Origin of the sequence: Rhizobium sp. AC44/96 (assembly GCF_001692185.1) — a bacterium.
GTDB lineage: Bacteria > Pseudomonadota > Alphaproteobacteria > Rhizobiales > Rhizobiaceae > Rhizobium.
Window position 1 is genome coordinate 112,165 of record NZ_LXKO01000041.1, and the last position, 113,171, is coordinate 225,335.

The following is a 113,171-nucleotide window of genomic DNA, read 5'->3' on the forward strand; positions in this document are numbered from 1 at the left end:
CATCCGTAAGCCGCGCCGTCAGCGCATGGCCCTCGAGATGATTGACCGCGTAGAGCGGTTTGCCCGATGCCTTCGCGATCGCCTTGCCGGTCATCAGGCCGACCAGCAGCCCGCCGATTAAGCCGGGACCTGAAGTCGCCGCAATCGCATCGATATCGGAGAGCGACACATTGGCGCGTTTCAATGCCTCGTCTATCAGGCTATCGAGCGCCTCGACGTGAGCGCGTGCCGCGATTTCGGGCACGACGCCGCCATAAGCGCTATGCTCTTCGAGCTGGCTCAACACCACGTCGGAGCGGACGGTTGGCGCCCCGTCAGCAGCTCGCTCGACTACGGCAGCGGCGGTTTCGTCGCAGCTTGTTTCGATGCCGAGGATGCGTAGAAAGGGAGCCATGAAGCCTGATCGTTGATTGCGATGGGTCTGAAACCTGTTTACGAGAAACTCCGGTAACAACGGATCAATGCGGATGCAAACAAAACCTTTCCGGATCGGCACCAGAGGCAGCCCACTGGCGCTCGCGCAGGCCAACGAGGCCCGCGACCGGCTGATGGCGGTCCATGGCCTGCCGGAAGAGATGTTCGAGATCGTCGTTCTGTCAACGAAGGGCGACCGTATCACCGATCGGTCGCTTGCCGAAATCGGCGGCAAGGGGCTGTTCACGGAAGAACTCGAGGAAAAGCTCGCCACCCGCGATCTCGACATTGCCGTGCATTCGACAAAGGACATGCCGACCACCCTGCCGGAAGGGCTCTGTCTTTCCGCCTACCTGCCTCGCGAGGACATTCGCGACGCTGTCGTGGGCCGCACCGCGCCAAAGCTGATCGACCTGCCGCATGGCGCAACCGTCGGCTCCTCCTCGCTGCGCCGGCAGGCATTGATCCGACGCATGCGGCCCGACATCAACGTCATCACCTTCCGCGGCCTCGTCGATACGCGCCTGAGAAAGCTGCACGAGGGTCAGGTCGACGCCACACTTCTGGCGCTGGCGGGCCTGAAACGCCTCGGCAAGGTCGATGTCATCACCGAAATCCTCGACCCCGACATTTTCCCGCCGGCCCCGGCACAGGGAGCGATCTGCATCGAAAGCCGGATCGGCGACACCCGCATCGACGCACTGCTTGCCCCGATCAACGACACCAAGACTTTCGATACCGTGTCCTGCGAGCGCGCCTTCCTGGCAGCCCTCGATGGCTCCTGTCGCACGCCGATCGGCGGCTACGCGGTGTGCGAAGGCGATCAGATTCGCTTCTCCGGCCTGATCATTACGCCGGATGGCAGAAGCCAGCATGCGGTCACCATCGACGGCCACCGCCGCGACGCCACAGCGCTGGGCACGCGCGCCGGGCAAGATGTCCGCAACCGGGCCGGCGCGACGTTCTTCGACGACTGGAGCTGACGCGGTCATGCGCGTGCTCGTGACCCGTCCCCTGCATTCGGGCGCGCGCACCGCCGAACGCCTTGTTGAAATGGGACACGAGCCGCTGTTGCTTCCTCTGTCGCAACCGTTCCACGATGCGGCGGAAGCGCTGATGGCGCTGTCACAAACCGATGGCGCTGTCGCGGTGACCAGTGCCGAGGCAATACGCGCCCTCAGGGAATCACGATACGATCTCTCGCCACACCTGTATCGCCCGCTCTTTGCCGTAGGCGAGGCAACCGCCGAAGAAGCAGCAGCGGCCGGCTTCCTGTCTGTCGTGGCGTCGTCGGGCAACGGCGCCGACCTCGCGGATATGATCGCAGAACAAAATCGTGGGCCCGTGCTCTATCTCGCCGGGTTGCCGCGGGCCGAAACATTCGAAACGCGCGCCCGTCAGATCGGCCTGCACGTCGTCGTCGCCAATTGCTACCACATGGAGCAGCTATCCATCGATGCTGGTGCAGTTCGGGCGCTTGTCGAGCAGCGACCTGATTCGATTCTCTTCTATTCCAGACAGACGGCGGAAGCATTTTTCGCTATCGAAGCAATCCGCATGCACCCGGAAACAATCGCCGGTATGCGGCTGCTTTGCCTGAGCGCCACCGTGGCCGCAGCTGTTCCGGAATCGCTGCAGGGCAACGTCACGGTCGCGGCAACGCCGAACGAATCCAGCCTCCTGTCGCTCATTTGAACGCGTTGCTCGCCCAAATTTTATCTAACCTCTTTCCTTAACTGGCATCACTGACTAGTTTCGAACCATTGCAGGAATATGAGGGTCTCATGGCACCAGGAAATCCGCCACGCCATTCGAAGAGCACCGACGAGCCGGTCACGATCGATCTGGATGCGCAGGAGATTGCCTCTGCCAACAACGCGGAAGATATCCCGCCGCCACCTCAAGCCGAACCGAATGAAACCGACGTGCCCGCTGATGCGCCGAAGGAACAAACCGAGGCGCCGCGCGATGCTGTAGCCGAGGAACAGCCGGCGCAGCCAGTGCACCGCCGCGAAGGCGGCAATACGTCGGGGCTGATCGCTGCTGGTATTGTCGGTGGTTTGATCGCCCTCGTCGGCGCCGGTGCGATCCAATATGCCGGATTTCTGCCCGGTCCATCCGCCACCAAGGCGCCATCCGCCGACATCGCCAACCTCACGAGCGAGATCGATGGCCTGAAGCAGTCGCTCGCCAGCCTGGCCGCTGCGCCGCAGCCTGCACCGGATGGGACGCTGGCGACGCGGCTGGCTGCACTGGAAGAGGCCGCAAAGGCGCCGCCATCGCAAGCCGGCGCAGACAACACCGCAGTCGCAGCGCTGAACCAGAAGCTTGCGGATTTGACCGGCCAGATCGACCAGCTGCGCGCCGCCGTCGCACAGGCTTCGGAACAAAAGACGTCGGACAGCGCCGGCATCGAACAGCGCCTTGCCGAGGCTGAGAAGAAACTCAACGAACCGCGCCAGGATGTTGCCGTCGCCCGGGCGATCGGCGCTGCCGCGCTCAAGGCGGCGATCGATCGTGGAGGACCGTTCGTTGCCGAGCTCGATACATTTGCCAGCGTCTCCCCGGACGATCCTGTGACGGCGGACCTCCGCAACTTTGCGCAGACCGGTGTTCCCTCGCGCGCCGAATTGATTGACCAGGTTCCCGATGTCGCGACCGCCATCGTCGATTCCGTCAACCAGACCGATCCGAGCCAGAGCTGGTCGGACCGGCTGATGTCGAGCGCCAAGTCCCTGGTCAAGGTGCGTCCGGTCGGCAATATCGAAGGGGAAAGCGTCGAGGCGATTGCAGCGCGCATGGAAGACAAGGTCAAGAACGGCGATCTGCCGGGCGCGGCCGCCGAGTGGAACGACCTGCCCGCTCAGGCCAAGCAGGCATCGGCCGCTTTCAAACAATCACTCGAGGCACGCATTCGCGTCGAGGATCTTGTCGGTAGCGCGTTGTCCAAGGCCGTTTCCGGCGCAGGCAAGGAGGGCTGAGGCATGATCAGGCTTGTCGTATTCGCCCTTCTCGTACTCGTGCTCGGCTATGGTTTCTCCTGGCTGGCGGATCGCCCGGGCGACCTCTCGCTGATCTGGGAAGGGCAGCTGTACCAAACCAAGCTGATCGTCGCCGCGACAGCCATCATCGGTTTGGTGGCGCTCGTCATGGTGCTGTGGTGGCTGGTCCGCGTCATCTGGACGTCGCCGCACTCGGTGACCCGCTATTTTCGCGCCCGTAAGCGGGATCGCGGCTATCAGGCGCTTTCGACGGGGCTGATCGCAGCCGGCGCCGGCAATTCACTGCTGGCACGCAAGATGGCGGCGCGATCGCGTGGCCTGATCCGCGCCGACCAGGAACCGCTGATCGCTCTTCTGGAAGCACAGGCTGCCTTGATCGAAGGCAGGCACGACGAGGCTCGCGCCAAGTTCGAGGCCATGACCAACGACCCGGAGACACGCGAGCTCGGGTTGCGGGGACTTTATCTCGAGGCCAAGCGCCTGGGCGCCAACGAGGCTGCGCGCCAATATGCGGAGAAGGCGGCGGACAACGCGCCGTACCTTCCGTGGGCCGCACAGGCCACCCTCGAATACCGCAGCCAGGCAGGCCGCTGGGACGACGCGATCCGCCTGCTCGAACAGCAGAAAGCGGCCCGTGTCATCGAGAAGGGCGAAGCCGACCGCATGCGCGCCGTATTGCTGACTGCCCGGGCAACGGAAAAGCTCGAAAACGATCCTGCCGGCGCCCGCGACGACGCCCTCCACGCCTTGAAGCTGTCAGCCGATTTCGAGCCGGCAGCCATTATCGCGGCAAAGGCGCTCTTTCGCGAAGACAAGCTCCGCAAGGCGGCCTCCATTCTCGAACAGGCATGGAAGGCAGAACCGCATCCCGAGATCGGCCGGACTTACGTGCGCGCCCGCAGCGGCGATTCCGCAGCGGACCGGCTGAAGCGCGCTGAACGACTCGAGGCCCTGCGGCCGAACAACGTCGAGTCGCTTCTCGTTGTTGCGCAGGCGGCTCTTGATGCCCAGGCCTTCGCAAAAGCCCGCACCAAGGCTGAAGCGGCCGCCCGTATCGAGCCACGCGAAGCAGCGTTTCTTTTGATGGCTGACATCGAAGAGGCTGAAACGGGAGACCAGGGCCGCATCCGCCACTGGCTTTCCCAGGCACTCAAGGCACCGCGCGATCCGGCCTGGGTCGCCGACGGCTTCGTCTCCGACAAGTGGCTGCCATTGTCGCCGATTTCAGGCCAACTGGACGCCTTCGTCTGGAAGGTGCCGTTCGGGCAGGTTGAGGGACCGATCGAGGATGGCGCGCCAGCGTCGATCGATTATGCGTTGAAGACGCTGCCGCCCGTGCGCGAAACGCGTCCCGAAAGTCCGGTCAACGATCATCGTATCATCGAGCTTGAGCGTGCCGCGACCATCGCCGAGGCCGCGCGCCCGCCTGCGAAGCCGGCAACTCCCACCAAAGAGACGGCCGCCCAGGCTGCGGAGCCACCCCCATTTTTCGGCGGACGACCGGATGATCCCGGCGTGCGCGCCCCTGCGACGGAGCCGGAGCCCAAGACCCGTCTTCGCTTGTTCTAGATAAAACAGGATCCGAATGTTCGAACGCTTCCAGGCATTCTTTCAGAATCTCACCAGCGACAGTCCAAAAAACAGCTTTGCTCCCGACGATCCGCGTATCGCAGTGGCCGCGCTCTGTATGCAGGTCATGGAGGCCGACGGCCAGGTCAAGGACAGCGAAAAGAAGCGGCTGCGCAAGCTTCTGAAGGACCAGTATGGTCTTGATCGCAAGCAGCTTGATGCGCTGATCGCGGCTGGTCAGGAAGCCGAAAGTTCGGCTGTCGACTACTACCGCTTCACGTCCGACCTGAAGCGCCATCTCAATACCGAGCAGCGGCTCGAATTGATCGGCATTCTCTGGGACATCGTCTACGCGGACGGTGAACGCAGCGAGATGGAAGACGACGCCATCTGGCGCATCGCCGAGCTTCTCGGCATTTCCGCCCGCGAGCGCATCCTGAAGAGACAGGAGGCGGCAAGGCGCGTCACCGACGTCGAAGTGGTGCAGGACGATGCCGACTGACCGCTTCTCGGAACACGCTGGCCGCCCCATCCTGATTGTTCTCCACCAGGAGCGATCAAGTCCTGGTCGGGTCGGACAGCTCCTCGTCGAGAAGGGCTATAGCCTGGATATCCGTCGCCCTGTCCTCGGCGACAAGCTGCCATCGACGCTCGCTGCTCACGCCGGCGCAGTCGTTTTCGGCGGCCCGATGAGCGCCAACGATCCAGACGATTTCGTGAAAGCGGAAATCGACTGGCTGAGCGTACCGCTCAAGGAGAAGCGGCCGCTTCTCGGGATCTGCCTCGGCGCGCAGATGCTGGTCCGCCATCTCGGAGGCAAGGTGCAGCCAAGTGACGATGGTTCGACCGAGATCGGCTGGTATCCGCTACGCGCCACCGAAAAGGGTCGCCTGCTGATGCACTGGCCGAAAATGGTCTACCATTTTCATCGCGAGGGCTTTGATCTGCCGCGCGGCGCCGATCTCCTCGCCGAGGGCGATACCTATCAGAACCAGGCTTTTCGTTATAACGGCCACGCCTGGGGCCTGCAATTTCACGCGGAACTGACGCGGGCGATGATGCATCGCTGGGTCGTTCACGGCGCGCATCGGTTTATCCTGCCGAACGCGCAGCAGGGGCGTGAGCATCTCGAAGGCCGCATGTTGTTCGATGCACCGCTGAAGGCCTGGCTGCACGAATTCCTCGACGTTGTCTTCGAAGGCAAGGCGGCGAAGAGCGGGCTGGTCGCGGAGGCTGGCCATTCGGGTTAGATGCGCCCAGCGCCGCACTGTGGTAGAATTCAGCGCTTCAACAGCTCAGAAGCAAGAACGCGTTCCGATCAACGATCCGGTCCACGCCCCTTGGCGCCGCGACTTGGCCATCTCTGGGGAACACCATGTCCAACTATGAACAGAAGCTTGCCTCGATGGGGTTGGTCCTGCCCCAGCCATTGAAACTGCCCTCGAACATGGTGCTACCGTTTCCGTGGGTGAATGTTCGCGGAGACCGCGCGTTCATTTCAGGGCATGGGCCCCAGAATAGCGACGGTTCCCCCGCGGGTCCCTTCGGCGCCGTTGGCGAGGCGGTCTCGGTAGAAGAAGCGAAGGCATCCGCGCGAAAGGTCGCGCTGTCGATGCTGGGCAGCTTGAAGCGGGAACTCGGGAGCCTGGATCGCATCACCGGCTGGTGCCGGGTTTTCGGCATGGTCAACTGCGCACCGCGCTTCGCCAATCCGCCTGCCGTCATCAACGGCTTTACCGAGTTGATCATCGAGGTCTTCGGCCACGAGGTCGGAAGTCACTCCCGCTCCGCCATCGGCGTCGCCGGCCTGCCGTTGAATTTTCCGGTCGAGATCGAAGCTGAGGTGCTGATTTCGCCGTGACGGCGGCCTGCCTCAGGCGACCTCGCTGCGCGTCGGCGCATCCAGGGTATCGATCTTACGCAACTGCGGGAAGCTTGTCGCCCAGATCGCCGCTACCGCCAGAGTGCCGATGCCGCCGATGATAACGGCAGGCACGGCGCCGAAGATCGACGCCATGGTACCGGCGCGGAACTCGCCGAGCTCGTTCGATGCGCCAACGAAGACCATGTTGACGGCGTTGACGCGGCCACGCAATTGGTCAGGCGTCCAGAGCGCAATCAGGCTTTCTCGGACATAGACCGAAATCATGTCGGCGGCGCCCATCAGCACCAGTGCGGCGATCGACAGTTCCGTATTGGTCGAAACCCCGAAAATGACGGTGCCGATGCCGAACAGCGCCACGCCGATGAACATGTAGACGCCGGCGCGGTGCTTGAGCGGGTGAGCCGCCAGGAAAATCGCCATGACGATCGCGCCCAGACCCGGCGCGGAACGCAGCAGACCGAGCCCCCAAGGCCCGAGAGTAAGGATATCGCGGGCAAAGATCGGCATAAGCGCCGTGGCGCCGCCCAGCAGAACCGCGAAGAGATCGAGCGAGATCGCGCCAAGCACGACTTTCTCCGCACGAATGAAGCGGAAGCCGCCAAGGATCATGTCCCAGCTCTTGGCCTCGCCTGTCGTCTTCTGCGTCGGCTTCGGGATCATGTAGAGCAACGCAGCGCCCAGCGCGGCGAAGACCACGGCGACGACATAGGCCGTGTGAGCATTGACGCCATAGAGCAGGCCACCGAGAACAGGACCGGTGATCGCCGCGAGTTGCCAGGACGATGAGTTCCAGGCGATCGCGTTCGACAGATCCTCCGGCGGCACGAGGTTCGGTGCCAGCGACTGCATGGCCGGCGACATGAATGCGCGCTCGATGCCGAAGATGAGCAGAACGACAAAGACCGGAACAGGCGAAAACGTCCCCGTCATGGTCATCACCAGCAGCGCCAGGGTGCAAAGCGCGCTCACCAGCGAGCAGATTGAGGCGATCGCCCGGCGGTTATGTCGATCCGCTACGGAGCCCGTAACCAGGATCAACACCAGCGACGGCAGGAATTGGACGAGCCCGATCAGGCCCAGATAGATCGCGCTGCGGGTCTGGTCATACATCTGCCAGCCGACGGCGACACTGACGATCTGCTGCGAAAAGGAAAGAAGAAACCGCGCAAAGAAGAACCGTGTGTACGACGAATGCCGAAACGCGGCAAACCGATCTCCGCTGGCTGAAATGGACATGAGAGCTTTCCAAGGAACAGGCGGTGCATTCGCTGCCAGCCCGCCCGTTAAACATGATTTGCCATGGGTTTACACACGGCACTTGCCCGTTTAGTCGCCAATGTCTACATGTCTGTCAACAACGAACTGGAGACTGCGATGATTGCGCTCTTTCAAACCATTGATTTGGCTTTGAATCTTTATACCTGGATACTTATCGGCAGTGCCATTTTTTCCTGGCTGTACGCGTTCAACGTGATCAATTCCAGCAACCAGTTCGTCAATTCGGTCGGCATGTTCCTCTATAATGTCACCGAACCGGTGCTGCGCCCGATCCGCCGGGTGCTGCCGAACCTCGGCGGCATCGACATCTCGCCGATCATCCTGCTGCTGATCATCTTCTTCATTCGCTCGTTCATGTGGAACACCATCGTCCCGATGATCATGTGATCCGGCCCTATCAGGCCTTTTCAGATCACCTTCTTCTCATCATCCGGCTGACGCCGAATGGCGGGCGCGATCAGATCAACGGCGTCGAACTCGATGCCGACGGCAAGGCGCACCTGAAAGCGCGCGTCTCGGTGCCGCCCGAGAAGGGCAAGGCCAACAAGGCGCTGACTGCGCTCATCGCCAAGCAGCTCGGTCTTGCGAAGTCCTCGATCAGCCTCGTTTCAGGCGAAACCTCGCGTAAAAAAATCCTCCGGATCGATGTCGACCCGGAGGATGTGATCAAAAAGCTAGACGCCCTTTCGGGGCCATGAGCAAGACCGATCAGGCCTTTTCCTTCTTGGCGCGCTCGATCGCCTCGAGGATCAGCTGGCCGGCTTCCTTGGCATCGCCCCAGCCGTAGATCTTCACCCACTTGCCGGGCTCCAGATCCTTGTAGTGCTCGAAGAAGTGCTCGATCTGCTTGAGCGTGATCTCGGGCATGTCGGTGTAGTCCTTGACCTTGTCGTAGCGCATGGTCAGCTTCGGCGACGGAACGGCAATGATCTTCTCGTCCTTGCCGGAGTTGTCTTCCATCTTAAGCACGCCGATCGGACGAACGTTGATGACGCAGCCAGGAACCAGCGGACGCGTGCTGGCGATCAGAACGTCGATCGGATCGCCGTCTTCCGACAGCGTGTGCGGCACGAAGCCGTAATTGCCAGGATAGGTCATCGGCGTGTAGAGGAAACGGTCGACGACCAGCGTGCCGGCTTCCTTGTCCATCTCGTACTTGATCGGGTGACCACCGACCGGCACTTCAACGATGACGTTGACGTCTTCAGGTGGGTTCTTGCCAATGGAAACGGCGTCGATGCGCATGCGATAACTCCCGCGACGTGAATGTTCGCAGCCAGATAATCGGTTTCATGCCGCGACGCAACACGACACTTCAGCGAAGTTTAATGATAGTTTTGCAAAGCCACACGCCAAAGGCGAGGCTAAGGCCTCAATTCCAGATGAAGCCGATCTTCTTCAGCTGCTTGCGATCGAAGGTTTCCATACCTTCGCAATAGTCGACGCCACCATGCCCCCGGTAGAACTCGGCACCGTTTTCATTTTCTTCCAGGCACCAGACGACCAGCCCCTTGCAGCCGAGCGACTTCAGCAGCCTCTGCGCCTCGCTGAAGAGCATGTGGCCAAGGCCAATCCCCTGATATTCCGGGCGAAGATAGAGCTCGTAGATCTCGCCTTCCTGAGGCAGGGCGCGGGCGCGGTTGAGGCCAAGCGTTGCATAGCCTGCAACGGTCCCCGCGACATCGAGCACGAGCAGCGTTGCCGGACCGCGGGTTGCCTTGCGCCACCAGCTTTCACCGCGACGTTCGATCATCTGGGTCAGCGCCTTGTGCGGAATGATTCCCGCATAGGTGTGTTGCCACGCAAGCCGATGCGCTTCCGAAATAGCTCGGGAATCCTGCGGTTCAGCCCGCCGAACATCGATCGACAACGTCTTCATAACGCTTACTCTGGCCCTGCCGCCGACAATTAACCATATGCGTCACTGCATTCCGGCCAATTGCCCACAGACTTAACATGTGGACGATTGCTGAAATTTAACGCTTTTTTAACTATTGCGACAAGAAGGATTCGACGAACCGCACAAATAAAAAACCCCGGCGCGATGGCCGGGGTTTTTTGTCTGGATGATTGGGCGTCCGGATCAGGCGGACTTCGCCTTGGCGAAGCGCTTGCGATCGTTGGCGTCGAGATACATCTTGCGCAGGCGGATCGACTTTGGCGTCACTTCCATCAGCTCGTCGTCCTGGATCCAGGAGAGAGCGCGGTCGAGCGTCATGCGGATCGGAGGCGTCAGCTTGACGGCTTCGTCCTTGCCGGCGGCGCGGATGTTGGTCAGCTGCTTGCCCTTGAGGACGTTGACCTCGAGGTCGTTGTCGCGGCTGTGGATGCCGATGATCATGCCCATGTAGACCTTTTCGCCGGGCTCGATCATCATCGGGCCGCGATCTTCCAGGTTGAACATGGCATAGGCCACGGCTTCGCCGGCAGCGTTGGCGAGCAGAACGCCGTTGGTGCGGCCGCCGATTTCGCCCTTGAACGGCTGGTAGTCCTTGAACAGGCGGTTCATGACGGCGGTGCCGCGCGTGTCGGTGAGCAGTTCCGACTGGTAGCCGATCAGGCCGCGGGTCGGCGCGTTGAACACCAGACGAACGCGGTTGCCACCCGAAGGACGCAGCTCGGTCATTTCAGCCTTGCGCTCGGACATCTTCTGAACGACGACGCCGGAATGCTCTTCATCGACGTCGATGACGACTTCTTCGATCGGCTCCATCAGCTGGTCGTTCTCGTCGCGGTGCATGACGACGCGCGGACGCGACACGGCGAGCTCGAAGCCTTCGCGGCGCATGGTTTCGATCAGAACGGCGAGCTGCAATTCGCCACGACCGGATACATAGAACGAATCCTTGCCTTCGGCTTCTTCGATCTTCAGCGCGACGTTGCCTTCGGCTTCCTTGAACAGGCGGTCGCGGATGACGCGCGAGGTGACCTTGTCACCCTCGGTGCCAGCCAGCGGGCTGTCGTTGACGATGAAGGACATGGTAACGGTCGGCGGGTCGATCGGCTGCGCGGTCAGCGCTTCATTGACAGCCGGATCGCAGAAGGTATCGGCAACCGTGCCCTTGGAAAGGCCAGCGATCGCGACGATGTCGCCTGCATGCGCTTCTTCGATCGAGGTGCGCTCGATGCCGCGGAAGGCCAGGATCTTCGAGATACGACCGCTTTCGATCATCTTGCCGTCCTGGCCGAGAACCTTGACAGCCTGGTTCGGCTTGATCGAGCCGGAATTGATGCGGCCGGTGATGATACGGCCCAGGAAGGGGTTGGCTTCCAGGATCGTGCCGATCATCGTGAACGGGCCTTCGGCAACCGTCGGCTCCGGAACGTGGCTGAGCACGAGATCGAGCAGCGGTGCAAGACCCTGGTCCTTCGGACCTTCAGGATTGACGTTCATCCAGCCATCGCGGCCGGAACCGTAGAGGATCGGGAAGTCGAGCTGCTCGTCGGTTGCGTCCAGGCTTGCGAAGAGGTCGAACACTTCGTTGATGACTTCCTCGTGGCGGCCGTCCGGACGGTCGATCTTGTTGATCGCGACGATCGGACGGAGGCCGACCTTCAGCGCCTTGGAGACGACGAACTTCGTCTGCGGCATCGGGCCTTCCGACGAGTCGACCAGAACGATCGCGCCATCCACCATCGACAGGATACGCTCGACTTCACCGCCGAAGTCGGCGTGGCCGGGGGTGTCGACGATGTTGATGCGAACACCCTTCCACTCGACCGAGGTCGCCTTGGCAAGGATCGTGATGCCGCGTTCCTTTTCCAGGTCGTTGGAGTCCATGACGCGTTCTGCAACGCGCTGGTTCTCGCGGAACGAGCCGGACTGTTTCAGGAGTTCGTCAACCAATGTCGTCTTGCCATGGTCAACGTGCGCGATAATCGCGATGTTGCGAAGTGCCATATGTTCAAATCTCTGAGGCTGGGGCGCCGCGCTGGGAGAAGGCGCCAATTTCATTTGGGCGGCTCATACAGTGTTTTTCGCCTTTGCGAAAGGGGGGAGCCCGGAATGAAAGGAATGCATGCATTAACTCGACACGTCGGGGTCAAGAACCGTGCGCCAGAGCTCGGTATCGTTCCGGTCCATCAGGCGGACGGTCAGTTGCTCGGTCTGTCCATCGATATCGATCAGCCCGAAAAACTGCATGCCGGCCGAGGGCGGCAGGTTCTGCTCGGCTCCGCCCGGTGCCGCCTTCATGAATTTCACCTCTGGCCCAAAGGTCATGTCGAGTTCCTGTGGTCCATAGGTGCCGGAATGCAGCGGCCCGGCAACGAACTCCCAAAACGGCAGGAACTCGCGAAATTTCGCCTTGCCGGGATCGTAGTAATGCGCAGCCGCATAGTGCACGTCGGCCGTCAGCCAGATCATGTTTGTGATGCCGGCATCGCGGATAAAGCGGAGAAGATCGGCGAACTCCAGTTCACGACCGAGGGGCGCGCCGTTGTCGCCGTTCGAAAACGACTCCGATCCCTTTCGCTTGCCGTAATCGTCCCAGATCACCAGGCCGATCGGCAGGTCGCAGGCGATCACCTTCCAGGTCGCCGTCGAGCGCACCAGTTCCCGCTTCAACCACGCCACCTGCTTCTCACCGAGCAGCCGAGAATCCGGCGTCGGTTCCGCATCAAGACCATGGCTGTTCGGCCCGCGATAGGAGCGCAGGTCAACGAAGAACACGTCAAGCAACGGCCCGTAGGCGACCTTGCGATAGATCCGCCCCGGTTCCTCCGCCACGTAGCGCGTCGGCGTCATCTCATGAAATGCACGGCTGGCACGGGCGGAGAGTGTCGTGACTGATTTTTCCCTGTAGCGAGCGTCGTCGCGGAGATCGGTCGAAGGCGACCAGTTATTCAGCACCTCGTGATCGTCCCACTGGTAGAAGACCGGACAGACCGCGTTCAGTCCCTTCACGTGGTCGTCAAGCAGATTATAGGTCCACTGCCCGCGAAATTGCTCGAGCGTCTGGGCAATCTCGCGCTTGGCCTCGGTGACGATGCTGTTCTTCCAGACACCCCCATCGCGAAGGCTGATCTCGTCGGGAATTGGATTGTCGGCATAGATGGTATCGCCGGAGTGGATCATGAAATCCGGCCGGTGATAGGCGATTGTCGAATAGGTCCTCATCCCCTCGTCATCGATGCCCCATCCCTGCCCGGCCGTGTCGCCGGACCAGACAAAACGGATGCTGCGCTTTTGCGTCGGCGCGGTCCGGAATTGCCCCAAGATCGGTTCGGATACGCTGTTGAGGTCCTGCAGGTCGGCCGCGCGGAATCGGTAGAAGATCTCCTGATCCGCAGGCAGGCCCTGCAGCAGCAGCTTGCCGGCAAGGTCGGTCTCATGGGTGACGTCGAGCGGCGCCAGCCTTACGGCATTGGCAAACTTGTCGGTGGTCGAATATTCGACCTGGAGCCGCGACGGACGGTCCACACGCGTCCAGATCACGCCGGAAGTGGCATCGACGTCGCCGGATTGAACACCTGATGTAAACACCGGTCGGCTGGATGATCCGCGCGCGTAGTAAGGCATCGCAAGCCCCGCCACCGCAAATCCGCCAACCGCTCCCATGGAAGAGAGAAAGCGTCGGCGGGTCGTTTCTGTCAGTTTCATGCCACGGCTTATCCGGCTTGCGAAAGCGGGAGCGATTCTCCCGCGCCGAGCCTATAGCAGCCCTCATGTCATTGGCTTGAAGGCGGCATGACGGTTTTTCGAAACTTCGGCGACAGTCCTGTCACATTGCAGGCAGCATCACTCCGCCACTAGCCCGCCGCGGCGAAGCAGGCTGAGCAGCAGCAGCGGCAGGAGCGTGGTGATGAGGATGGCGACGAAGGCCATGGCCATGCCGAGCCCCACCGAGCCCTGCTCGAACTGCCGCCAGATGAAGGTGGCGATGGTCTGCATGCCGACGGGCGCCACGACCACGGAAGCAACGAGCTCGCGCGACGCCAGCGCGAAGACGAGCAGCATGGCCGAGGCGAGGCTCGGAAACACCAGCGGCAGCAGGATCCGGCGAAACGCCGTGGCGCCGCTGGCGCCGCTCACCCGCGCGGCGGCCTCCAGGCTGTCGCCGATCTGCTGGAAGGCGGCCACCGTGTAGCGCACCGGCTGCGGCAACAGGATGCAGCAATAGGCGAGCAGCAGGATCAGCCCGGTATTGTAGGGGGTGGCGGGGAGCCAGGGCATGTTCCAGGCAAGGATGAGCCCGACGGCGACGACGATGCCGGGAAGCGCGTTCGGCAGGATGGTCATGATGTCGATGGCGATGCGCCCGCGCATCCGCGTCTTCACGACTGTATAGGCGGCGACGACGCCGATCAGCCCGGTGATGACGGCGGTGCCGATACCGAGCGAGAAGCTGTTGCCGAGCGCTTCCACGGCGCCGGCGCTGTTCGAGAATACCGCCGCGAAATTGTCGAGGCTGAGATTGTCGAAGGCCAGCCCGCCGGAGATCGTCCGCGACAGCGCCGTCATCAGGATCGCCAGCAGCGGCAGCCCGGTGGCGAGGAACGAAACGACCGCAAACGCGATCACGACGAGAACTTTGTAGGCGCCGAGCGGCCGCTTGTCCTTGGCGAGCGGCTTGCCGCTGACCGTCTGGTAGGAACGCCGCGACAGGATCCAGCGCTGCAGCAGGAAAGCCACCAGCGACAGGGTAACGAGCAGGATGGAAAGGATCGCGGCGCCCGGCAGATCGACCGGCCAGTCGGAGATGCGCAGGTCGATACCCGTGACCAGAACCTGGAAGCCGGCGCGGCGGCCAAGCGCTGCCGGCGTGCCGTATTCCTCGATCGCCGCGGCAAAAACCAGCATCAGGCTGGCGACGAGCCCGGGGGCCGAAAGCGGCAGCGTGATCCGCCAGAAGGCGCGCGCCGGGGTCGCCCCGAAGACACGGCCGACATCGGCATAACGCGCACCGACGGCTTCCACCGTGCGCGACACCGCGAAATAGACCACCGGAAAGGTGTTGAAGGCCATGACCATGGTCATGCCGAAGAGCGAGAACAGGAAGGGCGCGAGGTTGAAGCCCGCCAGCTGCTCGAGATAGCCGCGCGGCTGCAGCGTCATGATCCAGCCCAGCGTGGCGATGTAGGGCGGGATCATGAAGGGGACGAGCAAAAGCACGTCCCAGAGCGGCGCCAGCGGAACGCGGTAGAGCGCCCGGATGACGCCGAGCGGCACCGCCACCAGCGCCGAGGCGACGACGACGCAGCCGCCGAGCAGGACGGTATTGCCGGCCATGCCGATCAGCGCGCTGTCGCCGAGCGTGGCGAAGAGCGCCGAGAAAGGGCCCGAAAACGAGCCCTGCCCGAGATCGGGAAAGATGCCCTGCAGGACGATGGCGATGAAGGGAACGGCAACGATGACGCTCAAACCCGCGATGGCGAGCCAGGCGGCCGGTGTCGCGCCGCCGATGCCGTTCGTCTTCATCAACTGGTCCTTACTTGCTGCCGAAGATATCGGCGGTCTGCTTCAGCGTTTCCTTGCGCTTTCCGTAGACGGCGGCGGTGTCGTACTTCAGGAGCTTCAGGTCGCTCATCAGCGGACGGTTGGCCGGGATATCGCTGCGGGCAGGCATCAGCATCTGGGCGGCGACCAGCTTCTGGCCTTCGTCGGACAGCATGTAGTCGATGAACTTCTTGGCCTCGTCCTGGTTCTTCGACCAGTTGAGGATCATGGCCGGACGCGGCGCGATGACGGTGCCGGAAGCCGGGAAGATCACGTCGATGTTCTCGCCCTTTTCCTTGGCGGCGAGCGTGATGTAGTCGACCGCGCCGAAGACGGCGGCCTTGGCGCCCTGCAGAACCGGGTTCAGCGCTTCGGCGTTGGCGCCGGCGATGATCGCGCCGTTATCCTTCAGCTCCTTGAAGAGCTTGAAATCGTCCTGGCCGGCGAGCGCCGCCGTCAGTTCGAAGGACGAGCCCGACTGTGCCGGATCCGGAATGTTGACGAGGTCCTTGTACTCGGGCTTGGCGAGATCGGCCCATTCGGCCGGCTTCGGCGTTTCGCTCTTGGTGTTCCAGGCGATGCCGAGCGCCGAGATGCCCTGTGCGACGGCCGTATCGGTCTTCAGGAAATCGGGAACCTTGGCGGCATTAGGGCTGGTGTAGGAAACGAGCCAGCCGCGCTTGGCGAAATCGGTGGCCGTATCCCAGGAGGCCGAGATCAGCACGTCGACGACAGGGTTCGAGGCTTCGGCCTCGATGCGGGCCATGACCTTGCCGGTCGTTGCCTGGAAGACGTTGACCTTGACGCCGGTCTCCTTGGTGAAGCCGGCCGACAGCTTGTCGATCAGGCTCTGCGGGCCGGCGGTGTAGACGGTGATGTCGGCATGCGCGACGCCGGCCATCAGCGATGCGGCGAAGACGCCGAAAGTGATGCTCTTCAAAGACTTAAACATGTTCAAGATTTTCCCTCTTTGACAAATGAACGCTATTGCCGAACCAGCGGATCTGGTCGGGATCGATCGAAAGGCCGACGGCATCGCCGGCACGAAGCTTGGCGCGGCTCAAGACCTGAAGCTCGACATGCCCGGCGCCGACCAGCGAAACGGTGGCGAGATGCCCGTCGCCGCGGAACTGCGAGCGCAGCACGGTCGCGGCGAGCCGCCCGGGCAGGATCTCGCCGGCGCCGATGGCACCCGTCGGAATGAGAATACGCGGCTTGCCGTCCTGATCATTAGTTGCCGGCATCATCATCACGCCGCTGTCGGCGAAGAACCAATGCCCGTCGCGGTACTCGAGCGCCGCGATGCCGCCCAGCCGCAGGAAGTCGGCGACCTCAGGCGTTGCCGGCCGGTCGATGAGCTCGTCCGGCGAGGCCAGCTGCTCGATCAGCCCGCCGCGCATGACGGCGACGTCGTCGGCCAGCGTCAGCGCCTCGCTGTGATCGTGCGTCACGTAGATCGCGGTCAGCCCCAGCGTGCCGATCAGCTCCGCCAGCTCGCCCACCATGTTCTCGCGCAGCTCGCGGTCGAGATTGGACAGCGGCTCGTCGAACAGGATGAGCTGCGGCTCGGCGACGATGGCGCGGGCGATCGCCACGCGCTGCTGCTGGCCGCCGGACAGGTCGCTCGGGCGGCGATTCGCATAAGCGCCGAGGCCGACGCGCTCCAGCGCCCGCATCGTCCGCTCCTGCCGCGCCGCCTTGCCGACGCCGCGCATTTCGAGCGGAAAGGAAACATTGCCGTCGACAGTCAGGTGCGGCCACAGCGCGTAGTCCTGGAAGACCATGCCGAGATTGCGGCTCTCCGGTGGCGCGAAAACCCCGCTCGCGGCATCCGCCACCACGCGCCCGGCGATCGAGACCGAACCCGCGGTCGGCGCCAGAAGCCCCGCCACCAGCCGCAGAAGCGTGGTCTTGCCGCAGCCCGAGGGGCCGAGGAGCGCCAGGGTTTTGCCGCGTGTCAGGGAAATATCGATGCCGTTCAGGATAGGCGTCGCACCATAGCGCAACTCGACGCCGGACGTCGAAACGGCCGCAGGGGTCTCTGAAGGGCGATCATTCATGGGGAACCGGCATCAATGGAACGTCGATGCCGGTTGCTTATTAACGTTCAGTGACACTCATGTGACATGAGGGCGCCCTATTGCAACCAGTCAGGTACATTAGAAATCCCGCACCTATCGCGTGTATCGGCGCGATACCGTCAGGCATCGCTGCCCGACAATTCCTCGAAGGTGGCGAGACCGCGCTTGACCAGCATCGCATCCGGGCTCGGCATCTTGCCGCGGAACGCCGTGTAGGCGTCCTCGGGGTCGATCGAGCCACCGACGGAGTAAATGTGAACCCGAAGCTTCGTCGCCACCTCGCCATTGAAGGCATCGCCGGTCTCCTCGAAGGCCGAGAAGGCATCGGCATCGAGCACCTCGGACCACATGTAGGAATAATAGCCGGCCGAATAGCCGCCGGAAAAGATGTGCTGGAAATGCGGCGAGGCATGACGCATCACCATCGACTTCGGCATGCCGAGCTCCGCCAACACCGCCGCCTGCACCGCCATCGGGTCCTCGACGGCTTCGCGTGTATGAAAGACCATGTCGACCAGTGCCGAGGAGGTGAACTCCACCGTGTTGAAGCCCGCGTTGAAGCTGCGTGCAGCCAGCACCTTGTCGAGCAGCTCTTGCGGCATCGGCGCGCCGGTCTCGAAATGCACGGCATACTGCTTGAGGATTTCGGGAACCGTCAGCCAGTGCTCATAGAGCTGCGAGGGCAACTCGACGAAATCGCGCGAGACACCGGTACCGGACACGGAGGGATAGGTCACGTTGGATAGCATGCCGTGCAACGCATGGCCGAACTCATGGAACAGCGTGCGTGCGTCGTCCAGTGACAGCAGCGCCGGCTTGCCCTCGGCGGGTTTGGCGAAGTTGCAGACATTGTAGATGATCGGCAGCTCGCCGGTCCGGCCGTTCTTCAGCGGCAGCTTGTGCTGCGACTGGAACGAGCTCATCCACGCACCCGAACGCTTCGACGAGCGGGCGAAGTAATCGCCGAGGAACATCGCCACCAGCCTGTCTTCGCGGTCGCGGATCTCGAAGACGCGGACATCGGGATGATAGGCCGCAACGCCCTTCTTCTCGACCGCATGAACGCCGAACAGCCGGCCCGCCACGTCGAAGCAGGCGTCGATGATCTTTTCCAGCTGCAGATACGGCTTCAGCTCGGCCTCGGAGAAGTTGAACTTCTGCGCCCGGATTTTTTCGGCGTAGTACCGCCAATCCCAGGGCATGACCTCATGGTTCTTGCCTTCCTCGGCAATCAGCTTGGCGATATCGGCTTCCTCTTCACCGGCGCGCTTCACTGCCTTCACCCATACCTTCTTCAGAAGATCGTTCACCGCCTCCGGCGTCTTCGCCATGGTGCTGTCGAGCTTCAACTCTGCGAAGTTACCGTAGCCGAGCAGCTTTGCCACCTCATGACGCAGTGCCAGCGTTTCGCGGATGATGCCGCGATTGTCCGACGGCCCCTCGTTTTCGCCGCGCGCCACCCAAGCCTTGAATGCCTGTTCACGCAGGTCGCGACGCTCCGAGAAAGTCAGGAATGGCTCGATGATCGATCGCGACAGCGTGACCGCAAACTTGCCGTCCTCGCCGCGCTCGCGAGCGGCAGCGGCCATCGCATCCCTGAGGAAATCGGGAAGACCGTTAAGATCCGCCTCTTCCGAGAGGATCAGGGCCCAGGCCTTTTCATCGGCGAGCACGTTCTGCCCGAACTGCGTGCCGAGACCGGCCAGCTTCTCGTTGATACCGGCAAGCTTTTCCTGCTCGGCCTTCTCGAGCTTGGCACCCGATTTCACGAACCCTTTCCAGTGCCGCTCCAGCACCCGCGTCTGCTCCAGCGTCAACCCCAGGCTCTCTCGCTTTTCCCATAGGGCATCGATGCGCGCGAACAGCGCCGCATTCATGCCGATCTTGGAGTAGTGACGCGACATTTTCGGCGAAATATCCCGCTCGAGCGCCTGGATCGTGTCATTGGTATGGGCGCCTGCCCGGTTCCAGAACAGCGACGAGACGCGCGAGAGATCATCGCCGGCGATCTCCAGCGCAACGACGGTGTTCTCGAAGGTCGGCTCGGCGGGATTTCCCGCGATCTCATCGATCTCGCGCTCATGCGCGGCGAGCGCCGCGTCGAAGGCGGGCGCGAAATCGTCGTCTTTCACGGCCTCGAAGCGCGGCAGGCCGTGCAGGCCGCTCCAGTTGACGAGAACCGGGTTCAAATCTGGTGTGAAAGGCATGCGGGGATCCTTTGTGGCGGGCTGCTGAATCGCCAATATAGGGAGGCTTCGGCAGGATTGGTATCGCACCCGCCGACAGCAATGCTGTCGACGACGCAAAAACCTCATCACAAGAAATGATTGATAAGAATTAACTAATCGTTAACGATTGACGTACGTTCGCCACCCGCAGTAGTTTTGCCGGCATATTTTACAATTGGTTTGACATGATGGAAATCCAATCTCTTCGGTCTTCGCCGAATTTCCTTTTTCGAAGAAATTCCGATAATGCTAAATATTCCAAAGACTTCAACGAAACGCTAGATCCTGCCGCGAGCGCGATGGCAGCGTTCCACGTCGAGGATCCGGCGACGGGGGATCTCGACTTCTCGGCGGTGAGCGCAAGCGACCTGCGCAGCTATGCACGTCAAAGCTACGATAGCGGCACCATCGACCAGGACACCTATGCGGCACTTTCCGAACCGCTGCCGATGCGAACGATCGATCCCTCCGGCAACGTTCTCGATCTCTCCGATGTGACGGATAGCACCAGTTTCAATTTTCGCGACTACTATAAGGACCAGCTGCAGATCGCCATGTCGATCGGCGATCCCGAGACGGTCAAGACGCTGAAATCGGTCGTCAGCTTCCTCGACGCCTGATCTCAGGCACGGCGCCAGCCGAGCAGGCCGGGTGTCGCATGAAACAGAGCCTGCGCCGCAAAGCCCATGAAGAGCACGCCCGAGCAGCGGACGATCATCTGCTCGTGCGAGCGATAGAACCGCCGCACGGCCCCGGTCCCGACAATGGCGATCAGGATCATGTCGGCAACGATGAAACCGAGGAACGATACCGCCACCAGGACCGGCAAGGTTTCGAATTGCAACGCGCTCGCCGAGCCCGCGACCAATGCCGTGAATGTTGCCAGCGCCACCGGATAGCCCTTCGGATTGGTAACGCCGAAAATCAGCCCGCGTCGGAACGGCCGCTCAACCGTCACCAGCGCCTGTCCTTCGCCCTTCGGCTTTGCCCGGAAGGCGTTCCAGCCGATCCAGGCCAGATAGAAGCCGCAGAGTAGACCAAGCGCATCGAAGACAAAGGTGCCGATAGTCTTGGCTCCGACGATTGCCACCAATGCCAGCGAGGCCCAGAGCACGTCGCCTACCAGATGCCCGCAGACGAACTGCGCGCCGGCGCGCCGTCCCTGCCCGGCACCGATGCCGAGTAGCGCCAGGAACGCCGGTCCGGGAATGAGCACGTAGAGAAGGGCAGCCAGAAAGGCGCCCGCAAAAAGCGATTGTGTCATCAATGAAACTCCGGAGGTGACTGCTGCAGACTATGCGTTCCCGCAACACCGTCAAGCTGCAAGCGACACCCATCAGATTTTTGAATTGCCGTATCAACCGGCTTCAGCCAGAAGAGAAACCAGCCTTTCCTCTTTCGGCGCCCGTGGTGCCTCTGCTGACCGAGTACTTCACATGCCTCCATTCCGGATGAGCGCACGACGGACGAGCGTGCTCGGCGCCTTGCTTGCCACCATCGGTCCGATCTCGATGTCGATCTATACACCGGCCATGCCGGAACTGGTCAGCGCCTTCCAGACATCGGACTCGGCGATCAAGATGACGCTGTCGCTCTACTTCGCCGGCTTCTCCGTCGCCCAGCTTCTGGCAGGGCCGATGTCGGATGCATTCGGGCGGCGAGCCGCGACGCTTCTCTTCGTCGGCATCTACGTCGTCGGCAGCCTGCTCGCCGCCTTTGCGCCCGGCATCGAATGGCTGCTTGCCGGTCGCCTGATCCAGGGGATTGGAGCCTCTGTCGGCATTACCGTCGCCCGCGCCATCGTCCGCGACCAGTTCACCGGCACCGAGGCCTCTCGCATCATGAACCTGATCGGCATCATGATCGCCATCGGCCCGGCCATTGCGCCGACTGTCGGCGGGCTGGCTCTCGCCGCCTCCGGCTGGCAATCCGTATTTTTCCTGTTGATCGGCTTTGGCCTGCTGATCTCGCTCGCGGTGCTTGTCTTCATGCGCGAAACAAGCGTGCCTGATCGGCGTCGAATTCTGCCGGGAGCACTGCTGTCTGCCTATGGCGAACTTGCAAGAGAAAGCCGCTTCATCTCCGCGTCGCTCGTTCTCGGCGGTTCGATCGGCGCCCTCTATGCGCAGGCAACCTTGCTTCCCTTCATTCTCATCAAGGTGGTCGGCCTGTCGCCGACCGCGTTCGGTCTCGGCATGCTGATGCAGTCCGGTTCCTACTTCCTCGGTTCGGTCTGCCTGCGATCCGCGGCGCCTCGCCTCGGCGGCGACGGCTCGGTGCGTGTCGGCCTCGGCCTTCTAGGCATCGCCGGCGTGATGATCGCACTTTCCGTCCAGTTCGTGACGCCGTCCTATCTCTCGATCATGGGGCCGATCGCCTTTCTCGCCTTCGGCCTGGCCTTCCTGACCCCGCACATGACGACATCGGGCCTCTATCCTTTCCCGCATATCGCGGGCTCGGCTTCGGCGATGATGGGCTTCATCCAGATGGGCGGCGGCTTTGCCGGCGGCGTGGCAGCCTCCATCATAGGCATGCCGCTGATTGCCTTCGGGACCGTGATCCCAATGATGGCGGCGATTTCCATTGCCAGCTATGTTTGGTTCATCCGCGCCTCGCGTCGCGCAGCGACATCAGCACATTCCAACCTGAGCGAATGACAGGGCAGCAATGCCCCGTCCGACAGCCTAGAAACAAACAAGGCCCGCACTAGGCGGGCCTTGAAGAATGCGTAGATCGGTCAGAACCGATTACTTCGTCAGGTTACGCTTGCCGAGCGTGCGCAGGCGCAGCGCGTTGAGCTTGATGAAGCCGGCGGCGTCCTTCTGGTCATAGGCGCCCTGGTCGTCTTCGAAGGTGACCAGCTTGTCGGAGTAGAGCGACTTGTCGCTCTCGCGGCCGATGACCATGACGTTGCCCTTGTAGAGCTTCAGCGTCACTTCGCCCTCGACATGCTCCTGGCTCTTGTCGATCAGCGCCTGCAGCATTTCGCGTTCCGGCGAGAACCAGAAGCCGTAATAGATCAGCTCGGCGTAGCGCGGCATGATCTCGTCCTTGAGGTGGGCGGCACCGCGGTCGAGCGTGATGCTCTCGATCGCGCGGTGAGCAGACAGCAGGATCGTGCCGCCGGGGGTCTCGTAGACGCCGCGCGACTTCATGCCGACATAGCGGTTCTCGACGAGGTCGAGACGGCCGATACCGTTGTCGCGGCCGTAATTGTTGAGCGTTGCGAGCAGCGTCGCCGGGCTCATGCGCACGCCGTTGATCGAGACGGCATCACCCTTCTCGAAGCCGACCTTGATAATGGTGGCCTTGTCGGGTGCGGCTTCCGGCGAGATGGTGCGCATGTGCACGTATTCGGGCGCCTCGACAGCCGGATCTTCCAGAACCTTGCCCTCGGAAGAGGAGTGCAGCAGGTTGGCATCGACGGAGAACGGCGCTTCGCCCTTCTTGTCCTTGGCAACCGGAATCTGGTGGGCTTCGGCAAAGGCGAGCAGGTCGGTACGTGATTTGAACGACCAGTCGCGCCAGGGAGCGATGATCTTGATATCGGGGTTCAGCGCATAGGCCGACAGTTCGAAGCGGACCTGGTCGTTGCCCTTTCCGGTGGCGCCATGCGCGATCGCGTCGGCGCCGGTCTTCTTGGCGATGTCGATCAGGTGCTTGGAGATCAGCGGGCGGGCGATCGAGGTGCCGAGCAGGTAGACGCCTTCATAGACGGCATTGGCGCGGAACATCGGGAAGACGAAATCGCGCACGAACTCTTCGCGCACGTCCTCGATGTAGATCTCCTTGATGCCAAGCATCTCGGCCTTCTTGCGCGCCGGCTCGAGCTCTTCGCCCTGTCCGAGGTCGGCCGTGAAAGTGACGACTTCGGCGCCGAGCTCGGTCTGCAGCCACTTCAGGATGATCGAGGTGTCGAGACCGCCGGAATAGGCGAGGACGACTTTCTTTACGTCTTTGTGCGATGCCATGATGATGATGAGTCCGTTGTGCAAGGAGGTAGCGGCAAAACCGCAAAACCCGGTGTCGCGGGCACTTTTAGCGAGATTGACGCCGGACGCAAGGGGAACGGCACTTGCTTGACGGCTCCCGGCAGGGTTTGACAGCGCTGGGCGGCAACCCATATCTGCTGCGTCCGAATAAAGCGCGAGGAGGCTGTGCCGTGACGAATATCCAAGACATCATCAAGAAATCCAACGTTGCCGTGGTTACCGGCGGCGCCTCCGGCATTGGCCTTGCAGCTGCAAAGCACTTCGCGCAGGCAGGTATGAGCGTCGCCATTGCCGATCTTGGCGGCGACAAGCTCGCTGCCGCAGCCGATGCCCTGAAAGCAATATCCGGCGAAGAGCATGTGATGGCGATCGAAACGGACGTCGCCGACAAAGCCTCGCTCGAAGCTCTCGAACGAGCCGTCATCCAGCGCTTCGGCCGTGTCCATGTGCTGATGAACAATGCCGGCATCGGCCCGGAAACCTCGATCTTCAGCGCCCAGGCAGACTGGGACGCGATTCTCGGCGTGAACCTGATGGGCGTGATCAACGGCACGCGAACCTTCGGCCCGAACATGCTGGCCCATGGCGAACCCGGCCTGATCATCAACACCGGCTCCAAGCAAGGCATCACCACACCGCCCGGCAATCCGGCCTACAACGTCTCCAAAGCGGGCGTGAAAGTCTTCACCGAAGCGCTGCAGCATGAGCTGCGCAACACCGAGGGCTCTAAAATCTCAGCGCACCTGCTGATCCCCGGCTTCGTCTTCACCGGCCTGACCAAGGGCAATCGCACCGAGAAGCCTGCCGGCGCATGGACCCCGGAGCAGACTGTCGACTTCATGATCTCAAGCATCGAGAAGGACGATTTCTACATCCTCTGCCCGGACAACGACGTCGCCCGTCCGGTCGACGAGCGCCGGATGGCCTGGGCAATCGGCGACATCATCGAAAATCGCCCGCCGCTGTCGCGCTGGCACCCTGACTACGCAGACAGGTTCAAGGCGTTCCTCAACGCCAAGGATTGATTGGACATTTTCTGAAAGCCGGATATGAGGACATGCTTTCATATCCGGCTTCAAGAGTGTGCGATGGATTTCCTGCCAAGCTTCCCGACGCTTCTCGCCTTCGCCGCCGCAACCTTGCTGCTTGCCGCCACCCCCGGCCCCGACATGACACTGTCGATCAGCCGTTCGCTGGCACAGGGCAAGAAGGCGGCACTGTTCGTGGTGCTCGGCACCAGCCTGGGTATCGTCGCCCACACCATGCTGGTCGCCTTCGGTATCTCCGCGCTGATCACCGCCTCGCCGACCGCCTTCCTGATCCTGAAGACCGGCGGCGCCGGCTATCTGCTCTGGCTTGCGATCCAGGCCGTCCGCCTCGGCTCCAAACTGTCGATCAAGAAGGTTGAAGAGGTAAAGGCAACGCCGTTTGCCAATATTTCCTCCGGCTTCTGGGTCAATCTGCTGAACCCCAAGGTCATCATCTTCTTCATGACCTTCCTGCCGCAGTTCGTCAGCGCCGGCGATCCGGCGGTCACACACAAGCTGCTTTTCCTTGGACTCTGCTTCATCATTATCGGCATGCCGGTCAACGCCGCCGTCGTCTTCGCGGCCGATTGGCTATCGAGCTGGTTGCAGAAAAACAGGAAGGTGCTGCGCGGGATGGATTACACCTTCGCCGGCGTCTTCTCGGTCTTCGCGGCAAAGATTCTGCTCACGCAGGCACGATAATCTCGAGACAAGACGGCCAGGGTCGCTACGCGACCCTGGGGCACAACCTCATCACCCGATCAGCAGTGCGTCATCGTCCAATGTCTGGCCGCGCATCTTGCGGAACATCTCGATCAGGTCCTCGACTTGAAGATCCTTGCGGTTATCGCCGCTGACATCGAGCACGATCTCGCCGCCATGCAGCATGATCGTGCGGTGACCGTAATCCAGCGCCTGGCGCATGGAATGCGTGACCATAAGTGTCGTCAGCTTGCGCTCGGACACGATCTTCTGCGTCAGGCCCATCACGAATTCCGCCATCCCTGGGTCGAGGGCCGCAGTATGCTCGTCGAGCAGCAGCACTTCGGAGCCGGCAAGCGTCGCCATGACAAGCGAAACCGCCTGCCGCTGTCCGCCGGACAAAAGATCCATGCGATCCTTCATGCGGTTTTCAAGGCCGAGATTGAGCTCCGCGATCCGTTCACGGAAATGCTCGCGGCGTTTCGGGCCGAGCGCGGACCCCAGGCCTCGCCGCTCGCCACGCCGTGCCGCCAGTGCCAGATTCTCCTCGATCGACAAGGCACCGCAGCTGCCCGTCAGCGGATCCTGAAACACGCGGGCAACCAGCCCGGCACGCGCGGCCGTCGATTTGCGCGTCACGTCGGTGTGACCGATCAACACCTGGCCTTCGCTCGCCAGCACGTCGCCGGCCAGCACACCGAGCAAGGTGGATTTGCCGGCACCGTTGGAGCCGATCACCGTGACGAACGAGCCCTCCTCGATGGTCAGGCTGACGCCCCTGAGCGCCTGCTTCTCCAACGGTGTTCCCTTGCCGAAAACGACCTTCACATCCTTGACGCTGATCATGACGAAGCTCCTCCGCGACGCAGGCGTGGCAGAATAAGCGCGACGGTCACGAGAACAGCGGTTACGAAATTGAGATCCGACGCCTGCAAGCCGATCACGTCGCTCGAGAGCGCCAGCTGAATGGCGATGCGGTAAAGGATCGAGCCGATGACGCAGCCGATCAGCGCGATCAACAGCCCACGACGGCCCAGCAGCGTCTCGCCGATGATGACGGCAGCCAAACCGACCACGATCGTGCCGACACCCGAGGTCACATCGGCGAAACCATTGGTCTGTGCGAACAGTGCGCCACCGAGCGCCACCAGCGCGTTGGAGATTGCCATGCCGAGATAGATCTGGCGGTTGGTATCCACGCCCTGGGCGCGGGCCATACGGGCATTCGCCCCGGTCGCGCGCATCGCAAGGCCGGAATCGCTTTCCAGGAAGCGCCAGACGACAATGACGGCAATGACAACAAGGATGCCAACGAACAGCGGCCGCACGTAGAAATCACGCAGGCCATGGCCAAAGAACGGGCTGATCATCGTATCGGCGTTGATCAGCGCCACGTTCGGCTTGCCCATGACGCGCAGGTTCACGGAAAACAGCGCGATCATTGTCAGGATCGAGGCCAACAGATTGAGGATCTTGAAACGGACGTTGAGCATCGCCGTGACCATGCCGGCGGCGGCGCCAGCCGCCATGGCGATCAGCGCCGCCAGCCAGGCATTGACGCCAGCGATGATCAGCACTGCGGTGACGGCGGCGCCGAGGGGAAACGAGCCGTCGACGGTCAGATCCGGAAAATCGAGTACACGGAATGCGAGGTAAACGCCGAGCGCGACAAAGGCATAGACCAGCCCCAGCTCCACGGCTCCCCAGAATGCGATCTGACTCAAGGCTTCTGCCCTTTCTTGTGCTGTTTCCGTGGCCACGCCCCTCCCAACCCTCCCCACAAGGGGGAGGGCTTAACCCAGCCGATCCGCCCTTCCACGATTGGGTCAGGACGAGGCCACGGGTCTTCTCCCCCCTTGTGGGGGAGATGGCCGGCAGGCCAGAGAGGGACTTCATCTCTATGCGATCAGCCGCCCCCGTGCAAACGGGAGCGGCTGATCATTCAGGTCTCTGTGGCGATTGATTTAGTCGATCGTCTTCGTCGCGCGCTTCAGCACGCTTTCCGGGAACGTTACGCCCATCTTGGCGGCGGCACCCTTGTTGATGACGAGATCGCTGCCGGCCGCAACCTTGACCGGGATATCGCCAGGGTTCTCACCCTTGAGGATACGCACGACGATTTCGCCGGTCTGCTTGCCGACGTCGTAGTAGTTGAAGCCGAGAGCGGCGACCGAACCGCGCGAAACGGAATCGGTGTCGGCGGTGAAGAGCGGCAGCTTGGCTTCCTCGGCAACGGCAACCGCACCTTCGAGGGCCGAGATGATCGTGTTGTCGGTGGGCACGTAGATCGCGTCGGCGCGGCCGACGAGCGCGCGGGCGGCACCCTGCACTTCGGCGGACTTGGTGGCAGCAGATTCGACGACCTTCAGGCCGGCCTTTTCAGCCTCGACCTTGAGGACGGCGAGCAGCGATACCGAGTTCGCTTCACCCGAGTTGTAGAGGTAGCCGATCGTCTTGGCGTTCGGCAGGATTTCCTTGATCAGCGCCACATGCTCGGCGACCGGCGACATGTCGGAAAGACCGGTGACGTTGCCGCCCGGCTTGTCCATGTTCTTGACCAGCTGCGCACCAACAGGATCGGACACAGCGGTAAAGACGACGGGGATATCGTGCGTGGAGGAAACGACTGCCTGCGCCGAAGGCGTAGAGATCGGCACGATGACGTTCGGGCCCTCGCCGGCGAACTGGCGAGCGATCTGCGCGGCCGTGGCAGGATTGCCCTGAGCCGACTGGAATTCGAACTTCAGGTTCTCGCCTTCTTTGTAGCCGGCAGCCGTCAGCACATCGAGAACACCCTTGCGGGCGGCGTCGAGCGCCGGATGTTCGACGATCGCCGTCACTGCTACAGTCACGTCTTCAGCCTTGGCAGGCAGGGTAAGGGCAAAGGTTGCCGCAACGGCGGCGAGCAGAACAGAACGCATGGGTATCCTCCAACTATGATTTTGGGCTGCTTTTAGGAAAAGCAGCCCTCGAAATCAATCATTAGAAGAAACTGGACGGATCAAACTTGCTGATCAGTCGCCGGAACTCAATCGTCCGCGCCGTGGTTGGCGATCATCATCGCCTCGAAGGCCAGGCGCTCGGTCTTGCGCATACGCTCGGATTCCGACTTCAGCTGGCCGCAGGCGGCGAGGATGTCGCGGCCGCGTGGCGTACGGATCGGCGAGGCATAGCCGGCAGAATTGATGAAATCGGCGAACTTCTCGATCTGCGCCCAGTCGGAGCACTGGTAGTTGGTGCCCGGCCAGGGGTTGAACGGAATGAGGTTGATCTTCGCCGGCACACCCTTGAGCAGCTGGATCAGCCCCTTGGCGTCCTCCAGGCTGTCGTTGACGTCCTTCAGCATCACATATTCGAAGGTGATGCGCCGGGCGTTCGAGACACCCGGATACTTGCGGCAGGCATCGATCAGCTCCTTGAGCGGATACTTCTTGTTGATCGGCACAAGGATATCGCGCAGGTCGTCGCGCACCGCATGTAGCGAGATCGCCAGCATGACGCCGATCTCGTCGCCAGTGCGAAAGATCTCGGGAACGACGCCCGAGGTCGAGAGCGTGACGCGTCTTTTCGAAAGGGAAAGCCCGTCGCCGTCGGTGGCGATCAAGAGCGCCTGCTTGACGCTGTCGAAATTGTAGAGCGGCTCGCCCATGCCCATCATCACGATGTTCGAAACCTTGCGGCCCTCGGCCGGCATGATCGTGCCCTGCGGCGCTTCGCGATCGGGGAAATCGCCCAGCCGGTCGCGCGCGAGGAGCAGCTGCGACAGAATTTCTTCCGCCGTCAGGTTGCGCACCAGGCGCTGCGTGCCGGTGTGACAGAAGGAACAGGTGAGCGTGCAGCCGACCTGGCTGGAGATGCAGAGCGTACCGCGGCCTTCCTCGGGAATATAGACCGCCTCGATCTCGACCGGACGACCAGCGCCACGCGCCGGGAAGCGCAGCAGCCACTTGCGGGTACCGTCGTTGGAGACCTGCTCCTCGACGATCTCGGGTCTCGCGATGGTGAAGTGCGTCTTCAGCGTCTCGCGCATGTCCTTGGAGATATTGGCCATGTGGTCGAAGTCGGAGACCCCGCGCACATAGATCCAGTTCCAAAGCTGCGCCACGCGCATCTTGATCTGCTTTTCCGGCACGCCCTTTTCGCGCAGCGCAGCACCCATCTCCTCGCGGGTGAGGCCGATCAGCGATGGCTTCGGCAGGGCTTCGCCACGCATCGGCGTGCCGGCGGGCGTAAGAACGGTCATCGCATCCATAACGGACATAGGTTTAATCCCGAATTCAACATGCGATCCTCCCGATAGTCCAAATGACTGGCGGGCAGAGATGGCATGAAGGCAGAAATTGAATGCGGAGTTTGCCGGCCAAGCCGCGATCTATCCGCTGTTGTGCGCGCCTTTAGCATCATTTTCGCCGCGCGTCACTATAGATGGAAACGACAAAGGCCGGCGCAAGGCCGGCCTTTGAAAATCATCAGCACCTGGGCAGGCCTTACTTGCAGCTTTCGATCTGCTTCAGCGAAGCCGAAATACCGGCCAGCGAATAGCTGTAGGAGGTCGCCGTGCCCTTACGCGAGGTTGCGTTGACCGTCATCGAATGACCGCTCTTCATGGCCGCCACAAGCGCCGGCTCCTGTGCCGCGTTTTCAACCCAGCCAGCCTTGTCCTTGGTGAACATGACGAAGGTCTTGTTGTCGATCACGACATTGATCTTCGAAGCGTCCTTAACCGTGTAGCCCATCATGGCCTGTGGCTCATACGAGATGTTCTGGCCGGGGCGCTGCGAAACGATGAAGAAGTTGTCGCCATGGTCGATACCGGCCGGCTTCTTCTCGGTCGGTACGGAGAGGACGTAGCAAACGGTGCTGGCGCCCGACTTGTAGGAGTAAGCCCCCCAAGCCTGGAACTGCTGGATGCGGGTCGGCGCGGAAGAAGCGGCGGCAGCCGGTTGCTGCGCTGTCTGTGCTGCTGCAGCGGGCTTCTTTGCTTGAGCGGATGCGATGCCGGCGCCGGCGAGAACGAGGGAAAGGGCGAGTGTGATACTTCTTACAAACATGGATATCCTGCCGGTTCTTGCGATTCGAGCCCGAAGCGAGCGGGCGGCGCATAATCACGATCTGCTTTATTTTGACTTAATTCAGGTTACCAAAGCGTCAACGCAGACCGCAAGAAGTGCCTGCCTGTGTCATTTCCGCTCAAGTGTCAATGCCGGGTGCTGGAGCTTCACCCGTGGCGACTTGCTGCCACGAGCGTTGGAGACCGTCGCCACGAGTGAATTTAAGACATAAAGATTCAGGCAAGAGTTTGACGTTTCAAAAAACCGATGTAGGTCATTAAGCGTTGGAAATCCGTTGAGGAATTCGGTGAGCCAGGGGGCTTGAGACGGAATATGGATGCCGAGGAGAAACAGCGCTTCGCCGCCCTTGCACGGGCTGTCGCGGAACGCCGCGATCAGCAGGCATTCACCGTCCTGTTCGATTACTTCGCGCCCCGCCTCAAATCTTGGTTACTGCGCCAGAAGATGGCGAGCGGCGAGGCGGAGGAACTGGTGCAGGAGGTCATGATCGTCCTCTGGCACAAGGCAGATCTCTATGATTCGGCGCGATCATCACTCTCGACCTGGCTTTTCCGGATTGCGCGCAACCGCCGCATCGATCTTCAGCGCCGGGCGCGTGCTCGCGTCCTCGACGAAACGGATCCGGCGCTGCAGCCGCCTGCGGAGATTGGGGCAGATGAGATCGTGGCCAACGATAGCCGCGACGCTTATGTACGCGCCGCGGTCGGGCAACTGCCGGAAGAGCAGCGCGAGATGCTGCGGGCGGCCTTCTTTCTGGGGCAATCCCATTCCGAAATCGCCGAAGCGACGGGTTTGCCGCTCGGAACGGTGAAATCGCGCATCCGGCTGGCCTTCGGCAAGCTCAGGAAGGTTCTCGAGGCCGAAGGCAGCTGACGCGTGCGGCGACTAGATTGTTTTCATGCCCGGCGGGCCATCGGCCAGCGCACGGTCCGCAGCGTCATAGTGCCGTGGCTTGATATGCTTGCTGACCATCGCGATCGCGGCCGACATCACGGCAACATCGTCTGAAAAGCCGATGACGGCAAACACGTCGGGGATCATGTCGATCGGCATCACGAAATAGGCAAGCGCGGCGAGGAGAACACCACGCACCTTGGTCGGCGTCTGAGGATCGAGCGCACAATAAAACGCAGCAACGACATCGCGCGAAAACGGGATCTGCCGCACGGCCTTCTTGAACGTCACCCAGAACTTCTTGCGCACGGTCTGCTCGCGCCGGTTCTGCGTGTCTTCATCGCCCGGCAATAGGATTTCACCGAATTTGACGTCGTCCATCCCGATACGTCCTCTCTTTCAGGCGCAGATATGGTGGTCTTTACGCTCCGATTCAATTGCCGCGACGTGCGCGGGCTTCGTCCATGGCGGCTGCGAGCTTGAAATCGAGTTCGGTCAAACCGCCAGCGTCATGGGTGTTGAGCTTCACCTCGACGCGCGAATAGACATTGAACCACTCGGGATGGTGGTTGAGCTTTTCGGCGACGAGAGCGGCCTCGGTCATGAAGCCGAAGGCCTCGACGAAGCTCGAAAACTTGAAGGTTTTGGAGATCGCGGCAGCTCCCTCGCCGAGAGCCCAGCCCTCGAGTTTGGCCAATTCGCTATCGATGGCCTGGCGTTCCAGTTTTTCCCGTTTCATGCGATGGTCCCTCCTCTTTCCGCTTTGGGTCTCTTATGAAACGCATCAGCATCCTGTTTGTTTGCATGGGCAACATTTGCCGTTCGCCGCTCGCCGAAGGCATCTTCACGCATCTGGCGGCAGAGGCAGGTCTTTCCGAGCACTTCGCCGTCGATTCAGCTGGCACCGGCGGCTGGCATGAAGGCGAACCGCCGGATCACCGCTCCATCGCAATCGCAAGAAAGTATTGCGTCAACATATCGGCCCAGCGCGCGCGTCGGATCAGGAAAGCTGATTTCAGCGCGTTTGACATGATCCTTGCGATGGATAGGGACAACGTGGCCGCCCTTCTTCGCTCGCGCCTTCAGCCGACAATATCCGGCTGTTCGGTGATGCAGCAGGGACCGGCGAGGATATCCCCGATCCCTATTATGGCGACAATAGCGACTTCGAGCTGGTCTATGCCAGGCTCTTGACCGGCTGCAGGAAGCTGCTTGCCGCGTTTGGTGCCGACAACGCCTCATGAAGCGGGAAAATTTCTTCCGTCAGATATGGCCCACCGCCCACCGAGTCTCGTGACGAAAGAAGCACGAAGCGCGGAACGGTGAAGGTCGATGTCTGGAAGTTGCCGCGACCGGCAAGATAGTGCACGACGTCATCTACGCGAGACGCCTTGAGCCGCGCCAACGTGACATGTGGCATGAACTTGCGTGGATCCGGCGGCAGCCCGATGCGTTGGCAGATCCGCTCGATTTCCGCCTGGAGCGCATACATCTCCGGCGACGGCGTCACGCCAGCCCAGATCGAATGCGGCTTCTTTGATCCGAAAGAACCGATGCCTTCGAGCCGGATCTGGAATTCGGGCCGATCGATGCGATCGAGACGATCAACGATTTCGTCTGCCGTGCGTCCGTCAACATCGCCGATGAACCGCAAAGTGATGTGATAATTCTCAACATCGATCCATCTGGCACCAGGCAGACCGCCGCGCAGCAATGAGAGGCTCATCGCCGCATTACGCGGAATTTCGAGGGCGGTAAAAAGTCTCGGCATAACGAGCACTCCCCGAATCTTTTGCAGGTGCTCACACGGAATCACGCATTGCGCACCTGCGCAAGTCCCTAATTCTTCACAGTAGAAATCGTTCCAATGAATTGCGTGATAGCCGGCTCCATCTTCTCGACCATGACATCGACGCCCTTGCTGTTCGGGTGCATTCCATCCTCCAGCTTCAGCCCGGCGTCCAGCACGATCCCGTCGAGAAAGAAAGGATATAGAGCAACACCATGTTTTTGCGAGAGTTTCTGGTAGATCGGATTGAAGCGCGCCGCGTAGTCGCCGCCCATGTTCGGTGGCGCCATCATTCCAGCGAGAAGAACCGCGATCCCGCGTCCCTTTAGCCGGGCAATCATTTCATCGAGGTTCTTTTCGCTTTGCTCAGGCGGGATGCCGCGCAACGCATCGTTGGCACCGAGCTCCAGTATCACGCCATCCGTACCGTCCGGAACCGACCAATCGATTCGCGCCAGACCGCCCGTCGTGGTGTCTCCAGACACGCCGGCATTGGCGATTTCGACGTCGATCCCCTTCGCTTTCAGCGCGGCCTGCAGCTTCTCGGGAAAGCCATCGCCGGGAGGAAGTTGGTATCCAGCCATCAGGCTATCGCCGAATCCGACGAGCCTGATCGTTTTTGCATCAGCGGCCACACAAAACAGCAGAGACGCAACAATGACGGCGATGTGAAGGCCGGCAGCTTTAAAACTCATTCCGCTTTCCCTAGATTGGCAGGACGATCGGCATCTATATAGGGCAATAAACGTTGGCAAAAACCATCATCGAGCTGAAGCGTGCCGATTTGACGCTTGGCAGCGCAGCAGCCTCGGTCCATGTGCTGAAGGGCATCGACCTGACAATCCAGGCTGGCGAATCCGTCGGCATCGTAGGGCCTTCCGGTTCCGGCAAATCGACCTTGCTGATGGTCTTGGCCGGGCTGGAACGGCTCGACAGCGGCGAGATCAATATCAGCGACACGCCGCTACACGCGCTGAGCGAGGATCAGGTCGCCGATTTTCGCGGCCGAAACATCGGCATCGTCTTTCAGTCGTTTCACCTGATCGCCAACATGACCGCGCTTGAAAATGTCGCGGTCCCCCTCGAACTCGCCAATGTTCAAAATCCCTTCGAGATTGCCCGCCGCGAACTGAAAGCCGTCGGCCTCGGGGATCGTCTGAACCATTATCCTGGCCAGTTGTCGGGTGGCGAGCAGCAACGCGTTGCGATCGCCCGGGCACTCGCACCCTCGCCAGCTCTCCTGATCGCCGACGAGCCGACCGGCAATCTGGATGCCGATACCGGTCGCCAGATCGCAGACCTGCTGTTTTCAAAGCAGACCGAGCGAGGAATGACCTTGTTGCTGGTCACACACGATGCCTCCCTTGCGCGGCGCTGCATGCGCCAGATACGCGTGCGCTCCGGTCAGATCGAAGGCGACGACGCCGCCGTGCGCAACGAGGCGGCAATTGCATGAGGCTTGTCACTCCGCGTGCTTCCCTCGCCTTCCGGCTGGCGCTCCGCGAGCTACGCGGGGGCCTTAAAGGCTTTTACATCTTCCTTGCCTGCATCGCGCTGGGGACCGCGGCGATCGCCGCCGTCAACTCCGTCTCGCAGTCCATCACCGACACGATCTCGACGCGTGGCCAGGAGTTGTTGGCCGCCGACGTACGTTTCGAGCTCAATAACCGAGAAGCGACAGAGCAGGAAATAGGATTCCTGCAGGGCCTTGGAAAAGTTTCCATATCATCGGGGCTGCGATCCATGGCACGCAAGCCCGACGGCAGCGACCAGGCCCTCGTCGAGGTCAAGGCTGTAGACGGTGCCTACCCGCTCTATGGCACCTTCGAATCCGAGCCTAACTATTCGCTCCCTCGGCTTCTTGCCGACCAAAGCGGCACCTACGGCGCCGTCGCCGCGCCTTTGCTGCTGGAACGCCTCGGCCTCTCCGTCGGGGATGAAATCCTGCTTGGCAACGTCATTCTCAACATCACCGGAACAGTGAAGACCGAACCGGACTCCATTTCGGAAGGCTTCGGCTTCGCGCCACGACTGCTCGTCAGTCGGGAGGCGTTGAAAGCCTCGGGCCTTATCCAGACGGGAAGCCTTGTCGAGAATGTCTATAAGATACGCCTGGACAACCCGAGCGACACGCCGACGATTACCGACAAAGCCACCAAGGAATTCCCCTCTGCCGGCTGGTCGATCCGAACCAGCGACCGGGCCGCGCCGTCGCTGACCGATAATGTCGAGCGATTTTCGCAGTTCCTGACGCTGGTTGGCCTGACCGCACTGATCGTCGGCGGCGTAGGCGTCGCGAATGCGGTGCGCGCCTTCCTGGATTCCAAGCGGACCACGATCGCAACGTTCAAATGCCTTGGCGCCCCGGCGTCCACCGTTGTTCTGATCTATCTTTTTCAGATCGGCCTGATCGCGCTCGCAGGCATCGTCGCCGGCTTGGTGGTCGGGGCACTGGCCCCGATGTTGGCGGCGCAGTTCCTGGCGCGGTTTCTCCCGGTTTCGACCGAACCGACGCTCTATCCCGTGGCTCTCTCGCTGGCGGTCCTGTTTGGCATCCTGACCACGCTTGCCTTTGCAATCATGCCGCTCGGACACGCCCGCGAGGTTCCGGCAACGGCCCTTTTCCGCGAGCAGGGTTTCGAGGCCCGCAAACTCCCGTCGTGGCCTTACATCCTGCTGGCTGCTGCGTTCCTTGCGGCTCTTGCCGGTCTGGCGATCGTAACAGCGTATGATCGCTTCATCGCCGTTGTCTTTATCGGCGCCATCGCGTTCGCCTTCGTGGTGCTGCGCCTGGTGGCCGCCGGCATCGCATGGCTGGCGCGTCGGAGCCCCCGCGTGAATTCGCCTGCCCTTCGGCTGGCAATCGGCAACATTCATCGGCCCGGTGCATTGACGCCATCGGTCGTGCTTTCGCTCGGCCTGGGACTCGCCCTGCTCGTCACGCTTACACTGATCGATAGCAACATGCGCCGGCAATTGACCGGGCGCATGGCCGATGGCGCACCCAACTTCTTCTTCGTCGACATCCAGGGCTCCGAAGTCGAGAATTTCCGAAATCTGGTCAAAACCACGGCCCCGGAGGGGAAACTTGTCGAAGTCCCGATGCTGCGCGGTCGCATCCTTGCGTTCAATGGCGAAGACGTCGCCAAACGGAAAGTCCCGCCCGCGGGGCAATGGGTCCTGCGCGGCGATCGCGGCATCACCTATGCGGAAACCCTGCCGGAGAACGCCTCTCTGACGGAAGGCACCTGGTGGCCGAAAGACTATACCGGTGAGCCGCTGGTATCCTTCTCAAACGAGGAAGCCAAGGAACTGGGCCTGAAGATCGGCGACACGGTGACGGTCAACGTGCTTGGCCGCAACATCACCGCGCGGATAGCCAACCTGCGCAAGGTCGAGTGGGAATCCCTGTCGATCAATTTCGTTATGGTCTTCTCGCCGAATACCTTCCGGGGTGCTCCGCACGCCTGGCTCGCGACGCTGACCGACCCGTCGGCGACCGCGCCCGAGGAGGCGGCGATCCTTAAATCCGTCACCAATACCTATCCGACCATCACCAGCGTCCGCGTGAAGGACGCGATCGATATCATCAACACGCTGGTCGCTCAGCTTGCGACCGCCATCCGCGCCGCCGCATCGGTGGCCCTGATCGCCTCGGTGCTGGTTCTCGCCGGAGCGCTCGCCGCTGGAAACCGTGCGCGCACCCACGACGCCGTCGTGCTCAAAACCCTTGGCGCGACGCGAAGGATGCTGATCCGCGCCTTTTGCTACGAATATCTGATGCTTGGCGCCGCGACGGCGGTTTTCGCGCTCCTCGCCGGCGGTGTCGCCGCCTGGTACATTCTCTCCCGCATCATGCACATACCGTCGCACTTCCTGCCCGGCGTTGCCGGCGTCACACTGATTACCGCGCTGATCCTCACCGTCGGCATCGGTCTGGTTGGCACCTGGCGCATCCTCGGCCAGAAGGCAGCACCCGTTTTGCGCGAGCTGTGACTTGAAGATGAAGAGAAATTCGCTTCACCTTACTGCGATTTAACCCGATCGCGGGTTGCAAGGCCCTTGTTTGCGAAGGACGAAGGGCTCATATTGTGGGCAGGCATGCTGGAGCTCCGCAGCGGCGCCCGGGTCGACAACCCCGACACCGTGTTCACATCGGAGCTTGTAAGAGGAAACTATGGCTGACCTTCGTAACTACCAAAGCCGCGTGCAAACCGGCGAGATGATCGATCAGGGCCTGCGCAGCTACATGCTCAAGGTCTACAACCTGATGGCACTCGGTCTGGCGATCACTGGTTTGGCCGCCTACTTCGCATTCACGTTCGCCGTCTCCGATGGCCAGCTGACCGCCTTCGGCGCAGCAATCTACACGAGCCCGCTGAAGTGGATCGTGATTTTTGCTCCGCTCGCAATGGTGTTCTTCCTGAGCTTTAGGATCAATAGCATGAGCGTATCCGCCGCGCAGACGACCTTCGCGGTCTATGCAGCGCTGGTTGGATTGTCGCTCTCGTCGGTCTTCCTGATCTACACGGGCCAGAGCGTCGTTCAGACCTTCTTCGTCACGGCCGCCTCCTTCGGCGCGCTGTCGATCTATGGCTACTCGACCAAGCGCGATCTGTCGGCGATGGGTTCGTTCCTGATCATGGGTCTTTTCGGCCTGATCATCGCCTCGATCGTCAACATCTTCCTGGCATCGTCTGCCATGCAGTTTGCGATCTCGGTGATCGGTGTCCTGATCTTCGCAGGCCTGACCGCCTACGATACTCAGCGCATCAAGGAAATGTACTACGAAGCCGACGACGCAGCCGTGTCGGGCCGCAAGGCCATCATGGGCGCCCTGACGCTCTACCTCGACTTCATCAACCTCTTCATGTTCCTCCTGCAGTTCATGGGCAACCGCAAGTAAGAGGAATGAACAATCGGAAAAGGCGGCTTCGGCCGCCTTTTTTGTTGCGCGACGTTCCGGCGAATGATCTGAAGTCTCGTCTTCATCAATTGCCGGCCTGTTCGAATGCCTGTTTCCATCCGCGACGTATCACCTTCCGATCTCGGTGCTGTGACCGCCATCTACAGCGAGGCCGTGCTGAATGGCGTCGCAAGTTACGAAATAGCTCCACCGACAGAGGCGGAGATGGCAGCACGGTTCTCGGCGATCACCGGTCAGCATTATCCCTACATTGCAGCAGTCGATGAGGCGGACAGCTTGCTGGGCTACGCCTACGCATCGGCATTTCGCACGCGCCCTGCCTATCGATGGATGGTCGAGGATTCGATCTATCTGGCCCCTGAGGCGCGTGGGCGCGGAATCGGCAAGATGCTTCTGGAGGAGATCGTGAAGCGGTGCGCAGCGCTTGGTTTTCGCCAGATGACCGCGGTGATCGGTGGCGCCCACCCGGCCTCTATTACGCTCCACAAGGCGGTGGGCTTCCAGGAAGCAGGCCTGCTCAAGGGTACAGGCTACAAGCACGGACGTTGGCTGGATACGATGATCATGCAGCGCGTCCTTGGCGACGGCACGGCATCAGAACCTGACCTGGATGCTTACCCCGGCAGTCTCTTCAGGGAGTGAGCGCCCTCACGTCTCAACGAGCTTGAGGGTCTTGTTGAAGACCTTCAGAACCTGCGGCAGCTCGTGTCCGCGCTTCAGAATGACGCCGTGCGTGTTGACCACCGAGAACGCGCCCTGCTTTGCGGCCAGCTTCGGGTTCTTCTCGATACGGAAAAGCGGCATCTCGCCGGAACGCTTGAACACCGAAAAGACCGCGCGGTCCTTCAGGTGGTCGATCGCATAGTCCCGCCATTCGCCTTCACCGACCATCCGGCCGTAGATCCAAAGGATCGCATCGAGTTCGCGGCGATGAAAGGTGACCGGAAGCGGATCCTTGCTCTGCTTGTATTCCTTGAGATCCACGATTGGGGAACTGCTGTCGGCTGTCCGGCTCTCGCCGTGCCGCAAATCCGGCTGATCTGTCATCAGGTCTCCCAGGGCCTCCGCTTGTGACAGGAGAATGACAGTTTGCCTTAGCGTTTACAAATTGCAAGCGGCCGGCCGGTCACATTAAGCATACTCTGTGCAATCTCCCGAGCGCCGTAATTCAGTCAAAACAGCGCCTCATTTGCAAGGGAAATTCCCCCCAACGCGCTGCGGGTCATCAAGATTCGCTGCAAAATCAACACTGCGCATCGCCTCACCTGATTCGAAGGCAATGTGAAAGTTTGGCGCCAGCGCGCCAAAGGGCCCGGCTGACCGTATCGACCTTAACCCCAGCCCCGAATACGATCAGCCGGGCCGCCCCGTTTTCCACCTGCCAAAGCAGGTGAAACTCTTCAGATGTTCTTGCCAGCCATGATGACCGTCGCGCCAAGAATTGCCGACGGCGTTCCATCCACGGTAGAAGACTGTAGAAGAATCGCGCAACCTTCAAGATCAGGCTTCTGCATGACATTGGCGGGTAGCGTCAAGCTCGTTTCCTTGCCATCCCACATACCGACCGTTTCAACGTCGGTCACGCTGTTCAGATAGGCAATCTTCTGGCCGCTGTTTTCGCCCTTTTCGACATCGATCGTCTTCTCGCGATCGAAATAGACCATCACGACGTTGGCTTTCCCTGGCCCGGCACCGATTTTGATCTCCAGCTCGTCATCTTTGATGCGAGCGTTGACAGGCACCGTCAGGCCTTTGCCTTCGGTGACAAAGCTATCGAGCTTGCTAGTAATGCCGTTGAGATCGGCGCCCGCCACATGATCACGACCGTTGACCACGACCTGCGGCGTATAGACGTTGCTGCGCCCCATCGTGCGCGCGTAGCCATACTGACGTTCGGTGTTTTCCTTCGAACTCAGGGTATCGGCCCAGCCGAGGTAATTCCAGTAATCGACGTGATAGGCGAGGGCAATCACGTCGCCGCGCTCTACCAGCTTGCGGAAAGCGGCATCAGCCGGCGGACAGGATGAACATCCCTGAGCGGTAAAGAGCTCGACAACGCCTTTCGGCGCATCTTGCGCAAAAAGCGGACCCGCAAGGGCCACGCCTGCAATCAGCGAAATCAAAAACCGCGCGGACATTCACCTGCACCTTTTTCTTCAGCACCCGACAGTCCAGCTAAATGACTGCAGGTTCCGATTTATGAACGTAGAGATAGTCGCTCCCGATCCAAACGAAAAGTCACGAACGGGTGAGACGGGGCTCCTGCAAGCAACGCCGAAACACATCGTCGTGAGCCGCGCGGTCAATACCGCCAGCGCAAGCAAAAGCCGCCGGAAATCTCTCTCCGGCGGCCATTATCACTGATAGCAGTTAAAAATCAGGCGGCGAGGTCGCGAAGAACCGTCTGCAGGATGCCGCCGTTGTTGAGGTAGATGACCTCGTCGAGCGTATCGACGCGCGACAAGAGCGGCACTTCCTTCACGGAACCGTCGCCATAGGTGATCTTGGCGATCTTCTTCTCGCGTGGCTTGATGTTCTCGAGACCTTCGATGGTGACGATTTCGTCGCCCTTCAGGCCGAGGCTTGCCCAAGTCGTTCCCTCTTCGAAGACGAAGGGGATGACACCCATGCCGACCAGGTTCGAGCGGTGGATACGCTCGAAGGACTGCGCGATCACGGCCTTGACGCCGAGCAGGTTGGTGCCCTTCGCCGCCCAGTCACGGGACGAGCCGTTGCCGTATTCGACACCTGCGAAGATGACGAGCGGAACGCCTTCGGCCTTGTACTGCATGGCCGCGTCGTAGATCGATTCCTCTTCCTTCGACGGGTAATGGATGGTGTAGCCACCTTCCTTGCCGTTCGGGCCGAGCATGTGGTTGCGAATGCGGATGTTGGCAAAGGTGCCGCGCATCATCACTTCATGGTTGCCACGACGCGTGCCGTACTGGTTGAAGTCAGCAACGCCGACATTGTTCTCAAGCAGGTAAGCACCGGCCGGAGACGCAGCCTTGATCGAACCGGCCGGCGAAATGTGGTCGGTGGTGATCTTGTCGCCGAAGAGGCCGAGAACGCGCGCACCCTTGATGTCGGAAATGCCCGAGCCGGTCTTGCCCATGCCCACGAAGTAAGGCGGGTTCTGCACGTAGGTCGACTTGTCGTCCCAGGCGTAGGTCTGCCCGGCCGGCACGTTGACGGCCTGCCAGTTTTCGTCGCCCTTGAACACGTCTGCGTACTTCGTTTCGTAAAGTTCGCGGGTGACGTACTTCTGGATGAACTCCTGCACTTCGTGCGAGGTCGGCCAGATGTCCTTGAGGTAGACAGGGTTGCCGTTCTGGTCTTCACCGATCGGCTCCTTGGTCAGGTCCTTCTGGACCGTACCGGCAAGCGCATAGGCGACGACGAGCGGCGGGGAGGCTAGGTAGTTCGCCTGAACGTCGGGCGAGATACGACCTTCGAAGTTACGGTTACCGGACAGAACGCCCGAAACGATCAGGCCCTTGTCGTTGATCGTCTTCGAGATCGGCGCCGGCAGCGGACCGGAGTTGCCGATGCAGGTCGTGCAGCCGAAGCCGACGAGGTTGAAGCCGAGCTTGTCGAGATCGGCCTGCAGGCCGGACTTCGCCAGATATTCACCGACGACCTGAGATCCTGGTGCCAGCGAGGTCTTCACCCACGGCTTAGTCTTCAGGCCCTTGGCAACGGCGTTGCGAGCGAGAAGGCCTGCGGCGATCAGAACCGACGGGTTCGAGGTGTTGGTGCAGGAGGTGATGGCAGCGATCGCCACGTCGCCGTGGCCGAGATCGAAGTCGGTGCCGTCGACCGCATAGCGGTTCGACAACTGGCCGGGCTTCTTGTAATCGGCATCCATCGAGCCGGCGAAACCGGACGCGATGTTCTCGAGCGGGATGCGACCTTCCGGACGCTTCGGGCCGGCCATGGCGGGCACGACGTCGCCGAGATCGAGTTCCAGCGTGTCGGTGAAGACGAGGTCGGAGCCGTCGCCTTCGCGCCACATGCCCTGAGCCTTGGAGTAGGCTTCAACCAGCGCAATGCGTTCCTTGGTGCGGCCCGACATGTTGAGGTAGTTGATGGTTTCGCCGTCAACCGGGAAGAAGCCGCAGGTCGCGCCGTATTCCGGACCCATGTTGCCGATGGTCGCGCGGTCGGCGAGCGGCATGTTGTCCATGCCAGGGCCGAAGAATTCGACGAACTTGGAGACAACGCCCTTCTTGCGCAGCATCTGCACGACCATCAGCACGAGGTCGGTCGCCGTGACGCCTTCCTTGAGCTTGCCGGTGAGCTTGAAGCCGATAACTTCAGGCAGGAGCATCGAGACCGGCTGGCCGAGCATGGCCGCTTCCGCTTCGATCCCGCCGACGCCCCAGCCGAGAACGCCGAGACCATTGATCATCGTCGTGTGGCTGTCGGTGCCGACGCAGGTATCGGGATAAGCGATGGTCTCGCCATCCTCTTCCTTCGTCCAGACGGTCTGGCCGAGATATTCGAGGTTGACCTGGTGACAGATGCCGGTGCCCGGAGGAACGACGCGGAAATTCTTGAACGCCTGCTGGCCCCACTTCAGGAAGCGGTAGCGCTCGCCGTTGCGCTGGTACTCCAGCTCGACGTTCTTGGCGAATGCCTGCGGCGTGCCGAATTCGTCAACGATGACGGAGTGGTCGATCACGAGGTCGACGGGAACCAGCGGATTGATCTTCTCGGGGTCGCCACCGAGCGACACCATCGCGTCGCGCATCGCGGCCAGGTCGACGACGGCGGGAACGCCGGTGAAGTCCTGCATCAGAACGCGCGCCGGGCGATAGGCGATTTCGTTTTCGACAGTGCCCTTGTTGTTCAGCCATTCGGCAACGCCGAGGATGTGTTCCTTGGTGACGGACTGGCCGTCTTCGAAGCGCAGCAGGTTCTCGAGCAGAACCTTCATCGAATAGGGAAGCTTCGAAACGCCCGGCAGGCCATTCGCTTCAGCCTTGGGAAGGCTGAAATACACGTAGTCCTTACCGTCCACGGTGAGCGTGGAACGACAATTGAAGCTGTCAAGAGATTTAGACACGAGATACCCCGTTTCTGATAGCGAACACAATTGTGCGGACGCCTATGCACGTAATGCACATCAGGATGCGGGTACGGCCATTTCCGCTGTCCGCACATGAAGTTTGACCTCATGTTCGGCGCTAGGATGAAATTCACGCCGACCGCTGGCGTGGTTGCGGGTCTTATAGATAATTTCTAAGAAAGGTGCCAGAGAGTGCGTGACCCATTTCGGATTTTTTTGCATTGCGATGACTGAAAAATTAAACCCCTCAAAAGTCACGGATCTTGCCGCCGCCAATCTCGCTGCGCGCCGGGGCGAAGACCTGATTTTCGAGGGTGTGTCCTTTCACCTGAGATCAGGCGAAGCGCTGGTTTTGACAGGAAAAAATGGATCAGGAAAGTCAACTTTACTACGTGTCGTAGCCGGTCTCTTACGACCGGAGACCGGCACAGTGACGGTGACTGATTCGGAAGGGCAAGCGGAAAGCCACGTCGGCGAGGTCAGCCACTATCTTGGCCACCGCAACGCCATGAAAAGCGAACTGACAGTCGCGGAAAACCTCGGCTTCTGGCGCGAGTTTCTTGGCGGCAACGACGCCGCGACGCTGTCAATCGAGGAGGCTGCCGAGGCGGTTGGCCTTGCCGGCATCACCCACCTACCCTTCGGCTACCTCTCCGCCGGACAGCAACGTCGTTTCGGCTTCGCCAAGCTTCTCGTCGCCTACCGACCGATCTGGATCCTCGATGAACCGACCGCCGCACTGGACACCAGCGCCGATCGGCTGTTTTCGGACCTTATAGACGCCCATCGGCAAGGTGGCGGCATCGTCCTTGCGGCGACGCATCAACCATTGGGGCTGACGGATGCGCGGGAATTGCGGATGACCGGGTTTTCCGGAGTAGATGCAGGAGTTTGGGAATAATGACCGTGTTTGTGGGAAACACCCCTCCCCAACCCCTCCCCACGAGGGGGAGGGGCTCCACCGCCGCCTCCACCTCGCACAATGGAAACCTCTCAACAGATGCCAACGCCGCCTGCAGCCCTGTGACATCGCTCCAGCCAGGCCCCTCCTCCTCGTGGGGAGGGGTTGGGGAGGGGTCTTTCTCGACAAGCATAGAGCCTGCAACATGACCGCTCTTCTCCTGCGTGACATCAAGCTCTCCATTCGCGCCGGCGGCGGCGCGCTCATCGGCGTGTTGTTCTTCCTCACGGTCGTCGCGGTCATCCCCTTCGGCGTCGGGCCGGACCTTGCCCTGCTGTCGCGCATCGGGCCGGCGATCGTCTGGATCGGTGCACTTCTCGCAGCACTCCTCGGCCTTGACCGGTTGTTTCAGGCGGAGCGCGACGACGGCGCGCTGGATCTGATGCTGATGCATGAGACGCCCCTGGTGCTGACGGTATTGATCAAGTGCCTAGCCCACTGGATCGCCACCAGCCTGCCGCTGGTCATCGCCTCGCCGCTGCTCGGCCTGTTCATGAACATGAGCGAGACCGCGATCGGCGCCACCATGTTGACGCTGCTGGTCGGGACGCCGGCCATCACCTTCATTGGCGCTGTCGGCGCCGCAGTCGCGGTCGCCTTGCCTCGTGGCGGGCTTCTGGTCTCGATCCTGGTGCTGCCGCTGACGATCCCGGTGCTGATCTTCGGCGTCAGCGCTACTTACGCGGCTGTCGAAGGACCCTCGCCCTTCCTGCCGCCCTTCCTGATCCTGATCGCGCTGACGCTGTTCTTTGCTGTCATCGGCCCTGCGGCGGCCGCCCTTGCGCTGCGCAACACATCGGATTGATTGCTCGCTCGATTGCGGCAAACGGCAGATCGCGCTAAGGAGACGGCATGACCGAAAGCAGCCTGGCCATCACCAAATTCAGCGATCTTGCCAACCCGACGCGGTTCCTGGCGCTCGCTGCCCGCCTCATTCCGTGGATGGCTGGCATTACGGCCCTCTGTTTTATCGTGGGGCTGTATCTCAGCTTCACGACCGAGGGCGACTACCAGCAGGGCGAAACGGTCCGCATCATGTATATCCACGTGCCGGCCGCCTGGCTGTCGATGATGGGTTACACGATCATGAGCATCTCGGCGATCGGCACGCTCGTCTGGCGCCATCCGCTAGCCGACGTTTCCGCCAAGGCTGCAGCCCCACTCGGCGCCGCCTTCACGCTGATCGCACTCGTCACCGGTTCGCTCTGGGGTAAGCCGATGTGGGGCACGTGGTGGGTCTGGGATGCAAGGCTCACCTCCGTCTTCATCCTCTTCCTGATGTATCTCGGCCTGATCGCGCTCAACCGCGCCATGGACGATCCGTCGAAGGCCGCCCGCGTCAGCGCCGTGCTGATCCTCGTCGGCTTCGTCAACATCCCGATCATCAAGTTCTCGGTCGACTGGTGGAACACGCTGCACCAGTCGGCGAGCGTCCTGCGCCTCGACGGTCCGGCGATCGACCCGGAATTCCTGCGCCCGCTGCTCGTCATGGCGGTCGCCTTCACCATGCTGTTCCTGACGCTGCATGTCATGGCTATCCGCAACGAGATCTGGCGCCGCCGCATCGCGGCGCAGCGCCGGCTTGCCGCTCGCCTTGCAAGCCGCGAGGCATAAGGCCGATGACGCACGCATTCTATGTCTACAGCTCCTATGCCTTCGCCGCCGCGATCAGCATCGCCGTGACGCTCTGGACCTGGCTCGACGGCCGCGCGCGCTGCCGGGAACTGACAGCGCTCGAGGCATCGGGAATCCGTCGCCGTTCGGCACGCGCCAAGGATACGAAATGACTGACACTCCTGACGCCACGCCGCGCAAGCGCGGCTTCGGGCGCTATGCCTTCGCCCTGATCCCTCTCATCGTCTTTGGCGGCATCGCTGCCATCGCGGGGAAGATGCTCTACGACCAGGACGTACACGGCAAAGACATTTCCGAGATCCCGTCGGCGCTCCTCGGAACCAAGGCTCCGTCACTGGATCTGCCGCCGCTTGAAGGCGCCAATCTGCCGGCGCTGACAGACGCCAGCATCAAGGGCAAGCTGACGCTGGTCAACGTCTTTGCTTCCTGGTGCATCCCTTGTCGCGAGGAACATCCGATCCTCAAGAAGCTGGCCGGTGATAGCCGACTCAATATCGTTGCCATCAATTACAAGGACAAGAACGACAACGCGCTGCGTTTCCTCGGCGAACTCGGCAATCCCTACAAGGCGATCGGCATCGATCCCAAGGGACAGGCCGCAATCGACTGGGGCGTCTATGGCATCCCGGAAAGCTATCTGGTCGGACCGGACGGAACGATCCTCTACAAGCGCGTGGGCCCGTTTGACGACATCAGCCTGAAGGAAGGGCTGTTTCCTGCTATCGAGAAGGCGTTGGGCAAGCCGGCCTCGTAAGACGCTTGTTCCACGCGAAGGCGTGGCCGGGATGTGCGTCTAGCCTAAACTCCGACCGCGCTCTGCCACGTCTTCACCGCCTCCAGCGGCCAGACCAGCATCAGCACGTTGAGCGTCAGGTTGTCCCGGATCATGTAGCCGGTGAATATCTCGAAGAAGATAGCGATCGCCACCGTCAGCGCCACCGGCGCCCGGGAGGCGAAGAAGAAGCCAAGCACCATGAACACCGTGTCCATCGCCGAATTCAGAATGCTGTCGCCGTAATAATCGAGCGAGATCGTTGCTGTGCGGTAGCGGTCGATGATGATCGGCGAGTTCTCCAGCAGCTCCCAGCCGGACTCGATGACCAGCGCCAGCAGCAGTCGCGCCGCGATCGGCTTGCCGCGCAGAAGAAGATGCGTGATGCCGTAGAAGATGAAGCCGTGGATGATGTGCGACGGCGTGTACCAGTCGGAGATATGCTGCGAATTGCCGCTGGAATTCACCGTTCCTTCCCACAGCTTGATATAGCCGCAGGTGCAGATCGGCGTCCGGCCCATCATGTATTCAGCGATGATCTGGATCAGCAGAACCGCAAGGCATGCGACGAACCAGAAGCTCTGATGCTTTGCTCTCTCAGCCGTATCCAGTGCTGTCACTTCTCCGTCTCTCCCTCCGGCGCCAGCGTATGCTTCATGATCAGCGGCATCTGCGCAAGCGTGAAGATGATGGTAATCGGCATCGTTCCCCAGACTTTGAAGGCCACCCAGGCATCATCGGAGAAATTGCGCCACACGACCTCGTTGAGCACGGCAAGAAACAGGAAGAAGACACCCCAACGGATAGTAAGCTTGCGCCAACCGTCGGCATCGAGCTGGAACGCGGCGTTGAAGACATAGCCGAGCAACGACTTGCCGAACAGCAGCCCACCGAGCAGCGTGAAACCGAATAGCGCATTGATGATGGTCGGCTTCATCTTGATGAAGGTCTCATCCTGCAGATAGATCGACAGAGAGCCGAACACCAGCACGACGATGCCCGAGACGAAGGGCATGATCGGCAGATGGCGCAGCACGATCTTCGAGATCACCAGCGAAATCACCGTCGCCGCCATGAACAGCGCGGTGGCGACAAACAGCGGACCACCAAGGGTCGCCAGAACAGGGAATTTCTCGACCAGCCATGGCCCACGCAGATTGGCGAAGAAGAAGATGAGCAGGGGCCCGAGTTCCAGCGCCAGCTTCAGCATCGGATGATGCTTGTCGGCAGCCGAAGGGGTGATATCGCTTTCGGTCGTCATTCTATCTCAAATCCGTTCTTCGTCGCAGACGCTTGCGCGCCGTTGCGGGCATATGTGTGGCATCAATAGCCTTATACGGCAATGGCTCCGGCCCGATCAGGCGCGCGCATCCCCGAGGCCCGCGATCGCATGGGCGAAATCCTCGGCCTCGAACGGCTCCAGATCGTCCACGCCCTCGCCGACGCCGATGAAATAGACAGGCAGTTTGTGCTTGGCCGAGATGGCGACAAGAATGCCGCCGCGTGCCGTGCCGTCGAGCTTGGTCATGATCAGGCCGTTGACGCCGGCGACGTTGCGGAAGATCTCGACCTGGTTCAGCGCGTTCTGTCCCGTGGTGGCGTCAAGCGTCTGCAGCACGGTATGCGGCGCATCCGGATCGAGCTTGCCGAGCACGCGCACGATCTTTTCCAGCTCGGCCATTAGCTCCGCCTTGTTCTGCAAGCGCCCGGCGGTATCGATGATCAGCACGTCGCATTTCTTTGCCTTCGCCTGCTCGAAGGCGTCATAGGCAAGGCCCGCGGCATCAGCGCCGAGCTTGGTGCCGATGAATTCCGACTTGGTGCGCTCAGCCCAGATCTTCAGCTGTTCGATCGCCGCCGCACGGAACGTGTCGCCGGCAGCGACCATGACCTTCAGCCCGGCGCCGGAAAGCTTTGCGGCCAGCTTGCCAATTGTCGTCGTCTTGCCGGTGCCGTTGACGCCGACGACGAGGATGACATGCGGCTTGTGGCTGAGATCGAGCTGCAGAGGCTTGGCCACAGGCTTCAACACCTTGGCGATCTCGCTCGCCATGATACGGCTCACATCCTCGCCCGACACATCCTTGCCGTAGCGCTCGGACGCCAGCGTATCGGTGACGCGCATGGCGGTTTCAACTCCGAGATCTGCCTGGATCAGCAGGTCCTCAAGATCCTGCAGCGTGTCATCATCAAGCTTGCGCTTGGTGAACAGCGCCGAGATCTGGCCGGTCAGCTGCGAGGAGGTACGGGCAAGCCCGGCACGCAGGCGCTGGAACCAGGAGAGCTTGGCGGGCGGCACGATGGCGACGGGTTCGGGAGCCGGGCCGGTTGCGAAGCCCTTGGGGAGGATGGGAGCATCGACGGAGGCTGGTTCGGCGGCGGCGGCGGCGGTGGCCTCCCCCCCTTCCCTGCCGGGCATCCCCCCCACAGGTGGGGGGAGACTCGTGGCGGCGTCTTGTTCGGCACCATCGGCTTCATGCTTGGCAAGGTCAGCGTTGGGCTCATCAAACGCGCGAAGCGCCTCGTCAGACGCAAGACCAGTTTCCGCCTGCGGGGCATCGGTTGGCCCGTCCGGTTCCCTTGCGTCCTCGCCATCATCGACTGGCTGGCTAAGGTCGAGCTCCAGGTCCGTCCCCCCACCTGTGGCGGGGATGGCCGGCAAGCCAGGGGGGGTATCCACCGGCGCAACAGGTTCCACCTCCGCCTCGGCCCCCAGCCATTCCAGCGGCACCAGGCCAACATCGCTCACCGCAAGCTCGGTCGGCAGATCCTCGGAAACGTCGTCTTCGCCCGCATCCTCGCTATCGGCTGATGGCCCGCCTGCCGTGTCCATCTCCTCCGGCAGCACCGGATCAGCGGCGACAGGCAGGTCGTCGATGGGCGTGGGAGGCGCCGATGCCATCACATCGGCAGCCGCCGACACTTCCGCGACCGGCTCGACCGCAACCGCCGCGGTTTTCGTCTCGACCGCGTCCGGCGCCTTCTCTTCCGCCGATTTGTCGGGGCCGAAGGTGAAGACCTTTTTGATGAAGCTGAACGCCATGAGAATTCCGTCAGGTCAGGCCGCGTCGGCGGCCGTCAGTTGCATGTCGAGATGCTTGCCGTTGTGGCCGACGATATCGACCTCGACCAGCGCGCGGGGGCTCAGCCCCGGCGCTGCGACAAGCGTGAAGTTTTCCGTATGCGCCAGTCCGTTGTTTTCCACCAGCAGCCATTGCCGCGTGCCGACCATGCGATCGAGATGGGACTGATGCAGCATATGTCCAGTGGCGCGCAGCCGTGCCGCCCGCTCCTTGATGAGCCGCCGGTCGAGCTGCGGCATCCGTGCCGCCGGCGTTCCCGGTCGCGGGCTGTAGGGGAAGACGTGCAGATGCGCGATCCGCGCGTCCTCGGCGAGCCTCACGGCATTGCCGAACATCTCTTCCGTCTCGGTCGGGAACCCGGCGATCATGTCGGCGCCGATCGAGATCTCCGGCCGGAGCCTGCGGACCTCGTTGACGAAATTGAGCGCATCGGCGCTGGAATGCCGCCGCTTCATCCGCTTAAGGATCATGTCGTCGCCGTGCTGCAGGGACAGGTGAAGATGCGGCATGAACCGCGCTTCCTGGGCGATCAGATCCAGCAGATGCTTGTCCGCCTCGATGCTATCGATCGATGAAAGCCGAAGACGACGAATATCGGGCACCTGCTTCAACAGCGTCTTCGCCAGCAACCCGAGCGTCGGCTCGCCCGGCAGGTCGGTGCCGTAGCTGGTGGCGTCCACACCCGTCAGCACGATCTCGCGATAGCCGCTCTCTACAAGCTTGCGCGCCTGATCGACGACGGCGCCCATCGGCACCGAGCGCGAATTGCCGCGGCCATAGGGGATAATGCAGAAGGTGCAGCGATGGTCGCAGCCGTTTTGGACCTGGATGAAGGCACGCACGTGACCGTCGATGTGCTTGACCATCTGCGGCGCGGTGGCCTTGACGCTCATGATATCGTTGACGCGCAGCTTCTCTTCGGCCGAGACGCCGAAATCCGGCAGCGCGCGATAGTTGGCGCTCTTAAGCTTCTCTTCGTTGCCGAGCACCGCATCAACCTCCGCCATGCCGGCGAAGGTTTCCTTCTCGGTCTGCGCGGCGCAGCCGGTGACGATGATGCGAGCATGAGGATTGTCGCGCCGCGCACGGCGGATCGCCTGCCGAGCCTGACGGACAGCCTCGCCGGTAACGGCGCATGTATTGACAAGGATGGCATTGTTGAGCCCGGCTTTTTCCGCCTCGGCCCGCATCACTTCGGATTCGTAGGTATTGAGACGACAGCCGAAGGTGATGACCTCGACCCCGCTCACTTGGCTTCCGCCCCCGGAGCCTCGACCGCCTCATCGCGCTGCCACGCGCCGGTCACGGGATCGACGGTGCCGGACCATTCCCATTCGGCAGGACCCGTCATGACGACATGGTCGTCCTGCCGCCATTCGATGACAAGCGGCTGCCGGCTTGGCGCGGAAGCGACGTCGATCGTGACCTTGCGCCCGGTGCGGCCGGTGCGTGCGGCGGAGACCCCGGCGGCGCAGGCAGCCGAACCGCAGGCAAGCGTCAACCCGGCGCCGCGCTCCCAGGTGCGGGTGCGCAGGCTTGAGTCCGAGGTGACCTGCGCCAGCGTGATGTTGGCCTTCTCAGGAAACATCGGGTGATTTTCGAGCAGCGGTCCGAAGCGCTCCAGATCGAAGCTCATCGGATCCTTGTCGACCCAGAAGATCGCATGCGGATTGCCCATCGACATGGCCGATGGAGAATGCAACACCGGGTTGTCGATCGGCCCAATCTGCAACTCGATGCGGCTGGTATCGAAAAACTCTTCCGACAGTGGGATCTGGTCCCACTGGAACACCGGCCTGCCCATGTCGACCGAGATTGTCCCGTCCTCGTGCTCGACGGCATTCAGGATGCCGGCGACAGTCTGGAAGGTGAAGACCTTCTTGCCGGTCTCGGCGGCCAGCGCCTGCACGACGCAGCGCGTGCCGTTGCCACATGCCTGCGCCTTGGTGCCGTCGCAGTTGAGGATATCGATCCAGGCATCGGTGCCTTCGGCCTTCGGATCATGGATCGCCATGATCTGGTCGAACTGCGTATCTTCAGCCGCATTGAGCGCAATCGCCGCCTCGGGCGTCACCTTGTCCGTGCGTCCGCGCATATCGACGACTAGGATCTTGTTGCCAAGCCCGTTCATCTTCGCGAATTCGACCGTTGCGCTCATTGGTTTCTTTTCCATGTGTGTTTGGGCTGTATATGGCGGAAATGCGGGGGAATTACCAGTGGGTCATGGGCCTGAGCGCCGGCCTCATATTTAAGAATGATCGCAACTATCTGGCGCTTTTACTGACTTCGAGGCATTCTGTGGCTGCGGATGCGTGCTTTTGGCCATGGGAGGATTGCCGATGCGCTGCTTCACGGTACTTGGACCGTCACAGACGGGAAAGACGACGCTTGTCGCAAAGCTTGCCTCGCTCGAGGGGACACCCAGAAAATCAGTCTCACCCTACGGATCGAGCCTCACCGAGTTCGAGTTCAAGAACGAAACGTGGTGCGCGATCGACACCCCCGGAGCGAACGAGGCTCTGGCTCTCGCGCAGGATTCTCTGCTGGTGAGCGATGCTTGTATTCTTTGCATCTCGCCAACACCCGATGATGCCGTTCTTGCCGCCCCCTATCTGCGCGCGATCGAAGCCTCCGGCACGCCCTGCCTGATCTTCATCAATCGGATGGATGAACCACGGGGCCGGTTGCGCGATGTCATTGCCGCGCTCCAGACCTATTCCAATCATCCGCTGGTGTTGCGACAGGTTCCGATCCGCGAAGGCGATACCGTTGTCGGCAGCTGCGACCTAATTTCGGAGAGAGCCTGGCGCTACCGCGAAGGACAGCCATCGGCCCTGATCGAATTGCCCAAGGATGTTTTCGAGCGTGAGCACGAAGCCCGCACCGAAATGCTGGAACAGCTTTCCGAGTTCGACGACTGGTTGCTGGAAGAGTTGGTTGAGGATCGCGCCCCCGCGAGTGACACGCTGTTTACGATCTCCGCCCGCATTCTCAAGGAAAACAGAGTCATTCCGGTCTTGTTCGGCGCGGCATCGCATAGCAACGGCATCAAGCGCCTGATGAAGGCCCTGCGTCACGAATCGCCTCCGGTCGCAGCTCTCCAAGCCAGGCTCGCCGCGAGCGCGTCGCCCAAGGACGCGTCCCTTGCCGCCGTGAGCTTTCATGCATACTACAAGGCCAATGTCGGCAAGACCGTGCTGGCACGCGCGTTGACGGACGGCGTTAAGCAGGGCGCTTCGCTCGGCGGCGGCAATCTCGGCCCCTTACAGGAGGCCGGAAGCGGTAAACCGATCGCTGGAAACGTGCCGGTCGGTGGTATCTTCGGCGCGCTGAAATCGGATCATCTGCCCGCACCCGCTCTCTTTACGCAGGCCGCAATTATAGAAGCGCCGGACTGGACCACGCCGCCCACACCAATGCTGGAAAGAATTCTCATTCCAGGTAATGAACGTGACGAAACCAAGCTCTCGGCGACACTCACGAAGCTGGCGGAAACCGATCGCGGCCTCAAGGTGATGCAGGAAGAAGGGACCGGCGCGGCGCTGATCTGCGCGCAGGGACCGGTCCATCTGCGCGACCTCCGCAAGACTCTGTCCGAGGTCTTCAAGGTCGAAGTGTCGGATCGCGCACCGAACCCAGTCTATCGGGAAACCATCTCGAAGCCGTCCGACGTCCACTATCGGCATCGAAAGCAGACAGGTGGAGCGGGACAATTCGCCGACGTACAGCTGAGTGTCCAGCCGAACGAGCGTGGACACGGCTTTACCTTCGGCGAGAACGTGAAAGGCGGCACCGTCCCGCGCAATTACATACCGGCGGTGGAGGCCGGGGCGCGCGAGGCGATGGAGAAGGGCCCTCTCGGCTTTCAGGTTGTCGATGTCGACGTGACACTCACCGACGGCCAATACCATTCCGTGGACAGTTCCGATTTCGCCTTCCGCGCAGCGGCGAAGATGGGTGTCAAGCAGGCCCTTTCACAAGCGTCCGCTGTTTTGATGCAGCCGGTCGTGCGCGTGGAGATCCACATTCCGTCGATCTTTTCGGGCGGCCTGATCGCGCTCGTCTCCTCGCTCAAGGGGCAGGTGCTCGGCTTCGATCGAGACGAGAACGCCAAGGGCTGGGATATATTTCGAGCACTCATTCCGGGCGCCGCGCTGGATGAACTGGCCCGCTCGCTCCGCTCCGCGACGCAAGGGATCGGCCATTTCTCCAAGACCTTCGACCATTTCGAAGAGCTTTACGGCAAGGAGGCCGATGTCATCATCAATACTCACGGCTCGGGAGCGCACGCGCACTGACGATCATGCCGGCGGCACATTGAATACTTCGCCGGCCCTGAGCGGCCGAAAACGATCGGGCGCAACATTGTGTTCGCTCATCGCGGCCTGCAGCGCCTTGACCGGTGCATCGATCGCTTCGTCGGTCAGCTGGAACGTCCCAAAATGATGGCCGGCCACATGCGCTGCGTTCGCCAGCCGCATTCCCATGACCGCCTCTTTCGGGTTTTGATGCTGTCCGCGCATGAACCAGCGCGGCTCATATGCACCGAACGGGAGAATGGCGAGACGAAATTCACCATACTTTTGTTGTGCCGTCCTGTAATTGGCGCCACCGTGGAAGCCTGTATCTCCCACGTGGTAGATTCGACCCGCCGACGTCGACAGCACGAAAGCCGCCCAGAGCGCCATGCGGCGATCCCTCGTGCCGCGCGCCGACCAGTGATGTGCCGGCTCGGCATTGATGCCGATTCCGGCAAACGGGATTTGGTCGCCCCAATCCATTGCGGTTACCTGCATGTCCGGCACCGCGCGGCGAATGATCGTATCGTTGCCGAGGGGGGTGACGACCTGCGGCCGGTGTTTCGCCTGCAGTCGCCGGAGCGTCGCTACATCGAGATGATCGTAGTGGTTATGCGAAACGAGCACGAGATCGATTGGCGGCAGGTCCTCGAACGCGATGCCCGGCGGCACGACACGCTTCGGCCCGGCGAATGCCAGGGGGCTGGCACGGTCCGACCAAACCGGATCCGTCAGGATATTAAGCCCTGCGACCTGAACCAGCAGCGTGGCGTGGCCGATCATAGTCACCCTCAGATCGTCACCGCCGACACGCAAATCCGGCTTTGTCTCCACGAACGGGCTCGGAACCGACTTCGGCCAGCGATCGCGCCCGCCGCCGAACTGCCATCGCATCAGATCGCGAAAACCGAGAGGCTCGATGCCGCCGGGATTAAAGAAGTGCGTACCGTCGAAGTGATCGGAGACAGGTCCCTGATAGTAAGGATTGCGTCGTTTGGCCGTGGGCATCCGGGAACGTTTCCGTTGTAGGGGATGCTGATCTGGGATCGGGCGCGCGGTTTTGAAAGACCGAAACACCGTCTTTTCTCGGCTTTTGCTTGACTCCCGGCGCTTTTTCCTGTTTACCGCCGCTCAATCTGCGACGAGCTTCAAGACTCGAGCCACCGACCGGGACCCGCAAAGGTATAAATCGATCCCGGAGGTCCACACCCGACAGCGCGATGCGCCCTCGGGTGCTTTTTGGCTATGCGTCTTGTTTTCGTCAAGGAAAAGCACAAGGTTTCCGTCATCGCGGAAATCACAAGGAAGAGCCGATGTTTGAGAACCTCCAGGACCGTCTTGGATCCATTCTGAATGGACTGACAGGCCGTGGCGCGCTTTCGGAAGCCGATGTTTCCGCAGCGCTGCGCGAGGTTCGCCGTGCGCTTCTGGAGGCCGACGTGGCGCTCGACGTGGTGCGCGCCTTCACCGACCGCGTGCGCGAAAAGGCCGTCGGCGCCGAGATCCTGAAGTCGATCAAACCGGGCCAGATGGTCGTCAAGATCGTCCATGACGAGCTGATCGAGATGCTCGGCGGCGAAGGCGTCGGTGTCGATCTGCATGCGGCCGCCCCCGTCGTCATCATGATGGTCGGTCTGCAGGGCTCGGGCAAGACGACGACCTCGGCGAAAATCGCCAAGCGGCTCACCGACCGCGAGAAAAAGAAGGTGCTGATGGCGTCGCTCGATACGCGACGCCCGGCCGCCCAGGAGCAGCTGCGCCAGCTCGGCGTGCAGACCAATGTCGACACGCTGCCTGTCATCGCCGGCCAGTCGCCGACCGATATCGCCGCGCGCGCCGTTCAGGCAGCGAAGCTTGGCGGCCATGACGTGGTCATTCTCGACACCGCAGGCCGCACCCATATCGACGAGCCCTTGATGGTCGAAATGGCCGACATCAAGAAGAAGTCGAACCCGCATGAAATCCTGCTGGTCGCCGATAGCTTGACCGGTCAGGACGCCGTCAACCTGGCGCGCAACTTCGACGAACGCGTCGGTATCACCGGCCTGGTGCTGACCCGCATGGACGGCGATGGCCGTGGCGGTGCCGCACTTTCGATGCGCGCGGTTACCGGCAAGCCGATCAAGCTCATCGGTGTCGGCGAGCGCATGGGCGAACTCGAAGAGTTCCACCCTCGCCGTATCGCTGACCGTATTCTCGGCATGGGCGACATCGTTTCGCTCGTCGAGCGCGCCGCAGAAAACATCGACGCCGAAAAGGCGGCCGCCATGGCCGCCAAGATGGCCAAGGGCAAGTTCGACCTGAACGATCTCGCCGACCAGCTGCGCCAGATGCAGAAGATGGGCGGCATGGGCGGCATCATGAGCATGATGCCCGGCATGGCGGGCATGAAGGACAAGATGGCTTCGGCTGGCCTCAACGACAGTCTGTTCGGCCGCCAACTCGCGATCATCGGTTCGATGACCAAGGCCGAGCGCGCCAACCCTGATATGCTCAAGCATTCGCGCAAGAAGCGCATCGCCGCCGGTTCCGGTACCGATGCCGCCGAGATCAACAAGCTTCTGAAGATGCACCGTCAGATGGCGGACATGATGAAGATGATGGGCGGCAAGGGCAAGGGCGGCCTGATGAAGCAGATGATGGGCGGCCTTGCCGGCAAGATGGGCCTTGGCGGCCTCGGCGGTGGGATGCCTGATCTTTCGAATATCGACCCGAAGCAGCTCGAAGCGCTCCAGAAGCAGGCTGAAGCAGCCGGTCTTGGAAAGCCGGGCGGCGGGCTGCCCGGTCTCGGCGCGGGCGGTTTGCCAGGTCTGGGCGGCGCCAAGCTGCCGGGTCTCGGCGGTGGTTTCCCGGGCCTTCCCGGCCTGCCCAAGAAGAAGTGAAGGGGTCGCGTAGACAATGATTGATCCTGAAATCAAAGCCCAGCTTTCGAACTATCGCCAGTCGATCGACAACATCGACGCGGCGCTGGTCCATATCCTGGCCGAACGGTTCCGCTGCACCAAAGAGGTCGGCGTTCTCAAGGCCAAGTATAAGTTGCCGCCGGCCGATCCGGCGCGCGAAGAATACCAGATCGAACGCCTCCGCCATCTGGCGAAGGATGCCAATCTGGATCCGGATTTCGCCGAGAAGTTCCTGAACTTCATCATCAAGGAAGTCATCCGGCATCATGAGCAGATCGCTGCAGATCACGCCGAAAACGGCGCCGCAGCAAAATGAACCATACCGCCCGATCAGGCGGTCCAGAAAAGTCCAAGGAGTAAAGAAAATGGCACTGAAAATTCGTCTCGCACGCGGTGGTTCCAAGAAGCGCCCGTACTACCACATCGTTCTCGCCGACGCCCGTTCGCCGCGCGACGGCCGTTTCCTCGAGAACCTCGGTTCTTGGAACCCGATGCTCGCCAAGGACAACGACGCTCGCGTCAAGCTCGACGCCGACCGCATCAAGCATTGGCTCGACCAGGGCGCACAGCCGACCGACCGCGTTCTGCGCTTCCTGAACGAAGCTGGCCTCGCAAAGCGCGAAGCCAAGAACAACCCGGAAAAGGCAAAGCCCGGCAAGCGCGCTCAGGAGCGTGCAGCTGAAAAGGCTCAGAAGATCGCCGACGCTGCAGAAGCTGCTGCTTCCGCGGAATAATTCGGGATCTTCCCTTCATGAAACGGGCGGCATGGCGACATGCCGCCCGTTTTCGTTTCCATTCCCGCTGAGTTCGGTTATGAGAAACCAAACCTCCGGCTTCACACTAGGGACGCCATGACAAAGCTTGAAAATCCGGTGCTGATGGCAACGATCGGCGGTGCACAGGGCATTCGCGGCGAAGTGCGCGCCAAGGCCTATACGGCCGATCCGACCGCGCTCGGCGATTACGGCCACCTGCACAGCATGGACGGTCGCACCTTCGAAATTCTCGAAATCCGCGAGATGAAGAATGTGGTCGTCGTCCGCTTCCGTGGCGTCAATGACCGCAACGCGGCCGAGGCTCTGAACGGCCTGGAACTCTATATCGAGCGCGACAACCTGCCCGACGACGAACTGGAAGAAGACGAATTCTTCTACGCCGATCTCGAGGGCCTGGAAGCGCTGGATGACAGCGGTGTCAGCTACGGCAAGGTGACCGGCGTCTTCGACTTCGGCGCCGGCGACCTCCTGGAGATCAAGGGACCCGGCAAGCGTCCGGTGCTGATCCCCTTCTCAGAGGCCTCGGTGCTGGAAATCGACCTCGAAGGCGGCAAGATCACCATCGATCCGCTGGCGGCAGGTCTCGTCGACAGCAACGACGACAGCCCGAAGTTCACGCCGGACGAGCCTGATAACGACAAGCCGAAAAAGAAGAAGTGAGCGACGCGATGGCATTCCGGGCAACGGTGCTGACGCTTTACCCGGAAATGTTTCCGGGTCATCTCGGCTATTCCCTTGCCGGCAAGGCGATGGAACGCGGCCAATGGGCGATCGACGCCGTGCAGATCCGCGATTTCGCCACCGACAAGCACCGCACTGTCGATGACACGCCCGCCGGCGGCGGCGCCGGCATGGTGCTGAAGCCTGACGTGCTTGCCCGCGCCATCGATACCGTTTCGGAAAACGACAGCCGTCCTCGCCTGCTGATGAGCCCGCGCGGCAAGCCGCTGACACAGGAGCGCGTTCGCAAACTGGCATCCGGCGACGGCGTCATCATCGTCTGCGGCCGCTTCGAGGGCGTCGACCAGCGGGTGATCGACGCGCGCGAATTGGAAGAGGTGTCGATCGGCGACTACGTACTCTCGGGCGGCGAACCGGCGGCGCTGACCGTGCTCGACGCCATCGTTCGCATCCTGCCCGGTGTCATGGGCAACGACCTCTCCGGCCTGCACGAGAGCTTTGAGGGCGGGTTGCTGGAACATCCGCACTACACCCGCCCGCAGGAATGGGAAGGTCGGGAGATCCCTGCCATTCTCACCTCGGGCAACCACGGAGCCATCGACAAATGGCGCCGCGAGCAGGCAATAAAACTGACCCGCGAACGGCGGCCGGATCTCCTGGAAGACTAGTTTGCCCGGGACAACTTAACCTCGCGAGCCCACAAGCGTTACCGCGCTAGCGGATGGCGCTGCCTCTTGCGACGCCGTTCCACGGGGTCTATTTTCAGCCCTCCGCACAGGGAGGCTGCCATGACATCGAGCTTCAATGTCCGCAGTGCAGGGGGATACGAGCAGCTTATGGGCCGCTGGAGCAAGCGGCTCGCTCTACTATTCGTCGATTTCGCCGGGCTTTCGGATGGCGAGCGGGTCCTAGATGTTGGCTGCGGTAACGGCAGTCTGACCTTCTTCCTACCGCAAGCAGCGAAGATCAAGGAGATCGTCGCGATCGATTACTCGCCGATCTTCGTCGACGAGGTCGCCCGCACCAATACCGATCCACGCATCAGTGTCCGGCAGGCGGATGCGACGGCGCTCCCCTTCGAGGATAAGGCCTTCGACCTGGCGCTTTGCCTGCTGGTGTTGCACTTCGTCTCCGACCCGGACAAGGCCATTGCCGAGATGCGGCGGGTGGTGCGGCCGGGCGGCGTGGTCGCGGCCGCGGTGTGGGACCACATGGGCGGCATGCCCGGGATGCGGATGATGCTCGATACCGCCGCCGTTCTGGACGAAAACAGCCATGATTTCCGGCGCAACTATTGCTTCCGCCCGATGACGGCGCCCGACGAGATGAAGAACAGCTTCGTCAGCCAGGGGCTGGCGTCGGTCGAGCAAACTTCGTTGCTGATCCGCATGGATTACCAGTCCTTCGACGACTACTGGATGCCGTTTACCGGCGGAGACGGACCGCTCGGCCACTACGTCTCCAATCTTGAGGCGGGTTTACGGGAGCGGCTGAAAGCGGCGGTGCGGGGCGCCTACGAGGCGGGCAGGCCGGACGGGCCGCGCTCCTTTGCATCGGTCGCCTGGGCCTGTCGCGGCGTCGTGCCGGGCTGAGGAACGCCGCCGTCCCTGATGCGGATGGGGACGACGACGCAGAAAAATGCCCGGCCGAAGCCGGGCATGCCGTTTATCGCGATGCAGCGCCGACGGCGGAACCGCGGGTGCTCATGCGCAGGATGTAGTAGACCCCGCCGCCGATACCGACGCCGAAGAACCAGCCGTAAGTCCCCCACCATTGCGGCAGGACCGACGTGAAGGTCGGCAGGATCGAGGAGAACAGCGCGCCGATCGCAAACGCGATGAAAGCATTGACGTGCCAGCCGCCCTGGAAGCGGAATTCGCCATCCTCGCGATAGAGTGCCGGAACGTTGAGCTCGCCCTTCCGGATCAGATAGTAGTCCACCATCATCACGCCGAAGATCGGGCCCATGGTCGACCCAATGAAGTTGACGAAGTGCGCCGCACCCGTTTCCCACGGGGCGAACGGATAAAGCACCAGCGCGATCAGCGCCGCGATGAAGCCGCCACGCTTGAAGCTGATGTGTTTCGGGAAGACGTTCGAGAAGTCGAAGGCCGGCGACACGAAGTTGGCGACGACGTTGATGCCGAGCGTGGCCACCGCGAAGGTGAGTGCCGCGAGCAGCGCCAGGAACCAGCTGTCGAACTTGGCCGAGATGGCTTCCGGATGGAGCAGCACCTCGCCGTAGACGGTAAAGGCCGCCGTCGTGGTGACGCCCGCCACTAGGCAGAAGGCGAGCAGGTTGATCGGCAGGCCCCAGAGATTGCCCCTGCGCAACGTCTTCACGTCTTTGGCATAGCGCGAGAAGTCGCAGAAATTCAGATAGAGCGCCGCAAAGTAGGTGATCCAGGTTGCTGCGACAGCGGCGAGTGCGGGAAAGGAGCCAGGCTCACCGGGAACGCCGGCATCCCTGGTCTTTTCGAGCAGCACGTCGCGCGGGATTTCGCTGCCGAAGGAGAAGGTGCCCGCCTTGATCACCAGATAGACGGCGAGGACGAGCATCATGATCCAGACGGCAGGACCGGCAAGATCCTGGAACTTGCGCACCGTCTCCATCCCACGCTGGATGATCAGGAGCTGCAGCGCCCAGACGACGACATAGCAGATGACCTCGAGCGTCGAATGGTTGAGCAGATGATTGTTCTGATGAAAGGCGAGAATGCTCTCATTGCGAATGAGGAGAGCGACGATCGCGCCTGATGCCGCCGCCGTTTGCGCACCGTACCAGAAGCATGCGACGACCGCTCGGACGAGCGCCGGTGCATTGGCGCCGAAGGTGCCGAACGAGGCACGCGCCAGCACGGGGAACGGGACGCCGGTCTTCACGCCGGCATTGCCGACGAGGCTCATCAGGAAGAAGATCACCAGCGACCCGATGCCGATCGCGATGACGAAATTGATGAAGCTGCCGCACAGCAGGAAAAGGCTGGCGGCGAGATAATAGCCCCACAAACTGTGAACGTCTGAGGTCCACACATTGAAGATGCTGAAGGCGCCCCACTTCCTCTCCGTAGCAGGCGCCAGGTCCTCGTTATGCAATGAGGACGACGGATTGTTTATTGTCATTCATTCCCCTCCGAAACTCCCACGGATCACAATTTGATCCATGCACGAATCTGCTCTCGACGTGTGCATTTGACAAATATTTAATCAAATGAGTCACAGACTTGATATTGTGCAGCGCCGGAAAAGGCCGCATCTGACGGCGAATGCCCGTGAAATTTCAGGACCAAGGGGTGACAAAGCCTCCGCAATGCGGTATGCGCACGCCCGGAATGGGAAAACTCCCATCAACCACGCAAAGAAAAACAGACGAATTCGCTCCTGCCCTCACCGGCAAATATCTGCGGCTCGACCAAGGATAGATCGTCAGAGCGCTCTGGCTGTTGAACCAACAAAGAGGTTGAGTCATGAACATCATTCAGCAGCTTGAGGCCGAACAGGTCGCCAAGATCGAAGCCAAGCGCACGCTCCCGGAATTCTCCCCGGGCGATACCGTCCGCGTCAACGTGAAGGTTACTGAAGGTTCGCGTACGCGCGTTCAGGCCTACGAAGGCGTTTGCATTGCTCGCTCCGGCGGCGGTCTGCAGGAAAACTTCACGGTCCGCAAGATCTCCTACGGCGAAGGCGTCGAGCGCGTATTCCCGGTCTACTCCCCGGCAATCGAAAGCGTAGAAGTCGTTCGCCGCGGTAAGGTCCGTCGCGCGAAGCTCTACTACCTGCGCGACCGTCGCGGTAAGTCTGCCCGTATCGTTGAAGACACCGGCGTTCGCGCCCGCAAGCTCAACGACGCAGAGCGTCAGGCTATTGCTGAGGAAAAGGCACGCCTGGAAGCCGAAAAGGTTGCAGCAGCTCAGGCGCTGGCAGCCGAAAAGGCAGCACAGGAAGCCGCTGAAGCCAAGGCCGCTGCAGAAGCAGCTGCTGCCGCTGCAGCCGAGCCGGCAGCAGAATAAGTTTCAATCCTCAGGGATTGAAGAAAAGGCGACCTTCGGGTCGCCTTTTTTGTTGCGCATGGTGGCACCGGTTACGCGTTAATCGCGCCGCTCCATCAGCCATTGTTCAAAATTCCGAACAGCCCGTGCAGCAAGTGTCCGGTTATCGCAAACAGCGGGCTGCCCTATGTCTGCTCTGTGTTGAAACGGAGTAGACAATGTCCAATCTCGAAAAATCAGGCATATTCACGCTTGGCGACCGCACGGTGCTGCGCCTCGGCTACGGCGCCATGCAGCTTGCCGGCAAAGGCGTCTTCGGGCCACCAAGGGATGGCGCGGAAGCGATCGCCGTGTTGCGCGAAGCGGTCGAAAGCGGCGTCAACCACATAGACACCAGCGACTTCTATGGACCGCACGTCACCAACCAGATCATCCGCGACGCACTGCATCCCTACAGGGATGACCTCGTCATCGTGACCAAGGTGGGAGCGACGCGTGGAACGGATGCATCGTGGAACCCAGCCTTCTCGCGAGAAGCGCTAGCGCAGGCGATCCACGACAACCTCACCAATCTCGGGCTTGACGTTATCGATGTGGTCAATCTGCGTGCGATGTTCGATGTCCACGGCCCTGCAGAAGGGTCACTGGAAGAGCCACTGACCGTTCTCGCCGATCTGCAGCGCCAGGGCCTTATCAAGCACATTGGTCTGTCCAACGTCACAGCCAGGCAAATCGCCGATGGCCGCAAGATCACGGAGATCGTCTGCGTCCAGAACCAATACAACCTTGCGCACCGCCAGGATGATGCTCTGATCGAACAGCTCGCGGCGCAAGGGACTGCCTATGTCCCATTCTTCCCGCTTGGCGGCTTCTCGCCGCTGCAGTCTTCAGCTCTTTCTGATGTCGCGGTCTCGCTCGGCGCGACACCAATGCAGGTCGCCCTGGCTTGGCTCCTGCAACGCGCGCCCAACATCCTGCTGATCCCTGGAACCTCGTCGCGCGCCCATCTCAGGGAAAATCTCGCGGTCGCCGACATTACATTGCCGGCAGACGCCATCGAGAAACTCGACAGCATCGCATCGGGCGAGACCATCTAGAAAACATACGCGATGAACGAAAAGGCGGCCTTTGGTCGCCCTTTCGTTCCGAAGCTGGCTGGCGTCCGATTACTCGGCGATCTCGGGCTCGACCAGCCGGGCGAGGTTGCGCAGCGATTCCTGCCAGCCGAGATAGCAGGCTTCCGGCGGGATGAGGTCGGGAATGCCGGCCTGAACGATATCCACCTCGGTCCCGACCGAGACCTTCTTCAGGTTGATCGTCACGTCCATTTGGCCCGGCAGGTTGGGATCGTCGAAGCGGTCGGTGTAGCGGAGGCGCTGGCCTTCGACGAGTTCGGTATATTCGCCGCCAAAGGCATGGCTGTTGCCTGTCGTGAAATTCCTGAACGACATTCTGAACGTACCGCCGACGACGGGCTCCAGATGATGGACGGTGCAGACAAAGCCGTTCGGTGGAAGCCATTTGGCCAGCGCGTCGGCTTCAAGAAAGGCGCGATAGACCTTCTCCGGCTTGGTCGCGAGAACGCGGTGCAGGCGGACGGTACTGGGCATGTCTTGCTCCTCCTAGATTGATACCGTGTGTCAGTCCCAAGGACGGACGCGGCCCCGCCAATCCGACATGCGATCGGCTTTTTGTTCAAGTGGAATGTCCGATGAGTGGAACCGAAGCTTCCGCCCCTCTGGGGGAGCATTATACAAGAGACACACGACCCACGAATTTCCTTCCCACAAATCCCCGGTTTTTAGGCCGTCATTCCGGTTTTCCGGCGTCGCCGCGCGCCAATCCTCTTGCCATCGGCTTCGCAACTATGACAGGTTCCGCGAGCTAAATTTTGGGGAGATAATTCAATGCCGTTCCGCCGCACCGTCCTTGCTGGACTGACCGCTCTCATCCTGTCGCCGCTGGCAACCCTGGCTGCCGATCTGCCTGATCTGAAGGGCAAGAGCGTCGTCGTCGTCACCGAGAATGCGTATCCCCCGTTGCAGTTCGTCGATCCGAAGTCGGGCAAGGCAATCGGCTGGGAATATGACGCGATGAACGAGATCGCCAAGCGACTGAACTTCAAGGTCGAATACCAGAACACCAGCTGGGACGCGATGATCCAGGCAGTCTCCGACAATCAGTACAACATCGGCATGACCGGCATCACCATCAAGGATGACCGCAAGGCCAAGGTGGACTTCTCCGATCCCTACATGCGCTCGCAGCAGTTCATGCTGGTGCGCGGCGATGAGGGTCGCTTCACCGACGCCAAGACCTTTGGCGCCTTCAATGATGGTCTGGTCGGCGCGCAGCCAGGCACCTCGCCCTTCTACACGGCTGTCTACGAAATCCTCGACGGCAATGAACAGAACCCGCGCATCAAGCTGTTCGAGACCTTCGGCGCAACCGTGCAGGCTCTCAAGGCCGGCGACGTCGATGTGGTCTTGACTGATAGCGTTGCCGCCAAGGGCTATGTCGATGCCTCGAACGGTGGCCTGAAGGTCATTGGCGGTCCGCTTGGCACCGAGGACTTCGGCTTCATTTTCCCGAAGGGTTCGGATCTTGTCGCGCCGGTCAACGCCGCTATTGCGAGCCTCAAGGCCGACGGTACCTTCGATGCACTGAACAAGAAGTGGTTCCTCGACTACAAGATGGGCGAATAACAAGGCCTCCGTTCCTCAATGTTAGCTCCGCAGCCGGCTCCCGGCGGACATAGCAAGGGCGACTACCCCTGGTGGTTGGTCGCCCTCGTCGTCATCGGCATCATCCTTGCCGTCGTGATTGTCACCAACGATATCTACGCCCAGGTTTTCCGCACCGTTTTCAACGGTGTCGGCATCACCATATTCGTGACACTGGTGGGCTTTGCGCTCGCCATCATTCTCGGTCTCGGCATCGCCCTGCTCGGCCTCTCCGACAGCGTCATCCTCAGGCAGATCTCACGCTTCTACGTCGAGGTCATCCGCGGCGTCCCCATGCTGGTACTGCTGTTCTATGTCGCCTTCGTCGGCGCACCCGCCATCGTTGCGGCCTACAACGTGATCATCACGCCGCTGGTTCGCGCTGGCCTCGCAGAGCCGATCATGGTGCGCGACTTTTCCCTGATGTGGCGGGCGATCATTGCGTTGATGATCGGCTATTCCTCGTTCATCGCCGAAGTCTTCCGCGCCGGCATCCAGTCCGTTGACCACGGACAGATCGAGGCGGCCAAGGCGCTCGGCCTGTCGCGCTATCACCGTTTCCGCCTCGTCGTCTTTCCGCAAGCGATCAAGGTGATCTTTCCGCCGCTCTCCAACGACTTCGTGGCGATGGTGAAAGACTCGTCCCTTGTGTCCGTCCTCGGCGTTTCCGACATCACCCAGATGGGCAAGATCTACGCATCCGGCTCGTTCCGCTTCTTTGAAACCTACTCGATCGTCACCTATATCTACCTGATCCTGACGATCGGGCTGTCGCTTGCCCTGAGGCAAGTGGAGAAACGAATGCGCGGGAAGGAACGTCGATAGCGGCTGAACGATTCGAATTGCCGCCGTCGCCAAAAATTGATATGTGACGGCTCATGGAATCCAAGTTCAGTTGCATTGGCGCCCATGTTTTCGTGCTGCAGGATCACTATCGTCTGCCGGCACGCTTTTTTGCGGCCGTTTCCGGCGCACTCAACAGCCGACTTCGTTGATCGAATGACGGCCGGCGGACCTGTCCGCCATTAAAGCTCCATCTATCCATACGCATCCAAAAACGGACCTACCGCCATGAGCGCACCGCGTACCCTCTACGACAAGATCTGGGACGACCATCTGGTCGACGAGCAGCAAGACGGCACCTGTCTTCTCTATATCGACCGCCACCTGGTCCACGAAGTCACCTCGCCGCAGGCTTTCGAAGGCCTGCGCATGACCGGCCGCAAGGTTCGCGCGCCGGAAAAGACGCTGGCCGTGGTCGATCACAACGTTCCGACCTCGCCTGATCGCCACCTCGGCATCAAGAACGAGGAAAGCCGCATCCAGGTCGAGCAGCTTGCCATCAATGCCGCCGAGTTCAACGTCGAGTACTACTCCGAGAACGACAAGCGTCAGGGCATCGTTCACATCGTTGGTCCCGAGCAGGGCTTTACCCTGCCTGGCATGACGATCGTCTGCGGCGATAGCCACACGTCGACCCACGGCGCTTTCGGCGCGCTGGCGCACGGCATCGGCACCTCGGAAGTCGAGCACGTTCTCGCCACCCAGACGCTGATCCAGAAGAAGGCCAAGAACATGCTCGTGCGTGTCGATGGCCAGCTTCCGCCGCACGTCACCGCCAAGGACATCATCCTTGCCATCATCGGCGAGATCGGTACTGCCGGCGGCACGGGCCACGTCATCGAATTCGCGGGCGAAGCCATTCGCGCGCTGTCGATGGAAGGCCGCATGACGATCTGCAACATGACGATCGAAGGCGGCGCCCGCGCCGGCCTGATCGCGCCTGACGAAAAGACCTTCGAGTACATCAAGGGCAAGCCGCGCGCGCCGAAGGGCGAAACGCTGGAGCAGGCAATCGCCTACTGGAAGACGCTGCAGACCGACGAAGGCGCTCACTACGACCGCGTCGTCGTTCTCGACGCCGCTTCTCTGCCGCCGATCGTATCCTGGGGCTCCTCGCCTGAAGACGTCATCTCCGTACAGGGCGTCGTTCCGAACCCGGACGAGATCCAGGACGAGAACAAGCGTAGCTCCAAGTGGCGCGCGCTCGACTACATGGGCCTGAAGCCCGGCACCAAGATGACCGACATCACGCTGGACCGCGTCTTCATCGGCTCCTGCACGAACGGCCGTATCGAAGATCTGCGCGAAGTCGCCAAGGTCGTCGAAGGCAAGACCGTTGCTTCGACCGTCAACGCCATGATCGTTCCAGGCTCCGGCCTCGTGAAGGAACAGGCAGAAGCGGAAGGGCTCGACAAGATCTTCAAGGCTGCCGGTTTCGACTGGCGCGAGCCTGGCTGTTCCATGTGCCTGGCCATGAACGACGACCGCCTGAAGCCGGGTGAACGTTGCGCATCGACGTCCAACCGCAACTTCGAAGGCCGTCAGGGCTTCAAGGGCCGCACGCATCTGGTCTCGCCGGCCATGGCGGCAGCTGCGGCGATCGCCGGCCACTTCGTCGATATCCGCGAGTGGAACTAACTGCTATCGTCTCCCTCGCCATCCGGTGAGGGAGACATCCTATCTCCGCAAGACATGCCGCGCCTTCGGTGAGACAATGACACCGACAGACCTTTGCCTGCACTTTTCGGGTGAGCGACATGAAAACACAAAGCGGCCCCTCGCCAAGCCGGCGATATCTCTTTCTTCTGCGACATGCCAAATCCGCCTGGCCACCTGATGTCGAAGACCACGACCGTCCGCTGGCCGACCGTGGGCTCAAGGCTGCTCCGATGATCGGCGCCTATATGGCGCGGGAGCGGCTCTTTCCCGACAGTGTTCTGGTCTCCACGGCGCGGCGTACGCAGGAGACATGGAAGCTGGTGGCGAAGGAGCTGCCACACCCGATCCCCCGGCAGGACGTCCCCGAGCTCTACGAAGCCTCAACCACCCGTCTGGTCGACATTCTCGCAGCGGTGGATCCGAATGACCGAACCGTGATGATGGTGGGACACAATCCCGGTCTTCAGGATTTTGCGAATTGGCTTGTCGGTAGCGGTGATGCCGAGATGCGCAAACAGATATCAGAGAAATTTCCCACGGGTGGCCTCGCCGTCATTTCCTTCGAGGCCGACGGCTGGGCGGACGTATCGTCGGGCAGCGGGCGACTTGAACGTTTCGTCACGCCCCGCGTACTCGCCGCAGCGCTCTCCAACCATGAATGAAAAAGGGCGGCTTGCGCCGCCCTGCCGTAGTCAGAATGTTGCTGTCTTCGGATCCGGCCCGATGCGAGCGCCGGTGTTGTCGAGCTTGGCGATCACGCCCATGTCTTCGCCATCGAGCTTGAAGTCGAAGACCTCGAAGTTCTCGACGATGCGCGATGGCGTCACCGATTTCGGAATGACAACGAGGCCGCTATCCATATGCCAGCGAATGATCACCTGCGCCGGTGTCTTGCCATGCTTCTTGGCGATTGCGCCGATGACAGGATGGTCGATCAGCTTGCCCTGACCAAGGGGGCTCCAGGACTGCGTGACGATGTTCAGCTTCTTGTGAGCCTCCTGCGCGACCTTCTGCTGAAAATCAGGATGCAGCTCGATCTGGTTGATAACAGGCACGACACCGGTTTCGGTGATCAGGCGCTCGATATGCTCGGGATAGAAGTTCGAGACGCCGATCGAACGCGCAAGGCCATCCTTCTTCAGCTTGATCAGGGCTTTCCAGCTATCGACATAGCGATTACGCGTCGGCGCGGGCCAATGGATCAGATAAAGATCGACATAGTCGGTGCCGAGCCGCTTCAAGCTCTTCTCGAAGGCCTTGAGGGTCGATTCGTAACCCTGATCATTGTTCCAAAGCTTCGTCGTCAGAAAGATGTCCTTACGGTCGACGCCGGAGGAACGAATGCCCTCGCCAACGCCATCCTCGTTTTCGTAGACGGCCGCCGTGTCGACATGGCGGTAACCGGCAGCAATTGCCGTCCGCACGGTCGGCGCCGCAATGTCATCGGGCGTCCGCCACACACCGAGGCCGACCTGGGGAATGGAATGTCCGTCATGAAAGGTAATGATGGATTGTTCTGCCACACTAAGTCTCCGCAAGAATCATTGAATTCGATCGGGTATATTGACCCGCAGCCCCGGTTTTCCTGCGCGCATTCGGCCCAAGCGCCGGTGGTGACGCATATAGGTCATCAAACCTCGATTATCACCCCCACGCTAGAGAACGCGGACGACCGTACCCTTGCGTATAAACGGCAGCAGGCGACGCATATCGCGAGGGTGGACAGCAACACAGCCCGCCGTCGGCTCATAGCCCGGCTTGATCAGGTGGAAGAAGATGGCAGAGCCGCGATTGCGTGCGCGCGAGGTGACGTTCCAGTCCATGACGAGGCAGACGTCGTAAAGCCCGTCCTGACGCTTCATCTCCTCGTGGCTGGGCCGGAACGGCGCCTTGACCAGGCGATTATAGTTGGGGTCCTCAGGCTGGTCGCACCACAGCATGCCTCCGCGAATCCGGCGAATCGGCAGTGGGGTCTGCAGGCGTGTCGGCCGGTCTCCGCGCCGAAAGCCGGACAGCACTTTCATCGATGCGATCGGTGTTGCACCATCACCTTCACGTTTCAACACAGTCCGGCCCGAACGGCCAATCGCGGCAGGCACGACGATTGCACCGAATTGAACCAATGCACGGCTTTTCTGACCCGGTGCTGGTCGAACGGTAATGATCGTGGATTGTATAGCGCGCGACCGCCTTGTTTTTTCCATCTTTCTCACATGTCTTGGCAATTGCTTGGGGTAAGATTGAAATCATATAGCACCATATACGACAACAGCTTGGTCTCCTGATCTTTGCCAATGATCGAAATTGGCGTAGGACTAAGGAACCAGATGGCGAGGACAGAGCCGCATGACCGCACGCACCATTCTATTGGTGGACGATGACGATGACCTCCGCGAAACACTCACGGAACAGCTGTCGCTGTACGACGAGTTTACTGTTTTGCAGGAAGCAACAGCTGCAAAGGGCGTTGAACGCGCTCGCGCAACGCCGATCGATCTGCTGATCATGGATGTTGGGCTGCCTGACATGGACGGCCGCGAGGCCGTCAAGCTGCTGCGCAAGGGAGGCTTGAAGGCGCCCATCATCATGCTGACCGGCCATGATACCGATTCGGACACGATCCTGGGCCTCGAAGCCGGCGCTAACGATTACGTGACCAAGCCGTTCCGGTTCGCCGTGCTCCTGGCTCGCATCCGCGTGCAGCTGCGCCAGCACGAGCAGAGCGAGGACGCCACGTTCAGCGTTGGCCCCTATGTATTCAAGCCGAGCCAGAAGCTCCTGACGACCGACAACGGCCAGAAGATCCGCCTTACGGAAAAAGAGGCCGCGATCATCCGGTATCTCTATCGCGCCGAGCAGAAGGTTGTGACCCGCGATGTGCTGCTTGAGGAAGTCTGGGGTTACAATTCGGGCGTAACGACGCACACGTTGGAAACCCATGTCTATCGCCTGCGTCAGAAGATCGAGCGCGATCCGTCAAATGCCGAGATTCTGGTGACGGAAAACGGCGGCTACAAGATCATACCGTAAGATGGCACTGAACGACGATATCCGGCTGCTGTCGCAGCTGCCACTGTTCAACGGAATGTCGGAGGATCAGCTTCGGCTGATCGCCTTCGGCGCCGATCGGCGCACGATCTCTCAGGGGCAGATGCTGTTCCGCGAGGGGTCGCCGGCCGAAAGCGCCTATGTTGTCCTGAGCGGTACGGTCGAGCTCAGCCGAACCGGCCGCGATGGCCAGCCTGAGGTGCATGCGAACGTTGGCGAGGGTACGTTGCTATCCGAGCTCGCACTGGTCACCCTGGTCGAGCGCAAGTTCACGGCGATCGCGAAAGAGGATGCAGGCGTCATCCGCATCACGCGATCGCTGTTTCATCGCCTGATCGAGGAATATCCCGAGGCGGCGTTCCTGATCGAAGCGCGTATCCGCGACAATATCGCCGCTCTGGCGGCAAAAGCCGCCGCCGAGCTTCATCGCTTTTCCTGACTGAACTGCTCTTGGCTGGTTGCCTAGAGATCGAAATGCGCCGTCACAGGCACATGGTCGGACGGGCGTTCCCAGCCGCGGGCTTCCTTGACGACGTCGATCCGCTGCAAATGTGGCCCGAGATCGGCCGACGACCAGATATGATCCAGGCGGCGGCCACGATCGGCCGCTTCCCAGTCCTTCGCCCGATAGCTCCACCATGTGTAGAGCTTCTCATTGATTGGAACCTGCTGGCGCATCAGATCGAGCCATGCACCGCGCTTCATCACGTCAAGCAAGCCCTCGGTTTCGACAGGCGTGTGGCTTACGATCTTCAGAAGCTGCTTGTGTGACCAGACGTCGTGCTCGTGCGGCGCGATGTTGAGATCGCCGACGAGAATTGACGACGTACCAACCTCGCCGTTCGCCTTGAGCAGCTTCATTTCCTCGATGAAATCAAGCTTGTGACCGAACTTCGCATTGATCTCCCGATCGGGCTCGTCGCCACCAGCCGGAACGTAGAAATTGTGGAGACGAATGCGACGGCCGCCGCGCTCGAAAACCGCCGAGATATGGCGCGCGTCGCCGACCTTGCAGTAATCCTGACGGTGGTCTTCCGTCAGCGGAAACCGCGAAGCAATCGCAACACCATGGTAGCCCTTCTGGCCGTGGATGATGATGTGCTCATAGCCCATGGCGCGGAGCGGAGCGTGGGGAAAGAGCTCGTTCGGCACCTTGGTTTCTTGAAGGCAAAGGATATCGGGCCGATGTTTCAGCACCAACTGCTCAACGAGTGGCATGCGAAGCCGAACGGAATTGATATTCCAGGTGGTGATCGAGAAACCCATTCGACTCCCTTTCAAACGCGATTGGACTGGCTTTAGAACAAAGCCTGCGCGGATGGAACGGACATAGACAAAGAAAAAGCGCCCCGCGAATGCAAGGCGCCTTGTCACGGGCCGGATGGGTCAGCCGCGGTACGCGGCTGTACCCCGGGGTCAGTCGCGGTAAGCGGCTGTACCCGGAATAACTTCGTAAGGCACCTTGAAGACCTTGTCGTCGAACTGGACGCCGGTCTTGACGTTGAAGACCATCACGGAGGTGTCCTTGCCCTGGTTGTCGGTGATAGTCCACTGCCGCAGATCGTATGTCTTCGGGTCGAACATCATGGTGATCGTCGAATTGCCGAATACGGTATTGTTGCCCAAGGCAATCGTGGTGAGGTCCGACTCGACCTTCACGCTCTTCACTGAACCCGCCGACAGGTCGATGCGTTGCGCCAGAAGGAGGCTGAGGGGCGTCTTCGACAGTGGGTAAAGATCCCAGGTCTTGAGCTTCATGTTGCCGACCGCGACATTCTTTCCGTCAGCAATCACACGGATCGGCGACGGATTGTCGTAGTTGAAGCGAAGCTTTCCGGGACGCTGGATATAGAACTTGCCGCCTGTCTGCTCGCCGCGCGGGCCGAACTGGACGAACTCGCCCTGCATTGTCGCGACACTGGAAAAGTGATCGGCGATCGCCTGCGCTGTCGCGTTATTCGAAGCGGCCGACGCCGCCTGCGCGAAAACGGTCAAAGGGATCGCCGTGGAGGCCGCAGCGACTACCATTGCGCCGAGCATATGGCGCCGGGTCAGCGAAATACGGTCCAGGTATGAATCGGAGTGGGTCATCAATATCTCCTCTATGCAATCTGCATGCTGCTGAAACGCGGCGTCTTCATGGCGTATTCGCAAGCCTGCGGAAGGTAACGCTTTGCGAGCGATCAGGTTTCCGTGAAGGCCAGTTGCACGGAAACAATCTCCGATATTTAGCGGTCCAGGACGTCGCCTTCGGTAGGAACGAGGATCTCACGTTTGCCTGCATGGTTTGCCGGCCCGATGATGCCTTCCTGCTCCATCCGCTCGATCAACGAAGCGGCTCTGTTGTAACCGATACCCAGCCTGCGCTGAATATACGACGTCGAAGCCTTTCCGTCACGCAATACAATTGCGACGGCCTGATCATAGGGATCATCGGAATCGGAGAGGTTGGATGTGCCGGAGGGACCGCCACCATAATCGCCGTCCTCGTCGTCATCGGCAGTGATGGCGTCGAGGTACTGCGGCGAGCCCTGCGTCTTCAGATAGGCAACGATTTCCTCGACTTCCATGTCGGCCACGAAAGGACCATGGACACGCTGGATGCGGCCGCCGCCGGCCATGTAGAGCATGTCGCCCATGCCAAGCAGCTGTTCGGCGCCCTGTTCACCAAGGATCGTGCGGCTGTCGATCTTCGACGTCACCTGGAAGGAGATGCGGGTCGGGAAGTTGGCCTTGATCGTGCCGGTGATGACGTCGACGGAGGGCCGCTGCGTCGCCATGATGACGTGGATGCCGGCCGCACGCGCCATCTGCGCCAGACGCTGCACCGCGCCTTCGATATCCTTGCCGGCCACCATCATCAGGTCGGCCATTTCGTCGATGATGACGACTATGTAAGGCATCGGCTGCAGGTCGAATTCTTCGGTCTCGTACATCGCCTCGCCGGTGTGGCGATCGAAGCCCGTTTGCACCGTGCGCGAGATCACTTCGCCCTTGGCCAGCGCCTGCTCGACACGACTGTTGAAGCCGTCGATATTGCGCACACCGATCTTCGACATCTTCTTATAGCGCTCTTCCATCTCGCGGACGGTCCACTTGAGCGCCACGACGGCCTTCTTGGGATCGGTGACGACAGGCGAGAGCAGATGCGGAATGCCGTCATAGACCGACAGTTCGAGCATCTTCGGATCGATCATGATCAGTCGGCACTGCTCCGGCGTCAGGCGGTAGAGCAGCGACAGGATCATCGTGTTGATGGCGACGGATTTACCGGAACCGGTGGTACCGGCAACCAGCAGGTGCGGCATCTTGGCGAGGTCGGCGATGACGGCTTCGCCGCCGATCGTCTTGCCGAGCGCCATGGCGAGCTTGGCCTTCGAGCCCTCGAAATCGCGCGAGGCAATGAGCTCACGCAGATAGACGGTCTCACGGGTCGAGTTCGGCAATTCGATACCGATCGCGTTGCGGCCGGGAACGACGGCAACGCGGGCGGCGATCGCGCTCATCGAGCGGGCGATGTCATCGGCAAGGCCAATGACACGCGAAGACTTGATGCCGGGCGCAGGTTCCAGTTCGTAGAGCGTGACGACGGGGCCGGGGCGAACATGAATGATCTCGCCCTTGACGCCAAAGTCCTCAAGCACGCCCTCGAGCATGCGGGCGTTCTGCTCAAGAGCATCGGCCGACAGCGTTGAATCACGCACGACATTTTTCGGCTCGGCCAGCAGATGCATCGACGGCAGCTGGAAGCCTTCTGGGCGAATAAACGAACCCTGCTGTTCGCGCTCGACGCGTGCGCCGGGTTTCGGACGGGCTGACGGCTGCACGACCCGCGGCTCGGGGCGGCCACCGGCCTGCTTGGCAGGGGCGCGCATCATCCAGCCGTCGTCGTCATCATCGGGAAGGATATCGGCCGGGCGTGGCGGCATGTCGCTGTCGAACGGCATGTCGCCGTCTTCGTCGTCATTGAGAGAGATCGAGGGCGCAGAAACGATGCGGCGCTGCGAGGCAGCGCGCGGTTCCATCGAAGGATCCATCCGTTCGCCACGTGCCGTGGGCGTCTTCGCACGAACGGGTTCGTTCAGCTTGCCGAATTCGTCGTCGTTGAAGTCGTACGGCGATTCGAAGTCATCCTGCCGGCGCTTGCGTGGTCCCATGCCGAGCAGGCGGCGCATCCGCGCCTGGCTCATGTACCAGGCGTGCGTCAGGGCGCCGAAGGCAAGCCAACCGCCTTCTTCTTCGTCCTCATCCTCATCGCCGACCGACCGGAGCTTCGAGCGGCTCGCCGCATAGTTCTCTTCTTCCTCTTCGGCCTCTTCCTCCTCGGTACGGCCAACAATGCCGGCCGCAAACAGCATCATCCAGACACAGGGAACGGCAAACACACAGCCGACGGCTGTGGCGAAGGCACCAGTCGGATAGGCGCCGACGAAGAGCGCCGGGAAGCGCAGGATCATGTCGCCGATGACACCACCGATACCATTCGGGATCGGCCAGGTGAGGGGCGGCGGGAAGCAACCAAGCACAGCACACGACAACACCGAGCCAAGGCCCCATGCCGCGGCGCGCGCCGGAATCCGGGTAAAACGACGGCCGGAAATCAGCGCCAGCGCCCAGGCCACGACGGGCAGCAGCGCCACGACGCTGGCCAGCCCGAAGAACTGCATGAGGATATCCGCGAAGGCGGCGCCGCCATAGCCGAGAATGTTGGTCGGCTCGTTGCCTGTCGCATAGGAGTAGCTCGGATCGGCAACATTCCACGTTGCGAGAGCTGCAACCGCCAATGCCAGCAACAAAAAGATAGCGAAGCCCAAAAGGGTCTGCGCCTGCCGGAACATGAACCCCGAAAGGGAGAAACGGTCCGGCCGGCCATCCATTGCTGGCGATGTGCTTCTTGCCATGTGTGTACCCGTCCAATGCTTGAAAGCGTGCGAATCGCCAATGCGCTTCGCGCCCAATGCGTCCGCTCCACCTAATCAAAGGACGGTTAAAGCGATGTTAACCATGCAGGCTGCATCCAGCATCCGGAAACAAAAAAGGCCCGAACCTGTGAGGGCTCGGGCCAAAAGCGGCTTAAACAGTTCGAATAGGCCGCGACGGGCTGTTCAGCGGCGCCCTTGAACGAGCGCCGCAATGCCTTTGATTAGGAGTGGTAAGCAGCTTCGCCGTGCGTTGCGAGGTCGAGACCTTCGCGTTCTGCCTCGACGGACACACGCAGACCGACGATGATGTCGACGACCTTGTAGAGGATCGCCGAACCGACGCCGCACCATACGATGGTGGTGGCGATCGCCGTCAGCTGCGTCATGACCTGACCGCCCATGGTGACGCCTTCTGCATAGCCAACACCGCCCAGCGACGCGCTGGCGAAGATGCCGGTGGCGATTGCGCCGAACATGCCGCCGATGCCGTGGACGCCGAAGACGTCAGCCGTGTCGTCGTAGCCGAACTTGTTCTTCACGACAGAGACGAAGAAGTAGCAAAGCGGCGAAACGATCAGGCCCATGATGATGGCGCCCATCGGACCGACGATACCGGCAGCAGGCGTGATCGCGACGAGACCGGCAACCATACCGGAAGCGCCGCCGAGCATGGAGGCCTTGCCGCGGGTCAGCGTTTCAACGGCAGACCAGGAAACCACAGCAGCGGCCGTTGCAACGAAGGTGTTGACCGTTGCGAGCATTGCACCGCCCGAAGCTTCCAGGTTGGAGCCGGCGTTGAAGCCGAACCAGCCAAACCAGAGCATGGATGCACCAACCATGGTCAGCGTCATCGAATGCGGAGCCATCATGTCCTTGCCGAAGCCGGTACGCTTGCCGACCATGATCGCGCCGATCAGACCGGCAACGCCGGCGTTGATGTGAACGACGGTACCGCCTGCGAAGTCCAGCGCGCCCATCTTGAAGAGCAGGCCGTTTGCGTCCCAGACCATATGAGCGATCGGGAAGTAGACGAAGGTTGCCCACAGTGCGCAGAACAGTACGACAGCCGAGAACTTGATGCGCTCAGCAAAGGCGCCGACGATCAGGGCGGGCGTGATCGCTGCGAAGGTCATCTGGAACATCGCGAAGATGAACTCAGGAATGACAACGCCCTGCGAGAAGGTCGCAGCCGTCGAGTCCTTGGTTACGCCAGAGAGAAACAGCTTTGCCGTACCGCCCCAGTAAGGGCTGTCGGAACCGCCGAAAGCGAACGAGTAGCCGTAGATGACCCAGATCAACATCAGGACGCTGGCGACCATCGTGCACTGCATCAGCACGGACAGCATGTTCTTGGCGCGCACGAGGCCGCCGTAAAACAGCGCTAGGCCGGGCAAAATCATGAACAAAACTAGCAGGGTCGAGATGAACATGAAGGCGGTGTCGCCCTTGTCAGGAACGGGCGCAGCGGCGGCAGCCGGAGCAGCCGCGGTGGCGGCATCCTGCGCGAAGGCAACGACCGGCGCCAGAAGCGCTGCGGACGCAGTGGCAAGGCGCGCCAGAGTGGGAGAAAACTTTGAAATTGACATAGAGAAAAGCTCCTTGCTCTACCGTTCTTACAGCGCTTCTGAGTCGGTTTCGCCGGTACGGATGCGCACGGCATGGTCGATCGAGTAAACGAAGATCTTGCCGTCGCCGATCTGGCCGGTCTTCGCGGATGACGCGATAGCCTCGACAGCCTTGTCGACGAGTTCTGATGCGACCGCGATCTCGATCTTCAGCTTCGGCAGGAAGCTGACCGCGTATTCGGTGCCGCGATAGATTTCGGTATGTCCCTTCTGGCGCCCGTATCCCTTTACTTCGGTCACGGTCAGGCCCTGAATGCCGATCGCGGTGAGGGCTTCACGCACCTCATCGAGCTTGAACGGCTTGATAATGGCCATCACAATTTTCATCTGGTTTCCCATCCTTCGTTATCCTCGGCGCGGAGCCGACTCTCCTTGCCGCTGACGTTAACGAGCAGCGACCGGGGATATACATTCAAGGGGCGTGCCAGATTCAAAATGGAAAATAAGTTATTGAAAAATAAAAGCTATATTTGGCAAAACCAATAAACAGGCAAATGATTGCCTAATAATCGCTCAAAAAAAGCGCAAATGCACAAGACTGCATATTATTTATTCATCTGCTCTTTTACGAATCAGGCCTTCCTGTGCCACGGACGCAATCAGGATACCGTTTCGCGTAAACAGACTACCTCGGGTCAACCCTCGCGCGCCCAATGCAGAAGGGCTGTCCTGCGTATAGAGCATCCAGTCGTCCATCTTTGCCTGGCGGTGGAACCACATCGAGTGATCCAGGCTGGCAACCTGGATCGACTGGTTGAAGATCGACGTCCCATGCGGATAGAGGGACGTATCCAGCAGCGTCATGTCGGAGAGGTAAGCCAGGATCGCGGTCTGATAATGCAGATCGTCGGGAACCGAACCGGTCGCACGGACCCAGACATGCTGGAAGGGATCGAGCTTCTTGTCCGAGACGTAGTGCGTGAGGGAAACGGGTCGGATCTCGATCGGACGCTCGCGCTCCCAGTAGTTGCGGATGGCGGGCGGGGCGCCCGCAAGGAACTGCGAGCTGATTTGCCGCTCGTCCATCAGTTCCTCCGGCGACGGCACGTCCGGCATGCCGATCTGGTGATCGAAGCCCGGCTCCTCGATCTGGAACGAGGCCGAAAGGGCGAAGATCGCTTTTCCGTGCTGGATTGCGACGACGCGACGCGTATTGAAACTCGCACCGTCGCGGATCCGTTCAGCCTGATAGATGATCGGCACCGACGGGTCGCCCGGTCGCATGAAATAAGCGTGCAGCGAATGCACGCGGCGCTCGCGATCCACGGTGCGCTGCGCGGCCATCAGGGCCTGCGCGATCACCTGCCCTCCAAACACCCTCTGCCAACCGACCTGAGGACTTGTGCCGCGGAAGATATCGACCTCGATCGGCTCGAGATCGAGCGTGGCGATCAGGGTTTCCATGGCGGTCGGTTTTTCGATGTCGCGCGTCATTTTGTACGGCTCCGGACGGTAGGAAGTGCAGCGGCGATGATCTATATAGATCAATACGATATTCACAAGGAATGGAACGAAACGCTATGCGGGACATGCTGGTTGTTGGCGCGGGCTATGTTGGCCTTTCGGCTGCCGTCGCGGTCAAACAGGCAGCCCCCCACCGCGACGTCATCGTCGTGGAGGCGGCGCCCGAAGCCGTCTGGCAGAAGGATATGCGGGCATCCGCCATCATCGCGGCGGCAACGAAGATGCTCGAGGTTTTCGGCATCTGGGACGAGATCGCACCCTCGGCGCAGCCGATAAACCGCATGGTCGTCACTGATTCGAAAACGTCCGATCCGGTCCGCCCCGTCTTCCTCACATTCGATGGCGAAGTGGCGGAGGGCCAGCCCTTCGCGCACATGGTTCCCAATGTTGAACTGGTCCGGGCGCTGCGCGGCTGCTGCGAACGCCTTGGCATCGAAATTCGGCACAGCGTTGCCGCAACCGCCCTGAAGACCGAGGACACACACGCCGAGGTGACGCTATCCGACGGCAGCGTCATTGCGGCCCGCCTCGTGGTTGCCTGCGACGGCGTCCGCTCCCATCTTCGAGAACTGGCGGGAATCAAGACCGTCAGCTGGGATTACGGTCAATCCGGGATCGTTGCGACCGTCGAGCACGAACGTCCCCATAACGGCTGCGCCGAGGAGCATTTCTTGCCCGCCGGGCCCTTCGCCATCCTTCCGCTCAAGGGAAATCGTTCCTCGCTGGTCTGGACAGAGGCCACGCACGAAGCCGACCGGCTGGTCAGATCCGACGAGCTTGTTTTCGAGGAAGAACTGGAGCGCCGCTTCGGCCACAAGCTCGGCGCGCTGAAGGTTATCGGCGAGAAACGCGCCTTCCCGTTGGGACTGACACTTGCGCGCGCATTCGTCGCCCCGCGCATTGCCCTCGCCGGCGACGCTGCGCATGGTATCCACCCGATTTCTGGCCAGGGATTGAACCTCGGCTTTAAGGACGTTGCAGCACTTGCGGAGACCATCGTCGACGCCGACCGGCTCGGCCTGGATATCGGCTCGATAAACATTCTCGAGCGCTATCAGTCCTGGCGCCGTTTCGATACGTTCCGAATGGGCGTTACGACCGATGTGTTGAACAGGCTGTTTTCCAACGATCTGGCGCCGATCCGTATCGCACGGGATTTCGGTCTAGGGATCGTCGATCGGCTGCCTGGCCTGAAGTCGTTCTTTATCGGCCAGGCGGCGGGCACCGCGGCCAACGAGAACCCTCGTCTGCTCACCGGCCAGGCGATCTAGTCGTCAAGCCGCCGCGCTTCTGAGACCAGCATGATCGGTATGCCGTCGCGGATCGGGTAGGAGAGGCGCGCCTTCTCCGAGACGAGCTCGTTGTGCTCGCGGTCATAGGAAAGCCGGCCCTTCGTTAGGGGGCAAACCAGCAATTCGAGAAGCTTGGGGTCCACGCGACTGAGTTTTTCGTCCATGCCAACACTCTACTGCAGAACGGTATCCGAGTCTCCGAAAACACGTGCAAGCACAATCTCGGTGATCGCGATCAGCGTTTCCGCGCGTGTTTTAAGGTCAGGTGCTTCGAGCAGCGCTTGCTTCTCCGCCGGCCCGAAGGGTGACATCATCGCCAGGGAATTGACCAGCGTGAGATTGCTGGCGCGCTCCACACTCTCCCAGTCGGCCTCAAGCTTGTTGGCGTCGAGATAGGCCTTGAACGCAGCCAGCAGAGCGCCACGATCGACCGCATCTTCCTCGTCACGTGCCGAGAGATCCGCGATGAACGGAGCAATACGGAAGGTACGGTATGGCTGGTGCGTATCCTTCTGCTCAAGAAGTCGGAAGCGGCAGACGCCCGTCAGAGATACGATGTAGCGCCCGTCACCAGTTTCGGCGAAGGAGGTGATCCGTCCCAGGCACCCAACAGAGGCAAGATGGCCTTCACCGGGTTTTTCGTCAGCTTCACCGAGTGCCGGTTGCACCATTCCGATCAGCCGATTTCCTGCAATCGCCGCATCGAACATCGCGAGATAACGTGGCTCGAAGATATTGAGGGGCAACTGGCCGGTGGGCAGGAGAAGGGCACCGCTCAAGGGAAAAACAGCGATCGAGTCCGGCAGATCACCTGGTTTGAGATATCGTGCATTCCCCACTTGCATAGAGTCTAGTCCCGCGCCACTGGCAGGGCGCAACACCTTGCCCCCGCACTAACGGGAATGTGGGGTACGCCTTCGAAAACGCAAGTCCCTTTGCCGAAACTTAGGAGAAGAGCATCGCCGAAAGCTTGCGTCGCGCAGCTACCGTCGCGGGATCCTTGAAGCCCCAGACATCAAAGAACTGCAACAGCTGGCGGCGTGCGCCGTCATCGTCGAACGTGCGGTCCTTGCGCATGACGTAGAGCAGGTGGTCGGCGGCCTCGTCGCGCTTGCCTTCGACATTGCGGATCTTCGCAAGCTTCACCCGGGCTTCATGATCATCAGGGTTGCGCGCCAGTTCGTGCTCGAGCGCTACGGGATCACCAAGCTTGCGCGCCTCCTCGATCTGCTCAAGCTTCTTGAGAACAGCCAGGACGGACGCGTCTTTCGCCATGTCTTCCGGCAGATCCGTGAGCGCCTCGCGCGCCCGCTCGTGCTGGTTCGCCGCGATCATGCACTCCGCCATGCCGGCAAGCGCCTTGGCGTTCTCGGGATCGGCCTGCATGATAGCGCCGTAGAGCTGCGCAGCGCCATTGACGTCGCCCGAAGCCAGCAATTCGTCGGCTTCCTTCAGCACCGCTTCGATTTCGGCCGCCTGATCGGCACCCGCGGGGCCGGCAACGCGGTCGATGAACTCACGAATCTGACTTTCCGGCACGGCACCCATGAAGCCATCGGCCGGACGCCCGCCGACGAACGCTATCACGGCAGGGATCGACTGAATGCCGAGCTGGCCCGCGATCGACGGATGATCGTCAATGTTCATCTTGACCAGCTTGACGCGGCCCTGGCTCTCGTTGACCACCTTTTCGATCATCGGCGTCAACTGCTTGCACGGCCCGCACCAGGGAGCCCAGAAATCGACCAGAACCGGCTGGTTGCGAGACTCTTCCAGAACGTCCTTCGCGAAAGTCGCGGTCGTCGTATCCTTGATATAGCTCCCTGCCGCCTGCTCAGGTGCCGCGCCATAGCTTGCCGTTGCCGACATCTGGCCAAATGAATTGCTGTAAGGATTGTCGTTGCCGCTCATTGGTATCTCCCGCCGCGCCGGTCAGCCGGCTTTTCTAGCGCTAAAATCGTATGTCAGGACGTCACTTTCAAGACAAGCGGCTTGTGCCCGGTCGCTTCCATGAAACGAACAAGATCCGCGCTCGCGATCGACGTCGTCGCATCATTCGACAACGGATGGCAGTTGATGATCTCCTCCTTCATCAGGTCGGCGTCGAGAACAAAGGTCACGCTCGCGTCCGAATCATTGATAGCACCGAAAGCGGTCACGGCACCCGGAATCACGCCGAGATACTCCATCAGTTTTTCCGGCTTACCGAACGACACCTTACTGGCGGCGCCAATCAGCGTGTGAACCGTCTTCAGGTCGACCGAAGCATTTTCTTCGACCGTCAGAAGGAAAAACTGATCCTTCTTGTCTTTGACGAACAGGTTCTTGGTATGGCCGCCCGGAATCTCGTCGCGCAGGGACACCGATTCGGCAACGGTGAAGACCGGCGCATGCGTTTTCGTGCTGTGCTTGATGTTCAACCCGTCGAGAAAGGCGAACAGGTCGTCGGCGGTTTTCGGTGTCTTGTCGGTCATCTCAGAATCCATCAGCACGCGGGAAGGGCGGAAACGCACCCTGATTACGTTTCCCATCCCTATTTTGCAATCTTCGCATTCGCCGCTTTGCCCTGCATTTGCGGCATTCCGGCCGCCCGCAAAACCGCCCCACAAATTTTTCTTCGATTTTCCGTCATTTCCCTGTTGCATTTGAAAATCGTTTGGGCGATATAGCGCCCGTCGCCGCAAGGTGGCGCCCACGGTCCTCACAACTACCCCGGACCGGTGCGGATTGAGCGGGTGTAGCTCAGGGGTAGAGCACAACCTTGCCAAGGTTGGGGTCGAGGGTTCAAATCCCTTCGCCCGCTCCAGTTTTTCTAGATGATCACTGAAACTGACCTGACCGACAGCGACACGCTGGCGGTCATTGGCTATGTTTACTTTAGTGAAAAACGCTCAGCCGCCTCACAATCCGACTCAACGAAAAAAGCCGCGCGACAAATCTGCTGCGCGGCGGCTCTCTACTCTTGTGATTGATTCGTCAGCGCACCAGATCGCTTGACGCTTGCCAGCTGTTAGCGCTTTCGCTCTTGGCGACGACACTGTCTGCCTCGCCATGCTCGCGACCAGCCTCACGGGCAGCGGCTTCGGCGCGGCGTTCGGCGATGTAAGGGGCAAGCATCCGCTCCAGATGACCCGCCGTCATGTTTCCTGCAAAGCTTCTCATCTCAACCCGCTACACTGTTTACACTTCGTAAACATTTAGCGGCTCACCGGCGTGGCTGAAATACGCCGAACAATTTCTCACCAGCTTTTATTCAGACGCGACAATGGCTTGGACCTTAGCCCCTCCGCACAGCGGCGACTGTCGCTTGACAGCTTCACGGTTTGCCCTCTACCCTTTTCGCATTCACCAGGGGGGTCCCGGCAAGGGGCTGAGATACTGCTGGACGATATGGCCTAGGCCTTTCGTGGCGCAGTGACCCGTTGAACCTGATCCAGTTCATACTGGCGTAGGGACGGTGCAAGCGCTCGAAGGCCGGGATTCCCGCGTGGAATCCGTGCCGGCGTCTTTTCATCATTCCGGCTGAGGACTGGGTCTCCAATCGCAAACTTGGAGCCTCAACCATGAATATCGCCGCAAAGACCATCACCCCCACAGTCACCACCGGCCCGCTGCCGGCCTCCCGCAAGATCCATATCCCGGGTGAGATCCACCCCGATATCCGTGTTCCCATGCGCGAGATCAGCGTCCACCCGACCTCCGGCGAACCGCCGGTCACGGTCTATGATTCGTCCGGCATCTACACCGTCGAAGGCGCCGATATCAGCATCGAGCGCGGCCTGCCGGCTCTGCGGCGCGACTGGGTTCTCGCCCGTGGCGATGTCGAGGCCTATGACGGCCGGCAGGTGCGCCCCGAAGACAACGGCTTTGCCAGCGGCGAGCGCCTGACCCCGGAATTCCCCGCCAAGCGCCAGCCGCTGCGCGCCAAGGACGGCAAGGCCGTGACCCAGCTCGCCTATGCCCGCGCCGGCATCGTCACGCCGGAGATGGAGTTCATCGCCATCCGCGAAAATCTCGGCCGCAAGATCAAAGCCGAGGCCATGGTCCGCGACGGCGAGAGCCTCGGCGCCCATATTCCCGACCACGTCACGCCTGAGTTCGTCCGCCAGGAAGTGGCCGCCGGCCGCGCCATCATTCCCGCCAACATCAACCACCCCGAAGCCGAGCCGATGATCATCGGCCGCAATTTCCTGGTGAAGATCAACGCCAATATCGGAAACTCCGCCGTCACCTCCTCGATGGCGGAAGAGGTCGAGAAGATGGTCTGGGCGGCGCGCTGGGGCGCCGATACCGTCATGGACCTCTCCACCGGCCGCAACATCCACAACATCCGCGAATGGATCATCCGCAACTCGCCGCTCCCGATCGGCACCGTGCCGCTTTACCAGGCGCTGGAAAAGGTCGAGGGCATTGCCGAGAACCTGACCTGGGAGGTCTACCGCGACACGCTGATCGAGCAGGCCGAACAGGGCGTCGATTATTTCACCATCCATGCCGGCGTGCGGCTGCACTACATCCCGCTGACCGTTAACCGCGTCACCGGCATCGTCTCGCGCGGCGGCTCGATCATGGCCAAGTGGTGTCTTCATCACCATCGCGAAAGCTTTCTCTACGAGCATTTCGAGGAGATCTGCGACATCTGCCGCGCCTATGACGTCTCCTTCTCGCTGGGCGACGGCCTGCGCCCCGGCTCGATCGCCGACGCCAACGACGCCGCGCAATTCGCCGAGCTGGAAACGCTGGGCGAGCTGACGAAGATCGCCTGGGCCAAGGATTGCCAGGTGATGATCGAGGGGCCCGGCCATGTGCCGATGCACAAGATCAAGGAAAACATGGACAAGCAGCTCGCCGTCTGCGGCGAGGCGCCGTTCTATACGCTTGGGCCGCTGACGACGGATATCGCGCCGGGATACGACCACATCACCTCGGGCATCGGTGCGGCGATGATCGGCTGGTTCGGCACGGCGATGCTCTGCTACGTAACGCCGAAGGAGCATCTCGGCCTTCCCGATCGAAACGACGTGAAGACCGGCGTCATCACCTACAAGATCGCCGCCCACGCCGCCGATCTCGCCAAGGGGCATCCGGCTGCCCAGCTTCGCGACGATGCGCTGTCGCGCGCCCGCTTCGAGTTTCGCTGGGAGGACCAGTTCAACCTCTCGCTCGACCCGGAAACCGCTCGCAGCTTCCACGACGAGACGCTGCCGAAGGAGGCGCACAAGGTCGCGCATTTCTGCTCCATGTGCGGCCCGAAATTCTGCTCGATGCGGATCTCCCACGATATCCGCGCCGAGGCGCAGAAGGAGGGGTTGGACGCCATGGCGGCCAAGTATCGCGACGGCGGCGATCTCTACATGGCTGTCGATGCCGAGGGCCAGGTGGCCGGCTGATATGCGCGTCCTTGTCAAAGGGGCCGGCGTCGCCGGCCTCACGGTGGCCCATGCGCTCGCCGCGCGCGGCGCCGAGGTCACGGTCTTTGATCCCAACCCCGGCTTTTCGGCGGCCGCCTCCTGGCTCGCCGGCGGCATGCTGGCGCCCTGGTGCGAGCGCGAGAGCGCCGACGAAGCCGTGCTGCGCGAGGGGAAGGATGCGCCCGACCGCTGGGAAGCGATGCTGCCCGGCGAGGTCAAACGGAACGGCACGCTGGTCTTGGCGCCCGCCCGCGACCAGGCGGAGCTGAAGCGCTTCGCCGGCCGCACGACGGGATACGAGTGGCTGGACGAAAAGCGGATCGCCGCGCTCGAACCCTCCCTGGCCGGTCGCTTCCGGCAAGCGCTGTTCTTCCCCCGCGAAGCGCATCTCGATCCGCGTCGGGCGATGACTGCCTTGCGCGAAAAGCTGATCGCGTGCGGCGCCGCTTTCGTCGAAACGCTCCCCGACGAGCAGGACTTCAACCATATCTTCGACTGCACCGGCGCGACGCGCATCGGCGAGACCGCCTCGCTGCGCGGCGTCCGTGGCGAAATGCTGTATCTCAGGACCGACGAGGTCACTCTCGACCGCCCGGTCCGGCTGCTGCACCCGCGCATCCCCGTCTATATCGTGCCGCGCGGAGGCGGCCTCTTCATGGTCGGCGCGACGATGATCGAGACGGAATTCGCAGGCCCGATCACTGCTCGCTCGCTGATGGAACTGCTGAACGCCGCCTACGCGCTGCACCCGGCCTTTGCCGATGCGACCGTGGTGGAAACCGGCGCCGGCATCCGTCCGGCCTTTCGCGACAATTTCCCTCGCGTCGAGCGACACGGAAAGCTGATCTCGCTGAACGGCCTTTACCGCCACGGCTTTCTGCTCGCGCCCGCCATGGCCGCACGGGCGGCCGACCTTGTCTTCAACACCGATACCGCAGGAGGACACACATCATGAAACTGATCGTCAACGGCGAACCCAAGGAAATCGCCGCCGCCACACTCGAGGAGCTGCTGGCGCTGATGGATTACGAAGGCGACTGGCTGGCGACCGCCGTCAACGGCGAACTCGTGCACCGCGAGGACCGGCCGGCCCATTCGCTGAACACCGACGACCGGATCGAGATCCTGTCGCCGATGCAGGGAGGTTGAAGATGCTTGCGTTCTACGGAACGAAACTGCGCTCGCGTCTGCTGCTCGGTACTGCGCGCTACCCGTCACCGTCGATCATGGCCGATGCCGTCAGCCGCTCCGGCACCGAGATCGTCACCGTGTCGCTTCGCCGCGAAACGGCCGGCAAGCGCAACGGCGGCGCCTTCTTCGAGACGATCCGCTCGCTCGGCGTCAAGGTGCTGCCCAACACCGCCGGCTGCCACGGCGTGTCCGAGGCGGTGCTGACCGCGAAGATGGCGCGCGAGCTGTTCGCCACCGACTGGATCAAGCTCGAGGTGATCGGCAACCACTACACACTGCAGCCCGACGTCTTCGGCCTCGTCGAGGCGGCCCGCATTCTCGTCAGCGAAGGCTTTCAAGTCTTCCCCTACACGACCGACGACCTCGTGGTCGCCGAGCGGCTGCTGGAGGCCGGCTGCCAAGTGCTGATGCCCTGGTGCGCGCCGATCGGCAGCGCCGCCGGTCCGCTCAACCCGATGGCGCTGAGATCGATGCGCGCCCATTTCCCCGATATCCCCCTGATCGTCGACGCCGGCATCGGCCGACCCTCGCATGCGACCGCCGTCATGGAACTCGGCTTCGACGCCGTGCTTTTGAACACCGCCGTAGCCGGCGCCGGCGACCCAGTCCTGATGGCCGCGGCCTTCGCGGGCGCTATCGAAGCCGGCCGCCGGGCCTTCGAGGCGGGCATGCTGGAGCCGCGCGACATGGCCGTTCCATCAACGCCGGTTATCGGACAGGCGGTGTTCGCATGAAGCTCGATCCCTTCTACCTCATCGTCGACAGCGCCGACTGGATCGCACGCCTTGTGCCTCTTGGCGTCAAGCTGGTGCAGCTGCGCGTCAAGGATCGCTCCGAGGCCGATCTGCGCCACGAGATCCGTGACGCTCGGGCGATCTGCGCGGAACACCGCTGCCAGCTGATCGTCAACGATTACTGGCAGCTGGCGATCGAGGAGGGCTGCGATTTCGTTCATCTCGGCCAGGAGGATCTGGAGGCCGCCAACCTTGCCGCCATCCGCGCCGCCGGCGTCAAGCTCGGCCTCTCCACTCACGACGAGCCCGAACTGCAAACCGCCCTCGCCGCCCGACCCGATTACGTCGCGCTCGGCCCGGTCTATGCGACGATCCTCAAGCAGATGAAATGGGCGCCGCAGGGACTGCCGCAGCTACGCACGTGGAAATCGCGGATCGGCGACCTGCCATTGGTGGCGATCGGCGGGCTGAATATCGATCGCATCGACGGCGTCTTCGCCCACGGAGCCGACAGCGCCGCTGTCGTTACCGACATCACCCGCAATGCCGATCCGGAAGGACGAACCCGGCAATGGCTCATCGCGACAGAGACCTGGCGACAGGCCTAAAGAGGAACCGCAATCGATGCCTCCAAAAAGATTGATTTGCACATAGAGCCCACCCGTGTTGAAGCAGGAGAAAGGATCACGAATTGGGTTTGGAGCGCATGCTACAAAGGACCGAGGAAACCGACGCCGCACTGGTCGATCGACTGCAGCAGGCGGCATTCAACTATTTTCCGAAGCACTATAATCCCGAGAACGGCCTTGTCGCCGATACCTCGGTGGCGGGCGTTCCCTGCAGCATCGCCGCCGTCGGTTTCGCATTGACATCCTATGCGGTCGCCGTCGAGCGCGGCTGGGTGAACCGTGCTGATGCCATAGACTGTGTAACCAGGACGCTTTGTTTCTTTGCCAATGGCCACCAGGGGCGCGAACGCCATGCCATCGGCTACAAGGGCTTCTTCTATCATTTCCTCCACATGGACACGGGCCATCGCGCCTGGAACAGCGAACTTTCGACCATCGACACGACACTGCTCGTCGCGGGTGTGCTGACGGCGGCCGCCTATTTCGACCGCGAGGACGACGCCGAGAGAGAGATCCGTCGACTTGCGACGCTGATCTATGAGCGGATCGACTGGCACTGGGCGCTCAACAAAGGCCAGACCGTCTGTATGGGCTGGAAGCCTGGGAGCGGCTTCCTGCGTTGGCGCTGGCAGGGTTACGACGAAGCCGTCCTTCTCTATACCCTCGCCCTCGCCTCGCCTACCCATCCGATCCCGCCATCGAGCTATGATGCCTTCACCTCCAGTTATTCCTGGATGCTGTTCGGCGAGCAGGCGTATCTTTATGCCGGACCTCTTTTCATCCATTTCTTCTCACATGCCTGGATCGACTTCCGCGGCATCCAGGATCGCCCGATGGCGGCACGAAACTGGGACTACTTCCGCAACACGCAGGTCTGCATCGACGTTCAACGGGATTATGCCGAGCGTAATCCCGGCCATTTCGTCGGCTACAACAAGAATGTCTGGGGTCTGTCTGCTTCGGACGGCCCGCCGCCAACGCGCCACATGCGTGGCGGGCGCCATCCGCATGTGCTAGGCTATGCCGCTCGTGGCGCGCCTCTCGGACCTGATGACGGCACGATAGCGCCATGGTCGGCGCTTGCTTCACTACCCTACAACCGCCAAGCCTCGATCGACGGCGTCCGCGCCCTGCTCTCGACCTACCCCAACCTGCTCTACGAGGACCGCTTTCCCGGCGGCTTCAATCCGACGGTCAAGACGGCCCGGCCCGAAGGCTGGGTCGACGACCGTTGCGTCGGCATCGATCAGGGGCTTCTCGTGATGACGATCGAAAACGACCGCTCGGATTTCATCTGGGGTCTCATGCGGCAATCGCCGGTCATTCGCAGAGGCTTGCAGCGTGCGGGCTTTACCGGCGGTTGGCTCGACGAAGAGGACGTGGAACGGAAAATCGCCTGATCAGCGATTGAAGACATGCGCCGTGCCGGCGATATCGAGCCGGACGCGATCGCCCCGCGCCGGCAGCGCAACACTGGACGTCTTGATCAGGATCGGCGGCAGCGCGACACCATCGAGCGATACGGCCACCGTGCAGGTCGCACCGCCGAATTCCACCTCGACAACGCGACCGCCGTACTTCTGCTCGCTCTCATCGGTAACGACGCGTATCTGCTCCGGCCGCAACATGATCTCGACCTTGCCCTGGTGATTGCCTTCGACGGCAACGCGCCCAAGCGCGCAATCGGCAACACCGTTCCTCACGATCGCCGGAAGCATCACGGCGTCACCCAGGAACAGCGCGGTTTCCCGGTCGCGCGGCTGAAGATAGAGCGACTGCGGCGAGCCCGCCTGAACCAGGCAGCCCGCGCGCAGCACCGCCACCTGATCGGCGAACGACAGGGCTTCTGCCTGATCGTGAGTAACGAGAATAGTCGTGATGCCGGCTGCCTGCAGCACCCGCGCAACAGCCTTGCGCATGTTCTCACGCAAGCCCGTATCGAGCGCCGAGAACGGTTCGTCCAGCAGCATGAGGCGCGGCTCGCGTCCGAGTGCCCGGGCAAGCGCCACGCGCTGCTGCTGGCCACCGGAAAGCTGATGCGGCCGGCGCGCAAGCATGCTCCGCTCGAGTTCGACCATGTCCAGAAGCTCGAGAATCCGCTTGTCGCGGTCGGGCGCCCGGCGGGCAATCCCGAAGCCGATATTCTCTGCGACATCGAGATGCGGAAACAGCGCGCCCTCCTGGGAGACGATGCCGATACCCCGTTTATGCGCGGGGACCGCCGCGGGCCCATCGGCCAACAGTTCGCCGTCCAAAGTCACTTGCCCGGTGTCCGGCTGTTCGAAGCCGGCGATAATGCGAAGAAGCGTCGTCTTGCCGGAACCGGACGGGCCGACCACTGCGGTACGGCTTCCGGCGGTGACATCGATCGAAATGTCTTGCAGCGCCTGGACATGACCGTACCGCTTGCTGATACCGTCGATCGTAAGCAGCGTCATTGTCCGGCCGTCCGTTTCGATTGCGCATGAAGAAGAAGGGTGAGCGGCAGCGATAGCACGACCATCATGAAGGCGTAAGGCGCGGCCGAAACGTAGTCGATCTCGCTGGTCAGCGACCAGAATTTCGTCGCAAGCGTTTCAACGCCGTTGGGAGCTAGCATCAGCGTGGCAGTCAATTCATTGGTAATGCCGAGCGCGACCAGAGCGATACTGGCGGCAGCGCCGGGCGCGGCAAGCCGCATGGTAATCTGCCGCACGGCTTGCGACGGCGTGCGCCCAAGCCCCATCGCGGCGCGCTCGAGCTCTACCGGCGCCTGCGCGATGCTTGCACGCAGCCCGACCATGGCGCGCGGCAGGAACAGCAGGATATAGGCAACCACCAAGGTCGCGAAGGTCTGGTAAAGTGGCAGAACCAGCCGAACCGTAATGGTGACAAGCGCCAGGGCGACAACGACGCCCGGCAGCGAGCCGACATAGTAGTGGCAGGCTTCCAGGATACGCTGGAACCGTCCCGGCGCACGCACCGACAACCATGCCATCGGCGCCGCGGATATGGTGGCCAGTATCCCGCCGGCGACGGCCAGGACGATGGTTTGCAGAAAGGCACTACCGACGGTGTCCAGGCGCCAGATATCGAGACCACCGAGATAAAGCCACCGGGCAAGTGTCACGAGGGGCACGCCCAGGGTCAGTGCAGCCAGAGCAAGCGGCAGCAAGACAGCCGGCACGACGAACCAGCCAAGGCGCCGGCGATCGGCCGGACGCGCCGAACCGGAGCCCACGCGTGCGTAGCGTTCATTGCCGCGAAGAAGCACTTCAAGGCCAAGCAAGAGCAGGCAGCAGGCCACCAGCACACCGCCCAGCATATTGGCGGCAGGGCTGTTGTAGGCGGATTGGAACTGGTCGACGATCGCCGTCGCGAACGTATCGAACCGGATCATGACGTAGAGCCCGTATTCCGAAAGCAGATGCAACGCGATCAACAGTGAGCCACCACAAATCGCAAGCCGCAGCTGCGGTAGAATCGCCCGGAAAAACACCTGCCAGGGCCCGAGTCCCAGCGAGGCGGCGGCGTCCTCGATTGCCGGATCAAGGCGACGGAGAGCGGCTGCGACCGGCAGATACAAAAACGGATAGTAGGCGATGACCGAGACGAAGACACCGCTCTGCAGCCCGCGCATCCCGGGGATCAGGCTGATCCAGGCATAGCTGTGCACGAAGGCGGGAACAGCAAGCGGCGCGACCGCGAGCCATGACCAGATCCGTGCGAACGGGATGTCCGTTCGCTCCGTCAACCATGCGAGCGTCACCGCAACCGCGATGGAGAGCGGAACCGTAATGACCTCTAGAAGCACGGTGTTGATGAGAAGTTCGCCGACGCGCGGACGAAACACCAGTTCCTTGACCGTCTGCCAGCCGACATCAAAGGTGATCCAGCCGATAAAGCCAAGCGGCACGAGGCTGAAAAGCGCGACCATGGAAGCCAGGAGAACGACGGACGTATGCGGCATGCGGGCACGCAAGCGATACAGTCCGACCATCGGACGCGCCGTCGACACTTCTTGGCCGGATGCGAGCAATCTGTTGTCCTGCAGCAAGGCTGCCGCCTTCACACGCTGAAAAAGGAAGGCAACCGCCCCGTTGGAAGCGGTTGCCGGATTTTGTCATGCCCTAAGGTTTTCTTGAGCCAAAAGCAATAGTTTTGACCCACAATCACCCGCGACACAAAAGCCTTAGATGAGACCCGCAGCCGTCATCAGTTCGGTGACCTTCTTGCTGTTCAGCTTCGCGGCATCGACCTTCGGTGCGTGAAGATCAGTCAGCGGCACCAGCTTTTCATTCGATGCTGCGCCGTTGCCGACCGCATATTCGAACGACGTACCGGTCTTCAGAATGTCCTGGCCGGCCTTGCCGGTAACGAACTTCAGGAACTCCTGCGCTTCCTTCATATGCTGGCTGGACTTGAGAATACCGCCACCGGAGATGCTGACGAAAGCGCCTGGATCTTCGTTCTTGAAGTAGTGGAGCGCAACGTTCTTGCTGTTTTCACCCGTCTTGGCCTGATCACCGAACCAGTAGTAGTGGTAGATGACTGCACCTTCGACTTCGCCCGCATTGACGGCCTTCATGGCAACGCTGTTGCCCTTGTACGGCGTTGCATTTTCCTTGAGCGCCTTGAGCCATGCGGCAGTCGCCTCTTCGCCCTTCAGTTCGAGCAGGGCGCTGACGATTGCCTGGAAGTCGGCGCCGGCCGGTGCTGCACCCCAACGCCCCTTCCACGCTGGATCAGCCAGATCCAGCAGGGACTTCGGCAGCTTGTCTTCCGTCAGCTTCGTCTTGTCATAGGCAAACACCGTCGAACGCGCGGCGATGCCCGTCCACATCCCGTCGGACGGACGGTAGGCATCGGGAACCTGGGCCAGCGTGTCCTCGTCGACTGGCGCAAACAGACCAGCAGCATCGACCAGGGTCATGGCGGGAGAGTTCTCGGTGAGGAATATGTCGGCCGGAGACGCATCGCCTTCCTGAATGATCTGGTTGGCGAACTGCATGTCGCTGCCCTGGCGCACGGTTACCTTGATGCCCGTCGCCTTGGTGAAGGCATCGATCCATTCGCGGCCGAGGCTCTCGTGCTGCGCATTATAAACGACGATTCCTTCGGAATCGGCAGCGCGCGCAGCCCCAGTCGTCAGCGAAGTGGCAGCAAGCGACGCAGCAATCATAAGCGCGCCCGAGAAGCGATTAAGGGAAGTTTTCATCATGCCCTCCTTGGCGTTTCGCCCGAGTTCCCCGAAGCGATGTGTGCCCCTATATTTTTGTTGAGTTAGCATTTCAAGTTTCGGGATCGCTCGGACGATCACAAATGATTGATATAATTACTTAATTAGAATAATTCTAGAAATACGGCGACGGGCACCCCGTGGGCAACAAGCTGTTATCGCAAATGGATCAGGTCAGCCGGAGACCACAATAAGCTGCAGGGGCGACAACGCCGCAGCGCCTTCGCCCCTTCGCGTCATTGGCCAACTACTCGACGTCGAACTTGACGCCCTGAGCCAGCGGCAGCGTTTTGCCGTAGTTGATGGTGTTGGTCGCCCGGCGCATATAGGCGCGCCAAGCGTCCGAACCGGACTCGCGGCCGCCGCCTGTTTCCTTCTCGCCGCCGAACGCACCGCCGATTTCAGCGCCGGAAGGACCGAGATTGACGTTGGCGATCCCGCAGTCCGAACCGCGGGCCGAGACGAACATTTCCGCCTCACGCATGTCGTTCGTGAAAATCGAGGACGACAGGCCCTGCGGCACGGCATTGTGCCGCTCGAGGACGTCGTCGAAATCGCTGTACTTCATCACGTAGAGGATCGGCGCGAAGGTTTCGTGCTCGACGGGTCCGGTTTGTGACGGCATCTCCACGAGCGCCGGACGCACATAGAAGGCATCCGCCGATCCGTTCTCGACACGCTCGCCGCCGGTGACCTTGCCGCCAGCTGCCTTTGCCTGCTCGAGCGCCGACTGCATGTTGCTGAACGCCTGCTTGTCGATCAGCGGCCCGACCAGCGTGCCGGTCTCGAGCGGATTGCCGATGGTGACGGAGCCGTAGGCCTTCTGCAGGCGCGGAACCAGCTTGTCATAGACGCTGTCATGGACGAACAAGCGGCGCAGCGTCGTGCAGCGCTGGCCGGCGGTACCCATGGCGGAGAAGGCAACACCACGCAGCGTCAGGTCGAGGTCAGCCGTCGGGCAGATGATCGCGGCATTGTTGCCGCCGAGTTCCAGGATCGCGCGCGCGAAACGCTGCGAAAGGCGGGGACCGACCACCCGACCCATGGCCGTCGAGCCTGTGGCCGACACAAGCGGCACCTTCGGATGGTCGACCAGGACTTCCCCGACCTCACGGCCGCCGATCAGCAGCGTCGACAGATTGGCGGGCGCCTGCCCACCTTCCGCAACGAACCGCTTCAGCGCCTTTTCGAACAAAGCCTGTGTTGCCAGCGCAGTTAGCGGCGTTTTCTCGGAGGGCTTCCATACCGTCGAGTTGCCGCAGACGATCGCAAGCGCAGCGTTCCACGACCAGACGGCCACGGGAAAATTGAAGGCAGAGATGATGCCGACGACACCAAGCGGATGCCAGCTTTCCATCATGCGGTGATCGGAGCGCTCGGTGGCGATCGTCAGGCCGTAGAGCTGGCGCGATAGGCCGACCGCGAAATCGCAGATGTCGATCATTTCCTGCACCTCGCCGAGGCCCTCGGACACGATCTTGCCGACCTCGATGGAAACCAGGCGGCCAAGTGCAGCCTTGGATGCACGAAGCTCTTCACCCAGCAGGCGGACCAGTTCGCCGCGCTTGGGACCGGGAACAGCGCGCCACTCGACGAACGCCTTGTGCGCCTCCGCGATCGCCGTCTTGGCGTCAGCGACGGAGTGCTCCTTGAGCGCGCCGATTTCCTTGCCTGACACAGGCGACGTAACCCGGAGCGTCCCACCCGCGTAGCGATCCGTGGGAACACCCATTTCAGCGAGCAGTTTGTGTGTCTCAGTGGCGAGATCGAGCGTTGCGGTTGTCATTGTCGTTGTTCCCAACCCTGTTGTTCTTAAAATCGTGCATCGGCGAAGTGGGCGACTTGCGCGCCGGCTTCGTACCACAGTTCCTTGACGGCGCGGAAGCTCGGTTCAGCAAGCGGCGTCAAGGGAAGCGGCAGATCGCTTTCAGCGAGCTGCCCCAGGATGTGTTGCGCAAGCGTGCGCCCGAAGACGCTGCCCGGTGCAATGCCGCGGCCATTATAGCCGGAAAAACCGATAACGTTCGGCGCGAACTTATGGAGGCGCGGTAGCGCGTTGTCGGTCATCCCGATCTTGCCATACCATTCGCACTCGAACTCGACATCGCCGATCTGGGGGAAGAGCTTCTTGAGCGAGCGCCGCGCCCACGCCTTGTGGATCGCGAGCCCGCTGTTACGCAAGGCGCCGACGCTGCCGAACACCAGACGGCCCGCTTGGTCCATGCGATAGGACGATAGGATTTCCTTGGTATCCCACACGCCTTCGCGACCCGCGAGGATCGACTTGCGGAGGTTGTCGCTGAGCGGCGTGGTCGCCAGATTGAAATAGGGCAGGTGCACCTGCTCGTTGCGGACCTGTTTCCACGGGCCGGTGCTGTAGGCATCGGTCGCAACGATGATCCAGTCTGCGGTCACCTGTCCGCTCCCCGTCTTCACGGTCCACCGGTCGCCGTTTCGCTCTGTCGCGATCACCGGGCTTGATGTGTGGATCTCGACACCCGCCTTGACTGCGGCGTGTGCCAGACCACGGGCGTAAGCCAAGGGCTGCAATGTACCGGCGCGCATATCAAGCAGCGCTCCGGTATAGGCATCGCTGCCGACGCGTCTGGCTGTCTCTGCAGCGTCAAGCACCGTGACGGGAGCGCCGCGGGCACCCCATTGCTTGGCGCGATCTTCGATCTCCTTCAGCCCATCGGCGCCGACGGCGACATGCAATGTACCGTTCCGCTCAAGCTCGCAGGCGATACCGTGCCTGTCGATAAGCTCCATCACCAACTTCGGCGCGTTGCCAAGCAGGTCGAGCAGACGCTCACCATAAACCGGGCCAAGGACACCCGGAAGATCGTCGGGCATGACCCACATGCCGGCATTGATGAGGCCGACATTACGCCCCGCGCCGCCGAAGCCGATTTCCTTCGCTTCGAGAAGCACGACGCGCGAACCGGCTTCCGCCAGGTGGAGGCTTGACGACAGCCCTGTGTAGCCGCCACCAACCACGACGACATCAGCGGTGACATTGCCCTGCAGGTGAGAGGTGACCGGAGCCGGCGGAGCGGTTTTTTCCCATAGCCCGTGGGAGCGCGGATCATTCAGCATCGATCAAACCATCCATTACAGTGTGAAAAACCATCGTCAGGCAACCGGCCTTAACTGGAGACCCGCGACACCGAGCAAGTCAATCGCCGTTTGCAGCGAGCGCGCCTGCTGATCAGCATAAAGCTCCAACTCATCAGTCACCGGCGCGCCGAGAGCGTCCTCGAACGCGTCCCGATTTGACTGCATCGCATAGTTTTGCTGCTGATCGGTGCCGAGATTGGATTGGAATATCCCCGCAGCGCTGACCGGCAGAAAGTCCTCGTAGACGATCGGATCGAAAACGAGATGGCCCTTCTCAATCAGTTCTGACACGTCCGCCGGAAGTTGGCCGCGAACCGCGGCGGCAATGCCTGCGGGCGTCGCGGAGTAGCGGAAAAACGCAAGTTCCTGCGCGCGCAGTTCATCCCAGTTGTCGGGTAACTCTTCAAAGCGTGTTGCCAATTCCGCGTCGTAATCGGTGGCCTTTGCGCCGCTGGCACCCACCTGCACCTCGCCACGAACGGAAGCGAGCAACCGGTCGTAGAGCGCACGCCCCTTCGCCGTCAGCGCGACACCGCGCTGCTCGATCTCACCGAAGCGCGCTGTGTGCGTGCCCGGCTCAGCCCCGGTTTGACCGACAAAGCCGATCGCCTCTTCCAGAGCCTTGAAACTCGTCTGGCGAAGGAGGATGTCGCAGTGGCGTCGCGGCGGTCCTTCGATCACCGCCTTCGGCGTGATCCCCCGCTCCGGCATTCGCCGTTGCACGGCGTCGATATCGAGTGTCCGCGGCGTCAGATGGTTGATGTGCGGCCCCTTGAAGCTGACGACATCGGCAATCAGCCGATGAGCGTCGTGCAGCCGCTTGTAGGTTTCAGCACTGACGGTTGCCTCGCCATGCCAGCGAAACGTTTCGAGGGCTTCGGCAACAAACTCGGTGGCCTCGGTCGCATTCAGGCCCCCGACGTCCTCGAACCGCTCGATCAGCTGGATCGCACGTTGCGTATAGATCTTGCGCCGCACCAGGATCTCGGTCGCCTCGGCACGAAGAGCCTCGTCCTCAATCAGTTCAAGGCGCAGGAGAGACGTGAAGACCCGGAAGGGATTGGCGTTGAGCGCGCCTGCGTCGACGGGACGAAAGGCGGTGGAATGAACGGGCACGCCGGCGACCGAAAGGTCGTAATAGCCAACAGGCTGCATGCCCATCACCGCAAAGAGGCGGCGAATGGTATGCAATTCATCCGCAGTCCCGAGACGGATCGCCCCATGGCGCTCCACATCGATCCGGCCCAGTTCGCCGGCGCGCGTCAGGCGGCTACGAAGCTCGCTATCGCTGGCAAGGACTTCCGCATTCACATCGGCAACCAGCTCGATCAAGGTGCGGTACTGCGGAACCTCGGCGCGATACATCTGCGACATCGCCTCCGTAAACAGCGAGCGAGTGTGGTCAGCGGAAACGAAACCTGTCGACACGAAGAAACTCCACGTTCATTCCAATTTTGCTGGATGAAGTTCTTTACAAGCCGCGTGAAGCCATAAATATCGACATTTATGAAATAGCTCATTCTGCATTGGAATGACCATGCTGGTCTCTCGACGCTTTCTGCCCTCCACTTCGCTTCTGGTGGCTTTCGAAGCGGTATCCCGCACCGGCAGCGTCACGGCTGCCGCCCGCGAACTCGACCTCACGCAGAGCGCAGTCAGCCGCCAGATCAAGGCGCTCGAGGAGCAACTGGGCGTCGAACTGTTCGTCCGCGAACGGCAGACCGTACGCCTGACGCTGGCCGGCGACAGCTATGCGCGCGAAATTCGCGAGGCGCTTCGCCGCATATCCAGTGCATCGCTCAATCTTCGGGCGAACCCGCATGGGGGCACGCTCAACCTTGCCATTCTTCCGACCTTCGGCACACGCTGGCTGGCGCCGCGCCTTGGCCGCTTTCTCAGCGCCAATCCGGGTGTGACGATCAATCTGGTGACGCGGCTTTCGTCGTTCGACTTCCGCCTTGATTCAATCGACGCCGCAATCCACTTCGGACATGCCCATTGGCCCGGCGCGGAACTCGCGTTCCTGATGTCTGAACGAACCGTACCTGCTTGCAGTCCGGCGTTTCGCGCCAGTCACGCAATTTCCGCAGCACCCGATCTGCTGGATGTTCCGCTGCTTCATCTCAACACCCGGCCCGATGCCTGGGAGCAATGGTTTGCAAACAACGGCGTTTCCTTTCAGACCGTCCACGGCATGCTCTTCGATCAATTCGCGACGGCGGCGCAGGCAGCCGTCGCGGGATTGGGTGTCGCGCTTCTGCCGACTTTCCTGATCGAGGACGAACTGAAACGCGGCGATCTGGTCGCGGCCGTCGACCGCGAGATGGAAAGCAACGAACGCTACTATCTCGCCTATCCGCCCGAACGGGCAGACTACCCGCCGCTTGCGGCATTTCGTGACTGGATCGTCCGGGAAGCCGCCGGATAACGGAACAGCTTGCGTCCACAGGCTGCTTTCGAGCATTATGCGGCAAACATAATTCCATGCAGGAAACCTCAATGAAGCCGATTTTCGTCCAACTCCAATGCGCCCCGGGCAAGACTTACGAAGTCGCCGATGCGATTTACCAGACCGAACGTGCCTCGGAGCTCTATTCGACCAGCGGCGACTACGACCTGTTGCTCAAGATCTATATCGAGGAGGGCCAGGACATCGGAAAATTCATTAATGATAATATTGCCAACATCCCAGGCATTATTCGCTCGCTGACGACCCTGACCTTCAAGGCGTTCTGAGCGGACAGTCACGCTCGGTTAACTTTCCCGACGAGAAATGCTGCCCGGCGGCGGCATTTAAACCCGACCTTAATGCTGGCGGCGGCCTTGTTGATATAACCGTCGCCACGGTCGCCTCCGCGCGACCTCAAGGGTCCGATCATGTCTGTCGCCGAAACCTACGTCCACGAAGCCGAACCGTCTCCCGATTCCCGGCCGCTGATTGTTCACGTCATACGGCAGTTCCTGCCGAACCGCGGCGGGCTCGAGGATGTGGTCTCCAATCTCGCGCGCCAGACCATCGACCGCGGCTATCGTGTTCGCGTGATCACGCTCGATTCGCTATTCACCAGCCGGGAAGAGAAGCTCCCGCATCACGAGGTGATTACCGGAATTGAGGTCGTACGCATCCCTTGGTCCGGCAGCACCCGTTATCCCATCGCTCCGCAGGTCTTCCGTCACCTCGGTGACGCCGACGTCATCCACGTCCACGCCATCGATTTCTTCTTTGACGCGTTGGCCTGGGGACGGTTTCTGCACGGCAAGCCGATGGTCGTCACGACGCATGGCGGCTTCTTCCACACCACGAATTATGCGGCGATCAAGAAGATCTGGTTCCAGACGGTGACGCGCCTGTCGGCGCGGGCATACCGGAAGGTCATCGGATGCAGCGTTTCCGACCTGAAGCAGTTTTCGCAGATTGCCCCGACACGCAGCATCCTGATCGAAAACGGCGCGGATATCGGCAAATTTGCCGACATGGCCTCGAAGGCTGCGCGCCGCCGGATGCTCACCATCGGCCGCTTCTCAGTCAACAAGCGCCTCGACCATCTGCTTGAGGTAACCGCGGCCCTGAAGGCGCACAATCCCGATTGGCATCTCGATATCGTCGGCGTCGAATACGATCTCAACCGCCAGGATCTGCACGATCACATCGCGCGGCTGAAGATTGAGGACTCCGTATCGATCCATGTCTCACCGGACAACGAGACGATCCGGACCATTATTGCACAGGCCTCGATCTTTGCGTCGGCATCAGCCTATGAAGGCTTCGGCCTCGTGGCTCTGGAAGCGATGAGCGCCGGACTTCTGCCCGTTCTCAACGGAAACGATGCGTTCAAAACGCTGGCGGAGCGGCACAACGAACTCTTCCTTGCCGACTTCTCCAACGCCGCATCAACCGCCACAACGATCGAAACCGCGTTCGAGCGTCTGCAGACGCATGGGCCATCGCTAAGAGCACAGCTTCTTGGCGATGCGAGGACCTATTCGTGGGACGTCGTTGCAGACCGCTATATCGCGGTCTACGAGGAATTGCTGGGCGCCTGACCAAAGCCAGGCAAGCCCTTAGCTCTTCGCCAGGCGGGCAATCTCCGCAAATACCGTCTTGCGTGATTCAGGCGGCGTCAGATTATGGTCAGCGTCGGGCAGCATGACCAATCGCACGTTCGGATGACGTGCCAGCTTGCGCCCGCCCGGGCCGAAATAGAAGTACATGTGCTCCAGCCCAACATCGCCTTCGCTGTAGATCAGCGTCAGCGGCAGCTTGCGCTTGCCGAACGTCGTGAAGGAATTCCTCACCTCGACCGTCGTTTTCCGCCGGCTGGGCAGATACTCCAGCAACGGCGCAACCCTGACCGACATACGGCGCGCAAACGCGATGATCACATTCTTGGCCGCCGCCTTGACGTCGATTTCGCCGCGAATGATGCGCTTCAGCGTATGCAGGCTGAACCGTTGTCCGTAATCCTCGAAGCTGCGCGGAACGGAAACGACGTGCTTCTTCTGCACGGCCTGCTCCGGATCCCAATAGTAGACGAAGGGGTTGATTGAAACCGCCGCCTTCACGCGCTCGTCGTCTGCCGCTGCACGAACGGCGAGATAGCCACCGCTGCAACGTCCCGCGAGCATGAGCGGTCGATGCGAAAAACCCTCGAGAAAGTCGATCGCGGCGCGGGCGTCCTCGCTCTGCGACGGCGCATAGAGGATCTGGTCCGGCGCATCGCGCCTCGGAGGACTGTCGCCGACATTTGCGGAATCGAAGCGAAGCGAAATGATGCCCTGTCGCGCTAGATCTCGCGCCATGTTGGCAATCGTTCGACCCCAACCGCAATGGCGGTCATACGCCGTCGAAAGGAAGAGAACGGCATTTCCCGTCGAAGCACCGAGAGGGCGGCTTATGATACCGACAAGATGGTTCTGTTCACCGAAGCGGACCGGAACCTCTTCGAACCCGTCGCCCTTCATGGAACCCGGCTCGATTGCAACGGTCGGGCCGACTGCTTCCGAAGCCACCGGAACATGCGTTGCCATCCAATCCGCCAGATAGTTTACGGCCGCCATCGGCGTCCTGGCGAAGAGCGGATCGGTCACGAGTTCATCGTAGCCTTCGAAGACGCGTTGTTCGACTTCAGCCCCCAGCGCACGCAGGTTGTCAGCGAACGTCGTCTGGTCAGCACGCGCCGGTCGTTCAAGAATGAGATAACGCGAAGAAGCGACGTGCTCTGGCGATGAGATATTCACCTTCGACAGTTCCGCGGCGACACCCGCGGGCATCACCAGCCCGGCGATCACATGCTGGCCGTCTGGAACGTGGTGTTCGCCCAAGCCGAGATGATGGTTGATGAATTTGGACCAGGCGCTGAGTTCTCGCAGATAGGCGCGCCCGTTCAGAACCGGACCAAGCATGACGATGGCGTCCACGCCCTCGATCGTATTGCCCATGCGCTGGGCGAGCGTCGCGCCGAGCCCTTGAGCCACAAGGATGATCCGGCTACAGCCACTCAAGCTCTTAAGCTTTTCGGCGGCGCCGCGAATGGCGCTTTCCCAAACGGCGAGCGTGACAGGCGCGTCCGTAACCTCAAGCGCGTCGCCCGTTCCCGGATAGTCGAAGCGCAGGCTGGGTACCCCGACGTCGGCGAAATGCTCTGCCGCCACGCGGAAGAACTTCCGGCTGCACATGTCTTCGAAACCCCAGGGGCTGACAAAGAGCACCGCCGCAGATCGCTTCTGCACGCCGGGGCTCTCTGGCTTGAACAGCCCGATCGTACCGTCAAAGGCAAGAGGCAAAGCCGCATCGCGACCCGCACCTTCCCCCTGATCCGTGAAAGACACCTCGGAAGACGTATCTACGTTTGCATCAACCACGCCTGCCGGCGAAACAAATCCGACCGCCGCTTTAGCAGGCCCCTGTAACGCTGCAGGCATTTTCCCAACTATAGACAACATAACCTCGGCATCCTCGCGTGGGATAACAGCCAGCATCTTCAATGCGATGATATAGCCAAGCCCCCCGGCCGCTATTGCGGCCAAAAGTCCAATAGAACCATTTAGAAATTGTAAAACTGCAAAGGCAATACAAGCGCAAAACACGGCCGCCGTCATCGTCTTCGAAAGACTTACGTACAAGCCGGACAGTTGATTGCCGAAACCGGTCTGCCTGACCATGATCACGCACATCACGACAAAGACGCCGATGCGAACCACGGCAGCGCCTTCGGCGGCAAAGAACGGCACGACCAGAAGGCAGCCGACAGCCATGACAAAGCCGCCGATGACACTGACCCAGAGACGGTCGCGAGCGCGGTCCATCGACAGAAGATAGAGGCTGAGCGTCTGCATGAAGGTATAGGCGGGCGCCGCCAGCGCAAGCAACGCCACGACCGTGCCGCTTCGCTGAAACGCCTCACCAAATACCGCGCGCACGAGGTCGCCCGAAATTGCCGCCAGCCCGAAGCTCATCGGCAGGATAATGTAGGCCATGCTGCGGGTAACGGCCGCGAAGACCTCCACCGGCAGCTTTCGGTCACTGCTGTTGTGACGACGCTCGGAATAATAGGGCAACAGGCTGCCCGTCATCTGGATCGGCAGCTGCAGGGCGATATTGGCGATCGAAAGACCGACGGCATAAAAGCCGACCATCTCGACCGACCAGAACTGCTGGAGAAAGAGGATTTCCAGCCTATTCAGGAAAATCGAGTCGATGATGAACTGCGCGGACAGCACCACGGATGACGCAGCAAGAAGCTTGAGCGGCACGCCGCATCGATCGCGCGGCGTCAGCAGGATCGGCACAGTTGCCACGAAGAAGACCAGCTGTCCGAGCAGGTAGCCGACGAGGACGCCTTCCACGCCGTGGAGTATCGCGCCACCGGCCACGCCGACCAGCTGCAGGACGCAGACGAGCGTCGCCAGCCGCATGAAATCACCGAGCCGCCGCTCGCCGATCAGGTAGAATTTGACAAACGATCCAATCGCTTGGACGAAAAACAGCGCGGCCGTAACATAGGCCACCGACGGCGCCGTCTCGGCCCAATGCATTTCTTCCGAGGTCAGGAAGAACAGCGCGTAAAGCGCAAGCAGCACCAGCGTCGAAAACAGCATCAGAGTGACGAGCAGCGAAGCGAAACCGCGCCGCCTCTTCGCGTCAAACCCCTCCGCCTGCAATTGCGGCAGCGTCTTCGACAGCGTGATGCTTGAGCCAAGCTCGGCGATGGATGCGCCCGTCACCACCAGCCAGAGTGAAAACGCAACGATCCCGTTGGCTTCCGGCCCCAGTAGGCGGGCGGTGATGATGGAGGAAAGGAACCCGGTCAGCAGCAACAGCATTCCCGCAGCGCCGTTCATGACCGAGTTTGCAATAATCCCTTTTGACATACTTCTTCCGCTTGGCGCCGCTTATCCAGCGCGCATGCTAGTGTGAAAATCTTTCGAATTTGGTTGCGGGCGTGCTTCGGGCGACCTGTCAGAAGATGACGGGGCGCGAGCCGCCGAGACCAAGCACCTCGCCCGAGGGCAGGTCATCGATGTTGGTACCCGAGAGTGGCAGGAGCCGCACCCGTTTAGCACCGCCCGGGGCTAGGTGAAACCAGTCGTCGCTCGTCCGGTAGCCGTTGGCATTTACATGAACGGACTGGACGAAACTGTCGGCACCAATGTCGGCGACCCATCCGTCCTCACTGCGGGTAACGGAAATCTGGATCTCCGCTTCGTGAAGCGCTTTCGAGCGACCGAGAGGAAAATAGAAAGCATCGGCAACCACGGCGCCCCCATCCGGTAGCCGCAGCCGCGCCACCACGACATCATGTGACGGCGGTCCGAAGCGGAACGCATAGGTCGTGTCGAAAAATGCGCCGAAGAGGTCCGTGCTCGCAAACTTCTGCTGGCTTCGCGGAGCCAACGTCAGAATGCGCCCACCGCTGACGACATGCTGCCGACCCTGCCGCAGGCAGACGATCTCGAGATCGAGCTGCAGAACATCGGCGGTTTCATTGATAACGTGGACATCAAGCCCGTTGGTCCCTTCGTCCGTCAGCAGCACCTGAACCGGCCGGAAGGCCCTGCGCATTGCGTACCAAGCCGGCTTGGGTTCGCCCGTCGAATCGATTACGCCCCAGCCAGGGCCCGGCAACAGGTCCTGCAGTGTCCAGACCAGGGCGCCATTGCACGGCGAACCCTTGCGGCGCCACTCGGCAAATGTCTCTTCGATGACTTCGCCCGTGACCGCACGCGACAGATCGAGGTAGCGTCCAACGTCCTCACGCCGAAGTCGCGCCGGATCCAGATCGTAGAGTTCGGCCAGATAGAAATCGCGAACATCCTCGAAATCCCACGAGGCCCCGCGGTCGCGCGGGACACGCATCTTCCATAGCGGACTATGGACTGGCGGCAGGTCAAGGTGACGCTCAAGCGTCTTCTGCTGCGGGACATGGGCGAATGCGAGGCTCTCCGCCGCAAAGCGCACATTTGCCCGACGCGCGTCGGCCAGCGGTCGCATGTAGGCGCCGACGCCGTAATAGTGTGTGACCCCGGCGTCGGGCGAAAAAGGCATCGACCCGCCTGATGGCGAATTGACCACGTAAGGCACATCAGGGCGCATGCGCGATGCGATCGCCGGGATGATCTCTTCGGTAATCGGGTTGGTCCAGAATTCCTTAGGCAAGCCAAGCATGGCCGCCTGCTGGTAGATCTCGCTGCCGCCGCAGACCACAGCCAGCGATGGAGAACACTGAACGCCGTGCAGGAATTCTTCGACTTCCGCATGGACATGCGCTGTAAACGCCTTGTCACTCTTCGGGTAGTCAAAGTTGGCGAACATGAAGTCCTGCCACACCAGCAGGCCGAGTTCGTCGCAGAGCCTGAAGAAGTCCGGCGTTTCGTAAGCCATCGTTCCGCCGATGCGGATCATATTCATCCCGGCTTCCGCGGCAAGGCGCAGGAATGGTTCGTAGTCAGCACGGTCGCCCGGCAAGCGGACGATATCGGCGGTCGTCCACACCGCACCACGGCAGAAAACCGGCTCGCCGTTGACGCGAAGCGCAAAATCGTCGCCGTCCGGCCCGGGCTCGACCTCAATGGAGCGGAAACCCGTCTTGCCGACAGGATGCTCGACACCATCCACGACGACCGAAAAATCATACAGCGCCGGCGATCCGTGCGTATGCGGCCACCAGGTTTCAACATCCTTCAAGCGCAGAATCGCCGAATAATGTTTGTCTCCGACCTTTTCGAATGGCTGCTCGATACCCCCGCAGCGAAGCGACAGGTCGGGATTGTCGACATCGGCATGCAGCGAAACGCTCAATCGTCCGGTGCCATCGCCCTCGAGAACGGCTCGCACCGAAACATTGTCGATTGAAACGACATCGCGCCGAACAAGCGTAATCGGCCGCCACGGGCCCACCGCGTGAATTTCCGGGCACCAGCCGGGCATTCGTCCGAGCAGCGTCGTGCGAACGTTCTTCAATCCCTGCGGCGTTATCATCTGTGGCCGCCACCGCGCGCGCGGCCCGCTCTCGGCCAACCGGGGCGCGAGTGCTCGAAAGCAAAGCGCGAGTTCATCGCCGCCGAGAAGCGTCACCGGGATCTCGTGCGCGGTGAACATGCTTTCCGACGACAGGATTTCCTGGCCATTGAGGAACACGTGGCAAAGTGTCGCCAGTCCCTCGAATCTCAGGATGGCATCACCGGGCTGGGCGTCGAACAGCCGGCAGATGTACCATGCATCCTCGCTATCAAGCGGGTGCGGATTCTCCCGATCGAACAACCCCGCTTTCTCAAGCGCAGCCGCGACCGTCCCCGGAACCTCCGCGGCGATGACCTTGGCGGACAGTGGAATATCGTGAGGATTGAGGCAGGCGCCGGGTTCTGTCAGGATGAGGTTCCATCCCTCAGAAAGCCGGATCTCCTCCGCTCCGATGCTTGCCAACCTGCCTTGCATGCTCATGCCCTCGGCTTCACAGGCGCTCCGCGAGCGAAGCCATCATGGCATCCCATGCATCAACTGCGGGATCAAGTGCTGTCAGCAGCGGCTCATATTTCTTTCGCGTGACGGCGCGGGCGAGCTGAAACTGTACGGACTTCGCCACTTCCGAAATCCGGCGCGCCTGTTCGACCGCCTCCGAGAACTCATTTGCGGAAAGCCACGCCAGATGATCGCCCGCGAGTTCGAAGTTGGCGCCGAACTGCCGGAGCGTATTGAACGCATATTTGTGGAAGAAATAGAACGGCCGCTCGGCCACCTCTTCGACCTGCCTGGGAAAGACATTGGCGAAGGTGCGGATCGGATTAACCGAAGGGCGGCGATCGAAATGTCGCTTGAGCAGCTGCCGCGACGTTGCCCGAACGTGGTTCGGATCGCTCGGCGCCACGGGAAACTTTGCGAATTCCGTATAGGGCAGAAATGGTGGGGCGTCGTCCGCCAGATGAACCTGGAAAAGCCCGTCGAAATCGTCGCCTTCAAGCGCGAAGTAACCGCCGTTGTGGAAATACTCGATGCGCTTGCCCGCCACGTCGAGCCGATTGACGGCGACCGTCGTCTTGCCGTGCTCTGTGCGATAGGACGTCCCTTGCGTATCGGGCATGTAGAACGAGTCCATCTCGACGAGGCAAAGGCGCCCGCGCTCGATCTGCACGTCGAGATGCCGTTCCACACGATCGAAAATCGCCAGTTCGGTGACGCGGATGTCGTAAAGGGCCTCGAGATCTTCCAGGGGAACCTTGAAGAACGTGAACTGGTCGCCTTCGAAATCCTGCGTCAGGGTGAACCCAAGCATCGCTTCGGGTGCGACATTCAGCGCGCTCAATACTTCGATCCAAAGATCGACATAGCAATTGGTTTCCGGCCACATGCGCTCGCTCGAATGCAGCGCATGCGAGACATAGGTCTCGGGGCGGATCCCCGGGAAAACGGATCCTGTCAAATCGCTTAGCCCCACAGCGCCTGCCGCACGGAGGCCGGCCATTCCTTCACATCCAGACCATGGTGATGGAACAGCGCCAACGTGATGCGCTCAAGCCCGAAGCCGACGCAGGCGGTAAAGGCGACGCTGCCATCCTCCAGATTCAGCCCCCACTTCTGGCCGAATGAATCCTGATGGAAGTTGAAGCTCATGCAGGCGGTCGGATTGGCCGTCGATGTAATCGGGATCAAAAGCTCGAACTTCAGATTCTGGTCACGCTGGTTGTTGACCATCATCCTGCCGGCACGACCGAAGAACGGATCGTTGGCGACGTCGATGGTGACATCGAGGCCGACGAGCTTCATCATTTCAAGGCCGCGATCCATCCAGTTCTGGCGGAAATCGGTAACGTGCTTTTCCGTACCCATGCAGACATATTCGCGCATGCGGAACAGCTGCTGACGGGCGGGATCGCGCGACGGTTCATGGCGGAAGCAATAGGATTGCAGATCGAACAGCGCACCGTCCTTGGGCAGGTTGCCGCGGCGAGCGACCGTCGGATAGAGCGGATAGCAAGCGGCCGGCGTTAGCACGATTTCGGTCGCTTGCTGGCCCTTGGTCCAGTCGTCGCCGACTTCCATGCACTGCAGCAGGTTCATATGGTCGAGTTCATTGCCGCAGAAGCTGTGCACGGTGCCGGCCAGCTGCGGAAAGCTCTTCATGTAGCCGCTCTTCTCGAAGATGTCGCGGTTCATGCCTGGCGGAAAACGCATCGCTTCCGCGCCATCCGGGCCGCCGAACCGATCGATCAGACGCTCGAATGCCGCGATGACATCTTCAAACTGTCCGCTGCGGCCATAAAGGCCGTCAACACCGGTATCGATCAACAGGCCGGATTCAAAAAGCCTGTCCAGAAACGTCGTCTGCGCATCCATGTCATCACCCCAGTAAGCTAGTGTCCTGCTTGTGGACAAGAAGCATGCTCGACGTGTTGCCGAGAATGCGGTCGTTCGAGATCATGAGCTGCGCGGAATGAGCATCCCTGAGATGGCGTCCGACGCTGAACGGCGTACCGTTCTTGTATCCCATGATCCCGCAGATCAGCATGGCATGATTGATGATCTCGAGAATTGTTTCCGAAGACGCGATCTTCACGTTGTTCATCGCGACGGCGAAGCCCATCGATGACAGCTTGTCGACGTCGACCTTGGCGTCCTCATAGGCCTTCAATCCGGCGACGACATTCGACCGCACCATCTGAAGCAGGTTGGAGACTTCCGCCAATCGAAGTGCGCCGGGTGGCGTCACGCCTGGCGATTTGCGCGCAGCGGCCCTGACAAAAGCCTGAGCTCTTGCAACAGCATCAACGGCAATGCCGTACCAGACACTGCTCCAGAGAAGATGCGAGGATGCCAGCATGGATTGCGCAGCAATCTCCGCGAAGGGCTTCGGCAGGATTTGTTCGGCAGGCGCTTCGCCCTTGAACAGAAACCCGTCTGAACAGGTTCCCCGCATGCCGAGTGTGTTCCACGCATGCGTTTTCTCGAGCGTATATTGTGTGCTGAGAAAAACCGTCAGAACCTGATCGGACGGTGCAGCGTCAGGATGTGCCCGCGATGTAATCATGATTGCGTCGGCATGGGATCCGTAGGAGATGACCGTCGCATCTTTCTCGAGACGGCAGATCGGTCCATCCACGACAATCGCGCAAATGCTGTTTCTGAGGTTCCCGCCGATGCCGCCTTCGGTCGTGGCCGAGCCGATAAGCAGCTGTTCACCGGCAACACGTCGCATGAAGTCGCGGTGCCAGTCGCTGGCGCCACCATGCTCGACGAGGCTGCACAGCTTGATATGGTGCATGGCAAAGACCATGGCGGCGGCCGCGCAGGACTGACCAAGCAACGAGCATAGCTCGGCGATCTGCGCAATGGTCGCGCCTTCGCCGCCAAACTCGGATGGAACCTGAATGCCGAGTAGCTTCTCGGCCTTCATCGCATCGACAGCCTCCTGAGGGAACCGCCCCTCAAAATCAACGGCGTCTGCGCACTTCGCCGCGATCGCGGCAACGCGAGCCACCCTGGCAGTCAGACTTTCTTCCGTGATTTTGACAGGGAAGTTCATTTAGGCAACTTTCCGGCTGTCCTTGATCTGATCGATGGTCTTGGCAATCGCCGAGACGCTGGCAAAAGACTTGCGATTGAGAAGGTTATCGGGAAATTCGATGTCGAAGGCCTCTTCGATCGCCAGCATCAGCTGAACGGACGCGAAGGACGTCAGGCCGGCGCCGTAAAGATCGGCATCATCCGCCACCTGATCAACCGGGATCGGGAGCTTTCCGAATTTGACCAAGAGTTCGCGGATTGTCGTATTCATTCTATAACATCTCCAAGATGATCATATCCCGAGGGCGAGCACGCCTCTTGCAATACAATATCCCTAATCTTGAAAACCCAAGATTCCCCTAAATGACGTAGTTAAAGTACGTTAATAACAACGAATATAAATTTAACAAAAACGAAACATTTCAGAAAAAATATAGCAATAGCAATTGCTTATGTGGAATTTGCCGACAGCCGCACTTCTGGCGTGTGGAAAATTGTCCAAGATTAGTACGCCTTCTAGCACCCTTTCGCGTTATTCGGCGGGCGGATACCGATGTTCGCCACCGCGGTAGTCGGAAACCAGATGGGACTCTTCGTCGACCTTGCGCATTGCCCGCTCGCCGATATCCGCCTTGCCGTAGCCGCCTGGTATATCAAGAATATAAGTCGGCTGGCACAGGCCGGAAATGCGGCCCCGCAACGCGGAAACGATCTTCTGCCCCTCCTCGATCGTCAGCCGGAAATGGCTAGTTCCGGGCGCGAGGTCGGGATGATGAAGATAATACGGCTTAATACGCGTCTCGACAAAGGCTTTCATCAAATCCGCAAGTATAGCCGGATCATCATTTATCCCTTTAAGCAATACAGACTGGCTCAACATGACAATGCCTGCGTCCACCAAGCGTGCGCATGCGCTGCGGGCTTCCGCACTGAGCTCGCGTGGGTGATTGGCGTGCAATGCCACGTAAACGGTCTTTCCGCTCGCCTTCAGCGCATCGATCAGCGCAGCATCCACTTTGTGGGGATCCACGACCGGAACGCGTGTGTGGAACCGAACGATCTTGACGTGTTCGATCGATGCCAGCTCGCCAAGGATTTCCTTGAGGCGGCGCGGCGACAGAACCAGCGGATCACCACCCGTGAGAATGACTTCCCATATCTCGCTATGTTCCCGGATATAATCGAACGCAGCTTTCATGGCGTTGCTATCGAGCGTTCCCAAACCCTGCGGCCCCACCATCTCGCGGCGAAAACAGAAACGGCAGTAGACGGGGCAAACATGAACGGCCTTCAGCAGTACCCGGTCCGGATACCGGTGAACGATACCTTTGACCGGGCTGTGCGCATGATCGCCGATCGGGTCGGCCCGCTCCTCGGCAGTCACCACGAGTTCGGCCGCATCCGGCACGAACTGGCGAGCGATCGGATCGGCAGGATCGTCGCGGTTGATCAGCTTCACCACGTCAGCCGTCAGCGCAATGGCATAGCGCGCCGCGACCTCACTCAATGCGGCCCGATCGCGTTCCGCAATCAGTCCGGCATCGCCCAGATCTTCAACGCTCTTGATCGGCCTGACAATATTCACCGCCCGTACTCCGCCACCGGCGCCCACAACACCTGATCGATCCGGGAGGCACCGGTCGCGAGCATCACCAACCGATCGAAGCCCAAGGCTATACCGCTTGCCTCCGGCATGATTGAAAGGGCGTCCAGAAAATCCTCATCGATCGGATAGGTCTCACCGTAGATACGCGCCTTCTCCGCCATTTCAATCTCGAAACGGCGGCGTTGCTCGACGGGATTTGTCAATTCACCAAAGCCATTTGCGAGCTCCACGCCGCAGGCATAAACCTCGAAGCGCTCGGCCACACGAGGATCGCGTGCCGATGGTCGCGCCAGCGCCGCCTCGCAAACCGGATATTCGTCAAGAATGGTGACTTGGCCAAAACCGAGATGTGGCTCCACCTTTTCGACAAGGACGCGGCTGAATAGGTCGGCCCAGCCATCGTCATCAGCCACACGCATGCCCACATGATGGACCTCCGCTGCGAGATGGTCGCGGTCGGTCGATCCATCGGCGCAGACTGAGGCCAGTAGGTCGATGTTCGCGTGTTGTCTGAAAGCGTCCGCCACGCTGATCCGTTCCGGACCATTGAACGGATCGCACTCTTTGCCTCTATAGTTAAGCTTGGCGGTCTTCGTCGTCTCTGCCGCCAGCGCAAGGATCCGCACGCAGTCCATCATCAGGCTCTCGTAGCTTTCACCGGCACGATACCATTCAAGCATCGTGAATTCCGGATGATGCAGCGGCCCTCGTTCGCGATTGCGATAGACATGCGCAAAGCACGCGATGCGCTCTTCACCGGCAGCAAGCAACTTCTTGCAGGCGAACTCAGGCGAGGTGTGCAAATAGAACGGCGCCGCCTGGCCGTCCGTCGTTAATGCCTGCGTGGCAAAGGCGTGCAGGTGCGCTTCATTACCGGGAGACACCTGAAGCGTGGCCGTGTCCACCTCCATAAAATCCTCGCGCGCAAAATAGCCACGCAACGCCGCCTGAATTGCATTTCTGCCAAGCAGGAATGGTCGGCGATCGGCATGAACGCTTGGCGTCCACCACGGAGATGCTTTGGCGATTGAGGGTTTCATACGATTGGATCTCAGCCGGATGGACCAACGCGAGGGCTGGCTATTTGCCGGATTTTAGGTTAGTTGCGCCCCCAAAGAACAATCAATTGCGTCTTCGGGGCCATACGAACAGTCCTCTACGACGCCAAAAGCCGAGTTACAAGGAAGTCTTATGGTCAAGGTTATCGCCTCTTCTGTCCGCAAGGGCAACGTTCTTGATGTGGACGGCAAGCTCTACGTCGTCCTGACGGCGCAGAACTTTCACCCCGGCAAGGGCACGCCGGTCACCCAGGTCGACATGCGCCGCATCGTCGATGGCGTGAAGGTTTCCGAACGCTGGCGCACCACCGAACAGGTCGAGCGTGCCTTCGTCGAGGACGTCAATCACCAGTTCCTTTATGAAGATGGCGAAGGCTTCCACTTCATGAACCCGGAGAGCTATGATCAGGTCGTCGTCGACGTCGACACCATGGGCGACCAGAAGGCCTACCTCCAGGAAGGCATGACCTGCATTCTCTCCATGCATGAAGGCATCGCGCTGGCGCTCGAACTGCCGCGTCACGTTACCCTCGAGATCACCGAGACGGAACCGGTCGTCAAGGGTCAGACGGCCTCGTCCTCCTACAAGCCGGCCATGCTGTCGAACGGCATCCGCACCTTGGTACCGCCGCACATCAACGCCGGTACGCGCGTCGTTATCGCAACGGAAGACAATTCCTACGTCGAACGCGCCAAGGACTGATTTTCGTCAGATCGCAATTCAAGAAAAAGCCGCGTTATCTCTAACGAGGCTTTTTCTATGTGCAGTCCACCAAACAAAAAAGCGCCAGCAAATGCCAGCGCTTTTCTTATTCTCAGGCAGCGCGCGGCAACCGGGAGGTAACCGCGCGGCTCAGCTTAGTAATAGTTGCGCGGGCAACGTGCCTCGTAACGACGACCGTATCTGTCGCGGTATACGCAGTAGCCCCGGTTTTCAGTCGAGCGGCCGATCAAGGCGCCAACGAGACCACCAGCTACGGCGCCAACGGCAGCACCACCCCAGCTGTGGCTGATCGCGCCACCAATGATGGCACCGCTACCGGCGCCAATCGCCGTACCCTGCTCGGTCGGTGTGCAAGCTGCAAGTGCGCCGACCAATGCGCCAATGAGAACGATTTTCTTCATCATGACATAGATCTCCCAGGTTTTTTTGGGCGCCTAAATGC

110 protein-coding genes, 1 tRNA gene, 1 pseudogene and 1 riboswitch (2 of these 113 only partly in view) are annotated in these 113,171 nt (G+C 61.1%); of the genes and pseudogenes, 51 read left to right on the top strand and 61 right to left on the bottom strand.

The features are described from left to right. A protein-coding gene (gene tsaD / locus A6U87_RS27420) for a tRNA (adenosine(37)-N6)-threonylcarbamoyltransferase complex transferase subunit TsaD (RefSeq protein WP_065694479.1) crosses the window boundary here: on the bottom strand, window positions 1-394 show its start. It extends 701 nt beyond the left edge of the window; only the first 394 of its 1,095 coding nucleotides appear in the window; its start codon is at window positions 392-394; its stop codon lies off the left edge, out of view. Between the two features lie 73 nt (window positions 395-467). Here tsaD and hemC point away from each other — a divergent pair, with 73 nt between their 5' ends. The 7 genes from hemC to A6U87_RS27455 all read left to right on the top strand — a co-directional run bounded on the left by hemC (window position 468) and on the right by A6U87_RS27455 (window position 6,846). Beyond that, window positions 468-1,397 carry a hydroxymethylbilane synthase gene (hemC, locus tag A6U87_RS27425; RefSeq protein WP_065694480.1) on the top strand — a complete coding sequence of 310 codons (930 nt, stop codon included), beginning with the start codon at window positions 468-470 and terminating at the stop codon, window positions 1,395-1,397. 7 nt (window positions 1,398-1,404) lie between these two features. Further along, window positions 1,405-2,109 (top strand): uroporphyrinogen-III synthase, encoded by a 705-nt coding sequence (locus A6U87_RS27430; RefSeq protein WP_065694481.1) that lies wholly within the window; start codon window positions 1,405-1,407, stop codon window positions 2,107-2,109. 89 nt (window positions 2,110-2,198) lie between these two features. After that, window positions 2,199-3,395, top strand: a complete 1,197-nt coding sequence (locus A6U87_RS27435; RefSeq protein WP_065694482.1) for a COG4223 family protein — start codon at window positions 2,199-2,201, stop codon at window positions 3,393-3,395. Between the two features lie 3 nt (window positions 3,396-3,398). Then, the gene (locus tag A6U87_RS27440; RefSeq protein ID WP_065694483.1) at window positions 3,399-4,985 is read left to right on the top strand and encodes a heme biosynthesis protein HemY; all 1,587 of its coding nucleotides are present in this window, start codon (window positions 3,399-3,401) and stop codon (window positions 4,983-4,985) included. Window positions 4,986-5,001: 16 nt separating this feature from the next. After that, on the top strand, window positions 5,002-5,487 hold the full coding sequence (locus A6U87_RS27445) for a TerB family tellurite resistance protein (protein ID WP_065694484.1): 486 nt from the start codon (window positions 5,002-5,004) through the stop codon (window positions 5,485-5,487). Next, window positions 5,477-6,235 (top strand): glutamine amidotransferase, encoded by a 759-nt coding sequence (locus A6U87_RS27450; RefSeq protein ID WP_065694485.1) that lies wholly within the window; start codon window positions 5,477-5,479, stop codon window positions 6,233-6,235. The genes A6U87_RS27445 and A6U87_RS27450 overlap by 11 nt, the downstream gene beginning before the upstream one ends. Before the next feature lie 125 nt (window positions 6,236-6,360). Further along, on the top strand, window positions 6,361-6,846 hold the full coding sequence (locus A6U87_RS27455) for a RidA family protein (protein WP_065694486.1): 486 nt from the start codon (window positions 6,361-6,363) through the stop codon (window positions 6,844-6,846). A gap of 12 nt (window positions 6,847-6,858) precedes the next feature. Here the strand turns inward: A6U87_RS27455 and A6U87_RS27460 are convergent, their stop codons facing one another. Beyond that, window positions 6,859-8,106, bottom strand: a complete 1,248-nt coding sequence (locus tag A6U87_RS27460; RefSeq protein WP_065694487.1) for an MFS transporter — start codon at window positions 8,104-8,106, stop codon at window positions 6,859-6,861. 108 nt (window positions 8,107-8,214) lie between these two features. Between A6U87_RS27460 and A6U87_RS27465 the strand changes: the two genes are divergently transcribed. Both A6U87_RS27465 and A6U87_RS27470 read left to right on the top strand, forming a co-directional pair. Beyond that, on the top strand, window positions 8,215-8,535 hold the full coding sequence (locus A6U87_RS27465; RefSeq protein WP_065694488.1) for a YggT family protein: 321 nt from the start codon (window positions 8,215-8,217) through the stop codon (window positions 8,533-8,535). Next, window positions 8,532-8,846 (top strand): DUF167 domain-containing protein, encoded by a 315-nt coding sequence (locus A6U87_RS27470; protein ID WP_065694489.1) that lies wholly within the window; start codon window positions 8,532-8,534, stop codon window positions 8,844-8,846. Before A6U87_RS27465 ends, A6U87_RS27470 begins: the two co-directional genes overlap by 4 nt. Window positions 8,847-8,856: 10 nt before the next feature. On the opposite strand, the gene ppa is transcribed toward A6U87_RS27470, so the two are convergent. The 8 genes from ppa to A6U87_RS27510 form a co-directional block, all read right to left on the bottom strand. Next, window positions 8,857-9,393: an inorganic diphosphatase gene (gene ppa, locus A6U87_RS27475; RefSeq protein WP_065694490.1), complete on the bottom strand. Its 537-nt coding sequence runs from the start codon at window positions 9,391-9,393 to the stop codon at window positions 8,857-8,859. Window positions 9,394-9,520: 127 nt separating this feature from the next. Then, entirely contained in the window at window positions 9,521-10,027 is a 507-nt protein-coding gene (locus A6U87_RS27480) for a GNAT family N-acetyltransferase (RefSeq protein ID WP_065694491.1), read from the bottom strand. A gap of 204 nt (window positions 10,028-10,231) precedes the next feature. Next, on the bottom strand, window positions 10,232-12,049 hold the full coding sequence (gene typA / locus A6U87_RS27485) for a translational GTPase TypA (RefSeq protein ID WP_065694492.1): 1,818 nt from the start codon (window positions 12,047-12,049) through the stop codon (window positions 10,232-10,234). A 123-nt stretch (window positions 12,050-12,172) separates the two neighbouring features. Further along, window positions 12,173-13,750 carry an alkaline phosphatase gene (locus A6U87_RS27490; protein WP_065694493.1) on the bottom strand — a complete coding sequence of 526 codons (1,578 nt, stop codon included), beginning with the start codon at window positions 13,748-13,750 and terminating at the stop codon, window positions 12,173-12,175. A gap of 138 nt (window positions 13,751-13,888) precedes the next feature. Continuing rightward, window positions 13,889-15,568, bottom strand: a complete 1,680-nt coding sequence (locus A6U87_RS27495) for an iron ABC transporter permease (RefSeq protein ID WP_065694494.1) — start codon at window positions 15,566-15,568, stop codon at window positions 13,889-13,891. A 10-nt stretch (window positions 15,569-15,578) separates the two neighbouring features. Continuing rightward, window positions 15,579-16,538 (bottom strand): ABC transporter substrate-binding protein, encoded by a 960-nt coding sequence (locus A6U87_RS27500; RefSeq protein WP_065694495.1) that lies wholly within the window; start codon window positions 16,536-16,538, stop codon window positions 15,579-15,581. Further along, complete coding sequence (locus A6U87_RS27505) at window positions 16,531-17,646, bottom strand: ABC transporter ATP-binding protein (RefSeq protein WP_065694496.1); 1,116 nt, start codon at window positions 17,644-17,646, stop codon at window positions 16,531-16,533. The genes A6U87_RS27500 and A6U87_RS27505 overlap by 8 nt, the downstream gene beginning before the upstream one ends. A 140-nt stretch (window positions 17,647-17,786) precedes the next feature. Then, on the bottom strand, window positions 17,787-19,874 hold the full coding sequence (locus tag A6U87_RS27510) for a M3 family metallopeptidase (RefSeq protein WP_065694602.1): 2,088 nt from the start codon (window positions 19,872-19,874) through the stop codon (window positions 17,787-17,789). Between the two features lie 209 nt (window positions 19,875-20,083). On the opposite strand from A6U87_RS27510, the gene A6U87_RS27515 reads away from it, so the two are divergent. Next, complete coding sequence (locus tag A6U87_RS27515) at window positions 20,084-20,515, top strand: hypothetical protein (protein ID WP_065694603.1); 432 nt, start codon at window positions 20,084-20,086, stop codon at window positions 20,513-20,515. Window positions 20,516-20,517: 2 nt separating this feature from the next. Here A6U87_RS27515 and A6U87_RS27520 read toward each other — a convergent pair whose 3' ends face one another. Beyond that, window positions 20,518-21,159 (bottom strand): LysE family translocator, encoded by a 642-nt coding sequence (locus A6U87_RS27520; protein ID WP_065694497.1) that lies wholly within the window; start codon window positions 21,157-21,159, stop codon window positions 20,518-20,520. 172 nt (window positions 21,160-21,331) lie between these two features. Between A6U87_RS27520 and A6U87_RS27525 the strand changes: the two genes are divergently transcribed. Beyond that, window positions 21,332-22,552 (top strand): multidrug effflux MFS transporter, encoded by a 1,221-nt coding sequence (locus A6U87_RS27525; RefSeq protein ID WP_065694498.1) that lies wholly within the window; start codon window positions 21,332-21,334, stop codon window positions 22,550-22,552. Window positions 22,553-22,642: 90 nt separating this feature from the next. On the opposite strand, the gene A6U87_RS27530 is transcribed toward A6U87_RS27525, so the two are convergent. After that, the gene (locus tag A6U87_RS27530; RefSeq protein ID WP_065694604.1) at window positions 22,643-23,866 is read right to left on the bottom strand and encodes an argininosuccinate synthase; all 1,224 of its coding nucleotides are present in this window, start codon (window positions 23,864-23,866) and stop codon (window positions 22,643-22,645) included. Window positions 23,867-24,057: 191 nt separating this feature from the next. Between A6U87_RS27530 and A6U87_RS27535 the strand changes: the two genes are divergently transcribed. After that, a complete protein-coding gene (locus A6U87_RS27535) occupies window positions 24,058-24,912 on the top strand; it encodes an SDR family NAD(P)-dependent oxidoreductase (protein WP_065694605.1) in 855 nt (284 codons plus the stop codon). A 63-nt stretch (window positions 24,913-24,975) separates the two neighbouring features. Next, the gene (locus A6U87_RS27540) at window positions 24,976-25,617 is read left to right on the top strand and encodes a LysE family translocator (RefSeq protein ID WP_065694499.1); all 642 of its coding nucleotides are present in this window, start codon (window positions 24,976-24,978) and stop codon (window positions 25,615-25,617) included. Window positions 25,618-25,668: 51 nt separating this feature from the next. Here the strand turns inward: A6U87_RS27540 and A6U87_RS27545 are convergent, their stop codons facing one another. From A6U87_RS27545 to A6U87_RS27565, 5 genes are all read right to left on the bottom strand, one after another. Beyond that, entirely contained in the window at window positions 25,669-26,463 is a 795-nt protein-coding gene (locus tag A6U87_RS27545; RefSeq protein ID WP_065694500.1) for an ABC transporter ATP-binding protein, read from the bottom strand. After that, window positions 26,460-27,341 (bottom strand): ABC transporter permease, encoded by an 882-nt coding sequence (locus tag A6U87_RS27550; RefSeq protein ID WP_065694501.1) that lies wholly within the window; start codon window positions 27,339-27,341, stop codon window positions 26,460-26,462. The genes A6U87_RS27545 and A6U87_RS27550 overlap by 4 nt, the downstream gene beginning before the upstream one ends. 240 nt (window positions 27,342-27,581) lie before the next feature. Further along, window positions 27,582-28,538, bottom strand: a complete 957-nt coding sequence (locus A6U87_RS27555) for an ABC transporter substrate-binding protein (protein ID WP_065694502.1) — start codon at window positions 28,536-28,538, stop codon at window positions 27,582-27,584. A gap of 107 nt (window positions 28,539-28,645) precedes the next feature. Then, window positions 28,646-29,869, bottom strand: a complete 1,224-nt coding sequence (rlmN, locus tag A6U87_RS27560) for a 23S rRNA (adenine(2503)-C(2))-methyltransferase RlmN (RefSeq protein ID WP_244499581.1) — start codon at window positions 29,867-29,869, stop codon at window positions 28,646-28,648. Window positions 29,870-30,104: 235 nt separating this feature from the next. Further along, the gene (locus A6U87_RS27565) at window positions 30,105-30,668 is read right to left on the bottom strand and encodes an invasion associated locus B family protein (protein WP_065694504.1); all 564 of its coding nucleotides are present in this window, start codon (window positions 30,666-30,668) and stop codon (window positions 30,105-30,107) included. A gap of 333 nt (window positions 30,669-31,001) precedes the next feature. On the opposite strand from A6U87_RS27565, the gene A6U87_RS27570 reads away from it, so the two are divergent. Continuing rightward, entirely contained in the window at window positions 31,002-31,562 is a 561-nt protein-coding gene (locus A6U87_RS27570; protein ID WP_065694505.1) for a sigma-70 family RNA polymerase sigma factor, read from the top strand. A gap of 12 nt (window positions 31,563-31,574) precedes the next feature. Here the strand turns inward: A6U87_RS27570 and A6U87_RS27575 are convergent, their stop codons facing one another. Beyond that, a complete protein-coding gene (locus tag A6U87_RS27575; RefSeq protein ID WP_065694506.1) occupies window positions 31,575-31,964 on the bottom strand; it encodes a YkvA family protein in 390 nt (129 codons plus the stop codon). Between the two features lie 52 nt (window positions 31,965-32,016). After that, on the bottom strand, window positions 32,017-32,322 hold the full coding sequence (locus A6U87_RS27580; RefSeq protein WP_065694507.1) for a 4a-hydroxytetrahydrobiopterin dehydratase: 306 nt from the start codon (window positions 32,320-32,322) through the stop codon (window positions 32,017-32,019). Between the two features lie 35 nt (window positions 32,323-32,357). On the opposite strand from A6U87_RS27580, the pseudogene A6U87_RS27585 reads away from it, so the two are divergent. Continuing rightward, a pseudogene (locus A6U87_RS27585) lies at window positions 32,358-32,827 on the top strand (low molecular weight protein-tyrosine-phosphatase). Here A6U87_RS27585 and thpR read toward each other — a convergent pair. Together thpR and A6U87_RS27595 are read right to left on the bottom strand one after the other, a co-directional pair. Next, complete coding sequence (thpR, locus tag A6U87_RS27590; protein WP_065694508.1) at window positions 32,761-33,354, bottom strand: RNA 2',3'-cyclic phosphodiesterase; 594 nt, start codon at window positions 33,352-33,354, stop codon at window positions 32,761-32,763. The pseudogene A6U87_RS27585 and the gene thpR sit on opposite strands and share 67 nt — an antisense overlap. Before the next feature lie 68 nt (window positions 33,355-33,422). Further along, complete coding sequence (locus tag A6U87_RS27595) at window positions 33,423-34,067, bottom strand: arylesterase (RefSeq protein WP_065694509.1); 645 nt, start codon at window positions 34,065-34,067, stop codon at window positions 33,423-33,425. 53 nt (window positions 34,068-34,120) lie between these two features. On the opposite strand from A6U87_RS27595, the gene A6U87_RS27600 reads away from it, so the two are divergent. The 4 genes from A6U87_RS27600 to A6U87_RS27615 all read left to right on the top strand — a co-directional run bounded on the left by A6U87_RS27600 (window position 34,121) and on the right by A6U87_RS27615 (window position 38,941). Beyond that, complete coding sequence (locus A6U87_RS27600; protein WP_065694510.1) at window positions 34,121-34,828, top strand: ABC transporter ATP-binding protein; 708 nt, start codon at window positions 34,121-34,123, stop codon at window positions 34,826-34,828. Next, window positions 34,825-37,368, top strand: a complete 2,544-nt coding sequence (locus tag A6U87_RS27605) for an ABC transporter permease (RefSeq protein WP_065694511.1) — start codon at window positions 34,825-34,827, stop codon at window positions 37,366-37,368. Before A6U87_RS27600 ends, A6U87_RS27605 begins: the two co-directional genes overlap by 4 nt. 181 nt (window positions 37,369-37,549) lie before the next feature. Next, entirely contained in the window at window positions 37,550-38,278 is a 729-nt protein-coding gene (locus A6U87_RS27610) for a Bax inhibitor-1/YccA family protein (RefSeq protein ID WP_065694512.1), read from the top strand. A 105-nt stretch (window positions 38,279-38,383) separates the two neighbouring features. Beyond that, window positions 38,384-38,941 carry a GNAT family N-acetyltransferase gene (locus tag A6U87_RS27615; protein WP_065694513.1) on the top strand — a complete coding sequence of 186 codons (558 nt, stop codon included), beginning with the start codon at window positions 38,384-38,386 and terminating at the stop codon, window positions 38,939-38,941. 6 nt (window positions 38,942-38,947) lie between these two features. Here A6U87_RS27615 and A6U87_RS27620 read toward each other — a convergent pair whose 3' ends face one another. From A6U87_RS27620 to acnA, 3 genes are all read right to left on the bottom strand, one after another. Continuing rightward, window positions 38,948-39,346: a DUF2794 domain-containing protein gene (locus A6U87_RS27620; RefSeq protein WP_065694514.1), complete on the bottom strand. Its 399-nt coding sequence runs from the start codon at window positions 39,344-39,346 to the stop codon at window positions 38,948-38,950. Between the two features lie 353 nt (window positions 39,347-39,699). Next, entirely contained in the window at window positions 39,700-40,437 is a 738-nt protein-coding gene (locus tag A6U87_RS27625) for a thioredoxin family protein (RefSeq protein WP_065694515.1), read from the bottom strand. 239 nt (window positions 40,438-40,676) lie between these two features. Next, window positions 40,677-43,367 (bottom strand): aconitate hydratase AcnA, encoded by a 2,691-nt coding sequence (gene acnA / locus A6U87_RS27630; protein ID WP_065694516.1) that lies wholly within the window; start codon window positions 43,365-43,367, stop codon window positions 40,677-40,679. A 229-nt stretch (window positions 43,368-43,596) separates the two neighbouring features. Here acnA and ccmA point away from each other — a divergent pair, with 229 nt between their 5' ends. The 5 genes from ccmA (at window position 43,597) to A6U87_RS27655 (ending at window position 46,720) form a co-directional block, all read left to right on the top strand. Beyond that, on the top strand, window positions 43,597-44,271 hold the full coding sequence (gene ccmA, locus A6U87_RS27635; protein ID WP_065694517.1) for a heme ABC exporter ATP-binding protein CcmA: 675 nt from the start codon (window positions 43,597-43,599) through the stop codon (window positions 44,269-44,271). Between the two features lie 205 nt (window positions 44,272-44,476). Next, window positions 44,477-45,136, top strand: a complete 660-nt coding sequence (gene ccmB, locus A6U87_RS27640) for a heme exporter protein CcmB (RefSeq protein ID WP_065694518.1) — start codon at window positions 44,477-44,479, stop codon at window positions 45,134-45,136. Between the two features lie 47 nt (window positions 45,137-45,183). Next, window positions 45,184-45,945 (top strand): heme ABC transporter permease, encoded by a 762-nt coding sequence (locus A6U87_RS27645; protein WP_065694519.1) that lies wholly within the window; start codon window positions 45,184-45,186, stop codon window positions 45,943-45,945. A gap of 5 nt (window positions 45,946-45,950) precedes the next feature. Next, window positions 45,951-46,118: a heme exporter protein CcmD gene (gene ccmD, locus A6U87_RS27650; RefSeq protein ID WP_065694520.1), complete on the top strand. Its 168-nt coding sequence runs from the start codon at window positions 45,951-45,953 to the stop codon at window positions 46,116-46,118. Further along, window positions 46,115-46,720: a DsbE family thiol:disulfide interchange protein gene (locus A6U87_RS27655; RefSeq protein ID WP_065694521.1), complete on the top strand. Its 606-nt coding sequence runs from the start codon at window positions 46,115-46,117 to the stop codon at window positions 46,718-46,720. Before ccmD ends, A6U87_RS27655 begins: the two co-directional genes overlap by 4 nt. Before the next feature lie 44 nt (window positions 46,721-46,764). On the opposite strand, the gene A6U87_RS27660 is transcribed toward A6U87_RS27655, so the two are convergent. The 5 genes from A6U87_RS27660 to dapF all read right to left on the bottom strand — a co-directional run bounded on the left by A6U87_RS27660 (window position 46,765) and on the right by dapF (window position 51,979). After that, window positions 46,765-47,358, bottom strand: coding sequence for a DUF2585 domain-containing protein (locus tag A6U87_RS27660; protein WP_065694522.1), 594 nt, complete (start codon window positions 47,356-47,358; stop codon window positions 46,765-46,767). Then, a complete protein-coding gene (locus A6U87_RS27665; RefSeq protein WP_065694523.1) occupies window positions 47,355-47,999 on the bottom strand; it encodes a septation protein A in 645 nt (214 codons plus the stop codon). The genes A6U87_RS27660 and A6U87_RS27665 overlap by 4 nt, the downstream gene beginning before the upstream one ends. Before the next feature lie 96 nt (window positions 48,000-48,095). Continuing rightward, window positions 48,096-49,781 (bottom strand): signal recognition particle-docking protein FtsY, encoded by a 1,686-nt coding sequence (gene ftsY, locus A6U87_RS27670; RefSeq protein WP_065694524.1) that lies wholly within the window; start codon window positions 49,779-49,781, stop codon window positions 48,096-48,098. Between the two features lie 15 nt (window positions 49,782-49,796). After that, complete coding sequence (mtaB, locus tag A6U87_RS27675; protein ID WP_065694525.1) at window positions 49,797-51,071, bottom strand: tRNA (N(6)-L-threonylcarbamoyladenosine(37)-C(2))-methylthiotransferase MtaB; 1,275 nt, start codon at window positions 51,069-51,071, stop codon at window positions 49,797-49,799. Further along, on the bottom strand, window positions 51,068-51,979 hold the full coding sequence (dapF, locus tag A6U87_RS27680) for a diaminopimelate epimerase (RefSeq protein WP_065694526.1): 912 nt from the start codon (window positions 51,977-51,979) through the stop codon (window positions 51,068-51,070). The genes mtaB and dapF overlap by 4 nt, the downstream gene beginning before the upstream one ends. Before the next feature lie 181 nt (window positions 51,980-52,160). Here dapF and A6U87_RS27685 point away from each other — a divergent pair, with 181 nt between their 5' ends. After that, the gene (locus A6U87_RS27685; protein WP_065694527.1) at window positions 52,161-54,119 is read left to right on the top strand and encodes an elongation factor G; all 1,959 of its coding nucleotides are present in this window, start codon (window positions 52,161-52,163) and stop codon (window positions 54,117-54,119) included. 3 nt (window positions 54,120-54,122) lie between these two features. Here A6U87_RS27685 and A6U87_RS27690 read toward each other — a convergent pair whose 3' ends face one another. Then, the gene (locus A6U87_RS27690) at window positions 54,123-55,127 is read right to left on the bottom strand and encodes an MBL fold metallo-hydrolase (RefSeq protein WP_065694528.1); all 1,005 of its coding nucleotides are present in this window, start codon (window positions 55,125-55,127) and stop codon (window positions 54,123-54,125) included. Window positions 55,128-55,432: 305 nt separating this feature from the next. Between A6U87_RS27690 and ffh the strand changes: the two genes are divergently transcribed. The 6 genes from ffh to A6U87_RS27720 all read left to right on the top strand — a co-directional run bounded on the left by ffh (window position 55,433) and on the right by A6U87_RS27720 (window position 60,071). Beyond that, window positions 55,433-57,001 (top strand): signal recognition particle protein, encoded by a 1,569-nt coding sequence (ffh, locus tag A6U87_RS27695; protein WP_065694529.1) that lies wholly within the window; start codon window positions 55,433-55,435, stop codon window positions 56,999-57,001. A 16-nt stretch (window positions 57,002-57,017) separates the two neighbouring features. Further along, window positions 57,018-57,338 carry a chorismate mutase gene (locus A6U87_RS27700; RefSeq protein ID WP_016556656.1) on the top strand — a complete coding sequence of 107 codons (321 nt, stop codon included), beginning with the start codon at window positions 57,018-57,020 and terminating at the stop codon, window positions 57,336-57,338. A 49-nt stretch (window positions 57,339-57,387) separates the two neighbouring features. Continuing rightward, window positions 57,388-57,756, top strand: a complete 369-nt coding sequence (gene rpsP, locus A6U87_RS27705) for a 30S ribosomal protein S16 (RefSeq protein WP_037182500.1) — start codon at window positions 57,388-57,390, stop codon at window positions 57,754-57,756. Window positions 57,757-57,873: 117 nt separating this feature from the next. Then, window positions 57,874-58,458 carry a ribosome maturation factor RimM gene (gene rimM / locus A6U87_RS27710; protein WP_065694530.1) on the top strand — a complete coding sequence of 195 codons (585 nt, stop codon included), beginning with the start codon at window positions 57,874-57,876 and terminating at the stop codon, window positions 58,456-58,458. Window positions 58,459-58,466: 8 nt separating this feature from the next. Then, window positions 58,467-59,147, top strand: a complete 681-nt coding sequence (gene trmD / locus A6U87_RS27715) for a tRNA (guanosine(37)-N1)-methyltransferase TrmD (protein WP_065694606.1) — start codon at window positions 58,467-58,469, stop codon at window positions 59,145-59,147. 120 nt (window positions 59,148-59,267) lie between these two features. Then, window positions 59,268-60,071, top strand: a complete 804-nt coding sequence (locus A6U87_RS27720) for a class I SAM-dependent methyltransferase (protein ID WP_065694531.1) — start codon at window positions 59,268-59,270, stop codon at window positions 60,069-60,071. 73 nt (window positions 60,072-60,144) lie between these two features. On the opposite strand, the gene A6U87_RS27725 is transcribed toward A6U87_RS27720, so the two are convergent. Beyond that, a complete protein-coding gene (locus tag A6U87_RS27725) occupies window positions 60,145-61,602 on the bottom strand; it encodes an NCS1 family nucleobase:cation symporter-1 (protein ID WP_065694532.1) in 1,458 nt (485 codons plus the stop codon). 344 nt (window positions 61,603-61,946) lie between these two features. Between A6U87_RS27725 and rplS the strand changes: the two genes are divergently transcribed. Continuing rightward, window positions 61,947-62,489, top strand: coding sequence for a 50S ribosomal protein L19 (gene rplS, locus A6U87_RS27730; RefSeq protein ID WP_065694533.1), 543 nt, complete (start codon window positions 61,947-61,949; stop codon window positions 62,487-62,489). A 197-nt stretch (window positions 62,490-62,686) separates the two neighbouring features. After that, window positions 62,687-63,565 (top strand): aldo/keto reductase family oxidoreductase, encoded by an 879-nt coding sequence (locus A6U87_RS27735; RefSeq protein ID WP_065694534.1) that lies wholly within the window; start codon window positions 62,687-62,689, stop codon window positions 63,563-63,565. A 69-nt stretch (window positions 63,566-63,634) separates the two neighbouring features. Here the strand turns inward: A6U87_RS27735 and A6U87_RS27740 are convergent, their stop codons facing one another. Continuing rightward, complete coding sequence (locus A6U87_RS27740) at window positions 63,635-64,078, bottom strand: SRPBCC family protein (protein ID WP_065694535.1); 444 nt, start codon at window positions 64,076-64,078, stop codon at window positions 63,635-63,637. Between the two features lie 297 nt (window positions 64,079-64,375). On the opposite strand from A6U87_RS27740, the gene A6U87_RS27745 reads away from it, so the two are divergent. From A6U87_RS27745 to A6U87_RS27760, 4 genes are all read left to right on the top strand, one after another. Then, window positions 64,376-65,173 (top strand): transporter substrate-binding domain-containing protein, encoded by a 798-nt coding sequence (locus A6U87_RS27745; protein WP_065694536.1) that lies wholly within the window; start codon window positions 64,376-64,378, stop codon window positions 65,171-65,173. Between the two features lie 18 nt (window positions 65,174-65,191). Next, entirely contained in the window at window positions 65,192-66,016 is an 825-nt protein-coding gene (locus tag A6U87_RS27750; protein ID WP_065694537.1) for an amino acid ABC transporter permease, read from the top strand. A 246-nt stretch (window positions 66,017-66,262) separates the two neighbouring features. Then, window positions 66,263-67,672: a 3-isopropylmalate dehydratase large subunit gene (gene leuC / locus A6U87_RS27755; RefSeq protein WP_065694538.1), complete on the top strand. Its 1,410-nt coding sequence runs from the start codon at window positions 66,263-66,265 to the stop codon at window positions 67,670-67,672. A gap of 119 nt (window positions 67,673-67,791) precedes the next feature. Next, window positions 67,792-68,355, top strand: coding sequence for a histidine phosphatase family protein (locus A6U87_RS27760; RefSeq protein ID WP_065694539.1), 564 nt, complete (start codon window positions 67,792-67,794; stop codon window positions 68,353-68,355). A 30-nt stretch (window positions 68,356-68,385) separates the two neighbouring features. On the opposite strand, the gene A6U87_RS27765 is transcribed toward A6U87_RS27760, so the two are convergent. Further along, window positions 68,386-69,216, bottom strand: coding sequence for an aldo/keto reductase (locus A6U87_RS27765; protein ID WP_065694540.1), 831 nt, complete (start codon window positions 69,214-69,216; stop codon window positions 68,386-68,388). A gap of 132 nt (window positions 69,217-69,348) precedes the next feature. Further along, the gene (locus tag A6U87_RS27770; RefSeq protein WP_065694541.1) at window positions 69,349-69,897 is read right to left on the bottom strand and encodes a L,D-transpeptidase; all 549 of its coding nucleotides are present in this window, start codon (window positions 69,895-69,897) and stop codon (window positions 69,349-69,351) included. Window positions 69,898-70,039: 142 nt separating this feature from the next. Between A6U87_RS27770 and A6U87_RS27775 the strand changes: the two genes are divergently transcribed. Together A6U87_RS27775 and A6U87_RS27780 are read left to right on the top strand one after the other, a co-directional pair. Continuing rightward, window positions 70,040-70,723, top strand: coding sequence for a response regulator transcription factor (locus A6U87_RS27775; RefSeq protein WP_065694542.1), 684 nt, complete (start codon window positions 70,040-70,042; stop codon window positions 70,721-70,723). Window position 70,724: 1 nt separating this feature from the next. Continuing rightward, the gene (locus tag A6U87_RS27780) at window positions 70,725-71,180 is read left to right on the top strand and encodes a cyclic nucleotide-binding domain-containing protein (RefSeq protein ID WP_065694543.1); all 456 of its coding nucleotides are present in this window, start codon (window positions 70,725-70,727) and stop codon (window positions 71,178-71,180) included. Window positions 71,181-71,203: 23 nt separating this feature from the next. Here A6U87_RS27780 and A6U87_RS27785 read toward each other — a convergent pair whose 3' ends face one another. From A6U87_RS27785 to tesB, 6 genes are all read right to left on the bottom strand, one after another. Continuing rightward, window positions 71,204-72,007, bottom strand: a complete 804-nt coding sequence (locus A6U87_RS27785; RefSeq protein WP_065694544.1) for an exodeoxyribonuclease III — start codon at window positions 72,005-72,007, stop codon at window positions 71,204-71,206. 150 nt (window positions 72,008-72,157) lie between these two features. After that, window positions 72,158-72,832: an outer membrane lipoprotein carrier protein LolA gene (locus A6U87_RS27790; RefSeq protein ID WP_065694545.1), complete on the bottom strand. Its 675-nt coding sequence runs from the start codon at window positions 72,830-72,832 to the stop codon at window positions 72,158-72,160. Between the two features lie 137 nt (window positions 72,833-72,969). After that, the gene (locus A6U87_RS27795) at window positions 72,970-75,642 is read right to left on the bottom strand and encodes a DNA translocase FtsK (protein ID WP_065694607.1); all 2,673 of its coding nucleotides are present in this window, start codon (window positions 75,640-75,642) and stop codon (window positions 72,970-72,972) included. A 242-nt stretch (window positions 75,643-75,884) separates the two neighbouring features. Next, on the bottom strand, window positions 75,885-77,249 hold the full coding sequence (locus tag A6U87_RS27800; RefSeq protein ID WP_065694546.1) for an ammonium transporter: 1,365 nt from the start codon (window positions 77,247-77,249) through the stop codon (window positions 75,885-75,887). 27 nt (window positions 77,250-77,276) lie between these two features. Continuing rightward, a complete protein-coding gene (locus tag A6U87_RS27805; protein WP_065694547.1) occupies window positions 77,277-77,627 on the bottom strand; it encodes a P-II family nitrogen regulator in 351 nt (116 codons plus the stop codon). Between the two features lie 210 nt (window positions 77,628-77,837). Continuing rightward, the gene (gene tesB / locus A6U87_RS27810; protein WP_065694548.1) at window positions 77,838-78,722 is read right to left on the bottom strand and encodes an acyl-CoA thioesterase II; all 885 of its coding nucleotides are present in this window, start codon (window positions 78,720-78,722) and stop codon (window positions 77,838-77,840) included. 53 nt (window positions 78,723-78,775) lie between these two features. Between tesB and A6U87_RS27815 the strand changes: the two genes are divergently transcribed. Continuing rightward, the gene (locus A6U87_RS27815) at window positions 78,776-80,023 is read left to right on the top strand and encodes a ubiquinone biosynthesis hydroxylase (protein ID WP_275078424.1); all 1,248 of its coding nucleotides are present in this window, start codon (window positions 78,776-78,778) and stop codon (window positions 80,021-80,023) included. Here the strand turns inward: A6U87_RS27815 and A6U87_RS27820 are convergent. From A6U87_RS27820 to A6U87_RS27835, 4 genes are all read right to left on the bottom strand, one after another. Beyond that, window positions 80,020-80,208, bottom strand: coding sequence for a Trm112 family protein (locus A6U87_RS27820; RefSeq protein ID WP_065694550.1), 189 nt, complete (start codon window positions 80,206-80,208; stop codon window positions 80,020-80,022). The genes A6U87_RS27815 and A6U87_RS27820 overlap by 4 nt on opposite strands. A gap of 9 nt (window positions 80,209-80,217) precedes the next feature. Next, window positions 80,218-80,889: an LON peptidase substrate-binding domain-containing protein gene (locus A6U87_RS27825; RefSeq protein WP_065694551.1), complete on the bottom strand. Its 672-nt coding sequence runs from the start codon at window positions 80,887-80,889 to the stop codon at window positions 80,218-80,220. A gap of 100 nt (window positions 80,890-80,989) precedes the next feature. Continuing rightward, complete coding sequence (trxA, locus tag A6U87_RS27830; RefSeq protein ID WP_065694552.1) at window positions 80,990-81,955, bottom strand: thioredoxin; 966 nt, start codon at window positions 81,953-81,955, stop codon at window positions 80,990-80,992. 53 nt (window positions 81,956-82,008) lie between these two features. Continuing rightward, window positions 82,009-82,518, bottom strand: a complete 510-nt coding sequence (locus A6U87_RS27835; protein ID WP_065694608.1) for a prolyl-tRNA synthetase associated domain-containing protein — start codon at window positions 82,516-82,518, stop codon at window positions 82,009-82,011. 257 nt (window positions 82,519-82,775) lie between these two features. On the opposite strand from A6U87_RS27835, the gene A6U87_RS27840 reads away from it, so the two are divergent. Continuing rightward, window positions 82,776-82,850: transfer RNA gene (locus tag A6U87_RS27840), tRNA-Gly, on the top strand. Window positions 82,851-83,020: 170 nt separating this feature from the next. Here A6U87_RS27840 and A6U87_RS29845 read toward each other — a convergent pair. After that, window positions 83,021-83,206 carry a hypothetical protein gene (locus tag A6U87_RS29845; RefSeq protein ID WP_065694553.1) on the bottom strand — a complete coding sequence of 62 codons (186 nt, stop codon included), beginning with the start codon at window positions 83,204-83,206 and terminating at the stop codon, window positions 83,021-83,023. A gap of 178 nt (window positions 83,207-83,384) precedes the next feature. Continuing rightward, window positions 83,385-83,517, top strand: a riboswitch (TPP riboswitch). Between the two features lie 90 nt (window positions 83,518-83,607). Here A6U87_RS29845 and thiC point away from each other — a divergent pair. The 6 genes from thiC (at window position 83,608) to A6U87_RS27875 (ending at window position 89,409) form a co-directional block, all read left to right on the top strand. Further along, window positions 83,608-85,434, top strand: a complete 1,827-nt coding sequence (gene thiC, locus A6U87_RS27850) for a phosphomethylpyrimidine synthase ThiC (protein WP_065694609.1) — start codon at window positions 83,608-83,610, stop codon at window positions 85,432-85,434. 1 nt (window position 85,435) lies between these two features. Continuing rightward, window positions 85,436-86,410 (top strand): glycine oxidase ThiO, encoded by a 975-nt coding sequence (thiO, locus tag A6U87_RS27855; RefSeq protein ID WP_065694554.1) that lies wholly within the window; start codon window positions 85,436-85,438, stop codon window positions 86,408-86,410. Next, window positions 86,407-86,604 carry a sulfur carrier protein ThiS gene (gene thiS / locus A6U87_RS27860; protein ID WP_065694555.1) on the top strand — a complete coding sequence of 66 codons (198 nt, stop codon included), beginning with the start codon at window positions 86,407-86,409 and terminating at the stop codon, window positions 86,602-86,604. The genes thiO and thiS overlap by 4 nt, the downstream gene beginning before the upstream one ends. A 2-nt stretch (window positions 86,605-86,606) precedes the next feature. Beyond that, the gene (locus tag A6U87_RS27865; protein ID WP_065694556.1) at window positions 86,607-87,380 is read left to right on the top strand and encodes a thiazole synthase; all 774 of its coding nucleotides are present in this window, start codon (window positions 86,607-86,609) and stop codon (window positions 87,378-87,380) included. Further along, window positions 87,377-87,988 carry a thiamine phosphate synthase gene (locus tag A6U87_RS27870; protein WP_065694557.1) on the top strand — a complete coding sequence of 204 codons (612 nt, stop codon included), beginning with the start codon at window positions 87,377-87,379 and terminating at the stop codon, window positions 87,986-87,988. The genes A6U87_RS27865 and A6U87_RS27870 overlap by 4 nt, the downstream gene beginning before the upstream one ends. Window positions 87,989-88,086: 98 nt before the next feature. Beyond that, window positions 88,087-89,409, top strand: coding sequence for a glucoamylase family protein (locus tag A6U87_RS27875; protein WP_065694558.1), 1,323 nt, complete (start codon window positions 88,087-88,089; stop codon window positions 89,407-89,409). Here the strand turns inward: A6U87_RS27875 and A6U87_RS27880 are convergent, their stop codons facing one another. The 6 genes from A6U87_RS27880 to A6U87_RS27905 form a co-directional block, all read right to left on the bottom strand. Then, a complete protein-coding gene (locus tag A6U87_RS27880) occupies window positions 89,410-90,447 on the bottom strand; it encodes an ABC transporter ATP-binding protein (protein ID WP_065694559.1) in 1,038 nt (345 codons plus the stop codon). Beyond that, entirely contained in the window at window positions 90,444-91,988 is a 1,545-nt protein-coding gene (locus A6U87_RS27885; protein ID WP_141684058.1) for an iron ABC transporter permease, read from the bottom strand. Before A6U87_RS27885 ends, A6U87_RS27880 begins: the two co-directional genes overlap by 4 nt. Before the next feature lie 192 nt (window positions 91,989-92,180). Further along, window positions 92,181-93,206: an iron ABC transporter substrate-binding protein gene (locus tag A6U87_RS27890; RefSeq protein WP_065694561.1), complete on the bottom strand. Its 1,026-nt coding sequence runs from the start codon at window positions 93,204-93,206 to the stop codon at window positions 92,181-92,183. Window positions 93,207-93,474: 268 nt separating this feature from the next. Next, window positions 93,475-95,013 (bottom strand): aldehyde dehydrogenase family protein, encoded by a 1,539-nt coding sequence (locus A6U87_RS27895; RefSeq protein WP_065694562.1) that lies wholly within the window; start codon window positions 95,011-95,013, stop codon window positions 93,475-93,477. Window positions 95,014-95,039: 26 nt separating this feature from the next. Then, entirely contained in the window at window positions 95,040-96,323 is a 1,284-nt protein-coding gene (locus tag A6U87_RS27900; RefSeq protein ID WP_065694563.1) for an FAD-binding oxidoreductase, read from the bottom strand. A gap of 36 nt (window positions 96,324-96,359) precedes the next feature. Continuing rightward, entirely contained in the window at window positions 96,360-97,772 is a 1,413-nt protein-coding gene (locus tag A6U87_RS27905; RefSeq protein WP_065694564.1) for a VOC family protein, read from the bottom strand. 103 nt (window positions 97,773-97,875) lie between these two features. Between A6U87_RS27905 and A6U87_RS27910 the strand changes: the two genes are divergently transcribed. From A6U87_RS27910 to A6U87_RS27920, 3 genes are all read left to right on the top strand, one after another. Continuing rightward, window positions 97,876-98,772: a LysR family transcriptional regulator gene (locus A6U87_RS27910; RefSeq protein ID WP_198928778.1), complete on the top strand. Its 897-nt coding sequence runs from the start codon at window positions 97,876-97,878 to the stop codon at window positions 98,770-98,772. A gap of 71 nt (window positions 98,773-98,843) precedes the next feature. Further along, window positions 98,844-99,080 (top strand): Lrp/AsnC ligand binding domain-containing protein, encoded by a 237-nt coding sequence (locus tag A6U87_RS27915; RefSeq protein ID WP_065694565.1) that lies wholly within the window; start codon window positions 98,844-98,846, stop codon window positions 99,078-99,080. A gap of 141 nt (window positions 99,081-99,221) precedes the next feature. After that, window positions 99,222-100,388 (top strand): glycosyltransferase family 4 protein, encoded by a 1,167-nt coding sequence (locus A6U87_RS27920; RefSeq protein ID WP_065694566.1) that lies wholly within the window; start codon window positions 99,222-99,224, stop codon window positions 100,386-100,388. 18 nt (window positions 100,389-100,406) lie between these two features. On the opposite strand, the gene A6U87_RS27925 is transcribed toward A6U87_RS27920, so the two are convergent. From A6U87_RS27925 to epmA, 8 genes are all read right to left on the bottom strand, one after another. Beyond that, window positions 100,407-103,715: an oligosaccharide flippase family protein gene (locus A6U87_RS27925; RefSeq protein ID WP_065694567.1), complete on the bottom strand. Its 3,309-nt coding sequence runs from the start codon at window positions 103,713-103,715 to the stop codon at window positions 100,407-100,409. Window positions 103,716-103,803: 88 nt separating this feature from the next. Next, complete coding sequence (locus A6U87_RS27930; protein WP_065694611.1) at window positions 103,804-106,278, bottom strand: glycoside hydrolase family 2 protein; 2,475 nt, start codon at window positions 106,276-106,278, stop codon at window positions 103,804-103,806. 16 nt (window positions 106,279-106,294) lie between these two features. Further along, a complete protein-coding gene (locus tag A6U87_RS27935) occupies window positions 106,295-107,302 on the bottom strand; it encodes a DUF1839 family protein (protein ID WP_065694568.1) in 1,008 nt (335 codons plus the stop codon). Beyond that, on the bottom strand, window positions 107,266-108,174 hold the full coding sequence (locus tag A6U87_RS27940) for an amino acid--[acyl-carrier-protein] ligase (RefSeq protein ID WP_065694569.1): 909 nt from the start codon (window positions 108,172-108,174) through the stop codon (window positions 107,266-107,268). The genes A6U87_RS27935 and A6U87_RS27940 overlap by 37 nt, the downstream gene beginning before the upstream one ends. 4 nt (window positions 108,175-108,178) lie before the next feature. After that, window positions 108,179-109,360, bottom strand: coding sequence for an acyl-CoA dehydrogenase family protein (locus A6U87_RS27945; RefSeq protein ID WP_065694570.1), 1,182 nt, complete (start codon window positions 109,358-109,360; stop codon window positions 108,179-108,181). Then, complete coding sequence (locus A6U87_RS27950; RefSeq protein ID WP_065694571.1) at window positions 109,361-109,612, bottom strand: acyl carrier protein; 252 nt, start codon at window positions 109,610-109,612, stop codon at window positions 109,361-109,363. A gap of 261 nt (window positions 109,613-109,873) precedes the next feature. Continuing rightward, window positions 109,874-110,926: a lysine-2,3-aminomutase-like protein gene (locus A6U87_RS27955; protein ID WP_065694572.1), complete on the bottom strand. Its 1,053-nt coding sequence runs from the start codon at window positions 110,924-110,926 to the stop codon at window positions 109,874-109,876. After that, on the bottom strand, window positions 110,923-111,987 hold the full coding sequence (gene epmA / locus A6U87_RS27960) for an EF-P lysine aminoacylase EpmA (protein WP_065694573.1): 1,065 nt from the start codon (window positions 111,985-111,987) through the stop codon (window positions 110,923-110,925). The genes A6U87_RS27955 and epmA overlap by 4 nt, the downstream gene beginning before the upstream one ends. A gap of 151 nt (window positions 111,988-112,138) precedes the next feature. Here epmA and efp point away from each other — a divergent pair, with 151 nt between their 5' ends. Then, on the top strand, window positions 112,139-112,708 hold the full coding sequence (efp, locus tag A6U87_RS27965; protein ID WP_065694574.1) for an elongation factor P: 570 nt from the start codon (window positions 112,139-112,141) through the stop codon (window positions 112,706-112,708). Window positions 112,709-112,863: 155 nt separating this feature from the next. Here efp and A6U87_RS27970 read toward each other — a convergent pair whose 3' ends face one another. Next, window positions 112,864-113,133, bottom strand: coding sequence for a YMGG-like glycine zipper-containing protein (locus A6U87_RS27970; protein ID WP_065694575.1), 270 nt, complete (start codon window positions 113,131-113,133; stop codon window positions 112,864-112,866). 30 nt (window positions 113,134-113,163) lie between these two features. After that, window positions 113,164-113,171: the 3' portion of a DUF3309 family protein gene (locus A6U87_RS29500; protein WP_083199696.1), read on the bottom strand. It continues 148 nt past the right edge of the window; 8 of the gene's 156 nt are visible here — the last part of the coding sequence; its start codon lies off the right edge, out of view; it ends in the stop codon at window positions 113,164-113,166.

Bases quoted from the DNA above. Each gene is read 5' to 3' on its own strand.
- A6U87_RS27725 (WP_065694532.1), bottom strand. From the start codon at position 61,602: ATGACAATAAACAATCCGTCGTCCTCATTGCATAACGAGGACCTGGCG.
- ftsY (WP_065694524.1), bottom strand. From the start codon at position 49,781: ATGGCGTTCAGCTTCATCAAAAAGGTCTTCACCTTCGGCCCCGACAAA.
- A6U87_RS27525 (WP_065694498.1), top strand. From the start codon at position 21,332: ATGCCTCCATTCCGGATGAGCGCACGACGGACGAGCGTGCTCGGCGCC.
- A6U87_RS27745 (WP_065694536.1), top strand. From the start codon at position 64,376: ATGCCGTTCCGCCGCACCGTCCTTGCTGGACTGACCGCTCTCATCCTG.
- A6U87_RS27495 (WP_065694494.1), bottom strand. From the start codon at position 15,568: ATGAAGACGAACGGCATCGGCGGCGCGACACCGGCCGCCTGGCTCGCC.
- trmD (WP_065694606.1), top strand. From the start codon at position 58,467: ATGGCATTCCGGGCAACGGTGCTGACGCTTTACCCGGAAATGTTTCCG.
- A6U87_RS27865 (WP_065694556.1), top strand. From the start codon at position 86,607: ATGCTTGCGTTCTACGGAACGAAACTGCGCTCGCGTCTGCTGCTCGGT.
- A6U87_RS27510 (WP_065694602.1), bottom strand. From the start codon at position 19,874: ATGCCTTTCACACCAGATTTGAACCCGGTTCTCGTCAACTGGAGCGGC.
- A6U87_RS27575 (WP_065694506.1), bottom strand. From the start codon at position 31,964: ATGGACGACGTCAAATTCGGTGAAATCCTATTGCCGGGCGATGAAGAC.
- trxA (WP_065694552.1), bottom strand. From the start codon at position 81,955: ATGAGCGGCAACGACAATCCTTACAGCAATTCATTTGGCCAGATGTCG.
- A6U87_RS27655 (WP_065694521.1), top strand. From the start codon at position 46,115: ATGACTGACACTCCTGACGCCACGCCGCGCAAGCGCGGCTTCGGGCGC.
- ccmB (WP_065694518.1), top strand. From the start codon at position 44,477: ATGACCGCTCTTCTCCTGCGTGACATCAAGCTCTCCATTCGCGCCGGC.
- A6U87_RS27645 (WP_065694519.1), top strand. From the start codon at position 45,184: ATGACCGAAAGCAGCCTGGCCATCACCAAATTCAGCGATCTTGCCAAC.
- A6U87_RS27785 (WP_065694544.1), bottom strand. From the start codon at position 72,007: ATGGGTTTCTCGATCACCACCTGGAATATCAATTCCGTTCGGCTTCGC.
- A6U87_RS27490 (WP_065694493.1), bottom strand. From the start codon at position 13,750: ATGAAACTGACAGAAACGACCCGCCGACGCTTTCTCTCTTCCATGGGA.
- thiO (WP_065694554.1), top strand. From the start codon at position 85,436: ATGCGCGTCCTTGTCAAAGGGGCCGGCGTCGCCGGCCTCACGGTGGCC.
- A6U87_RS27950 (WP_065694571.1), bottom strand. From the start codon at position 109,612: ATGAATACGACAATCCGCGAACTCTTGGTCAAATTCGGAAAGCTCCCG.
- A6U87_RS27530 (WP_065694604.1), bottom strand. From the start codon at position 23,866: ATGGCATCGCACAAAGACGTAAAGAAAGTCGTCCTCGCCTATTCCGGC.
- A6U87_RS27750 (WP_065694537.1), top strand. From the start codon at position 65,192: ATGTTAGCTCCGCAGCCGGCTCCCGGCGGACATAGCAAGGGCGACTAC.
- ccmA (WP_065694517.1), top strand. From the start codon at position 43,597: ATGACTGAAAAATTAAACCCCTCAAAAGTCACGGATCTTGCCGCCGCC.
- A6U87_RS27925 (WP_065694567.1), bottom strand. From the start codon at position 103,715: ATGTCAAAAGGGATTATTGCAAACTCGGTCATGAACGGCGCTGCGGGA.
- A6U87_RS27450 (WP_065694485.1), top strand. From the start codon at position 5,477: ATGCCGACTGACCGCTTCTCGGAACACGCTGGCCGCCCCATCCTGATT.
- A6U87_RS27740 (WP_065694535.1), bottom strand. From the start codon at position 64,078: ATGCCCAGTACCGTCCGCCTGCACCGCGTTCTCGCGACCAAGCCGGAG.
- A6U87_RS29845 (WP_065694553.1), bottom strand. From the start codon at position 83,206: ATGAGAAGCTTTGCAGGAAACATGACGGCGGGTCATCTGGAGCGGATG.
- A6U87_RS27605 (WP_065694511.1), top strand. From the start codon at position 34,825: ATGAGGCTTGTCACTCCGCGTGCTTCCCTCGCCTTCCGGCTGGCGCTC.
- A6U87_RS27770 (WP_065694541.1), bottom strand. From the start codon at position 69,897: ATGGAAAAAACAAGGCGGTCGCGCGCTATACAATCCACGATCATTACC.
- A6U87_RS27970 (WP_065694575.1), bottom strand. From the start codon at position 113,133: ATGATGAAGAAAATCGTTCTCATTGGCGCATTGGTCGGCGCACTTGCA.
- A6U87_RS27875 (WP_065694558.1), top strand. From the start codon at position 88,087: ATGCTACAAAGGACCGAGGAAACCGACGCCGCACTGGTCGATCGACTG.
- efp (WP_065694574.1), top strand. From the start codon at position 112,139: ATGGTCAAGGTTATCGCCTCTTCTGTCCGCAAGGGCAACGTTCTTGAT.
- tesB (WP_065694548.1), bottom strand. From the start codon at position 78,722: ATGACGCGCGACATCGAAAAACCGACCGCCATGGAAACCCTGATCGCC.
- A6U87_RS27480 (WP_065694491.1), bottom strand. From the start codon at position 10,027: ATGAAGACGTTGTCGATCGATGTTCGGCGGGCTGAACCGCAGGATTCC.
- A6U87_RS27900 (WP_065694563.1), bottom strand. From the start codon at position 96,323: ATGCTGAATGATCCGCGCTCCCACGGGCTATGGGAAAAAACCGCTCCG.
- A6U87_RS27440 (WP_065694483.1), top strand. From the start codon at position 3,399: ATGATCAGGCTTGTCGTATTCGCCCTTCTCGTACTCGTGCTCGGCTAT.
- rplS (WP_065694533.1), top strand. From the start codon at position 61,947: ATGAACATCATTCAGCAGCTTGAGGCCGAACAGGTCGCCAAGATCGAA.
- A6U87_RS27870 (WP_065694557.1), top strand. From the start codon at position 87,377: ATGAAGCTCGATCCCTTCTACCTCATCGTCGACAGCGCCGACTGGATC.
- A6U87_RS27945 (WP_065694570.1), bottom strand. From the start codon at position 109,360: ATGAACTTCCCTGTCAAAATCACGGAAGAAAGTCTGACTGCCAGGGTG.
- A6U87_RS27665 (WP_065694523.1), bottom strand. From the start codon at position 47,999: ATGACGACCGAAAGCGATATCACCCCTTCGGCTGCCGACAAGCATCAT.
- A6U87_RS27685 (WP_065694527.1), top strand. From the start codon at position 52,161: ATGCGCTGCTTCACGGTACTTGGACCGTCACAGACGGGAAAGACGACG.
- A6U87_RS27700 (WP_016556656.1), top strand. From the start codon at position 57,018: ATGATTGATCCTGAAATCAAAGCCCAGCTTTCGAACTATCGCCAGTCG.
- A6U87_RS27930 (WP_065694611.1), bottom strand. From the start codon at position 106,278: ATGCAAGGCAGGTTGGCAAGCATCGGAGCGGAGGAGATCCGGCTTTCT.
- A6U87_RS27895 (WP_065694562.1), bottom strand. From the start codon at position 95,013: ATGACAACCGCAACGCTCGATCTCGCCACTGAGACACACAAACTGCTC.
- A6U87_RS27505 (WP_065694496.1), bottom strand. From the start codon at position 17,646: ATGAATGATCGCCCTTCAGAGACCCCTGCGGCCGTTTCGACGTCCGGC.
- ppa (WP_065694490.1), bottom strand. From the start codon at position 9,393: ATGCGCATCGACGCCGTTTCCATTGGCAAGAACCCACCTGAAGACGTC.
- epmA (WP_065694573.1), bottom strand. From the start codon at position 111,987: ATGAAACCCTCAATCGCCAAAGCATCTCCGTGGTGGACGCCAAGCGTT.
- thpR (WP_065694508.1), bottom strand. From the start codon at position 33,354: ATGCCGAGACTTTTTACCGCCCTCGAAATTCCGCGTAATGCGGCGATG.
- A6U87_RS27825 (WP_065694551.1), bottom strand. From the start codon at position 80,889: ATGCAAGTGGGGAATGCACGATATCTCAAACCAGGTGATCTGCCGGAC.
- A6U87_RS27735 (WP_065694534.1), top strand. From the start codon at position 62,687: ATGTCCAATCTCGAAAAATCAGGCATATTCACGCTTGGCGACCGCACG.
- A6U87_RS27890 (WP_065694561.1), bottom strand. From the start codon at position 93,206: ATGAAAACTTCCCTTAATCGCTTCTCGGGCGCGCTTATGATTGCTGCG.
- A6U87_RS27820 (WP_065694550.1), bottom strand. From the start codon at position 80,208: ATGGACGAAAAACTCAGTCGCGTGGACCCCAAGCTTCTCGAATTGCTG.
- A6U87_RS27760 (WP_065694539.1), top strand. From the start codon at position 67,792: ATGAAAACACAAAGCGGCCCCTCGCCAAGCCGGCGATATCTCTTTCTT.
- A6U87_RS27595 (WP_065694509.1), bottom strand. From the start codon at position 34,067: ATGAGTTTTAAAGCTGCCGGCCTTCACATCGCCGTCATTGTTGCGTCT.
- A6U87_RS27620 (WP_065694514.1), bottom strand. From the start codon at position 39,346: ATGACAGATCAGCCGGATTTGCGGCACGGCGAGAGCCGGACAGCCGAC.
- A6U87_RS27935 (WP_065694568.1), bottom strand. From the start codon at position 107,302: ATGGCCGGCCTCCGTGCGGCAGGCGCTGTGGGGCTAAGCGATTTGACA.
- dapF (WP_065694526.1), bottom strand. From the start codon at position 51,979: ATGAGCGCAACGGTCGAATTCGCGAAGATGAACGGGCTTGGCAACAAG.
- A6U87_RS27790 (WP_065694545.1), bottom strand. From the start codon at position 72,832: ATGACCCACTCCGATTCATACCTGGACCGTATTTCGCTGACCCGGCGC.
- A6U87_RS27565 (WP_065694504.1), bottom strand. From the start codon at position 30,668: ATGTTTGTAAGAAGTATCACACTCGCCCTTTCCCTCGTTCTCGCCGGC.
- A6U87_RS27775 (WP_065694542.1), top strand. From the start codon at position 70,040: ATGACCGCACGCACCATTCTATTGGTGGACGATGACGATGACCTCCGC.
- A6U87_RS27430 (WP_065694481.1), top strand. From the start codon at position 1,405: ATGCGCGTGCTCGTGACCCGTCCCCTGCATTCGGGCGCGCGCACCGCC.
- A6U87_RS27570 (WP_065694505.1), top strand. From the start codon at position 31,002: ATGGATGCCGAGGAGAAACAGCGCTTCGCCGCCCTTGCACGGGCTGTC.
- thiS (WP_065694555.1), top strand. From the start codon at position 86,407: ATGAAACTGATCGTCAACGGCGAACCCAAGGAAATCGCCGCCGCCACA.
- ffh (WP_065694529.1), top strand. From the start codon at position 55,433: ATGTTTGAGAACCTCCAGGACCGTCTTGGATCCATTCTGAATGGACTG.
- A6U87_RS27780 (WP_065694543.1), top strand. From the start codon at position 70,725: ATGGCACTGAACGACGATATCCGGCTGCTGTCGCAGCTGCCACTGTTC.
- A6U87_RS27555 (WP_065694502.1), bottom strand. From the start codon at position 28,538: ATGCGTTCTGTTCTGCTCGCCGCCGTTGCGGCAACCTTTGCCCTTACC.
- A6U87_RS27455 (WP_065694486.1), top strand. From the start codon at position 6,361: ATGTCCAACTATGAACAGAAGCTTGCCTCGATGGGGTTGGTCCTGCCC.
- A6U87_RS27835 (WP_065694608.1), bottom strand. From the start codon at position 82,518: ATGACCGACAAGACACCGAAAACCGCCGACGACCTGTTCGCCTTTCTC.
- A6U87_RS27520 (WP_065694497.1), bottom strand. From the start codon at position 21,159: ATGACACAATCGCTTTTTGCGGGCGCCTTTCTGGCTGCCCTTCTCTAC.
- A6U87_RS27795 (WP_065694607.1), bottom strand. From the start codon at position 75,642: ATGGCAAGAAGCACATCGCCAGCAATGGATGGCCGGCCGGACCGTTTC.
- A6U87_RS27910 (WP_198928778.1), top strand. From the start codon at position 97,876: ATGACCATGCTGGTCTCTCGACGCTTTCTGCCCTCCACTTCGCTTCTG.
- A6U87_RS27435 (WP_065694482.1), top strand. From the start codon at position 2,199: ATGGCACCAGGAAATCCGCCACGCCATTCGAAGAGCACCGACGAGCCG.
- A6U87_RS27690 (WP_065694528.1), bottom strand. From the start codon at position 55,127: ATGCCCACGGCCAAACGACGCAATCCTTACTATCAGGGACCTGTCTCC.
- rpsP (WP_037182500.1), top strand. From the start codon at position 57,388: ATGGCACTGAAAATTCGTCTCGCACGCGGTGGTTCCAAGAAGCGCCCG.
- leuC (WP_065694538.1), top strand. From the start codon at position 66,263: ATGAGCGCACCGCGTACCCTCTACGACAAGATCTGGGACGACCATCTG.
- A6U87_RS27465 (WP_065694488.1), top strand. From the start codon at position 8,215: ATGTCTGTCAACAACGAACTGGAGACTGCGATGATTGCGCTCTTTCAA.
- A6U87_RS27515 (WP_065694603.1), top strand. From the start codon at position 20,084: ATGGAAATCCAATCTCTTCGGTCTTCGCCGAATTTCCTTTTTCGAAGA.
- ccmD (WP_065694520.1), top strand. From the start codon at position 45,951: ATGACGCACGCATTCTATGTCTACAGCTCCTATGCCTTCGCCGCCGCG.
- A6U87_RS27920 (WP_065694566.1), top strand. From the start codon at position 99,222: ATGTCTGTCGCCGAAACCTACGTCCACGAAGCCGAACCGTCTCCCGAT.
- A6U87_RS27460 (WP_065694487.1), bottom strand. From the start codon at position 8,106: ATGTCCATTTCAGCCAGCGGAGATCGGTTTGCCGCGTTTCGGCATTCG.
- A6U87_RS27805 (WP_065694547.1), bottom strand. From the start codon at position 77,627: ATGGGAAACCAGATGAAAATTGTGATGGCCATTATCAAGCCGTTCAAG.
- A6U87_RS27800 (WP_065694546.1), bottom strand. From the start codon at position 77,249: ATGTCAATTTCAAAGTTTTCTCCCACTCTGGCGCGCCTTGCCACTGCG.
- A6U87_RS27500 (WP_065694495.1), bottom strand. From the start codon at position 16,538: ATGTTTAAGTCTTTGAAGAGCATCACTTTCGGCGTCTTCGCCGCATCG.
- thiC (WP_065694609.1), top strand. From the start codon at position 83,608: ATGAATATCGCCGCAAAGACCATCACCCCCACAGTCACCACCGGCCCG.
- A6U87_RS27610 (WP_065694512.1), top strand. From the start codon at position 37,550: ATGGCTGACCTTCGTAACTACCAAAGCCGCGTGCAAACCGGCGAGATG.
- hemC (WP_065694480.1), top strand. From the start codon at position 468: ATGCAAACAAAACCTTTCCGGATCGGCACCAGAGGCAGCCCACTGGCG.
- A6U87_RS27940 (WP_065694569.1), bottom strand. From the start codon at position 108,174: ATGGATGCGCAGACGACGTTTCTGGACAGGCTTTTTGAATCCGGCCTG.
- rimM (WP_065694530.1), top strand. From the start codon at position 57,874: ATGACAAAGCTTGAAAATCCGGTGCTGATGGCAACGATCGGCGGTGCA.
- A6U87_RS27445 (WP_065694484.1), top strand. From the start codon at position 5,002: ATGTTCGAACGCTTCCAGGCATTCTTTCAGAATCTCACCAGCGACAGT.
- typA (WP_065694492.1), bottom strand. From the start codon at position 12,049: ATGGCACTTCGCAACATCGCGATTATCGCGCACGTTGACCATGGCAAG.
- A6U87_RS27720 (WP_065694531.1), top strand. From the start codon at position 59,268: ATGACATCGAGCTTCAATGTCCGCAGTGCAGGGGGATACGAGCAGCTT.
- rlmN (WP_244499581.1), bottom strand. From the start codon at position 29,869: ATGGATGCGATGACCGTTCTTACGCCCGCCGGCACGCCGATGCGTGGC.
- A6U87_RS27885 (WP_141684058.1), bottom strand. From the start codon at position 91,988: ATGGTCGGACTGTATCGCTTGCGTGCCCGCATGCCGCATACGTCCGTC.
- A6U87_RS27880 (WP_065694559.1), bottom strand. From the start codon at position 90,447: ATGACGCTGCTTACGATCGACGGTATCAGCAAGCGGTACGGTCATGTC.
- A6U87_RS27580 (WP_065694507.1), bottom strand. From the start codon at position 32,322: ATGAAACGGGAAAAACTGGAACGCCAGGCCATCGATAGCGAATTGGCC.
- A6U87_RS27915 (WP_065694565.1), top strand. From the start codon at position 98,844: ATGAAGCCGATTTTCGTCCAACTCCAATGCGCCCCGGGCAAGACTTAC.
- A6U87_RS27545 (WP_065694500.1), bottom strand. From the start codon at position 26,463: ATGATCAGCGTCAAGGATGTGAAGGTCGTTTTCGGCAAGGGAACACCG.
- A6U87_RS27615 (WP_065694513.1), top strand. From the start codon at position 38,384: ATGCCTGTTTCCATCCGCGACGTATCACCTTCCGATCTCGGTGCTGTG.
- A6U87_RS27540 (WP_065694499.1), top strand. From the start codon at position 24,976: ATGGATTTCCTGCCAAGCTTCCCGACGCTTCTCGCCTTCGCCGCCGCA.
- A6U87_RS27625 (WP_065694515.1), bottom strand. From the start codon at position 40,437: ATGTCCGCGCGGTTTTTGATTTCGCTGATTGCAGGCGTGGCCCTTGCG.